The following is a 114,000-nucleotide window of genomic DNA, read 5'->3' on the forward strand; positions in this document are numbered from 1 at the left end:
AGGATGCCTTGCACAAAGCCGAGAAAGCTATGGACGATCTGCTGAGCAACTTCCCGAACCCTCTGGTCGCTGGCGTCATGCGCCTGGTGGTCTTTGCCGGTGGTCAGCACTGCCCGGCACCGTCCGATCGCCTGGATCACAAGCTGGCAAAAATGCTGCAGGTGCCGTCGGCGACGCGTACGCGCTTAGGTCGTGGTCAGTATCTGGCTCCCAGCCAGCATAATCCGGCGGGCCAGTTAGAGCAGGCGCTACAGGATGTGATGGCGGCTGAGGTGATTCACGATCGCCTGTGCAAACAGCAGAAAAAACACCTCTCGTTTACGCGCCTGGATGCGCTGGCTAAACAGGCGCTGGAACAGGGCTGGATCGATCAGAAAGAGGCAGAGGTGCTGAAGCGTGCCGAAGAGAGCCGTCTGCGTTCAATCAACGTGGACGAGTTTGAGGCCGATGCGCTGGCCGTGCCGGTCAGACAGGATGTGACTAAGCCCGCGCGCCCCAGCGAGGCGGCATAACCCATCAGGCCGACATCACGTCGGCCTTTTTTTATCCCGCCTGGCGGATGCGGGCAATCAGTGCATCCACATCGTCCACGTGCCCGGCCGCCAGAATCAGGGTGCGGCCCAGGGTAATCGCATTGCGAATGCAGTCAGTCCGCATCTCCTCATCCCGAATCAGTTTCATGTCCGCCACATGCGACATGCCAACGGTTCTGCGAATCAGTTCGGTGCCACAATAGCCAATGGTATCTGCCCACACTTTACGCAGAAACGCCTGCGCATAGCCGGGATAAGCCATGGCCACATCCTGCGTCTTGCTCTCCGCCAGCGCCAGAAAACGCGTTTCAAAGGTCTGCCAGACATCATGCACGTCGCTCAGGCGCTGCTCGCGCGCATCCGCGGCTTCACGGGGCGGCAGCAGCCCTGGTAAGCCACAGTAGTTAATCAGCAGATTGCCCAGTGCCGTACCGACATCAAATCCCATCGGTCCAAAATAGCCAAACTCTGCGTCGATCGCTTTTAAGCTACCGTCAGCCACAAAAATGGAGCCGCTGTGGATATCGCCATGCAGTAAGGCTTCTGCATGACTGAAGAAACGGTGCTTCAGCCCGGCGACAGCAATGCGCAGCGCCTCATCGGTACGAAGCGATGCCACCAGGGGTTCCAGCGCCTCGGGATAGCTGTTACGTACATGGTCGGTATAGGGATCGTTGAAAAAAAGATCTTCTGTGATTTCACACAGTTCAGGATTGATAAAGCGCGCCACTTCGGCTTTTTTCACATGCGGATGCAGGATGAAGTCTGAGGTATGGAACAACGTCTGGGCCAGATATTCGCCAAGCTGACGCGGCGCCTCCGGATAGTAAGCGCCCTTCACCAGCTCGCTGCGCCAGATACGGTGACTGGACAGATCTTCCATGATCATCACCGCCAGGTCTGCATCGTAATGCGTGACGTTGACCGTGTGCTGCGGGCAATATTTGTAATGCTCGACCAGCGTCTGCGCTTCAATACGCGCACGATCAAGAGTTAACGGCCAGGATTCGCCCACACAGCGCACATAGGGCAACGCCTGCTTGACCACAATGCGGCTGTTGCCCTGGTCGTCGTAAATTTTGAACACCAGGTTGAGGTTACCATCACCAATCTCTTCCGCACTGCGTAAAACCGAGGGATCTTCCAGCCCACCAAACTGTTTGGCATATTCAACCGCATCAGCAGCGGTGAACGTACGGTATTGCGACATTGACCTTTCCTCATCAATAAACGCCGGTGTGCGCCGGAGCTGATTAATCTTTCGTAACAAGCCGTTCAGACGTCTATACATCCGTTACGCATGTTGGCACAATATCCGTCATCAACGCAACATGGATTTCACCGACAATGCAGACATTCCAAACCACAAGCTTACAGGTTCGCAACAACCAGCTCTGGATACTGGATCAGCAGGCCCTGCCTCAGCAAAAGAACTGGCTGCCCGCCCATACTGTGGCGCAGTTGGTTGACCATATTCATGCCCTGCGGGTGCGCGGCGCGCCGTTAATTGGTTTATCTGCATCACTGCTGCTGGCCCTGCTGGCAGAACAGGGGGAATCACGCGAGCAACTGGCGCAATCGCTGGACACCCTGCGGGCCGCCCGCCCTACCGCCGTGAACCTGATGAATAACCTTGATCGTATGAAACAGGCGCTGGCGCAGCCAGAAATGGCAACGAGCCTGGTGGAAGAAGCGTTGCGTCTGGTGCATGAAGATAAACAGCTGTGCGATCGCATCGCCGATGCCGGCAGTGCGCTGGTCAAACCCGGCAGTCAGTTGTTAACCCACTGCAACACCGGCGGTCTGGCGACTGCGGGTGTGGGTACGGCACTGGGCGTTATCGCGCGTGCGCATCAACAAGGCCACGTTCACAATGTCTGGGTTGATGAAACGCGCCCGCTGTTGCAGGGAGGACGCTTAACCGCCTGGGAACTGGGCGAGCTGGGTGTGCCTTACCAGTTGATCACGGATTCGATGGCCGCCAGCCTGATGGCGGCGGGCAAGGTTGATGCTGTCTGGGTCGGCGCGGATCGCATTGCCGCCAATGGTGACGTGGCGAATAAAATCGGCACCTACAGCCTGGCGGTACTGGCGCACTATCATGGTATTCCGTTTTATGTTGCCGCGCCGCATACCACGCTGGATCGTCAATGCCCGACGGGGGATGCCATCCCGATTGAGCAGCGTGCCGCCAGTGAAGTTACCGGTGTGTCGGGAAGCTTCGGCAGCGTGCAGTGGGCGCCCGCGGATGCGCAGGTTTCTAATCCGGCCTTTGATGTCACGCCTGCGGCGCTCATCAGTGGTTGGGTACTGGATACCGGCGTGATCACACCGGCGCAGGTGGCTGCTGGCGTTTTTCAGCCACAGTAAACAAAACGGGCGGCTGATTCAGCCGCCCGCAGAACGCACCGTCATAATTACGCCAGGCGCGGATAGGCATCGGCGATCCTGTCGCCTGTGAAGTTGGCGATCCAGCCTTCCTGATTATCAAAAATACGTATCGCCGTGAAATGCGGGGATGAGCCCATATCAAACCAGTGCGGCGTGCCTGCGGGCACCGAGATCAGATCGTTCTTTTCGCACAGGATCTGCAGGATTTCACCGTCCAGATGCAGGCAGAACAGCCCGGCGCCTTCGACAAAGAACCGCACTTCGTCTTCACCGTGCGTATGTTCTGAGAGGAATTTCTGGCGCAGCACGTCTTTTTGCGGATTGTCTGCCCGCATACTGATGACGTCCCAGCTCTGATAGCCTTTTTCGGCGACCAGGCGGTCAATGGCGTGCTGATAGGCGTTGATCACCGTTTCCGCATCGGGATTCTCGCCCAGATCGCGGTCTGCCTGCCAGCGCTCGAAGCGAACGTCTTTGGCGTTCAGACGCTCACGGATCGCCTCGGGATCGGTGCTGTGCCACAACGGCTGGCTCGGATCGCTATCGCTAAAAATGGTCAGTGCACTCATTTCAAATCGACTCCGGGTTAATCTGGGAAAAATCAGCGACCTGACGATGATGGCTGTCATCATCCGCCGCGTCACGAATCAGCTGCAACGTGTGCCAGCCAGCCTGTCTGGCGGCGTCCAGCTCCTGATGAATATCAGAGAGGAACAGCAATTGTCCGGCCGGCAAGCCCGTTTGCGTCGCGATGTTTTGATACGACGTTACCTCGCGCTTGGCGCCCACGTGGGTATCAAAGTAACCGCTAAACAAACCAGTAATATCACCTTCGTCGCTGTAGCCAAATAACAATTTCTGCGCGGCGACCGAGCCAGAGGAATATATATAAAGTTTAATGCCTTGCGCGTGCCAGGCCGTGAGCGCAGGCAGGACATCCGGATAAAGGTGCCCTGTAAAACGCCCGCTCAGATAGCCCTCGCGCCAAATCATCCCCTGCAGCGCTTTCAGGCCGGTCGATTTGCGGTCCTCATCCATATAAGAAAACAGGATGGCGATCACGCTGTCGACGTCGGCATCGGGCTGTCCGGCCTCCGCACGCACGGCATTGAGCGCGTCCTGAACGGTGGGCTGCGCCTGATGCTGGCGCACATAGTCGGCCAGATGGGCACGGGCATAGGGAAACAGGACGTTATGTACAAAACGGATATCGCTGGTGGTGCCTTCAATATCGGTAACAATGGCCTTAATCATGCCTTCTCCAGCAAGCGACGTTGACGTTCGCATTCAAATAAAAACTCCAGCCCTTCCAGATGGCGGCGCGCTTCTGCCACATCGTTGCCCCAGCAGGTCAGGCCATGACCACGCAGCAGAAAGCCGTAACGCAGCGGAAAACGGGCTGCATAATCTTCAATTTCTGACGCCAGCGCGGCAACATCCTGGCGGTTATCAAACACCGGAATCGCCACGGTATCCTCATGCGTGGACTGACCGCTCAGCGACTTTTGCATCTCATAGCCGTACAGCAGTAGCGCCGCGCCCTGCTCTACGCGCGACAGAACGGTGGAATTGACTGTGTGCGTATGCAGTACTGCGCCCGCCTCCGGAAACAGGCGGTAGATCAGCGTGTGCAGTGCGGTCTCGGCAGAAGGCCTGCGACCCGAGGGTGCCTGGCTGGTGGCAATGTCGACCTGAATAAAGTCATCCCGCGTCAGGCTGCCTTTATCTTTGCCCGACTCGCTGAGCAGGCAGAAATGCGCATCCTGGCGCACCGACATATTGCCGCCGGTGGCGGGCGCCCAGCCCTTCGCACCTATCCAGTGACAGGCGGCAACCAGCTGATCTAAAGCATGAGAATCGGACATTACTCTTCCTTTTAGCCGTCTAAGCGTCTTGATTGCCAAATACTAGCATCCTGTTTATAGTGGCAGCAACTCAGCGTTTCTCCGTAACCGTTTTTGCGCGTAAGGCAACCTAATCATGACGCAATCCATCCTCACGCCTGAGAGCAAGTTACCCGCCCTCGGCACCACGATATTCACGCAGATGAGCGCGCTGGCACAGCAGCATAACGCCATCAATCTTTCCCAGGGTTTTCCGGATTTTGATGGTCCGCGCTACCTGCAGGACAGGCTGGCTTATCATGTCAGTCAGGGTGCCAATCAGTATGCCCCCATGACCGGCGCACAACCGTTACGCGAAGCCATTGCCGAAAAGACCGCTGCGTTGTACGACTATCGTCCCGATGTGAACAGCGATATCACCGTGACCGCAGGCGCAACCGAAGCGCTGTATGCCGCGATCACTGCCCTGGTTCGCCCGGGTGACGAGGTGATCTGCTTCGATCCCAGTTACGACAGCTATGCGCCCGCGGTGCAACTGGCGGGCGGCGTACTGAAACGCCTCACCCTGCAGCCGCCCACGTTTGCAGTTGACTGGCCGGCGTTCTCCGCGCTGTTAAGCGATAAAACCCGACTGGTTATCTTAAATACGCCACATAATCCCTCGGCCAGCGTCTGGCATCAGGCGGACTATGCGGCCTTATGGCAGGCGATTGCTGACCGGGAAATTTATGTGCTGAGCGATGAGGTTTATGAGCACATCTGTTTTGCCCAGGACGGTCATGCCAGCGTGCTGGCGCACCCCGAACTGCGTCAACGTGCGGTGGCGGTTTCCTCGTTTGGCAAAACCTTTCACATGACCGGCTGGAAAGTGGGTTACTGCGTCGCCCCCGCGGCGATCAGCGCAGAAATCCGCAAAATCCATCAGTACCTCACTTTTTCCGTCAACACACCCGCTCAACTGGCGATTGCCGATATGCTGCGCCAGCATCCTGAACATTATCGTGAGCTGCCCGACTTCTATCGCGCGCGCCGTGACCGGCTGATACAGGCACTGAGCCGTAGCCGTTTCCGCATTTTACCGTGCGAAGGCACCTACTTCCTGCTGGCGGACTACAGCGCTATATCGGCGCTGGATGACGTGCAGTTTTGCCAGTGGCTGACGCGCGAAGTGGGCGTAGCCGCGATCCCGCTGTCGGTCTTCTGTGAAGCGCCTTTCCCACACAAACTGATCCGGCTGTGCTTTGCAAAACAGGAAGCGACGCTCGACGCCGCAGCGGAGCGTTTATGTCGTCTTTAGCCATTACGTTGTTGCAAGCGCCGCTGACGTGGATGGATGGCGAGGCTAACCTGCGCCATTTCGATAATCTGCTGGCTGACATGACAGACCGGGATGTGATTATTCTGCCGGAGATGTTCACCACCGGTTTTGCGATGGAGGCTGCACAGCAGGCCCTGCCGCAACAGCAGGTCGTGACATGGTTACACCGCCATGCGAAGCGCACGAATGCGCTGGTGGGCGGCAGTGTTGCGATACATACGCCAGCGGGTGCCGTGAACCGTTTTTTACTGGTTGAGCCGAATGGCACGCTGCATCACTATGACAAGCGACACCTGTTTCGCATGGCGGATGAGCAGCAGCATTACGTCGCGGGCACGACGCGCACGGTGATTCAGTGGCGCGGCTGGCGCATTTTGCCGCAAATCTGTTACGACCTGCGCTTTCCGGTCTTTTCGCGCAACCAAAATGACTACGATCTGGCGTTGTATGTGGCCAACTGGCCTGCGGCGCGCGCGCTGCACTGGCAGGCGCTACTGCTGGCCCGGGCGATTGAGAATCAGGCGTTTGTGGCGGGCTGCAATCGCGTGGGCAGCGATGGCAACCAACATCAGTACAGTGGGGACAGCCGAATTATTTCACCGCAAGGCGAGGTGCTGGCTGCAGGTGAGCCCTTCACGGCAGGTAAGGTTGAGGCGTCGCTGTCGCTTGCCGATCTGCAGGCTTATCGCGAGCGGTTTCCGGCGTGGCGGGATGCGGATGGCTTTACGCTGGCAGAATAAAAGCGCCCCCGGCCTGGCCGGGGCGCTTCAGTCAGTTATTGCAGGTCGAAACGGTCCAGATTCATTACTTTTGTCCAGGCCGCCACGAAGTCAGCAACAAACTTCTGTTTCGCATCGCTGCTGGCATAGACTTCCGCCAGGGCGCGCAGGATGGCGTTGGAACCGAACACCAGATCGGCACGCGTGGCGCTGAACCTGACTTCGCCACTCTGACGGTCACGGCCTTCAAAGATCTCTTCACTGCTGTCGGTCGCACGCCAGGCGGTGCGCATATCCAGCAAGTTTACGAAGAAGTCGTTACTCAGAACGCCGACGCGGTCAGTAAAGACGCCATGATGGCTGCCGTCAAAGTTGGTCCCCAGCACACGCAGACCACCCAGTAACACCGTCAGTTCCGGCGCGCTCAGCGTCAGCTGCTGTGCTTTGTCCAGCAGCAGGGTTTCGGTTGACGAGCCGCCTTTCACGCGACGGTAGTTACGGAACCCGTCCGCCAGCGGCTGAAGCACGTTAAAGGATTCGACATCGGTTTGATCCTGACGAGCATCCACACGACCTGGCGTAAAGGGGACCTGCGCGGCCACGCCCGCAGCGGCGGCGGCCATTTCGATACCGACGCTGCCCGCAAGGACGATGACGTCAGCCAGCGAGGCCTTGCCGGATTCCTGCTGAATCTGCTGCAGTTTTGGTAACACGTCGTTAATCACGCTGGCGTTCACAGCCCAGCTATTCTGCGGTGCCAGGGCCAGACGGGCACCGTTCGCTCCGCCACGTTTGTCGCCACCCCGGAAGGTTGATGCCGATGCCCAGGCCGCTGAAACCAGCTGGCTCACGCTCAGACCTGACGCCGCGATTTTCGCCTTCAGCTCACTGATATCCGCTGGCGTGGGCTGATGAGTCGGCTGCGGTAACGGATCCTGCCACAGTAAATCTTCTTTCGGCACTTCTGGCCCGATGTAACGTGCTTTTGGCCCCATATCGCGGTGCGTCAGTTTAAACCAGGCGCGGGCGAAGGCTTCGTTAAAGGCCTGCGGATCGTTAAGGAAACGACGAGAGATTTTCTCGAACTCCGGATCAAAACGCAGCGTCAGGTCCGTAACCAGCATGGTGGGTTTACGCTTTTTCTCAGGATCGAACGGGTCCGGAATAATGGCTTCTGCGTTAACGGCTTCATACTGAATGGCCCCTGCCGGGCTATGTGTTTTCACCCACTCATATTTAAACAGGTTCTCAAAGAAGTAGTTACTCCACTGAGTTGGCGTCTGCGTCCAGACGACTTCCAGACCCGACGTAATCGCATCGGCACCGACACCGCTGCCGTAGCTGTTGTTCCAGCCAAAGCCCTGAGCTTCGATGGGTGACGCTTCCGGATCGACGCCAACATGGCTGGCCGCCGCCGCACCGTGGGTTTTACCCAGCGTATGCCCGCCTGCGATCAACGCGACGATCTCTTCATCGTTCATGCCCATGTTGCCAAAGGTGGCGCGAATCGCTGGCGCGGCAGATGCCGGATCGCCGCTGGCTTCAGGCCCCTCTGGGTTCACGTAGATCAGCCCCATTTCGGTTGCGCCCAGCGGGGCGTTAGCCAGACTTTCGGGATGACGGTGGGCCAGCCACTCGGTTTCGTTACCCCAGTCCACGTCCATATCCGGTTCCCAGACGTCTTCACGACCGGCACCAAAACCAAAGGTACGGAAACCTGAGTTTTCCAGCGAAACGTTACCCGCGAGAATATAGAGGTCGGCCCAGGAAATTTTCTGGCCGTATTTCTGTTTGACCGGCCACAGCAGGCGACGGGCTTTGTCCAGGCTGACGTTGTCAGGCCAGGAGTTCAGCGGCGCGAAACGCTGCTGACCACGACCGGAGCCGCCACGGCCATCGATAGTGCGGTATGTGCCGGCACTGTGCCACGCCATACGGATGAACAGACCAATGTAGCTGCCCCAGTCGGCAGGCCACCATGACTGGGAGTCGGTGAGCAACGCCCGGATATCGGCTTTCAGTGCGGAATAGTCCAGTTTGCTGAACTCTTCGCGGTAGTTGAAGTTTTCGCCGAGGGGATTAGAGCGGTTGGAGTGCTGGTTCAGCAGATCCACGCGCAGCATATTTGGCCACCAGTCGCGATTGCTGGTACCACTACCGGCTCCACGAGCCAGAACGCTTTCTTCTTCCGATTTACCGTGATGAAAGGGACATTTACCTGAAGCGGCTACATCATTATCTTTTGGCGTGCTCATTATCGGCTCCGTTGCCTTCACATTGTCATCGCTAAGATAACCCTGGCGTTAGCAGGAATATAGTCGGATGGGCCGAAGGTATTGATAGCCATTAGCTTTCAAGCGCAGCGAAAAAAAAGCTGCGCCCGATGGACCCGTCAGCTGCCGCGATAGGTGGACCAGCTCCAGGGGGATATCAAAAAGGGCAAGTGGTAATGGCTGCCGCTTTCCGTGAGGACAAAATCAATTTGTGCGCTGACGTATAAGGTTTCCCGTCCGTCCGCGCGAAAGTAGGCGCCAATATCTGCCGTGAGGCGATACTGCCCAGGCGCAAGTGGCTCAGGTGTCAGATCCTTCAGACGACCATCGTTATCTGTGACGCCTTGTGCACAGGGAGTCCAGCCTTGTGCCGTGTGCTGTTCCAGCAACATGGCAACGCCCGGCGCGGGTTTTCCCAGCGCCGTATCCAGAATGTGAGTGCTGATGGTGCTCATGAAAAACTCTCCTTTAAGCGCAGCAGGGTGATTTCCCGCAACTGCGCCAGGGCTTCCTGTTGCTCGGTTTCCGGGCTGTTGTCCAGCCGCCGCGTGAGTTCATCAAGCAGCGTCTGTGCGCTGCGTCCTTTGGCCCGAATCAAAAATACCCGGTTAAAGCGCGCCTCATATGCCTGATTGCCCCGCACCATGGCCTGATGTAACGCGTCGTCTGCGTGTTGCATGGCCGCCTGTTCGCTACGCGACAACTGTTTTTCCTTCTCGTTGCCCTGCGCCTTTTCCCCGATGCGTGGATGAGCGGAGAGCGCCTGATTCAGATCGTCCTCCTGCCAGTCCTGTGTCAGCCGTTGTGCTTCAGCCAGCAGGGCATCAAGGCTGTGAAACGGGCGGGCCGCCACCAGCGCCAGCTGCCAGTGCGGCAGCGCAACGCAGTGGGACAGGGCAAGCTGTGCAGCGGCTTCCGGTAACTGGTTAAAGGTATCCAGATCCATATTAATGCTGCTCCGCAAGGTGGCAAATCGTCTGCAAATAGGCCTGAACCGCTGGCGCGACATCGGCTTCATTCACCGATTCTGCCGGATGGTGGCTGATGCCGCGGTGGTTACGCACGAACAGCATCCCCACCGGCCAGCGCTCTGCAATGGCAATAGCATCATGACCCGCCCCGCTGGGCAGCGCCAGGCAGCGTCCCTGAACGGTTTCTACCGCGTGGCTCAGCGCCTGTTGCAATCCGGCATCGCAGGCCGTTGCCGCGATACGGTAATACTCCTGCGCGCTAAAGGTTAAACCGCGACGCAGTGCAATGGCTTCCGCCTGGGTCAGCAACGAGGACAGCAACGATTCAAGCGGCGCGTCCTCGGGTCCACGCACATCCAGCGACAGATGCACCTCCCCCGGAATGACGTTCACCGCGCCCGGCGCGCAGTTCAGCGTGCCCACCGTGGCGACCAGCGGTGAAGTCTGCTCGCGCGTGGTATGCTCGATGAATACCATCCACTCTGCGGCAGCGGCCAGCGCGTCTTTACGATGCGCCATGGGTACGGTTCCGGCATGACCGGCCTCACCGGTGAAACAGCAATTGAGGCGACGGGCACCGTTGATCGCGGTAACCACACCCAACGCGAGATCTTCCTGCTCCAGGCAAGGTCCCTGCTCAATGTGCAGTTCAAGATAGGCCACGATGTCGCTGACGTTACGCGCGGCGCGTGAGATCTGGCTGGCGTCCAGGCCGACATCCTGCATCGCCTGTGCCACCGTAATGCCATTGCCGTCAGGATGGGTCGGCCAGCTGTCAGGCCAGGTGCCGGTAATGCCGCGACTGCCCAGCAGGGTAATGCCAAAACGCGTGCCTTCTTCATCACCAAAGCCGATGATTTCAATGGCCAGGGGCAGGCGACGCTGGCGATCGTGGAGCCACTGCACGGTTTCAATCGCGCTCAGCACGCCCAGCATGCCGTCATAGCGGCCCGCATTACGAACCGTGTCCAGATGCGAGCCCAGCAGCAGCGCAGGTGCGCCAGGCTGGGCGGCGTCGTAGCGGCCGCAGATATTGCCGACTTCATCCTGCCAGACCGTCATACCGGCGGCCTGCATCCACTCACCGACGCGCGCGTTGGCACGCAGGTGTTCCGGCGACAGATAAACCCGTGTCAGCCCTTGTTCGCTTTCACTGATCTCAGCCAGCGCATCACAGCGCGCCATCACGCGCCGGGCGGCAACCTGAGCCTCGCTGGCATTCATCATCATGCATGGCTCCCGTAGTGGTTCCATGCCGCCTGCGAGCCCGCGCCCTGTGGCGTACGGTAACCGACATGCGACAACACCATTTCCAGCGCGGCCAGGGTTTGCATCACGCAGTCTTTGCGCGCGTTGTAACCCATTGTGCCGATGCGCCAGACTTTGCCGTGCAACGGACCAAACGACGTGCCGATTTCAATGCCGAAATCTTCCAGCATCAGCTTACGGACCTCATCGCCATTGACGCCCTGAGGGATCACTACGCCCAGCACGTTACTCATTTTGTTGCTGAGATCGCCAAAGGTTTCCAGCCCCATCCCCTGAATGCCTTTTAACATCGCTTCGCCGTGCAGCTTGTGGCGCGCAATCCCGTTATCCAGCCCTTCCTGCAGAATCAGACGCGCGCATTCACGTGCGCCGAACAGGGCGCTGGTCGCTTCAGTGTGATGATTGAGGCGTTCCGGGCCCCAGTAATCCATGATCATGCCGAGATCGAAATAGTTGGAGTAGATCATCTCGTCATCGCCATCCTGGTGCGCATCCGTGCGGATCCCCTGCTCTACGCATTTGCGCTGGCGGATCACCGCTGCCATCTCATCGCTCAGCGTGATGGGCGAAGTTCCTGACGGACCACCCAGGCATTTCTGCATGCCGGCGGACACCGCGTCCAGGCCCCATGCATCGGTTTCCAGCGCATTGCCCGCCAGCGACGCCGTGGCATCGGTGTAAAACAGCACACCATATTTTTTGCAGATCGCCCCCAGCTCCGCCAGCGGCTGCAGCATAGTGGTTGAGGTATCGCCCTGTACGGTCAACAGCAAACGCGGTTTTACTTTTTTAATCGCATCTTCGATCTGATCGGGCGTAAACACCTCTCCCCACGGCACCGCAATGGTGTGCACATCGGCCCGGCAGCGACGGGCAATTTCACACAGCAGATGACCAAAACGGCCATAGACTGGCACCAGCACCTTATCGCCAGGGCGAATCGCCGACAGCAGGATCGCTTCAATACCGGCGCGTGAGGTACCGTCGATCAGCAGCGTCCAGCGGTTTTCGGTGCGGAACACGCCGCGATAGAGCGCCATCACTTCATTCATGTAATGGGTCATCGCCGGATCATATTGTCCGAGCAACTGGCTCGACATCGCGCGCAGCACACGCGGATCGGCATTGATCGGACCGGGGCCCATTAACAGGCGCTGAGGCGGATTAATTTGCGAAAATTGAGAGATATCCATAGTGAATTCCTTGTTAAGCACTCACAGACGCACAGAGGAAATAAACTGCTTTAGCTCCGCCGTCTGCGGATGGGCAAACAGTGTTTTGCTGTCCCCCTGTTCCCAGACGCGCCCCTGATGCATAAAGACCACACGATCGCCCACATCGCGGGCGAAGTTCATTTCATGGGTGACGAGAATTAACGTCATGCCTTCGGCGGCAAGTTGCTCCAGCACTTTCAGCACTTCGCCGACCAGCTCTGGGTCCAGGGCTGAGGTGATCTCATCACACAGTAATACCCGGGGTTCCATGGCCAGTGCGCGGGCAATGGCTACGCGCTGTTGCTGTCCGCCTGACAGGCTGGACGGGTAATAATCCAGCCGCTCGCCCAGCCCCACTTTTTCCAGCATACGGGCTGCCAGTTCGCGGCACTCGGCCTGACTTTTTTTCAGAACCCGACGCGGTGCCAGCATGACGTTTTCCAGCGCCGTCATATGTGGGAACAGGTTGAAGTTCTGAAATACCATCCCTACGGAGCGGCTGATTTCGCGCGCCTGTGAGTCGCGGTCGGTGATGGTCATGCCGCCGAGTTTAATGCTGCCATCCTGATAGCCTTCCAGCCCGTTCATGCAGCGCAGCAGTGTACTTTTGCCGGAACCGCTGCGACCGATAATCGAGATCACTTCTCCCATATCGATATCCAGATCCACGCCCTTCAAAACATGGTTGGTGCCGTAATACTTCTGGACCTGATTAATGGTGATGAGCGGCATTGAATTTTTTCTCCAGATACTGGCTGTAACGCGACAGCGGATAACACATCAGGAAGTAGCCCAGTGCCACCAGCCCAAAGACTTTAAACGGCTGGTAAGTCACGTTATTCAAAATGGTGCCGGCTTTGGTCAGCTCGACAAATCCGATAATGGAGGCCAGCGCGGTGCCTTTAATCACCTGCACGGCAAACCCCACTGTCGGGGCAATCGCAATGCGGATCGCCTGAGGCGCAATCACCCGCGTGAGCGTCTGACCAAAGTTCAGGCCGAGGCAGCGTGACGCTTCCCACTGCCCTTTTGGCAGCGCCTGAATACTGCCGTGCCAGATATCCAGCAAATAGGCGCTGGTATAAAAGGTCAGCGCCAGCGACGCAGCGGTCCAGGGCGCAACGTCGATGCCAAACAGCCCGACGCCAAAGAAAGCCAGAAACAGCTGCATCAGCAGCGGTGTGCCCTGGAACAGCTCGGTGTACGCGCGAATGATTCGCGTCAGCCATTTACGCTTTAACAGACGTAAAAACAGCAGAGGTAACGTCACGAGCGTACCGCCTAAAAAGGCCACCAGCGACAGGGCAATCGTCCAGCGCGCGGCCAGCAGCAGGTTGCGCACGATGTCCCAGTCGGTAAAGGTTGTCATCATGCCTGCACCCCCAGCCACTTGCGGCCAATCGCCAGCAGCAGTTGACGCATTACTATCGACAACGCCAGGTAGATCAACGTGGTCACCGAGTAAACTTCGAAACTCAAAAACGTGCGTGACTGAATCAGGTTGGCGGCAAAGGTCAGCTCCTCGTAGGAGACCTGCGAGACGACCGACGATCCCAGCATCACAATGATGCACTGACTCACCAGCGCCGGATAAATCCGTTGCAGCGACGGTGGCAACACCACGCGCAGAAAGGTCTGGCTGCGCGTTAATCCCAGCACCCGACCGGCTTCCCACTGCCCTTTTGGCGTGACCTGAATGCCCGCCCGGATAATTTCCGTGCTATAGGCCCCCAGGTTAACCAGCATCGCCAGCAGTGCGGCTTCCCCTGCGGTGAGTTTCAGCCCCAGGTTGGGTAAACCGAACACAATAAAGAACAGCTGCACCACAAACGGCGTATTACGAATCAGTTCGACATAGATGCCCCACAGGCGGCTTAACCAACTGGGTTTACCGCTGCGCAGCGCCGCGCCGATAATGCCGATACTGACGCCGCCGACCGTCGCCAGCACCGTTAACTGGATCGTTACCCACAGGCCGGAGAGCAACTCCGGCCAGTACGGCAACAATGCAGGGAAATTAAGTTGCCCGGTCATTGCCCCGTCCTTATGCGCCCAGGTTGGCTGGCAGCGGCGCTTTCAGCCACTCTTCGGACATTTTGTTCAGCGTGCCGTCTTTAATGCCCTGGTCGATCAGCGCATTCACTTTCTCTTTCAGTGCCGGCTCGTCTTTTTTCAGTCCGATATAGCACGGCGAGTCTTTCAGCATGAACTGCGCAACAGGGGCTTTAGCCGGGTTCTGACGCGTAATGGCTGCGACGACCAGGTTGCCGGTAGCGACATATTGCACCTGTCCGGAGAGGTAGGCTGATAACGTGGTGTTGTTATCTTCATAACGTTTCACCTGCGCGTCTTTCGGCGCCACCTCGCTCAGCACCATATCTTCCACCGCACCACGGGTGACACCCACCGACTTGCCGCTCAGCGCCGCGGGATCTTTCAGATGATCGCCTTTAGGTCCAAAAACGCCCAGAAAGAACGGCGCGTAAGCCCGGCTGAAATCAATTACCTTTTCACGCTCAGGATTTTTCCCCATGCTGGAGATCACCAGATCCACCTTGTCCGTCTGCAGATAAGGCACACGGTTGGCACTGCTGACCGGCACCAGTTGCAACTTAAGTTTCATCTGTTTGGCCAGATACTTTGCCATGTCGATGTCATAGCCCTGCGGTTGCAGATCGGTCCCCACGGAGCCAAACGGTGGGAAATCCTGCGGTACTGCCACCCGCAGCACGCCGCGTTTCTGGATGTCCTGCAGTTGATCCGCCAGCACGCTGCCTGCCTGTGCCATCAGTACGGCTGCCGCGACAACGGCCATTAATACTTTTTTCATTATGCACCCCGGTGAGATTATGTGAAACAAAAGATTCTTATGATTGGCATTCTGCAACTAATGTGCCAACGCAACGGGTGGGGGATAAATGCGGATTAACGCTGAAATGGCGGCTTTTACTAAGCTCGATACGATTCCCGAGTCACCCCGGGAGACGGTCCAAAAAGGGGCAAAGCACCAAAATGGTGCCTGCTAACGGTGCTCCAGCTCATCAAGGTGCTGATAAAGATCGGCAATCTGATGAATACGCGGCCGCCCCAGCGCCAGTAATTCATGCAGCAGGGCGTTGGCGAGCAGGTTCACCAGGCTCATGGCCGAGGCGTAGCTGTCGAAGGCGGAGACGCTGTCCAGCGGGGCGCAAAACTGCCAGCGCGCCAGTGAAATCACGCTCTGCGCCTGGGGCTCACACAGCGCCAGTACCGGAATCCTTGCGGTTTGCAGCTGCTGCATTAACGGCTGAATAATGCGGGTGCGGCGGCGAAACGCAATCACGACCACCATGTCCTCCGGCGTGATGTCCACCAAATCCTCTGCCAGCGTCTGGCCCGGCTGGGGCAGAATATGCACCTGAGCACGCGTCTGAATGAGCTGCTGACGCAGATGCAGCGCCACCGGATAGGCATTACGCATGCCAACAATATAGATACGCTTTGCCTGCGCCAGCTGGGCGATGACATCGGCGAATTGCTGGGGATCAATGCTGTTAACCCATTGTGTCAGATTGGCCATTTCCTGCTTGTAATGCCGCGACAGCAGGGTATTTCCCTGTACCGCATCCCGGTTATCCGTTAACGGCATACCGCTCTGGCGCAGGGTACGGAGCTCATCGCGCATGTCTTTATATTTGTCATAGCCCAGGCGCTTAAACAGTCGGCTCACCGTGGCTTTTGAGACACCGCTCAGGCGTGCCAGCTCGGCACTGTTATAGCTAATCAGGTCATCAAAGTGGTCAAAAATAAAGTCGGCTATACGCTGCTCCTGCGGCGAAAGCTGGGGATAATGCGTTCTGAGTCGCTCATCAAGCTGTTTCATTCAGGTCCTGTAACTTTTGTTTCAATCGCGGGATTGCCACAGAAGCTAGCATAATTTGGGCCAGATAAACCTGTCCAGAGACGTTGTCTTCTTAAAAACTGGAACGGCTCTTGCTTAACCTTTTGCTTTGTACCCTGAAAAACAGAATGAGAAGAGCATGATTCAGAGCAATTTGGCCCCGTTAGGCATGGCCGTGACGCCGCATCATCTGGCCAGTGAAAGTGCGCTGGCGGTACTGCGGGAAGGGGGGAACGCGATTGAGGCCATGGTGGCCGCCGCGGCGACGATTGCGGTGGTCTATCCGCACATGAATGGGCTGGGCGGTGACGGATTCTGGCTGATCATGCCAGGCGAAGGCGATCCGGTTGGCATTGATGGCAGTGGCAGAGCGGGTTCGCTGGCGAATTTTGACTTCTATAAGGGGGAAACCCATATCCCTCATCGCGGGCCTAAAGCGGCCCTGACGGTGGCGGGCACGGTGAGCGGCTGGCAGGCGGCACTGGACCTGTCCGCAGAACTGGGGGGAACTACCCTGCCTTTACCGCGCTTACTCCGCGATGCTGTTCGCTATGCTGCCGATGGCATTCCCGTCACCGCCTCACAAGCCGCGGCGACGCGGACGAAGCGCGACGAGCTACAGCATCTGCCTGGCTTTGCCGCCACGTTTTTACCGGACGGCGATGTGCCTGCGGAAGGCAGCCGTTTCACCCAGCCTGATTTAGCCCGTACATTGAGCCTGCTGAGCGAAGAAGGTCTGGACAGTTTTTATCGCGGCACGCTGGCACAGCACCTTGCGGAAGAAATGGTCAACCTGGGCATTCCCATCACCCTGGCCGATTTACAGCAGCAACGGGCTCGCCGCGTCACGCCGCTCCATATTCGCCACAGCGAAGGCGATATCTGGAATATCACGCCACCGACACAAGGTATGGTGTCGCTGGCCATACTGGGCATCACGGATCATCTGGACATGGCGAACGCAGATGAGGTGCAGACGATCCACCGTATCGTCGAAGCCACCAAAAAAGCGTTTGCCCTTCGGGATCAGCATATTACCGATCCCCGCCATGTGGTTGAGGATCTGCAGGCACTGCTTGACGGCGAAACCCTCGCCACCCTCGCCAGCCAGATTCAGGATGATCGCGCCGCGCCCTGGGGAACCGGTCGCGGGCCTGGCGATACCGTCTGGATGGGCGTGATGGACAGCAGCGGGCTTTCCGTTTCCTTTATCCAAAGTATTTATCATGAGTTTGGCAGCGGTGTAGTGGTGCCCGGCACCGGACTTGTCTGGCAAAACCGGGGCGCGGCTTTTAGCCTCGATCCCGACCATATGCTGGCGCTGGCGCCCGGTAAACAACCCTTCCATACGCTGAATCCTGCCGCCGCACGCCTGAAGGATGGTCGCACCATGGTATACGGCTCCATGGGCGGCGATGGCCAGCCGCAAACTCAGGCAGCCATTTTTACCCGCCATGTTATTCAGCGCCTGCCGCTGCAGCAGGCCGTTAGCGCACCTCGCTGGCTGCTGGGGCGGACCTGGGGCCAGTTGTCGGACTCGCTCAAACTGGAAAGTCGCTTCGCGCCCGACACCCTGGAGGCGCTACGTGCGTTAGGACATGACGTGGAGTCGCTGCCGGCCTACAGTGAGGCCGTCGGCCATGCAGGTGCCATTGTTCGTCACAACAACGGTATGTTTGAAGGCGCAAGCGATCCGCGCAGCAACGGCAGCGCCGCCGGTTTCTGACAGGAGTAAATCATGAATCAGAGTGACTGGGCAGCCTATATTGCCCAAATGGAGCAAATCCTGAACGTGGAACTGGACGAGGATCGCCGTACCGCACTGCTACAACAGATGACGCGCATTGCCGATATGGCGGCCCCGTTGATGGCTTATCCGCTGGACGACCGGCTCGAAGTCGCAGGAGTGTACAAAGCATGAGACCAGACGAGGTTTCCATTCAGGCACTTCAGCAGGCGATTCAGCACGGTGATATCAGCGCCCGTGAAGTGGCGGAACAGACACTGACCGCGATTGAGAAACAGAATCCGCAGCTTAATGCCTGGACGGATATCACCGCAACGCGGATGGTGCAGGAAGCGGATGCGATAGACAAGCAACGCCTGCGCGGCGAGACCTTGCCGCCGCTGGCGGGCATTCCCTATGCGGTAAAAAACCTGTTTGACGTGCAGGGGTACACTACCCTGGCGGGGGCCAGACTGTTTCGTCAGCGTCCGGCCGCAACCCGGGATGCCTTTGCCATCACCCAACTTCAGCAGGCCGGTGCCCTGCTTTCCGGCATGGTCAACATGGATGCCTATGCCTACGGTTTTACCACCGAAAATACCCACTACGGGGCGACGCACAACCCGCATGATCTGGCGCGCATTGCGGGCGGCTCATCCGGCGGTTCGGCCGCCGCCGTGGCAGCGGGGCTGGTGCCTTTCTCGCTGGGGACGGACACCAACGGCTCAATCCGCGTCCCGGCTTCCCTGTGTGGGATTTTTGGCCTGAAACCGACTTTTGGCCGCTTATCCCGCAGCGGCAGCCATCCGTTTGTCGCCAGTCTGGATCATATCGGTCCCTTTGCCCGTCGGGTGGACGATCTGGCCCTGGTTTACGATCTGCTGCAAGGGCACGACAGCACGGATGCCTTCCAGGCCGATCGCCCGCTGGCAGCCACCTTACCGCAGCTGAAAAACGGTGCACAGGATTTGCGCTGCGCCGTACTGGGCGGCTTCTTTTCGACCTGGTGTAATGATGATGCCCGCGCGGCGCAATTACAGGTGGCGCAGGCGTTACAGGCTCAGGACGACGTGGTAATCGCGGAGGCTGAGTTAGCGCGCTCGGCCGCCTTTATTATGACCGCCTCTGAAGGCGGCAATCATTACCTGCCTGCGCTGCGTCAGCAGCCCAACCTGTTTGAGCCCCATTCGCGTGAACGCCTGCTGGCTGGTGCGATGCTGCCCGCGGCATGGTATGTTCAGGCCCAGCGCTTCCGCCGCCACTTTCAGCAGCAGGTCGTCCCGCTGTTTGCGCAGTACGATGTGCTTATCGCCCCTGCCACGCCATGTAGCGCGCCGTTAATTGGTCAGGAAACGATTGCCATTAACGGGCAGAATCTGCCGACGAAGGCCAGCATGGGCATGCTGACGCAGCCGATCTCCTTCCTTGGACTTCCCGTCTGTACTGTGCCGATGACGACGGCGAGCGGTTTACCGATTGGCGTACAGTTAATTGGCGCCCCCTTTAACGAACAGGCTGTCTTACGCGCAGCCTGTGCCCTTGAACAACAAGGACTGACATTTTCGCCCACCCGCAGGGCAGGAGCACAATGAATACTGACGCGATTGATCTTCCCGAGGTGCTGAACGCCGTTACCGCCGCGTTCTACCGTTATGAAAAGGCGCTGACGGGCAACGACATTGCCGTCCTGGATGAACTGTTCTGGCACGATCCGCGGACCGTGCGCTTAGGCGCTGGCGAGAACCTGTACGGCATCGATGAAATCCGCGCGTTTCGCGCGGCAAGACCGTCGGCGGGGCTGGACCGCACGCTGCGCAATACGGTGATCACCACGTTTGGTGACGCGTACGCGGTGTGCAGCACCGAATTTACCCGGGCGGGCACGGAGAAAATTGGCCGTCAGCAACAGACCTGGGTGAAGTTTCCGCAGGGCTGGCGCATCGTAGCAGCGCAGGTCAGTCTGATGAGCTAAGCCCGGCGGAGCAGTCATATGTTAAGGCCGGGAGGCCTGAGTCTAACGCTTCACGCCGCGAAAGCGCTCAACTGCAACCCCTACGCCTTCCTACAGGGCGGCGAGCTCGCCTAACCAGGCGATCATTGCCTCTGCGCCAGGCTGGTTCAGCGTGCGATTCGGCCAGGCCAGATAATAGGGCTTGCTGAGCGGCAACGCGAGCGCATCAACAATGACCAGTTCGCCCCGGCACAGCGCCTGGGCGATCATCCGGCGCTGTCCCAGCAGCACACCAGCGCCGGCCACGGCGGCATCAATCGCCAGCGAGGTCAGGTTAAAGGTCATGGCTGGTCGGGCTGCTGGCACAGCCATTCCTTTCGCCTCAAACCAGCCCGACCAGTCTGGCAAAAAGCGCCCTTCTTTGCCCCAGTCGAGATGAATCAGCGGCGCATGCCGTAACAGATCCTCGCGGGAAAAGGCGTCGATCAGCCGCGGGCTGGCGACCGGGAGCACCTCATCATGAAACAAATACGCTTTATTCAGTCTGGGATACGCCTCCTCGCCGAAACACATCACAAAGTCGGCCGGCGTTTGAGCAAAATCCACCTCCGCATGCGTGCCATGTAAGGAAAGACTGACATCCGGACAGCGTTCACGCCAGCGGCACAGATGTGGCAACAGCCATTTCGACGCCAGCGCCGGCAGCGTGTAAAGCGTAAGCTGTGCGGCGGTCTCAGTGCATCCTATGTTACGCTGACCAAGCTGGAGAACCGCAAAGGCTTCCGTGACATAGCGAAGATACTGCTTGCCCGTCTCCGTCAGCATCACGCCCTGTTGCGTACGTAAAAACAGGACGCAGCCAAGATGATCTTCAAGCTGGCGAATTTGCTGACTCACCGCCGCAGGGGTTAAGGCCAGCTGTGCCGCGGCCCTGGTCAGGCTGCCGGTTTCCGCAGCCACTTTAAATGACTGAATCACGTTGATTTTAGGCAAGCGCGATGACGGGTTGGGCATTAAGCATTCCTTATCAGGGTATTAACGATTTATTGGTATTCAGCTGATGCCGGGCAGGCTAGTGTGACAATTCATTCATTATGAGACCGCGACGATGCCCAAAGCCCTGGTACGTACTGACTTACATCCTCTGACCGACCACGCCTGGCGTCAAGACTGTCGCAGGCAACTTAATCAACACGGCGCGCTGGTGTTGCGTCATTTTTTGCAGCCTGCCGCCCTGCAGGCCATCGTCGCAGAAGGCAATGCGCAGCGCGATCGGGCTTATTACACTGTCAGTCAGCACAACGTTTACCTGATGAAAACGGATGCCGGCTTCAGCGACAGCCATCCACGCAACCGCCAAGTAAACAGCACCAAAGGGTGCATTACGGACGATATGATTGCAGCGGATTCCCCGCTGCGTCAGCTGTATGACGATGCGCTGTTTCAGTCTTTCTTATGCGAAGTGCTGGACGAAGAGGCGCTGTATCCCTACGCCGACCCGTTGTCTTCGATTAACCTGCACTATGCGCCACAGGGTAAAGAGCTGGGATGGCATTTTGATAACTCCTCGTTTGCCATCACGTTGCTGGTGCAGAAACCGCTGGGCGGTGGACGATTTCAGTATGTGAAAGACCTGCGGGATGCTGATGCAGGCGAAATGAATTACGCGGGCGTGGCCGCCGTGCTCGATGAACAGCACGCCGTCGATGAACTGGCTATGGATGCCGGTGACCTGGTACTGTTTCGTGGGCGAAATTCACTGCATCGCGTGACGCCCACAGAAGGCGACGTCACGCGCATGCTGGCGGTGCTGGCCTACAATACCGCGCCCGGCATCGCCCTGTCGGAAACGGCCCGCCTGACGTTTTACGGCCGGTTGTAAACCGCACCCGCAAACGTTTTTGCCGATCATCTGGCCGCGCGGCGCGCTCCACCCTGCGTGGCTTTATTGGTGGACGTTACCGCCATCCACTGACGCAGGTTTTGTAGCATTGCCATACAGCGTTCAAGCTGTTCAAGACTGACAAACTCATCTGCTTTGTGTCCCTGTTCCATGCTTCCCGGCCCGCAGACCAACGTGGCTACCCCAATCTCGTTAAATAATCCCCCTTCGGTGCCAAAGGCGACCGTAGCGAAGTCGTTATGTCCGCTCCACTGCGCCAGCCAGCGGGCAAAGTCGGTCTGCGGATCGGTCAATAAGCCGGGGTAGTCGCTCAGTGGTTGAAAGGTAATGTTGCACAACGGTTCAGTGCGCTGCATTTCAGGCACCAGTTCTGCTTCGGCGAAGTGGCGTACGCTGTCATACAGCGCCTGAGCATCCGTACCAGGCAGCGTTCGCCACTCCATATCAAACTGGCAGATCTCAGGAACAATATTCAGTGCTGTCCCGCCCTGAATCGTGCCAATCTGCAGCGTGCTGTAAGGCGGTTCAAACCGTTCGTCACGTTGCTGCTTTAACGCTTCTTCCTGCTGCAAAAGATGCGCAATTAACCGGGCGGCGTAGTGAACCGCATTCACGCCCTGATGCGTATAGGCAGAGTGGCAGGCGTGGCCCTGCACCCGACAGCGCACCGCCCGTTTTCCCTTATGTCCGTAAACCGGCTGCATGGCGGTCGGCTCACCCACAATACACATCGCCGGTTTTGCCGGTGAGGCATTGAGCATCGCCACCAGCGAGCGCACGCCCAGGCACCCCACCTCTTCGTCACAGGAAAACGCCAGATGCAAAGGCATGCGCAGGGGCTGCTGAAGAAACGCATCCAGCATGGCCAGCACGCAGGCAATAAAGCCTTTCATATCGGCGCTTCCCCGGCCGTAGTATCGTCCGTCACGTTCCGTCAGGGCGAAAGGCGGCACGGACCAGTTTTGCCCCTCAACCGGCACCACGTCCGTATGCCCTGACAGCATAACGCCGCCTTCGCCCTCCGGCCCCAGACGCGCATACAGATTGGCTTTTTTACCGCTGTCGTCATACAGCCACTGCGTCGTTATGCCTCTGTCAGTCAGGTAGTCGTCAATAAACTGGATCAGGGCCAGGTTTGACACCCGACTGGTTGTGTCAAAGGCCAGCAGGGAGGCCAGAAGCGCCCGTAACGTCTCATTCATCGCCGGGCACACCATAGGCCGGTGCCTCACGCGGATCCAGCGCGCGCGTGACATAGGCTTCCATCTGAGGTTCATAGGCAAGCCACAGTTGTGTCAACTGCCCGACAGGGTCGTGCCCGGTCCAGTCGATGCGCAGATCCACCAGCGGCCAGGGATAATCATCCACGAGTTTGAGCGCAGCAGAATGTAACGGCCCGGCTTCTCCGCCTGCCGCCACGCCGGCCTGAAGGGCGGCAAGTAGCCGACTGGCGAGTTCACCGGAGGCCGCTTCAAAGGCCGCGCACATGGATGCCGTTACGCCCTTGTTCGCCAGCATATTGCCTGCGGCGATACAGTTTTTTCCTTCGGCCATGCTCCAGATACCCAGCGTCTTGCTGCCACTGAAAAACGCCGTGTTACCCTGAATATCAATCGCGGCGACCTGGCGGTAATCACTGAATCTGTCGCCAGCCAGCGCCCGCTTTAGCGCCACGTTCAGATCGCTGCCCTGATCCAGATGCAACAGAATCTGCTGCCCCAGAGAGGGCAACGTAATATTCTGGCTGGATACGGCACCCACGCCGGCCTGGAGCCAGGGACAGCGCGCGCCTACCGCAATGCTGGATGAACTGATAGCGATGCCGAGCTGACCGGTTTCTTCACACCGTGCCGTCACTGATAAGGTCATTGGTCTGCTCCACGTTTCCAGTCATCCGGAATCACCGCAATGACATCAATTTCCATCAGCCACTGCGGCTGTGCCAGAGCCGAAATCACCAGCCCTGTTGAGACGGGGAAAACACCTTTTAGCCACTTTCCGACTTCCCGGTAGACCGGTTCGCGATAACGCGGGTCGACTATATACGTGGTGGTTTTGACAATATGCGACAGATCGCTCCCCGCCTCTTCCAGCAGTTGCTTCACATTTTTCATCGCCTGCGCCGCCTGCGCGGCCGGATCGCCCAGGCCAATCAGATTACCGTCGAAGTCAGTGCCGACCTGGCCGCGCAGGTACACTGTGTTACCTGCACGTACGGCCTGGCAAAGATCGTTGTTCAGCGTTTGATTAGGGTACGTTTCTTTGGTGTTAAACATCCGAATACGAGTATGGGTTGGCATAACAGCAGTCTCCTGGTTCAGTTTTCTGACGCGGCACGGTAATCCTGATACTGGCGCTGAATAGCAATATGGTCGGCAACATACTTTGCGTCATGCCACACGCCCCAGATAAACGAGGAGCCGCGGCGCGACTGCCAGGGCAGCCCGAGGAAATAGAGTCCGGACTCCGGGGAGACGCCGCGTTGATGGAGAGGTCTGTTTTTCTCGTCAAAGGCGTTAACCTTCAGCCAGGTATAATCCGTGGCATAGCCTGTCGCCCAGATGAGCGTCGTGATCCCTGCGCGGACCAGATTGAGCGACTGCACAGGATGCGAGACGCTTTCCGGATCGGGCAGAAAGGCGCGTGCGGCCGGATCCTCGGGTAAATTCAGGCCATGGCGTTCAACCCAGGCATCGGCCGCATCCAGCAGGGATAAATAGTTTTCATCGCCTGCGGCAATGTTTTGCGCCAGATCGGGCTTAAAGGTCACGACCTCGCCGGAAAAGCGCTCCGTCAATCCGACCAGGTTGATGCCCTGCTCCGCCAGTTTGCGAAAGTCGACGGTATGCCCGCCGCGCGCGCCGCTGACCGCGATGGTGACGTGTTCTTTCCCCGGTTGGCTGGCTGCCGCATCCCACAGGCCAAGGACTCCTAACCACCAGCAAAAGTCCCGGTTGCGATAGCGGCGAGGCGGACGATCGTGGGGACCAACGGAGAGCCACACGTCTTTTCCTGCACGCTGAAGCTCATCGGCAATCTGCACCCCTGACGAGCCCGCGCCGATAACCAGCACACCACCTTCAGGCAGTTGTTGCGGGTTACGGTAGTCCGCCGAATGTAACTGGGTGAACCGTGTATCCGTGGGCGCAATGGCGGGAATCACAGGCTTCTGAAAAGGCCCTGTGGCGACGACTACGCGCCGGGCAACGATCGGACCAGCAGAGGTTGAGACGTCGAACCCGCTGCGCCCGACACGCGGTACCACGCTGATGACTTCTACGCCCGTTTTGACAGGCGCCTCGATGTGCTGCACATACGCTTCAAAATAGTCAGCAATCTGTTCTTTAGGCACAAAGCTGTCAGGATCCTGCCCCGGAAAAGTCATGCCGGGAAACCGATCGTGCCAGGCCGGGCCGTTGGCGACCAGCGAGTCCCAGCGCCGGGTCCGCCACGCTTCGGCAATACGATTTTTTTCCAGCACGCAATGCGGAATGCCGAGCCGCCCCAGATGCTCGCTCATGGCGATGCCGGCCTGCCCTGCCCCAATCACCAGGGTATCTGTTTCTTGCTCTGATATTGTCATTCCATCATCCTCAAGCCCGACGTTTTAATGACGTGTTCCTGACACGCGCCAGCGCCAAGACTATTTGAGGCAGATGAATGGGTAAAATATTATAAAGCTAATATCTGAATAAGAAATTAATAAGCAGAAGATACGTGCCCGGTTATTAAAGCCACTCAGCGAATAAAGCGCGAAATTAGCCGATGAGATTTACCGCAAATACATTTCTTTTTCTTACCAAACAGCACGGTAATTGCGCGGCACTTTTTACACGGTGGGCCCCAACGCACTATTCTGGCAATAGTCCATAAAAAGTTTTGTCGGTCGCGTCGGTTCATTATGACTTAACCAGGCCATGATTAACGTCGAGGCTTCCATATCATCTTCAATATCAATCTGCGCCAGCTTTTCACCGTCATAAGTCACATCAGTGCAGGGGCGGGTGACCAGAACTGAAAACCCCAGCCCCTGTCCTACCATGCAACGCACCATTTCAATGGAGGGCGAACTGTAGGCTACCTGCGGGTGGTACCCTTTGCTTTTGAAAATATTGATGAAGTAATTCCTGCTGGGTACCGCATCCAGCAAAATCATAGGTTCCTGACTCAGCTCACGCAGCGTGACCAGGGATTTTTGTGCCAGTGGATGGTTTACCGGCAGGAGCGCGTAAGGTTTATGCGGGGCGTTTAACGTGGTTTTTTGAATGGTGTTATCCAGCTCGAGATCGTAGAGAAAAGCCAGATCAAAACGTCCGCGATGGAGTCCATGCATCAGTTCATGCTGCTCGCCATCGTACAGTTCAATAGTAATATCAGGATAGTGTTTTTTAAACCCGGCTATCAGTTTGGGCATATACAGCGGCGCCGCAGATTCAAAGCATCCCACCGCAATCGTGCCTGAAATCAGGGTGTTATCTGCACGTGAGTTTTGCTCAAACTCGTGTGTCAGACGTAGCAGCTCCTGCGCCTTTTCGTAAAAACGGCGGCCGCCAGGCGTCAGCGAAACACCTTGTGCGTGATGGCGGATGAGCAGTTGCTGATCGAAGGCGTCCTCCAGGTTTTTGATGGAAACGGAAATGGAGGGCTGGGCGATATGCAACTGACGCGAGGCTTCCGCAATGCTTTCCGTCTCCACCACGGCGACGAAATATCTGAGCTGTTTAAGTGTAAAGCGACTCATGGCGTTACCTCTGTTTTTTATGGTCAGCAAGACACCTTGCTTCGTTCCGGCCTAAGTAGCACTGCAAATGCTGTGCCACTTACCTGCCCGTTCCACCTGAACGCCATTTATGTATTAACGCCATTCCACCTGTTTTTTTTACGTCTGGCAGAAACGTAATCATCAAAAAGAAATTGCACCAATAACTCTCACCCTGCGTCGCAATGATCAGCGTGCTGCCCTAAATAAGCGCAAACAGGGAAAGAATACGTTAATTATTGCCCTGCACTGTTAAAAAGACACCGTTTAAAAAGGGATATAACAGTTGGATAGTTTTTTTAAAATCAGAAGCCAGCAAATTACTAATTGCTATCGTTCCCGTCCTGCCGCCATAGTGAATTACAGAATTATTCACCCCTTCTGTTTAATGTGAGCAAGCCCATGACATTTAACTGGAACTATATGTTCAGTCTGTTTAGCGACGCTAATTTTTGGCTGGCGACATGGACTGTCATCAAACTGAGCCTGCTGACTTGGGGAACGAGCATTATTGCGGGATTTATCCTGGCGCTGGCCAAGCAGTCGCGCCATCCCTTATTGACGCTGCCGGCCCGGTTTTATATCTGGCTCTTTCGCAGCCTGCCTTTGCTGGTGCTGCTGATCTTTGTTTATAACCTGCCTCAGGCATTGCCCGCCACGTCGACGGTACTGAGCGATCCATTCTGGGCAGGATTTATTGCGCTGACCATGTGTGAAAGCGCCTATATCGCAGAGATTCACCGTGGCGGGCTGCTGGCGATTCCCAAAGGCCAGAGCGAGGCTGCCCGGGCACTGGGATTACGCTATGCAGGCATTCAGTGGCGCATCATTATCCCGCAGGCACTGCGTGTGGCCTTACCGGCACTGGCGAATGAATACATCGCGATCGTGAAGCTGACGTCACTGGTCTCTGTTATCTCGCTTACCGAAATTTTGATGGTCGGCCAGCGACTCTACTCGCAAAACTTTCTGGTCATGGAAACCATGGCGGCGGTGGCCTTCTATTACGTGCTGATCGTTACCGTCTTTGACTTCCTGCTGAAACAGCTGGAGCGCTATCTGGACGTGACACAACGCCAACCGTCCGGCAAACCTGATGCACATCTTTTCGAACTCGCACAACGCGCAGCGGTGAACCCTGTCCGTCAGGCGTTTCACGCCAGCGGACCAGCGTTGCAGGCCCTGCGTCTGCACAAGGCTTACAACAATGTTGAAGTGCTGGGCGCCGTTAACCTGCAGATCCATCCTGGCGAAGTGGTTTCCGTAATCGGGCCTTCAGGTTCAGGAAAAACCACGCTGATTCGCCTGCTTAATGGTCTGGAGCAGATCGATAACGGTGAAATTCGTATTAACGGAAAACCCTTTATTCATCTCAGTCAGCAGGGAGAGCAACGCAAGCCACGCTTCGTTGAGCATGCAGAGCATCGTCTTAATATCGGGATGGTCTTTCAGAGCTTTAATTTGTTCAGTCATCTCAGCGTTATGGACAACCTGTTGCTGGCGCCTCGCTATCACAAGCTCGCGCCTGCCGCGGTATTAAAACAGCAGGCTGCTGCGCTGCTTTTTAAAGTCGGCATGCTCGACCATGCGTGGAAGTACCCTCATCAGCTCTCCGGCGGTCAGCAGCAACGCGTGGCTATCGCACGTGCCTTGATGATGCGTCCGCAAATCATGCTGTTCGATGAGCCCACCTCTGCGCTGGATCCCGAAAAAGTGAATGAAGTACTTCAGGTCATTGAAGCCCTGGCAAGCGAAGGCATCACCATGGTGATCGTGACCCATGAGATGAACTTCGCCTTCAAGGTGTCTGACCGGATTGTCTTTATGGAAAAAGGACGCGTGGTCTGTGACGACGCGCCGCAGGCTCTACGCGATGGCCAGCATCCGCGCGTGGAAGCTTTTCTGAAGGATGTCTCGCTGGCGTAACGATGTATTAATCACGAGGGCACGACCATGATTGAACAGTGGCAGGTAGATCAGTATCACCAGCAGGGATTTCTGGTAGTTGAAAATGTCCTGACAAGCGATGAAATCGCAGCGCTACAACACGACTTTGACCAGTGGGTTGAGGAAAGCCGCAGCCAGAATGCGCCCTGGGGCGATACGCAGGATGGGCGTCCGCGTTTCGATATTGAGAGCGATCACCGTGCCGATCATCCTTCTTTGCGCCGCGTCAGCTCCCCGAACGATATCTCTGCCGCCTATCGCCATGCGGCACTGCAGTCACGTATGGCGCAGATTGCCGGACAGTTAATCGGGGGCAGCGGCGCACGCTATCATCACAGTAAGATCAACTCGAAACTGCCCCATACCGCAACGAAAGTGGAGTGGCACCAGGATTTCCTGTTCACCCCGCACAGCAACGACGATATCGTGACCGCGCTGCTGATGGTCAGTGAGGTCACGCCGGAAAATGGTCCGCTGAACGTGGTGCCGGGCAGCCATCAGGGGCCGCTTTATTCACACTGGCAGGGTGGCCGCTTTACCGGTGCCGTTGATCCCGCAGTGGTGAAAGAACAGTGCCAACAACCTACCGCCTGTTTTGGTCCCTCGGGTTCTGTGTGCTTTATGCATACCCGACTGCTGCACGCCTCCAGTCCCAATGAAACCGAATGGCCGCGCACACTGTTTATCGCCGTGTACGCCGCTGAAGATGCACTGCCGTTCGGTGAAAACCCGTTACCCAGCACGGATGCGGGCACGCTGGTTTACGGTCAGGAGAGCGGCATGATCCGCAGCACCGCAAACGCCTTCCGCCTGCCGCAGAAACCGCGCGGTGCTTCGTTTTTTGTTCAACAGGCCGGTAAAGATCTTGCCAACGTCTGATGGCATTTTTCAGAGAGAGAATAATGATGAAAACCTACGTGTTAAGTCTGCTTGCCGCAGGCGCTGTACTGGCGTCCTTTAACGCCTCAGCCTTTTTACAACCCGGCAAAATTATCGCCGGATCGGATATGACCTTCTTTCCGTATGAGTACATGAAGGATAATAAACCCGCCGGCTTTGACATTGAGTTTCTTGATGGTCTGGCCAAAGTGATGGGCCGTCAGGCCGTTAACATTGATACCCGTTTCCCTAACCTGATTACCGGCTTGCAGAGTAACCGGTTTGATATGACTAATTCGTCGATGTACATCACCGCCGATCGCATGAAAGTGATCGACATGATTCCCTATCTGAAAAGCGGCGAAGCTATCCTGTCGTTGAAGGGAAGCGATTATCAACCCAAAACGCCTGAAGATTTCTGCGGCCATAAAATCGGTTCGATGGGCGCCACGTCGTGGTTGCAGCAGTTACACAAACTGTCTGACGACTACTGTGTGAAAAACGGTAAACCCCCCATCGCGATTAGCGAATATTCGACCGATCCGCAGACAACGCAGGCGATGCTCTCCCATGCGGTCGAAGCACAGATTACCGATGCCGCCGTGGCGCGTGGCGTGGTGCAAAAGCTGGGTGACCGTATTCAGATTTCCTCCACGACACTTATCTATCCGGTGTTAAACGGTTTTGGCGTGAAGAAGGACAATACGGAGGTGAAAAAAGCCCTGGTCGCTGCGCTGGCTACCTTCAGTAAAACGCCCGAATATGCCGCGCTGCTCAAAAAATACCATTTTGAAGCGCCAACAGCCGACGATCTCAACACCCTGATGCCAAAACCTTAATCTCAAACGCGTGCCCGTCACGCGTTCATTTTCAGGAGGGAATATGGCGCTTTCTTTTGAAGAGCAGACCCGTATCGATCTGGCGGCGGCCTTTCGCATTATTGCCCATCTGGGCATGCATGAGGCGGTAGCGAACCATTTCAGTGCCGCCGTTTCACCGGATGGTAAGCAGTTTCTGATGAACCCAAAGTGGAAACACTTTTCACGGCTTCGCGCCAGCGACCTGCTGCTGCTCAATGCAGAAGATACCGCCTGTGGAGAGCGGGACGATGTAGACGCCACCGCCTGGTCGATCCATGGGCAAATTCATCAGCGGCTGCCAGAAACCCGGGTCGTGATGCATCTGCATCCGGTTTACACCACCAGCGTCGCCTGTCTGGCGCAGCCACACATTCCGCCTGTCGATCAAAACAGTGCGCGCTACTTCAACCGTATCGCGGTGGATACCCTGTACGGGGGCATGGCAGACACTCAGGAGGAAGGCGCCCGACTGGCCAGCCTGCTGACCGATAAGCGTCGTCTGTTGATGGGTAATCACGGCGTTATGGTTACCGCCCAGACGGTGGGCGAGGCCTATGATGATATCTGGACACTGGAGCGGGCCTGCCAGATTCTGGTCACCGCCTGGTCTACCGGGCAACCGTTGAAAGTGCTGAGCGACGAGGTCGCGGAAAAAACGGCCCGTGACTGGGAAGGCATCCCCGACTTCTCTCTGCGGCATTTCGAAGAGATGAAGCAGTTGATGATTGAGGCCGATCCCACGTTATGTGACTGAGTGGGGCCGTGCGGACGACAATGCCGGAAACCGGGGCAGCGCGTGGCGACATCCTTTTGCCGTCAAGCGCTTGCCGCCGGGAGATTACGCCTCTGGCGCGGGGTAGGTTTTTATCCAGTGATCGGCAATCTGCTGCCGGGTGCAAATCCACACATCTTTATGCTGCTGAATGTGGTCGAGGAAATTTTGCAAGGCGCGGAATTTTCCCGGGCGACCTAACAGGCGGCAGTGCATCCCCACCGACATCATTTTGGGCGCGGTTTCGCCTTCTTCATACAGCACGTCGAACGTATCGCGCAGATAGGTGAAGAACTGCTCTGCGGTATTGAAACCCTGGGGCGAGGCAAAGCGCATATCGTTGCATTCCAGCGTGTAAGGAATGATCAGATGGGGTTTTACCGTACCGTCCTGACAGGTGACCTGAGTCCAGAATGGCAAATCATCACCATAATAGTCGCTGTCATAACTGAAGCCGCCCTGTTCCACCACCAGCCGCCGCGTATTGGGGCTGTCGCGTCCGGTGTACCAGCCTGTGGGCGCTTTGCCAAACAGGTCCGTTAACACATCCACCGCCTGCTGCATGTGCTGACGTTCGGTTTTAGCATCAATGCCCTGATAGTGGATCCAGCGCCAGCCGTGGCTAACCACGTCATACTGCGCCTGTTTGATGGCGTCCACGATGTCCGGGTGGCGCGCCAACGCCATCGCGACGCCAAACACGGTCAGGGGCAGTCCGCGCTTCTGAAACTCATTGTGAATGCGCCAGAAACCGGCGCGGGATCCATACTCGTACAGGGATTCCATCGACATATGCCGATCCGGATAACTGGCCGCCCCAATGATGTCAGACAGGAACTGTTCTGAACCCGTGTCGCCGTGCAAAACGTTGTTTTCTGCCCCTTCCTCATAGTTGAGTACAAACTGCACCGCGACGCGCGCTTTCTTTGGCCAGCGCGCATGTGGAGGCTTTCCACCGTAACCGATCAGGTCACGCGGGTAATTCTTATTGAAGCTGTAGGTTTTTTTATCCTGGCTTTCAGTCATCACTTGCATCCTGTCGTTGAACGGGAACATCTGCTTAGTTTAGGTGCTGAAAGACACCTGAGAGCGGTTTATGTAGCGGATAAGCTAAATCGCCTTGTTTACTGGTGCCAAAACCCAGCGCCACCAGCGATTCCACCATCTTGACGGCGGCGCTGACGCCATCAATCACCGGCATCTCCAGCTCTTTTGTCAGCGACGCGGCCAGCGTTGCCATGCCCCCACAGCCTAAAACAATGGCGCCACAGCCATCTTCCCGCTTTGCCTGGATACAGCGCTGGCGCACTTTCTCCTGCGCCACGCCGCTGCCGTCTTCCAGCGCCAGCACGGGTAAATCAATAGCATGTAAAGCGGCACAATGGTGCGTAAAACCGTACTGCTGAAGTAAATGGCGTGCGATGACCAGCGTGCGGGGCAACGTCGTGACAATTGAAAAACGCGTTGCCACCAATGTGGCGGTATGCATGGCCGCCTCCGCGATACCGATGACCGGCCCGCTGGCCAGTTCGCGTGCCGCCAGCAAGCCAGGATCGCCAAAACAGGCAATTACATGGCCACTGACGCCCTGCGCTTTGCCGAGCTTCACCTGTTCCAGCACGCCGATCGCCGCTATCGCCTCATCAAAATGCCCTTCAATCGACGGCACGCCCTGCGAAGGGCAAACGGCAATAATGTCCGTTCCAGGTGCGGCCACCGCGCGGGCAGCCTGACCGATGGTTTCGGTCATCGCCTGGCTGGTATTGGGATTGATAACCTGAATCAGGCTCATGATACGGCTCCTTTATGCCCGGCAAACAGTCGGGAAAAATCCGGTAGTGTTTCGCCTCCGCGCTCAAAATGGAGGCTGGCAACGATGTGTTCAAAATGGTGCTGCAGCGAGGCGGTCAGTGACACCAGGTCTTTTTCCCGGAGTCGCTGGAGTAACTGGCCGTGATCGTCACAGCGACAACCGCGCTGCCAGGGCGCGCCCCAGGTGGCAATCACCAGCGACGATCGCTGGGCCAGTTGCGTCACCAAATCCGTTAATACCTGATTGCCCGAAATCGCCTGCAACTGGATATGAAAGGCCGCGGACAGACGAATCGCCGCCGGCCCGTCATGCCGGGCAATCGCCTCTTTTTCCTGCTCAACCAGGGCCGTGAGCCCGGCCAGGTGCGGTGCCTGCAGATGTTCCAGCACCGCAGAAAGATTGCCGCACTCAAGCAGGCTTCGGGTGCGGAAAATATCCCGCGCTTCCTCCACGCCCGGTGTGGCGACATGTGCACCACGTTTGGGCGTGAGCGTGATCATTTGCACCGCAGCAAGGCGCTGCAAGACCTTACGGATGCCCGTGCGGCTCACGCCAAAGACCTCTGAAAGCGCTTCTTCCGGCAATTTGCTGCCGGGCGGCAGTTGATGTTCGACAATGGCGTTCATTAACGCCTGATAGATAGGTTCATCTTTATCATGCAGCTCGGCCGCCGTTCTCTGGCCTGTTTCACTCTTCATCACCCGCTCCGGTAAACATCATTGCATCACTTATCGTATACGTGAAAAATAAATTTTGTATACAAAAAACAAATCTGGCCTGGATCCTGCAATGTGATTTCACAAGGTTATTTTATTCATGTCTTTGAGAGGAGCAGGTTTCATGCCAAATCATTCAACGGTGGGTAACACATCGGCCTCTGAAGCCGGAAAAGCATACAGTCCGAAGCTATGTAATGCTGACCTGGCGCCTACCCGCCATCAAAACTGGTCGTGGTACAACATCTTTTCCTTCTGGATGTCGGATGTGCACAGCATGGGCGGCTACGTGGTCGCGGCAAGCTTCTTCACATTAGGGCTGGCCAGCTGGCAGGTGCTGCTGTGTTTGCTGGCAGGGATCTGTATTGTTCAGCTCTGCGCCAACCTGGTCGCTAAACCCAGCCAGATGGCCGGCGTGCCTTATGCGGTCATTTGCCGCCAGGCATTCGGTGTCTTTGGCGCCAATATTCCGGCGGTGATCCGCGGCCTGATTGCGTTTGCCTGGTACGGTATTCAGACCTGGCTGGCGGCGAATGCGCTGATGCTGGTGCTGCTGAAGTTTTATCCGTCGCTGGAAAGCCTGACGCACAGCCACTGGCTTGGCTTATCGCAACTGGGCTGGTACTGCTTTGGCGTGATGTGGGTTCTGCAGGCGATGGTGTTCTGGCACGGCATGAGTGCGATTAAGCGCTTTATTGATATCGCTGGTCCCGCCGTTTACGTCGTCATGCTGGCACTGGCGGGCTGGATTGTATACAAAACCGGATTCGACGGTATTTCGTTTACGCTGGCCAGCAAATCGCTGTCCGTCGGTGAACAAACCTGGCAGATGATTACGGCAACGGCACTGGTCGTGTCTTACTTCTCAGGCCCGCTGCTGAACTTTGGTGACTTTTCTCGCTACGGCAAAAGCATGAGTGAGGTTCGCCGGGGTAACCGCTGGGGACTGCCGTTCAATTTCCTGCTGTTCTCCATCGTGACCGTTGTGATTGTATCGGGTACGCAGTCCTTGTTTGGTAAAATGATCACCGATCCTATCGAAACCGTGAGCATGGTTGGCAGCGATTTAGCCGTGGCGATTGGCTTACTGACCATGATCACCGCGACGATTGGCATCAACATCGTGGCGAACTTCGTGTCTCCTGCTTTCGATTTTTCTAACTGCTCGCCTCAGAAAATCAGTTTTCGTAGCGGGGGGATGATTGCAGCGGTGGGTTCGGTCCTGCTCACGCCGTGGAATCTGTTCCAGTCGCCTGAACTGATTCACTATACGCTGGACGTACTGGGTTCGTTTATCGGGCCTTTGTTTGGCATTCTGTTAGCCGATTTTTACCTGATCAAAGGCGGCCGTATTTCTGTGGACGATCTGTTCGATGCCACACCGCAGGGGCGCTACTGGTATCGCGGTGGATTTAACCCGAAAGCCATTGTCGCCCTGCTGCCCTCGGTCGCTATTTGTCTGGTGATTAGCTTTATCCCTTCTCTGCATCAGGTCGCCAACTTTAGCTGGTTTATCGGCGTGGCGCTGGCGGCAAGCTGCTACTGGCTGGTGGCGCGGGAAAAACAGGTTGCAGGAAAACATACGACAATCCCGTCGGGTGCCGTCGCGATGCAGAAAGACTGATTCACGCTTACTGCCAGTCAGTCCGTTTCTGTGAGGACTGGCTGTGGGAACGTCGTTCTTACCCTGCCTTTATGGGGCATTTATTGGGTGCGACGGGCATCAGATCGAAAATACGGGATAACACTGAACGTGACGGGGAAACCGGCTGTTGGGAGGAAGACGAGAAACGTCCAGAGCCAGAAAGCAAAAACGCCATGCTGATAACCAGCATGGCGTCAAAATTTGGCGGAACGGACGGGGCTCGAACCCGCGACCCCCTGCGTGACAGGCAGGTATTCTAACCAACTGAACTACCGCTCCGCGCTTTGTTCCCCGTCGGGAACGAGGCGCATATTAATCACATCATTACTCGCCGTCAACGGTTTTCCCCCTGCCCGCTTCCGTTTGCTGCTATTTTCGCCCCGGTGTTGATTTTACACACAAATCTTTGCGACTCAGGCGCGCCAGAGGCAACTGCCCCCCTTCTTCATGATCAGATCCAGCCGTGATTCGTGATGACTGATTTCCTCATCACTGGCGGTGACCACGCGCAATCCTGATGTGGGCCGAACGATGCGCTGAATGCCTTCGCTCTGCTGCTGACGCGAGCGATCCTCCTCCGACGAGAAAGACAAGGACGTTTGTCCGCCCGTCATGGTTAAAAAGACTTCGGCCAGGATCTCGGCATCGAGCAGTGCGCCGTGCAACGTACGCTTACTGTTGTCTATCTCATAACGTGAACACAGCGCGTCGAGGCTGTTGCGCTTACCGGGGAACATACGGCGCGCCATCGCCAGGCTGTCAGTAATCTTGCAGAAGGTTTCCGTTTTTTCGATGCCGCGCTCAAGCTTGCTGAACTCATAATCCATAAAGCCGATATCAAACGAGGCATTATGAATAACAAGTTCTGCACCACGGATGTAGTCAAGAAACTCATCGGCAATCTCACTGAAGGTCGGTTTATCCAGCAGAAACTCATCGGCAATACCGTGAACGCCAAACGCTTCCGGGTCGACCAGCCGATCGGGCTTGAGATACATGTGGAAGTTGTTCCCTGTCAGGCGACGGTTCACCACTTCAACGGCACCGATCTCAATGATGCGGTGACCTTCATAATGCACCCCGATCATATTCATACCGGTGGTTTCAGTATCGAGAACGATTTGGCGGTTATTTGCAGTGCTCATAGGGCTCGTTTTATGTCAGACTTGGCGTTTTGTCAGAAGGAAGTCTACCAGAGATGCGCAAACAGGTAGAAATTTATACCGATGGTTCCTGCCTCGGCAACCCGGGCCCGGGGGGGTATGGCGCAATTTTGCGTTATGGGCAACATGAAAAAACATTTAGCGCCGGTTACCGCCTGACGACCAATAATCGCATGGAACTGATGGCGGCTATCGTCTCGCTGGAAGCCCTGAAACAACCCTGTGACGTGGTATTGAGTACCGACAGTCAGTATGTGCGCCAGGGCATTACGCAATGGATTCATAACTGGAAAAAACGCGGCTGGAAAACAGCCGATAAGAAGCCGGTTAAGAACGTCGATCTGTGGCAACGGCTTGATACTGCGCTCAGCACCCATCAGATTCAATGGGAGTGGGTTAAAGGCCATGCGGGCCACCCGGAGAATGAACGCTGCGATGAACTGGCACGCCATGCCGCAAACCATCCGGCTTTTGATGATATCGGCTATCAACCAGAATCCTGATCGTTGACGTGTCTGAACTGCCGTGTCGCATTCACAGGCTGCGGCAGGGGCCTTTTGCTCAGACTCATTCTTGCCTTGGTCGGCGTGAGAGGGAAACTGCGCTTACGCGCAACGACGATATTCAGGCACCCTAAAGCAGGTAAGTGAGCGCTGATCATTCTGCCGCCCTGCCGGTGCCAGGGCAACACCTGAAAACGCGTACGAAATACCACTTCATAATTCAGCAATCCCAGCCAGTCCAGTAATCGCATCTGGCTGAACATGCGCCCGCTCCAGGGCGCTTTACGCTGTATTCCGGGTACTATTTTACTAATACCCAGCAGACTGAACGGATTGAAGCCGCTGATTATCATCCAGCCATCATCGATCAATACCCGGTCCACTTCCCGCAATACCCGGTGGGGATCCTGACTCCAGGATAACGTATGGGCCAGTAAACAGGCATCGACAGACTTGGCTTCGAACGGGAGCTGGGTGGGATGCGCCAGGACCTGTAAGCCTTCACCTTCGACACCTACGCTGACCTGATGGGAAATCGCGCACTGTTCCGTATTGATTTCTGCGCTGAGGTTGCCAAGCTTAAGCATATGAAAGCCATAAAGCTTTCCGAGGTAAGGCTGAAGTTGCTGCGTCAGGGCATCGCGAAAGTAAATGCCCCATGGCATATCGTGCCATGAGCGTGGGGCGTTCAGGATTTGGCGTGTCTTGGCGGGCTTCATGCTTTACCATTTTCCTTTTAACGACCAGCGAGAGGTATTTATGAATCTTACCAGCATTCCTGCACTGCAAGATAACTACATCTGGACGTTAACAGATGACGAAGGAAAATGCCTGATTTTTGACCCGGGTGAAGCCCAGCCGGTTCTGGAGAAAATTCAGGCCAATGGCTGGCAGCCTGTCGCCATTTTGCTGACGCATCATCACAACGATCATGTCGGTGGCGTGAAAACGCTCTGTGAACATTTTCCCGAGATTGCCGTTTACGGTCCGCAGGAAACGGCAGATAAAGGGGCAAAAACATGCGTGCGTGAAGGAGATAACGTTGACGTTTTGGGCCTGTCATTCGCGGTCATCGCTACGCCGGGGCACACTTTAGGACATATCTCATATTACAGTGCACCTTATCTTTTTTGTGGAGATACGATGTTCTCAGGTGGTTGCGGACGGCTTTTCGAAGGCACCCCCGAGCAAATGTACCAATCCTTTCAAAAGCTTAACTCGCTCCCGGAAGACACATTGGTGTGCTGTGCGCATGAATATACTTTATCCAATTTGAAGTTTGCTGCCGCAATTTTACCCCACGATCCGCAAATAACGGCTGAATACCATAAAATTAAGGACTTACGGGCCGAAAACCGCATTACTTTACCTACAAAACTGGCCCATGAGCGTGTGATAAATTTATTCCTCCGAACGCAAGATGCTGATTTACAACGCGCTTTAAACGTTGATGCTGGGGTTGGGCCCGTATGGCAAACATTTGCTGTTCTACGCGAGAAGAAAGACGCTTTTTGATTTTTCGGGTTGTGTTGTGAAGGACCGTCACGTATAGTTGCTCGTCTTTTAAGCGAACTATTGACACACACATGAAGGCTAAAGCGATATTATTCGCCTCGGTCTTGCTGGTAGGATGTCAGGCATCACGGAATGACGCCAATATCCCCGAACAGCATGCCCAGAGTCTGTCTTCAGCTGGTCAAAGTGAAAATGGAAAATACGGTGATCGACTTTTATCGCCGCGATGGCAGGAAGATGGAACTGGCCTCGCAGAAGATAATGATCTCTGGCGTTTCATTAGTGACGAGTTGAAGATGGGGATTCCGGAAAACGCCCGGATCCGCGAACAGAAATTAAAGTTTTTAAAAAATAAGAGCTATCTCCACGATGTAACATTACGGGCAGAGCCGTACATGTACTGGATAGTCGAGCAGATTAAGAAACGTAATATGCCGATGGAACTGGTACTGCTACCCATAGTGGAGAGCGCTTTTGATCCTCACGCAACGTCATCTGCAAATGCCGCTGGCATCTGGCAGATCGTTGGGAGTACGGGTCGAAACTATGGTTTAAAACAGAACCGTTACTACGATGGTCGTCGCGATGTTGTCGCCTCAACGAAAGTAGCACTGGATATGATGCAGCGTCTTAATACGATGTTTGGTGGTGACTGGCTTTTGACAGTGGCGGCTTACAACAGCGGAGAAGGACGGGTACTCAAAGCGATTAAACAGAACAAGGCGCGCGGTAAGCCTACCGACTTCTGGCATCTTTCGCTTCCACGTGAAACCACGGTTTATGTACCAAAAATGTTGGCCTTGAGCGAGTTGCTTAAGCACAACAAGCGTTACGGTATCAAACTGCCGACGCCTGACGAAAACCGTGCTCTGGCACGCGTTGAAGTGGGTCAGCAGATAAAACTGACGCAGGCCGCAGAAATGGCGGGGATGTCGCTCACCAAGTTGAAGAGCTTCAATACCGGTTATAAAGGCGGCGCAACAGCACCCAATGGGCCACATTACATTCTGGTGCCGAAGTCTAACGTCGCAAAGCTGCGTGATTCACTGGCTTCCGGTGATATCTCTGCCGTGCAGCCCACACAACTGGCGAAAGCCAGCAATGAGGGGGGCTACAAAGTGCGAAGCGGCGATACCTTATCCGGTATTGCGAATAAGTTAGGCGTCAGCGTGGCCGCACTGAAGCAGCAAAATAACCTGCGCAGTGCCAGTATTCGTCCCGGTCAGTTACTGACTGTGGGTTCGAATGGCACGAGCCTGGCGGATAATAGCAACAGCATCACCTATCGCGTTCGTAAGGGTGATTCTCTTGACAGTATCGCCCGTCGTCACGGCGTTAACATCAAAGACGTGATGCGCTGGAACAGTGTTGTGAGTAACGCAAAAGATATTCAGCCTGGTGACGAGCTCACGTTGTTCGTTAAGAATAACGCAACACCAGATACCTGATACGTTGAAAAGGCTGACATTTGTCAGCCTTTTTTCTTGTTTGATTCTACATCCTGCCCGTGACCACGTTCTCTCTGCCCTTTCCTGCCTGATGTCACCTTTATCGTCTGGTACTGAACTCAACCAAAAGCGGGTTATGGTCGGATGCCTGCGTCACCAGAACCGAGGCTTCACTGACGTGTATATCGCGATAAAAAACGAAATCTAAAGGTCTGCCAAAGGCTTTACGTCGGTGATCGGCGGTAAACATCACCTCTTCCAGTTTCATCTGATGCGCAAATCGATAGAGGGCGTTAATGCGCTGGCGGCTCCAGGCATTGAAGTCGCCCGCCATAATGACAGGCCCGCGATGATGGATAATCTGTTCGCCAATGGGGCCGAGCTGCTTGCTGTAAACATCCACGCCCAGGCTAAAATTTACCGCGTGGATGTTCACCACCATCAGCATCTCGCCCGTGGGAAGCGGATACGCTGTGACTAAGGCGGATTTTGAGAGCCTTAACAGGGGTTCTCGCTCGCGCAGGGGGCAACAATAAACAGGGTGAGCAGAAGCTAACGTCATGACGCCAGAGGGGTGCTGAGGCAGCACTAAAGCCGGAACCTGATCGGCCGCCAGATAGTTACTGGTCGCAAAGCGGATTAGCTCGGGCGTCGTCTGCGCTTCCTGAAGCAGAACCAGATGGGCATCCTTACCAAACCCTTCCAGCACGGACATCCAGTCAGCGCGCTGCTGCTTAAAGATATTCCATACTAATACTTTCAAAGTGGGATCGGCGGGCAGTGGCTCACCCGGTGGCAGTGCCTGGCCGAGATGAAACATGGCACCCGGAGGAAAGATCCTTTCCGCTGGCTGTCCGGCTACATATCTCATCGCATAGGTTTTTTTGCGCACTGTCCCGCCTGGCTAATCATTCAGAAATTCATGTCACTTATCTGTTATAGGGATTTTAGTACGCAGTTTCAATCGATGCCGACGATTGTTCGAGACCGCCCTCCCACTTTATTGTCGTCACGAATGGCGTAATCCGGCCTGTGCAGACCGTTTCTTCCACTAAAAAGATAACCGGCCTGACGGAAAGGCGCTTTCGTCTTCTTTAGCCCGCTTTACCAAAAAGCCATCCGCGCCAAGGGTGTAAACGGCAGGCTGTGCTTTAATTAGCGGTATATGGCCTCAGGCGCTATTTCACGTGAAGGAAACAATGAAGGCATCTTCTGAAGAACTCAAAGTATTTGTCAGCGTAGTTGAAAACGGGAGCTTTAGCCGCGCGGCAGATGCCTTGCAGATGGCCAATTCCGCCGTCAGCCGCACGATCAAAAAACTGGAAAATAAACTCGGACTGGCTTTACTGAAGCGCACCACACGCAATCTTGCGTTAACGCAGGAAGGAGAACGTTATTTCCAGCAGGTTCAGCATTTTCTTCAGGTGATGACGGCCGCAGAAGACGCATTGATAGAGAGCCGTCATGCGCCCAAGGGATTGTTACGTATTGATGCCGCCACTCCTGTCATACTGCATCTCCTGATGCCCATGATAAAAGCCTTTCGGGAGCGCTATCCCGAGATTGCCCTTTCACTGATTTCATCTGAAAACTTTATTAATCTCATCGAGCGTAAAGTCGATGTGGCGATTCGGGCAGGCAGCCTTACCGATTCAGGCCTGCGGGCACGACTGCTGTTCACCAGCTATCGCCGCTTTATTGCCTCTCCCGGGTATCTGGAGAAATATGGTATTCCTGTGTGCGCAGCCGATCTGGATAATCATCAGTGTCTCGGTTTTATTGATGCGCCACGTCTTAACCGCTGGCCAATCGCCTGTGACGATGGGGAACTTTACACCATCCGTTCGGAACTGGATTCTAACAGCGGAGAAACCATCAAGCAGCTTTGTCTGGACGGTAATGGGATTGCCTGCCTTTCTGATTATATGGTGCATAAAGAGATCGCTGACGGAAGTCTGGTGGAGATCCTGGCCGATCAACGTTTACCGGTAGAGATGCCGTTCAATGCTGTCTATTACAGCGATCTTGGCGTAAGCCAGCGCGTGCGTGCCTTTATTGATTTTTTAAGCGAATGGGTAGTAGAGCAACCCTGGCATATACAGGCTCAGTTACAGCCGTACCCCCCCCCTGAAAGCAGTAATTTCCCTCGCCAGACTGTTTAAACATCATCTTCTGATGACGTTTACAGCGCAAATCCAGCCGCGTTTGCAGCCGTTCTGCGTCCCTGAAAGCACAGGAGGGCGTAAGCGAATACGGCGTCGTGAGAATGACCGCCTGATGGTGAGTGCAAAGAGGGTGAGGTGAAGCCGGACCGACAAAAACGCCTGTTCTGAGCGCCAGTCGAGGACAGACCAGAAGGTCAGCAGGAAGATTATGCAGCCGGGAGAGTACGCGGAGGTAATGTCTTTTATATTAAGGAAAGGACTGAGTAGCACGCCAATGCGCGATCAATAAGCTATGAAGTGATTGCCCTGGGCTGGTTGCCGTAGAAATGGAAAAAGCCCTGACCGTTAAGTCAGGGCTTTCCAATTAAGTGGCGGAACGGACGGGGCTCGAACCCGCGACCCCCTGCGTGACAGGCAGGTATTCTAACCAACTGAACTACCGCTCCACCGATTCTGTACTGATCGCAGAAAAACGTTCTGCTGTCAGGTGTTTCGCCCTTCCGCGTCACCGGTAAGGTCATGACCAGCGTGCTGGTCTTAATTTAATGCCTGGCAGTTTATGAATCACGCTGTGATTCACCCTTCGGGCCGCTGCGTTGCAGCGTTCAAAAGCGTTCGCTTTTTTCCTACTCTCTGTCGAGTAGCGAACTGCCCGAAGTTACGTGCAGGTTTTTTAATTTAATGCCTGGCAGTTCCCTACTCTCGCATGGGGAGACCCCACACTACCATCGGCGCTACGGCGTTTCACTTCTGAGTTCGGCATGGGGTCAGGTGGGACCACCGCGCTACAGCCGCCAGGCAGATTCTTTCTGCCCTGTCCTGTGTCTTTTGGGCTGATGCCGCGTTGGCGCCCTCGCGCTGCTCAGTCACATACTTCAGTATGCTCCTTCACATCGTCTCGGTTGCCGCCTTGCCTCAGCGCAAAATCCTTCGGACTCACGTCCGCAGAACAGAACCATATTCTTATCCGGTAAACAAGGCTGAAAATTCTTTCTGTCTCTCAACCAAAACGCCTCTGGCGTTGTAAGGTTAAGCCTCACGGGTCATTAGTACCGGTAAGCTCAACGCATCGCTGCGCTTACACACCCGGCCTATCAACGTCGTCGTCTTCAACGTCCCTTCAGGAGGCCCGAAGCCTCAGGGAGAACTCATCTCGGGGCAAGTTTCGTGCTTAGATGCTTTCAGCACTTATCTTTTCCGCACTTAGCTACCGGGCAGTGCCACTGGCGTGACAACCCGGACACCAGCGGTGCGTTCACTCCGGTCCTCTCGTACTAGGAGCAACCCCCCTCAATTCTCCAGCGCCCACGGCAGATAGGGACCGAACTGTCTCACGACGTTCTAAACCCAGCTCGCGTACCACTTTAAACGGCGAACAGCCGTACCCTTGGGACCTACTTCAGCCCCAGGATGTGATGAGCCGACATCGAGGTGCCAAACACCGCCGTCGATATGAACTCTTGGGCGGTATCAGCCTGTTATCCCCGGAGTACCTTTTATCCGTTGAGCGATGGCCCTTCCATTCAGAACCACCGGATCACTATGACCTGCTTTCGCACCTGCTCGAGCCGTCACTCTCGCAGTCAAGCTGGCTTATGCCATTGCACTAACCTCCTGATGTCCGACCAGGATTAGCCAACCTTCGTGCTCCTCCGTTACGCTTTGGGAGGAGACCGCCCCAGTCAAACTACCCACCAGACACTGTCCGCAGCCCGGATCACGGGCCCACGTTAGAACACCAAACATTAAAGGGTGGTATTTCAAGGACGGCTCCACGCAGACTGGCGTCCACGCTTCAAAGCCTCCCACCTATCCTACACATCAAGGCTCAGTGTTCAGTGTCAAGCTGTAGTAAAGGTTCACGGGGTCTTTCCGTCTTGCCGCGGGTACACTGCATCTTCACAGCGATTTCAATTTCACTGAGTCTCGGGTGGAGACAGCCTGGCCATCATTACGCCATTCGTGCAGGTCGGAACTTACCCGACAAGGAATTTCGCTACCTTAGGACCGTTATAGTTACGGCCGCCGTTTACCGGGGCTTCGATCAAGAGCTTCTCCTTACGGATAACCCCATCAATTAACCTTCCGGCACCGGGCAGGCGTCACACCGTATACGTCCACTTTCGTGTTTGCACAGTGCTGTGTTTTTAATAAACAGTTGCAGCCAGCTGGTATCTTCGACTGGCCTCGGCTCCGGGAGCAAGTCCCCTCACCTACGCGCCAGCGTGCCTTCTCCCGAAGTTACGGCACCATTTTGCCTAGTTCCTTCACCCGAGTTCTCTCAAGCGCCTGGGTATTCTCTACCTGACCACCTGTGTCGGTTTGGGGTACGATTTCGTGTTACCTGATGCTTAGAGGCTTTTCCTGGAAGCAGGGCATTTATCACTTCAGCACCGTGGTGCCTCGTCGTCACGCCTCAGTGTAAAGTGCACCGGATTTGCCTGGCGCACACACCTACACGCTTAAACCGGGACAACCGTCGCCCGGCCGATATAGCCTTCTCCGTCCCCCCTTCGCAGTAACACCAAGTACAGGAATATTAACCTGTTTCCCATCGACTACGCCTTTCGGCCTCGCCTTAGGGGTCGACTCACCCTGCTCCGATTAACGTTGAACAGGAACCCTTGGTCTTCCGGCGACAAGGTTTTTCACCTTGTTTATCGTTACTTATGTCAGCATTCGCACTTCTGATACCTCCAGCATGCCTCACAGCACACCTTCAGCGGCTTACAGAACGCTCCCCTACCCAGCAACGCTTACGCGTCGCTGCCGCAGCTTCGGTGCATGGTTTAGCCCCGTTACATCTTCCGCGCAGGCCGACTCGACCAGTGAGCTATTACGCTTTCTTTAAATGATGGCTGCTTCTAAGCCAACATCCTGGCTGTCTGTGCCTTCCCACATCGTTTCCCACTTAACCATGACTTTGGGACCTTAGCTGGCGGTCTGGGTTGTTTCCCTCTTCACGACGGACGTTAGCACCCGCCGTGTGTCTCCCGTGATAACATTCTCCGGTATTCGCAGTTTGCATCGGGTTGGTAAGCCGGGATGGCCCCCTAGCCGAAACAGTGCTCTACCCCCGGAGATGAGTTCACGAGGCGCTACCTAAATAGCTTTCGGGGAGAACCAGCTATCTCCCGGTTTGATTGGCCTTTCACCCCCAGCCACAGGTCATCCGCTAATTTTTCAACATTAGTCGGTTCGGTCCTCCAGTTAGTGTTACCCAACCTTCAACCTGCCCATGGCTAGATCACCGGGTTTCGGGTCTATACCCTGCAACTTAACGCCCAGTTAAGACTCGGTTTCCCTGCGGCTCCCCTATACGGTTAACCTTGCTACAGAATATAAGTCGCTGACCCATTATACAAAAGGTACGCAGTCACACCACGAAGGTGCTCCCACTGCTTGTACGTACACGGTTTCAGGTTCTGTTTCACTCCCCTCGCCGGGGTTCTTTTCGCCTTTCCCTCACGGTACTGGTTCACTATCGGTCAGTCAGGAGTATTTAGCCTTGGAGGATGGTCCCCCCATATTCAGACAGGATACCACGTGTCCCGCCTTACTCATCGAACTCACAGCCTGTGCACCTTTGTGTACGGGAGTATCACCCTGTACCCTGCGACTTTCCAGACGCTTCCACTGATGCACAAGCTGATGCAGGTTCTGGGCTCCTCCCCGTTCGCTCGCCGCTACTGGGGGAATCTCGGTTGATTTCTTTTCCTCGGGGTACTTAGATGTTTCAGTTCCCCCGGTTCGCCTCATGCCGCTATGTATTCACTGCATGATAGTGTGACGAGTCACACTGGGTTTCCCCATTCGGGTATCGCCGGTTGTAGCGGTTCATATCACCTTACCGGCGCTTATCGCAGATTAGCACGCCCTTCATCGCCTCTGACTGCCAGGGCATCCACCGTGTACGCTTGGTCGCTTAACCTCACAACCCACAGGCGTTTTGCGCTTGCGTGTCGTGAGCTTTTGAGAGACCCGAACGCATCGTGCTGTGTTCCTTATTACGGAGGAACACGACGTGCGTCGTTTCAAATTTTCAGCTTGTTCCGGATTGTTAAAGAGCAAATATCTCAAACGTGACCCTGAGGCCAGTTTTGAGATACTTTGTGGAGACACCTTTCACCTGTCACCAAGCAAGTGGCGTCCCCTAGGGGATTCGAACCCCTGTTGCCGCCGTGAAAGGGCGGAGTCCTAACCGCTAGACGAAGGGGACACGTACGTGTGTCTCGGCTTCGCAGCCGTCTTGCTTCTTCAGCTTTCTATCAGACAATCTGTGTGAGCACTTCGCACGAAGGTATCTTCAGGTAAGGAGGTGATCCAACCGCAGGTTCCCCTACGGTTACCTTGTTACGACTTCACCCCAGTCATGAATCACAAAGTGGTAAGCGCCCTCCCGGAGGTTAAGCTACCTACTTCTTTTGCAACCCACTCCCATGGTGTGACGGGCGGTGTGTACAAGGCCCGGGAACGTATTCACCGTGGCATTCTGATCCACGATTACTAGCGATTCCGACTTCACGGAGTCGAGTTGCAGACTCCGATCCGGACTACGACGCACTTTATGAGGTCCGCTTGCTCTCGCGAGGTCGCTTCTCTTTGTATGCGCCATTGTAGCACGTGTGTAGCCCTACTCGTAAGGGCCATGATGACTTGACGTCATCCCCACCTTCCTCCGGTTTATCACCGGCAGTCTCCTTTGAGTTCCCGACCGAATCGCTGGCAACAAAGGATAAGGGTTGCGCTCGTTGCGGGACTTAACCCAACATTTCACAACACGAGCTGACGACAGCCATGCAGCACCTGTCTCAGCGTTCCCGAAGGCACCAATCCATCTCTGGAAAGTTCGCTGGATGTCAAGAGTAGGTAAGGTTCTTCGCGTTGCATCGAATTAAACCACATGCTCCACCGCTTGTGCGGGCCCCCGTCAATTCATTTGAGTTTTAACCTTGCGGCCGTACTCCCCAGGCGGTCGACTTAACGCGTTAGCTCCGGAAGCCACTCCTCAAGGGAACAACCTCCAAGTCGACATCGTTTACGGCGTGGACTACCAGGGTATCTAATCCTGTTTGCTCCCCACGCTTTCGCACCTGAGCGTCAGTCTTCGTCCAGGGGGCCGCCTTCGCCACCGGTATTCCTCCAGATCTCTACGCATTTCACCGCTACACCTGGAATTCTACCCCCCTCTACGAGACTCAAGCCTGCCAGTTTCAAATGCAGTTCCCAGGTTAAGCCCGGGGATTTCACATCTGACTTAACAGACCGCCTGCGTGCGCTTTACGCCCAGTAATTCCGATTAACGCTTGCACCCTCCGTATTACCGCGGCTGCTGGCACGGAGTTAGCCGGTGCTTCTTCTGCGGGTAACGTCAATTGATGAGGTTATTAACCTCAACACCTTCCTCCCCGCTGAAAGTACTTTACAACCCGAAGGCCTTCTTCATACACGCGGCATGGCTGCATCAGGCTTGCGCCCATTGTGCAATATTCCCCACTGCTGCCTCCCGTAGGAGTCTGGACCGTGTCTCAGTTCCAGTGTGGCTGGTCATCCTCTCAGACCAGCTAGGGATCGTCGCCTAGGTGGGCCGTTACCCCGCCTACAAGCTAATCCCATCTGGGCACATCCGATGGTGTGAGGCCCGGAGGTCCCCCACTTTGGTCTTGCGACGTTATGCGGTATTAGCTACCGTTTCCAGTAGTTATCCCCCTCCATCGGGCAGTTTCCCAGACATTACTCACCCGTCCGCCACTCGTCACCCGAGGAGCAAGCTCCCCTGTGCTACCGTCCGACTTGCATGTGTTAGGCCTGCCGCCAGCGTTCAATCTGAGCCATGATCAAACTCTTCAATTTAAAGTTTGATTTGCTGCAACCAGTGCAGCGATGCTCAAGGAAAACGTCGTAATGAATTTCACTACGTGTTCACTCTTAAGACTTGATATTTTTTGCGTCCGGAGACGCGGATATCAATCCTGCGAGTGCCCACACAGATTGTCTGATAAATTGTTAAAGAGCAGTGCAACCAGCGGGTTAACCGTCTGTTGCGAGGTGGCGTATATTACGCTTTCCTCCTTCAGAGTCAACCTCTTTTTCAGAAGTTTTTCTCCGGCGAAAACTCCGGGGAGTTCTCTGCTGAACACCGCGTTACGTAAGCCGTTGTACCGTGTCAGTGGAGGCGCATTATAGGGAAGCTTTCGCAGAGCGCAAGTGCAAATTTAAACTTTTTTGCTGTTCGTCTGAAATTTGCACAAAAGCGCTGTTTTAACCCTTTTTAATACGGGAAGGGAGCGCCGCAAGACTCTCTATTACCCAGTCAGCCAATGCCTCGCCTTCCGGCGTAACCGGCTTCCCACTGCGCACTAACACTTTCTTACCGACACCGGCGGCCTGGGCAGCCTGCATATCTTCCAGCTTATCCCCTACCATATAAGACGCAGCCATATCGATATGCAGCTCTTCTTGCGCCGCCAGCAGCATGCCGGGTTGCGGTTTACGGCAGTCGCACTGCTGGCGATACGCTTCTACCGTCGCATCCGGGTGATGTGGACAGAAATAGATCCCATCAAGGTCGACATCGCGATCGGCCAGCGACCAGTCCATCCACTCGGTAAGCTGCATAAACTGATCTTCACTAAACATGCCACGTGCGATGCCAGACTGGTTTGTCACGATAACCAGCGCAAAGCCCATCTTTTTGAGTTGCTGCAACGCTTCAATTACACCATCGATAAACTGGAAATGATCGATTTCGTGGACATAGCCGTGATCAACATTGAGGGTGCCATCGCGATCGAGAAAAATGGCCGGGACTTTATTCGCCACGTAGAAACTCCTGCTATAAACATTGCCGCTCAGTATCGCACGATTGTCATAAAAGGGAGAATGCCCGTTTACATGACTTCGATTGATTTAGACGTCTGGATGCCTTAACATCCATCCAGCTTATGCATGCTGTCCTTTATGGCAGCACACCAGACCACGGATAATGCAAGACGGCAATAAATAACGTAATGATTAAATTAGAAAATATAACCAAAGTGTTCCAGCAAGGTTCGCGAACGATAAAGGCGTTATCTAACGTCAGCCTGCATGTCCCGGCCGGACAGATCTATGGCGTCATCGGCGCATCCGGTGCCGGAAAAAGTACGCTGATTCGTTGCGTGAATCTGCTCGAACGCCCTTCTTCAGGTCGTGTGTTGGTTGATGGCGCGGATTTAACGGCGCTGAGCGAACGACAGCTGACGCAGGCCCGCCGCCAGATTGGTATGATTTTTCAGCACTTCAACCTGATGAACTCCCGCACCGTCGCTGGCAATGTTGCGCTGCCATTAGAGTTGGGTAGCCTTTCTCGTGATGAAATTAAAAAGCGCGTCTCTGAGCTCCTGGAGCTGGTCGGCCTGGCGGATAAGCACGATGCCTGGCCTGCCAATCTCTCCGGCGGGCAAAAACAGCGTGTTGCCATTGCCCGCGCTCTGGCCAGTAACCCGAAAGTTCTGCTGTGTGATGAAGCCACCAGCGCATTAGATCCAGCCACCACGCGCTCAATTCTGGAATTACTGAAAGATATTAACCGCCGTCTGGGCCTGACTATTCTGTTAATTACCCATGAGATGGATGTGGTGAAACGCATCTGCGATCAGGTTGCGGTCATCAGCCAGGGTGAGCTGATTGAGAAAGACAGCGTAAGTGAAGTCTTCTCGTACCCCAAAACCCCGCTGGCGCAACAGTTCATCCAGTCAACCCTGCATCTGGATATTCCAGACGACTACCAGCAGCGCCTGTCGCCCGAAGCGGGTCCTGACAGCATGCCATTACTGCGTATGGAATTTACCGGCCAGTCCGTCGATGCACCATTGCTGTCTGAAGCAGCGCGGCGTTTCAATATCAATAACAACATTATCAGTGCGCAGATGGATTACGCCGGCGGTGTGAAGTTTGGCATCATGCTGGCGGAAATTCACGGTAGCGAAAGCGATACACAAGCCGCCATTCAGTGGCTGCAGGAACATCATGTCAAAGTCGAGGTATTAGGTTATGTCTGAAGCGATGATTGCGCTGCTGGGGCGCGGCGTCTGGGAAACGTTGATGATGACCTTTGTCTCTGGCTTTTTCGGCTTCGTTCTGGGTTTACCGGTCGGCGTACTGCTGTATGTCACCCGTCCGGGACAGATTCTTGAAAACAAAGGGCTGTACCGTGTGCTGTCCGCCCTGGTTAACATTTTCCGCTCGATCCCCTTCATTATCCTCCTTGTGTGGATGATTCCGTTTACCCGCGTCATCGTTGGAACCTCTATTGGCTTACAGGCGGCCATCGTGCCCCTGACTGTCGGTGCGGCACCGTTTATTGCCCGCATGGTTGAAAATGCCCTGCTGGAACTCCCGACCGGGTTAATTGAAGCATCACGCGCGATGGGTGCCACGCCGATGCAAATCGTGCGCAAAGTCCTGCTGCCCGAAGCCCTGCCCGGCCTTGTTAACGCGGCCACCATTACGTTGATTACCCTGGTAGGTTACTCGGCGATGGGCGGCGCAGTCGGCGCGGGCGGCCTCGGACAAATTGGCTACCAGTATGGTTATATCGGATATAACGCGACGGTGATGAATACGGTATTAGTGTTATTAGTCGTTTTGGTGTATCTCATACAATTCTGTGGCGACCGCATCGTGCGTGCTGTGTCCCATAAATAAGCAAGCAATATCACTATTAAGGAAAGGATATGTCTTTCAAATTTAAAAACATTGCCGCTGTGGGTGCATTAATTGGCGCGATTGCGCTGGCAGGATGCGATCAAAAAGCCAAAGATCCCAACCATATCAAAGTGGGCGTGATCGTCGGCGCTGAACAGCAGGTTGCCGAAGCGGCGGCCAAAGTGGCGAAAGATAAGTACGGTCTGGATGTTGAGCTGGTGACCTTTAATGACTATGTGCTGCCGAACGAAGCACTGAGCAAAGGCGATATCGATGTGAATGCGTTCCAGCACAAACCGTATCTGGATCAACAGATCAAAGATCGCGGTTACAAGCTGGTTTCTGTAGGTAACTCTTTTGTTTATCCGATTGCAGGCTATTCGAAAAAAATCAAATCGCTGGATCAACTGCAGGATGGCGCACAGGTTGCCATTCCTAACGATCCAACCAACCTGGGCCGTTCGCTGCTGCTGCTGCAGAAAGTGGGCCTGATCAAGCTGAAAGACGGTGTGGGCCTGCTGCCAACCTCGCTGGATATCGTTGAGAATCCAAAACACCTGAAGATTGTTGAGCTGGAGGCGCCACAGCTGCCACGTTCACTGGACGATCAGCAAATCGCCCTGGCCGTGATCAACACCACTTACGCCAGCCAGATTGGCCTGACGCCGGCGAAAGATGGCATCTTTGTGGAAGATAAAGACTCCCCTTACGTGAACCTGATTGTGGCGCGTGAAGACAACAAAGACGCGGAAAATGTGAAGAAATTCGTGCAGGCTTATCAGTCTGACGAAGTGGCTGACGCGGCCAATAAAGTGTTTAACGGTGGTGCCGTTAAAGGCTGGTAAGGTCGTCTGATCTTTTCCCTCAGGGCGGCTTTTAGCCGCCCTTTCTGTTATTGCCATTTGCTGACTTGTTATTTATCCGTGTCCTTGTTTCAATAACGCCACTTTTTGACACTTGAGGATGTTGCTATGCGTTTTTTACCGCTCTGCTTGTTAGCATTGATGCTGACAGGGTGTGTTCGGGAGTATCACCCAATAAGCAGCGCACCTTCTCATCCGCAGCAATCCAGCGAACCGACACGTAAGCCAACGTATCGTCCCGCCCCCGTTAAGGTGTACACCGATGCTGCCGATCTGGTGAGCAAGCCCTTCCGCGATCTGGGTGAAGTCTCCGCAGAAGATTGCCAGATGAGCAATCAGAGTTCACCGCCCAATATCGCTACCGCGCGTAAACGTATGCAGATTAAAGCCGCGCAGATGAAAGCTAATGCGGTACTGCTTCACAAATGTGAAATCGTGAGCAGCACCCCGGGCTGCTACCGTCAGGCTGTCTGCCAGGGTTCGGCGCTGAAAGTCACCAGTCAATGAGTGATTTTGCCTTTGCGCAGATCGGCGTAATCCGTTCGCCGTGGAAAGAAAAGTTCGCTGTCCCGCGTCAGCCTGGTCTGGTTCAGGACGGCGGCGGCGAACTGCATCTTTTGCCGCCTTATAATCAGGCAGAGGCCGTGCGCGGCCTGGAAGACTTCAGCCATCTCTGGGTGCTGTTTGTTTTTCATCAGACCCTGGAAGGCGGCTGGCGTCCGACCGTTCGCCCGCCCCGCCTGGGCGGTAACGCGCGCATGGGCGTTTTTGCTACGCGATCGACCTTTCGCCCTAATCCGATTGGGATGTCGCTGATTGAGCTCAAAGGCATCCGTTGCGCGAAGCAACAGGTCATTCTGGAGCTGGGCAGTCTGGATCTGGTGGACGGCACGCCGGTGGTCGATATCAAGCCCTATCTGCCCTTCGCCGAAGCCCTGCCTGAGGCGAGAGCGGGTTTTGCGCAGTCCGCGCCGGAAAGCAGCATGCCTGTGCGGTTTTCGCCGCTGGCCGGGCAGCAGTTGCAGCAGTATGCGCACTATCCCTATCTTGCCCGCTTTATCCGTGAGGTTCTTGCGCAGGATCCACGCCCCGCTTACCGTAAAGGTGAGGAAAAGGATCGCATTTATGCCGCCTCGCTGCTTGAGTTTACTGTGCGCTGGCGCGTTGATCATGCAGGCACGGAAGTCGTGGCCATCGATCCGCGTTAAAACCCGCTTTTTAGCCGGTGATCTCACTGGTACACTAGCCGCCAGCCTATTTTTGTCCGTGAATTTCCGATCAACTGGAATTGTAATCAATGCGTACTACTCAATATCTGCTCTCTACTCAGAAAGAGACACCGTCTGACGCGGAAGTGATCAGCCACCAGCTGATGCTGCGTGCCGGCATGATCCGTAAACTGGCCTCAGGGTTATATACCTGGCTGCCAACCGGACTGCGCGTATTAAAAAAAGTCGAAAACATCGTTCGCGAAGAAATGAACAACGCCGGTGCCATTGAGATTTCAATGCCTGTGGTCCAACCCGCAGACCTGTGGCAGGAGAGCGGCCGCTGGGAGCAGTACGGTCCAGAATTACTGCGTGTTGCCGATCGTCATGAACGTCCGTTTGTGCTCGGCCCAACGCATGAAGAAGTGATTACCGATCTGATTCGTAATGAGCTGAGCTCTTATAAACAGCTGCCGCTGAATCTGTATCAAATTCAGACCAAATTCCGTGATGAAGTGCGCCCACGTTTTGGCGTGATGCGTTCGCGCGAGTTCATCATGAAAGACGCCTACTCCTTCCATACCACGCAGGAATCACTGCAGGAAACCTATGACGCGATGTACCGCGCTTATAGTCAGATCTTCAGCCGTATGGGTCTGGATTTCCGTGCCGTGCAGGCGGACACCGGCTCGATTGGTGGCAGTGCCTCACATGAGTTCCAGGTACTGGCACAGAGCGGCGAAGATGATGTGATCTTCTCAACCGACTCTGACTATGCGGCGAACATTGAACTGGCCGAAGCCGTGGCACCGGCGGGCGAACGCCCTGCGCCTCAGGAAACAATGCGTCAGATCGATACACCGAATGCCAAAACCATCGCCGATCTGGTGAATCAGTTCCAGATGCCGATTGAGAAAACCGTGAAGACGCTGATGGTCAAGGGTGCAGAGGGAAGCGGTCATGCTCTGGTTGCCTTCCTGGTCCGCGGCGATCACGAACTGAACGAAATTAAGGCTGAAAAATCGCCGCTGGTTGCGTCACCGCTGGTTTTCGCGACCGAAGAAGAGATTCGTGCCGTGGTGGGTGCTGGCTTTGGTTCGCTGGGGCCGGTCGGGTTGACGATGCCGATTATCGCAGACCGTACCGTGGCGAAGATGAGTGATTTCTGCGCCGGTGCAAATGTGGACGGTAAGCACTACGTTGGCATTAACTGGGAACGCGATCTGCCCATGGCCGAGGTTGCTGATATCCGTAATGTGGTAGAAGGCGATCTGAGCCCGGACGGCAAAGGCACATTGCAGATCAAACGTGGTATCGAAGTAGGCCATATTTTCCAGTTGGGCACCAAATACTCCGAAGCGATGAAAGCGGCCGTTCAGGGTGAAGATGGTCGTAATCAGGTCATGACGATGGGGTGCTACGGCATCGGTATTACCCGTGTAGTGGCGGCGGCGATCGAGCAGAACCATGACGATCGCGGTATCATCTGGCCTGCGGCACTGGCCCCGTTCGACGTAGCGATTCTGCCAATGAACATGCAGAAATCATTCCGCGTAAAAGAGTTAGCGGAAGAACTGTACAACACGCTGCGCGCGAAAGGCGTCGAGGTGATTCTGGATGACCGTAAAGAACGTCCAGGCGTTATGTTCGCCGATATGGAACTGATTGGCGTCCCGCATACCATCGTGATTGGCGATCGCAATCTTGATAACCAGGAGATCGAATACAAAGCCCGTCGTGCCGGTGAAAAGCAGATGATTAAGCAGGATGAGATTGTCGATTTCCTGCTCAAGGCACTGAACAAGTAAGCCTGCCATAACGCCCCTTCATGGGGCGTTTTTTTTAACGCATGGTCGACTCTGTTCTCCTGACGACCACAGGTAATTCTCTGGCCACGTCTTACAGCACTTTACCGCGCAATGCTTTGGTCTGGCTGCGCCGTGATTTCCCTTCCAGCCTGCGCGCTTTCGACGCGCGTGTCGGTCGTGTTGAGCGCCGGACTTTCTCTACCTTCGTGAGCTCCTGAATCAAATTCACCAGCCGTTGCAGCGCCGCTTCGCGGTTCATCTCCTGGCTGCGGTATTCCTGCGCCTTGATGATAATCGTCCCGTCGCCGGTAATTAAATGATGGCTGGCACTGAGCAACCGCTCTTTATAAAACGGCGGCAGGGAAGACGCGGCGATATCAAAACGCAGATGAATAGCGGTGCTGGTTTTGTTGACGTGCTGGCCCCCTGCCCCCTGCGCCCGAATGGCCGTCAGTTCAATTTCATTGTCTGGCAGCTCGACATTCCGTGACAGCGCAATCATCGTCCACCCGCCTTTGTCCGGTTCCCGTTTTTTCGCTCTGACCTGTTCATCAACTTAACCTTTCGTGCTTTATCCTGAAACGTCTGATACGGCGTAGTCCGCTACTTTAGCAGTGATTTGCTCGCTGTTCCTGCTTTCGCCTGGCTGATTTTCTTGAAATGCCTGTGATATAGTCGCAAATCAACCAGAGTATTTATGCTCTGCTGAGGAGGTGCCCGTGCAAAAATATTGTGAGTTAGTTCGCCAAAAATATGCCGAAATTGGCAGCGGAGATCTGGGCTATATTCCCGATGCCATCGGCTGCGCGCTTAACGCGCTTGATGCTATTGCCGCGAATGCTGCGCTAAACTCTTCTCTCAGGGAACAGGCGGCTTATGCCGCCGCAAACTTATTGGTGAGCGACTATGTTGATGAATGAAGCTTATAAACCCATCAATTGCGATGACTACGATAATCTGGAACTCGCCTGCCAAAAAAACTGGATGCTGTCGCTGGCGTTAAAAGATGGCGAGCAGCTAAAGGCAAAGGCCAGGGACATCCTTTCACGTAAAAACGTGGAGTATCTGGCCATTGAACTGTCCGGTGAAACGCGCGAGTTACGTCTCGATCATATTGCCAGTTTTAGCCATCCTGAACTCGGCACCGTCGTGGTCAGCGAAGAGTAATTCACTTCCCGTCGGGCGGGATGCATTCCCGCCCATCTCATCAGGGCTTTAACGAACTGTAGTACGCCGCTAAATCTGTTATCTCCTCATCGCTGAGCCCCGCAACAAACGCTTTCATCACCTCTGCCTGACCACCGTTGCGCTCTCCCTTCTTATAGGCCTGTAGCGCGTGCGCGAGATAAGCGGCGTTTTGGCCCGCCAGGCTGGGATAAAGGGGAACCGTCGCAATGCCTTTCGGACCATGGCAGGCCGTACAGGCCGCCGAACGCTGTTCGCCCGCGTGAATATCGCCTGCGGCACAAGCCGGAAACAACGTAAAAAACGTTAATGCCACTATCCATTGTTTCACAACGATACTCCTGTAGGTTTGTGCCAGTGAATCTGCCAGCCCTGTGCCTCCCCTGCTGCGCCTTCACGGGTCACGAACAGGCCGGGCGCGCAAATAAGCGTTTGATTGTAATAAATGAGCGGAATACGTTCCCGCTGCCATGACGGGATATTCAACCCCTGCCAGATTTTCTTCATCTCGCGCCCGCCCGCGCGATCCACAATATGCACGTACCCTGTCGCGTGAAAACGCACAAATACCTGTTCCTCCAGCGTCGGTCGTCGTAGTAAAGGCATTGTATAATCGGGCTGCAGCGTGCCGATATGCTGCGGCAGGGGCAATGTCTGGTTGAGATTCTTCCAGGCGATTTCGCAGTCGCGTAACGATTCTCTGATCGGCAAAATATAAAGCTGCTGGCGATAACGGCGAATTTCGCTGTGGCCTAACCGTAGCCGTGGCTGGGCATCTTCACGACTCAGCATCACTTCCTGACGAATGCGGCGCAACGCATCGCGCGAGGGCATTTGCGCGCCCTGTCCGGCCAGCCAGCGACGCAGCAAAGCATTACTGCGCACTTCACTCATCGTCAGTAACGCGGAGAAACACAGGCTACCGTCCGGCTGAATCAGCGCAGCGAGTTGTTCCGCCAGCAACTCATCCAGCAGTTGCTCCTGCTCAGCACAGAGTGCCGCACTGCGCGCCGTCGCACTGGCGAAATGAGGCCAGCGTGCCACGACGGCCGGTAAGAGTTGCTGACGAAGAAAATTGCGGTCGTAACGCACATCCTGATTGCTCTCATCTTCAACCCATTGCAACTGATGCGTTTGGGCATACAGCTCTAATGACTGCCGGGAACAGCTTAACAGCGGGCGAAGCAGAGGGTTTTTACCCAGAGAGCCCGCCACCGGCATGGCCGCCAGACCGGCCGGGCCACTGCCGCGTTTCAGGGCCAGCAGGACGGTTTCACACTGATCGTCCAGGTGCTGTGCGGTAAGGAGTTTCTCATCCGCATGGAGCGCCTGGTGCAATGCCCGATAACGCGCCTGCCGCGCCGCCGCTTCAATGCCATCGCCCTGATCGGTTACCTGCACGCGCAGGATCTCGCAGGGGATCTGCCATGTTGCGCACAGGGTCTGGCAATGCGCCGCCCAGTGGTCGGCATTAGCACTGAGGCCATGATGGACATGCAGCGCACGCAACCGCGAGGCCGGATGGTGCTGTTGCCAGTCCCGCAGCTTATGCAGCAGGACGGTAGAATCCAGGCCACCGCTAAACGCCACTACCAGCGCGTCGTTTTCATTCAGCAGTGCGTCAAAATCAGACATGATAATTCCATAACTCAGGCAGTGGGACGAGCCATAAAGCCGCCAGTTTACGCCTGATACAACTCAAGCGGCAAACCATCCGGGTCAGCAAAAAAGGTACAGGGTTTCCCGGTAAGCGCGTCAATGCGAATGGGTTCGCATGTCACGCCCTGCGTGTCCAGATAGCGCACCGCGGCTTCCACGTCCGGCACGCTGAAAGCCAGATGGCGAAGGCCACAGGCTTCCGGCTGACTGACCCGGGCGGGCGGGTGTGGAAAGGAAAACAGCTCAATGGTGTACTGACCGTTTAACGCCAGATCGCCTTTCCACGAATCGCGCGCTTCGCGGTAGTGCTCACTTTGCAGTTCAAATCCCAGTATGTCGCAGTAAAAGGCTTTACTGCGATGATAATCTGACGCAATGATGGCGATATGGTGAATGTGCGTTAGCTGTAGCATGTTTGCTCCCTGTTGGTCCTTCATTCCTGTTCCCCGCTCTGTTTCAGCACACGTACCCGATATTCACCTTCTTCGGTTAGCGTCGCGCCGTGAATATCTGTCTCAAAGCCAGGATAGTGGCGCCCAATGCTACACAGCATGAGCAGGAAGTCGAGCACGGCGCGGCTTTGTTCTGTGATCATTTCGCCAGGCATCACCAGCGGTACACCGGGAGGATAAGGCAATATCATGTTGGCAGAGATACGGCCCACCAGCTCATTCATGTTTACGGTCTCAATATTGCCTTTCACCTGCTGCTGGAACGCCTGATGCGGCGTCATTTTCATCTCAGGTAAGACATCAAAGGCTTTCAGCATCAGACGCGGCAGGTCATGTTGCTGAATCAGGCGATGAATCCCCTGCGCCAGCGTCTGGATGCGCATCGTGCGGTAAAAGTCGGGATCTTCCGCATACAGATCCGGCAGCATGTTTTTTACGCGCAGATTCAGGTCGTAGGCGCGCTTAAATTCGGTTAATCCACGCAGCACGCTCATCGCCTTGGTCTTGTCGATGCCAATACTGAACAGGAACAACAGGTTATACGGACCGGTCTTTTCCACCACAATCCCACGCTCATCAAGGAATTTCGCCACCAGCGCAGCGGGGATCCCCTCTTCGGCCATTTCTCCTAACTCGCTCATGCCCGGTGTAAGAATGGTGACTTTGATCGGATCGAGATACATATGATCGCGATCGGCCTGGGTGAAACCATGCCACGCTTCGTCTCCCGGCTGGATCGGCCAGCACTGCGCTTCATCCACATGCTCTGGTTGCCAGATATCAAAGAACCAGCTGTCCGACTCTTCGCGCAACCGCTGTATTTCACGACGAAAATGTAACGCGCGCTCGACTGACCGATTGATGAGCCTTTTCCCCGGATTCCCCCGCAGCATGGCGGCGGCTGTTTCAATAGAGGAAACAATCGCGTAATTGGGCGATGTGGTGGTGTGCATCATGTAGGCTTCATTAAAGGTTTGTTCGTCGTACTCGCCTTTGATGTGAATTAATGAGGCCTGCGAAAAGGCAGCCAGCAGTTTATGCGTGGACTGGGTTTCATAAATCACCTTGCCCGGTATCCGCTCACCGCTCATGCCGCTTTTCCCCTCATAGATAGGGTGAAAATTGGTGTAAGGCACCCAGGCCGAATCAAAGTGAATCGAGGGGACGTCGAGCGTTTGCTTGATGTACTGCGTGTTATAAAGCAAACCGTCGTAGGTCGAGTTAGTAATTACTGCATGAACGGGCCAGCTGGCGCGCGGCGTGGCAGCCACTTTCTGTTCAATGCTGGTACGGGTAAATTCTTTTTGCGGAATGCCGCCCAGAATGCCTAAGGCATTGCGTGTGGGTTTTAGCCAGACAGGAATCAGATCGCTCATCATCAGCAAGTGGGTAAGCGACTTGTGGCAGTTACGGTCAACCAGAATCGTGCTGCCTGCCGGCGCGGCATACATGCCCACGATCTTGTTCGAGGTCGAGGTGCCGTTGGTCACCATATAGCTCTGTTCCGCACCGAACGTGCGGGCGATGTACTCTTCGGCCTCAAGATGTGGTCCGGTATGATCCAGCAGCGAGCCCAGCTCAGTCACCGAAATCGAAATATCCGACTTAAGCGTATTCGCGCCAAAGAAGTCATAGAACAAACAGCCCACCGGACTTTTCTGGAAGGCCGTCCCGGCCATATGGCCCGGAGTGCAGAACGTGTACTTTCCCTCTTTCACATAGGTGAACAACGCTTTGGTTAACGGTGGTGTAATGTGGTCGAGGTAATCATCCGTGTACTGGCGGATGTGCAAGGCGATATCGTCGGCCGCATTCAGCGCGTACTCAAAAAAATGCAGCGGTAGCCGCATCTCATTGATGCTGATATCCATTTGCGAGTGGGTATTAATAAAGGCATACAGGGGCAGGTATTCATTGAGCTGATTAATTTCACCGCACAGCTCAGGGCTGTTGTGCTCATCCCAGTCAAAAATCACACCGCTGATACGGGGATTGTGTTCAATCAGTTTGAGAAGATCATCTGTGTTTTTAGGCCGTATGAGCTGAAAACCTTGCTGACTCAGTGCTACATCCAACTCGCGTAACGGTTCATCTTTGTAAAACACGCCATGCGCGCCCATGATCGCCAGAATATTCAATGCACATCTCCCTGATTGTTGAGGCATTGAGTAAGCATAGCGAATTACGCCACGAAACCGCAGTCAGATTCGTGGCATAAAAAAAGCGGACCGGAGTCCGCTTTTACGTCACAGCACTGAATCAGGCGTAGCCATAACTCATCAGACGCTGATAACGGCGATCTAATAATTCTTCGGTGCTTAACCCTTCCAGGTCGGCCAGATCGGCCAGCAGTTGCTGTTTTAGCGTCTGCGCCATTTCTACCGGATGGCGATGCGCGCCGCCCAGTGGCTCAGGGATGACCGAATCAATCAGCTTAAGCTCTTTCAGACGCGGCGCGGTAATGCCCATCGCTTCTGCGGCCAGCGGCGCTTTATCGGCGCTTTTCCACAGAATAGAGGCACAGCCTTCCGGTGAAATGACCGAATAGGTGCTGTACTGCAGCATGTTCACTTTGTCGCCCACGCCGATAGCCAGTGCGCCACCCGAACCGCCCTCACCGATAACGGTACAGATAACCGGTACTTTCAGGCCTGACATTTCGCGCAGGTTGCGTGCGATAGCTTCAGACTGACCGCGCTCTTCCGCGCCCACGCCCGGATACGCACCCGGCGTGTCGATAAAGGTGATAATAGGCATTTTAAAGCGTTCGGCCATTTCCATCAGGCGCAACGCTTTGCGATAGCCTTCCGGTGCCGGCATACCAAAATTACGGCGAATCTTCTCTTTGGTTTCGCGCCCTTTCTGGTGACCGATGATCATCACAGGACGGCCGTCGAGGCGGGCAATCCCGCCGACAATCGCTTTGTCATCCGCATAAGCGCGGTCACCCGCAAGCTCATCGAAATCGTCAAACGCATTGCGCACATAATCAAAGGTATAAGGACGTAATGGATGTCGCGCCAGTTGGGCGATTTGCCATGCGCCCAAATCGGCGAAGATTTTACGTGTCAGCTCAACGCTTTTCTCGCGCAGACGCTTAACTTCTTCGTCGAGATTGACGTGTTTATCGTCCTGACGACCAATCGAGGTAAGCGAATCAATTTTTGCTTCCAGTTCTGCGATTGGCTGTTCAAAATCCAGGTAATTAAGACTCATAATGTTCCTGTTTTAGTCAAACTCCAGTTCTACCTGCTCCGATCCAATTAACGACCGCAAATCGTTGAGTAAACGATCGCTGGGCGATATTCGCCACGCTGCACCAAAGCGTAGCTTCGCTCGCGCGTCGGCTCTCTGATAGTAGAGATGCACCGGAATTGTCCCTGAACGATGAGGCTCAAGGGACTGACGGAGTCGGTTTAATAGCTGGTCATCAATTTGCCTGTCTGTCAGCGAGATAGCAAGTCCGCGCGCGTATTTTTCACGCGCTTCATCTATGTCCATGACTTCACGGGCGGTCATTTTAAGGCCACCACTAAAGTCATCAAAGCTGACCTGTCCGCTGACGATCAGGATACGGTCTTTCTCCAGCAGTTGCTGGTATTTATCTAACGCATCGGTAAATAACATGACTTCAAGACGGCCAGAGCGGTCGTCCAGTGTACAAATACCAATTCGGTTGCCGCGTTTGGTCACCATTACACGCGCAGCAATCACCAGGCCTGCCGCGACGGTAATCTTACCACGATCGGTCGGATGCATATCTTTCAAACGCATCCCACCCACGTAACGCTCAATTTCTTTCAGATACTGGTTAATCGGGTGGCCGGTCAGATACAAACCCAGGGTTTCCCGTTCACCGTCCAGTTTCACCTGTTCCGGCCATGGCGTGACGCTGGCGTAAGACTGTTCGACCTGCTCAGGCTCATCGGCCAGCACGCCAAACATGTCGGCCTGACCGATTGCTTCCGCTTTAGCATGCTGATCTGCCGCTTTCAGCGCATCGTTCAGTGCGCTCATCAGGGCGGCACGATGTGGGCCCAGACGATCAAAGGCGCCGGACATGATCAACTTTTCCATCACGCGGCGATTGATCTTTTTGGTATCCGTTCGCGCGCAGAGATCGAACAGTTCGCGGAAGTAACCGCCTTCGTTACGCGCATCGATGATCGCTTCGATCGGCCCTTCCCCCACACCTTTGATGGCGCCGATACCGTAAACGATCTCGCCCTCATCATTAACGTGGAACTGATACAGACCTGAGTTAATGTCCGGCGGCAGGACTTTCAGGCCCATGCGCCAGCATTCATCTACCAGACCCACCACTTTTTCTGTGTTGTCCATATCCGCCGTCATCACAGCCGCCATGAATTCCGCTGGATAGTGCGCTTTCAGCCATAAGGTCTGATAAGACACCAGCGCGTAAGCGGCGGAGTGCGACTTGTTAAAGCCATAACCCGCGAATTTCTCTACCAGATCGAAGATTTTCATCGACAGTTCGCCATCGATGCCCATCTTTTCCGCGCCCTCTTTAAAAACAGAGCGCTGTTTGGCCATCTCTTCAGGCTTCTTCTTACCCATGGCGCGACGCAGCATGTCCGCCCCGCCCAGCGTGTAGCCGGACAAGACCTGGGCAATCTGCATAACCTGTTCCTGGTAGAGGATAATGCCGTAGGTCGGCTCCAGTACCGGCTTCAGGCTTTCGTGTTGCCACTGAATATCCGGGTAAGAGATGGCTTCCCGACCGTGCTTACGGTCAATGAAGTTATCAACCATGCCCGACTGTAAGGGCCCCGGACGGAACAGGGCCACAAGCGCGATCATATCTTCAAAACAGTCAGGCTTCAGGCGCTTAATCAGATCTTTCATGCCGCGCGATTCAAGCTGGAAAACCGCAGTGGTTTCCGCGCGCTGCAGCATGTCGAAGCTCTTTTTGTCTTCAAGCGGAATGGTTGCGATATCGATCGGCGGTAAGCCCTGCTTTTCGCGGCGCGGGTTAATCATTTTCAGCGCCCAGTCAATGATGGTGAGCGTTCGCAGCCCCAGGAAGTCAAACTTTACCAGGCCCGCATATTCCACATCATTTTTATCGAACTGGGTTACCGGATACTGACCGTTTTCATCACAATACAGCGGTGCAAAATCGGTGATCTTCGTTGGCGCGATCACCACGCCACCCGCATGTTTACCGGCGTTTCGGGTTACCCCTTCCAGCTTCCGCGCCATATCGATAAGCGCTTTAACCTCTTCATCCGCCTCGTAAATTTCAGGCAGCTGCGGTTCCGCGGCAAAGGCTTTGTCCAGCGTCATGCCCGGATCGGGCGGCACCAGTTTTGAAATACGATCGACAAAACCATAGGGATGGCCCAGCACGCGGCCCACGTCACGAATGACCGCCTTAGCCGCCATCGTACCGAAGGTAATAATCTGGGATACCGCTTCGCGGCCGTACATATCGGCCACGTGTTCAATCACCTGGTCACGTTTTTCCATACAGAAATCGACGTCGAAATCGGGCATGGAAACGCGTTCAGGGTTAAGAAAACGTTCGAACAGCAGGTCGAACTCAAGGGGATCGAGATCGGTAATTTTGAGCGCATAGGCCACCAGCGAACCGGCCCCCGAACCGCGTCCCGGCCCTACCGGTACGCCGTTATCTTTCGACCACTGGATAAACTCCATTACGATCAGGAAGTAGCCGGGGAATCCCATCTGGTTGATTACGTTCAGTTCAACGTCCAGACGTTCATCGTATTCCGGCCGTTTTTCCGCCCGCACGGCTTCATCCGGGAACAGCATCGCCAGACGCTCTTCCAGCCCCTCACGGGATTTCATTACCAGGAAATCCTCGGTGGTCATGTCGCCCGTCGGGAACTGCGGCAGAAAGTACTCACCCAGTCTGACGGTGACGTTACAACGCTTAGCAATCTCTACGCTGTTTTCGAGCGCTTCAGGGATGTCTGCGAACAACTCGCACATCTCGTCTTCGCTGCGCATATATTGCTGAGGACTGTAATTACGGGGCCGTTTAGGATCGTCCAGCGTATAACCATCATGAATGGCGACGCGAATTTCATGCGCATCAAAGTCCTCTTCATTCAGGAAGCAGACCTCGTTCGTGGCCACAACCGGGATGCCTTCGGCAATCGCCAGCTCAACGGCGGCGTGCAGATAGGTTTCTTCGTCGGGTCGGCCGGTACGTACCAGTTCCAGGTAATAGCGATCGGCAAAATGTTGCTGATAAAATGCCAGGCACTCTGAAACCAGTGCGCTGTTACCGCGCAGCAGACTGCGCCCCACATCTCCACGACGGCCACCTGACAGCAGGATCAGACCTTCCTGTAATTCAGCCAGCCAGTCACGATCGATTATCGGACCGGCCACACCGTAACCGCGTTGATACGCGCGGGAAATGAGTAACGTGAGGTTTTGATAGCCGGTGTTGTTGGCCGCCAGCACCGTAATCTGGGTCAGTTCATCCCCCATCAGTTCACTGGCAACGTTAAAATCCGCCCCGATAATCGGTTTGATCCCCGCCCCATGCGCACCACCGTAAAATTTCACCAGACCACACAGGTTGGTGAAGTCGGTAATCGCCATGGCTGGCATGCCTAACGCAGCCGCTTTCTTAATCAGCGGGCCGGTTTTCGCCAGGCCGTCGATCATGGAATAGTCGCTGTGAACATGCAGATGTATAAAACGGGGTTCGGCCATATCAGTTTCCGGTTAAAACAGGGGCGGATTAGCGCAGCGTGGAGGCGCTGCTCGCCAGCACTTCGGCATCGATGAGCGCATTACGCACCGGCGCAAAGCTGCGGCGGTGATGTGGTGTTGCGCCATACTGCGTTAACTTTTCCATATGTAACGCCGTAGGATAACCTTTATGTTGCGCAAAACCATACTGCGGAAACAACAAATCCAGCTCTGCCATTTCACGATCGCGCGTGACTTTGGCGATGATCGAGGCCGCACTGATTTCAGCAACCAGGCTGTCGCCTTTTACTACGGCCAGTGATGGCACAGGCAAGGCCGGACAGCGATTGCCGTCAATCAGCACATAATCAGGCGTGATCGCCAGGCCGGCCACCGCGCGCTGCATCGCCAGCATCGTGGCATGCAGAATATTCAGGCTGTCGATCTCTTCCGGTTCGGCACGGCCCAGACTCCAGGCCAGCGCATGCTCTTTAATCTGATCAAACAGCGCCAGGCGACGTTTCTCTGAGAGCTTTTTCGAATCGGCCAGGCCCGGAATGGGTTTCGCCGGATCGAGAATTACCGCCGCAGTCACCACCGCACCAACCAGCGGGCCGCGCCCCACTTCATCCACACCGGCAATCAGTCGGGCGTTGGGATAGATAAAATCAGCCATTGGCGAGCTCCAGTACCGCATTTGCGGCTTGTTCGTCCGCATTCCAGCGAATCTGCTGGTGCAGTTCGTGGAAGGTCTGCAATAACGTTTCGCGTTCATGACTGGCATGTAACAGCGGATCCAGCGCCGCAGCCAGCGCTTCAGGTTGGCACTCATCCTGCAGCAGCTCTTTGACAAGCTCTCGCCCGGCCAGCAGGTTAGGCAACGAAACGTAGTCGGTTTTGACCAGGCGTTTTGCCAGCCAGAAGGTAAACGGCTTCATGCGGTAGCCCACGACCATGGGGCATTTCGCCAGCATGCATTCAAGCGCCGCGGTGCCGGACGCCAGCAGCGCAGCATCACTGGCCACCATCGCTTCACGGCCCTGCCCGTCCAGCAGATGCACGGGCAGCTCCGGCGCAACCTGCGCTTTGATTTGCTCAAACTGCTCGCGGCGCTTCGGGTTAACCAGCGGTACCACAATTTCCAGCGCCGGATAGCGCTTACGCAGTATCTGCGCCGTTTTAAGAAAGTCAGCACTCAGCATGTCAACTTCGGCACTGCGACTGCCGGGCAATAACGCCAGACACTGGGCATTGTTGTCAATGCCCAGATGGCGACGGGCGGCGGCTTTGTCGGGCTGTAGCGGCATAGCATCCGCCATGGTGTGGCCGATAAAACGGCACGGGACACCGAAACGATCGTAAAAGGCTTTTTCAAACGGCAGAAATGCCAGCACCAGATCGGTGTTGCGACCGATTTTGAACACCCGTTTTTGCCGCCAGGCCCAGACAGAGGGACTGACGTAATGAATCGTGCGAATGCCTGCGCGCTTAAGATTACCTTCCAGCGTGATATTGAAATCCGGTGCGTCAATACCGACAAACACATCGGGTTTCAGCGAGATAAAGCGCTGTGTCAGATCGCGACGAATAGCCAGCAAGCGGCGCAATCGTCCCAGCACTTCCACAATGCCCATCACCGCCAGTTCTTCCATTTCGTACCAGGCTTCACAGCCTTCGGCCTGCATCAATGGGCCTGCGACGCCAACAAACCGGGCATCAGGATGACGCGCTTTTAAGGCACGAATCAGGCCTGCACCAAGGATGTCGCCAGAGGTTTCTCCGGCGACGACGGCTATCGTAAGGGGACGCGCTGACATGAATTAGCGAATTAATCCACGAGTTGAACGGGCAAAAAAGTCATAGAAAGGCTGCACTTCACTGTGTTGCTGAGCAATCGCTTCGATTTCTGGCTTAACCTCATCCAGCGTTCTGCCGCTGCGGTAAAGCAACTTATAGGCATTACGAATCGCGTGCAGTGACTCTTTGCTGAAGCCGCGACGTTTCAGGCCTTCAATATTGATTCCGAATGGCGTCGCGTGATTCCCCTGTGCAATAACATAGGGCGGCACATCCTGAGCAACGCCTGAACACCCGCCAACCATCACATGCGCGCCAATGGTGCACCACTGGTGCACAGCGGTCATACCGCCAATGATGGCGAAATCATCCACCGTGACATGGCCGCCCAGCGTGGCGTTGTTGGCCATGATGCAGCGGTTGCCGATCACACAGTCATGGGCGATGTGGACGTTAACCATCAGCAGGTTGTCGCTGCCGACAACCGTGACATTCGTGCCCTGCGTCGTGCCGCGATGAATGGTGACGCTTTCACGGATTCGGTTACGATCGCCAATCTCAACCCGGGTAGGTTCGCCCGCGTATTTTAAATCCTGATTCACTTCACCAATGGAGGCGAACTGATAGATCTGATTGTCTTTACCGATACGTGTATGGCCATTCACCACAACGTGTGACTTGAGTACGGTTCCTTCACCAATTTCAACATTCGCCCCGATAAAGCAGAACGGGCCGATATGAACGCCAGGGCCGATGATGGCCCCGTCTTCAATGACAGAACTGGGATGGATGTTGGCGGTTGGATCAATCACGAATTATGCCTCCCGGCTACGGGCACACATCATGGTCGCTTCACAAACGATTTTACCGTCCACGGTCGCTACGCCGTTAAAGCGCGTCAGACCACGGCGGGTTTTCTCGAAAGTCACTTCCATAATCATTTGATCGCCCGGTACGACCGGACGCTTGAAACGGGCATTATCAATGCCTGCAAAATAATAGAGCTCGCCTGGCTCCAGTTTACCCACGCTTTTGAATGCCAGAATACCGGTGGCCTGCGCCATCGCTTCCAGAATCAGAACGCCGGGAAAAATCGGTTTACCAGGGAAATGCCCCTGGAAAAACGGTTCGTTAAAGGAGACGTTCTTTACCGCGCGCAGATATTTGTTTTCTTCAAAATCCAGCACGCGGTCTACCAGCAGAAACGGATAACGGTGCGGCAGCAGCTCTAAAATCTCTTCAATTTGCAGAGTATGAGTTTCAGTAGTCAAAATACTCTTCCTGTCCTAAAAATCTGATGACATCAATAACACGGCCTGCACCGATCATCATGATCGTTGGCAGGCCGCAAATAGTTTCCGTGGCGCCTGGCTTCCCTGCTTACACTGTTATTATGAAAGCCGGTCAGTCATGGGATGGCGTTTAGTCGTCTTTGCCGACTTTGCGCTCGATTGCTTTTAAGCGTTTGCTCATGTCGTCGATATTCATCACCAACGCTGCAGTTTTGCGCCAGGTTTTGTTGGGCTGTAATGGAATTCCTGAGGAGTATACACCAGGTTCTGTTATCGGACGCATAACCATGCCCATACCGGTTACGGTTACTTTGTCACAGATTTCCATATGGCCGTTGATGACGCTGGCACCGCCAATCATACAATAACGACCAATTTTTAAACTACCCGCCATGATCACACCGCCAGCAACCGCAGTATTGTCGCCAATCACTACGTTGTGGGCAATCTGACATTGGTTATCTATGATAACACCATTGCCGATCAGAGTGTTATCCAGCGCACCACGATCAATGGTCGTACAGGCACCAATTTCTACCCGATCGCCAATAATCACCGAGCCCAACTGCGGTATTTTCACCCAGTTACCCCGATCGTTCGCGTAGCCGAAGCCATCAGAACCGATGACGGTGCCGGACTGAATCAGGCAATGCTGACCAATGACTACTTCATGGTAAACCGAGACGTTAGCCCACAAACGCGTACCGCTGCCGATACGGGTTTTTTTACCCACAAAACAGCCTGCGCCAATGACAACGTTATCACCGAGCTCAACGTCAGATTCAATAACCGCATTGGCCCCGACAGAGACATTGGCACCGAGTCTCGCGCTGGGATCAATCACAGCACTTGGCGCAATATCCTGCGCGGGCTGTGGCGTAGTGTCGAGCAGCTGCGCCATTCTCGCATAGGTGAGATAAGGATTTTTCACCACCAGCGCGGCGGTTTTACACCATTCCAGATCCGCTTCCGTCAGCACCACGGCTGATGCCTGGACCAGCGCGAGCTGCTCGCGGTAGCGGCTGTTGGCAAGAAATGTGATTTGACCAGTTGTGGCGGATTGCATAGAAGCAATGCCGGAGATGGCGATATCGCCATCTCCGTGCAATTCTGCATCCAACTGCTGGGCTAAATCAGCCAGTCGAATTGATGACATCGATTATTTAACCTGCTTCGCAACTTCATCAGTGATGTCTTTCACATCAGAACCAGAATAAAGCACAGCCTGAGAATTCAGGACCAGGTCATATCCGCCGCTTTTGGCAACTGACTGAACGGCAGTCTGGATTTTTTCCAGCAGCTTGTTACGTTCCTGAACCTGACGAGTCTGGTTGTCTTTCTCAAACGCGTCTGCTTTCGCCTGGAAGGCATTGCGCTCAGATTCGATCTGCTTCTCTTTCTTGTTGCGCTCGCTCGCCTTCATGGTCGGCGCATTGCGCTGCAGATCCTGCATTTCCTGCTGAATTTTGTCGTGCTGAGAACGGAGTTCAGTGGCGCGGCCCTGGAACTCACTCTCAAGCTGTTTGGAGATAGCAGCGCGCTGAGGTGATTTCTGGAAAACCTGGCTCAGATCAACAGTTGCGACTTTATCGGCCGCCTGTGCGCCAGCAGAAGCAGCCAATGCAACACCCAGAGTAACTGCACATAACAACTTTTTCACTATAAACTCCTTACCCTCAACATGTATGTTTGCAGTGCGGAGCATAACAATGCTCCACAGCTGCAAGCTATTTTTTTCACATCCCTGTACAGAACGTTACCAGGTTTTACCAATGTTAAACTGGAACTGCTCTGACTTATCTCCATCCACTTTCTTAACCGGCTGGGCGTAGGAGAACACTAACGGCCCCAGCGGTGACATCCACTGTAAAGACACACCGGTCGAGACGCGAATGTTGTTTGGATCGCTGTAGTCAGGAATACCGGCAGCGCGCGTTTCAGCGGTGTTCTGCCATTTGGTATCCCAGACGGTACCGGCGTCAACAAACAGCGACGTACGTACCGAGTTGGAATATTTCTCACTCAGGAACGGCGTGGGCGTAATCAGCTCAAGGCTGGCAATCGCCATCGCGTTACCGCCCACCGCATCACTCGATTTACAGATACCGTTAGGATCGCTCAGGTTACAGTACGATGAGCCATCATTCAGGTAGGCCGCTTTCGGACCGATGGTGTTGGACTGGAAGCCACGCACAGTACTGGAACCACCGGCGTAGAAGTTCTCATAGAACGGCATCTCTTTGCCGCCCAGCCCGTCACCATAGCCGACACGGCCACGACCCAGCACAACCCAGGTGTGATCTTTATTGATCGGCACATACTGTTGGCTGTCCAGGGTGACTTTGTAGAACTCATTATCGGAACCCGGGATCGTCACCTTACCGTTCAGGTTGGTACGGTTACCCGAAGTCGCGAAGAAACCGCGGTCCAGCGTGTTATACGTCCAGCCATAGTTAAAGGTGAAGTCGTCAGCCGAGAAATCGCCATTGCGGTTTAACTGCTGTGGCTTACCAACCGAGTCCAGATAGCGCCACATCGCAACCTGAGGACGCATATCCGACAGGTCGTTGTGTACATAACCCAGACCGACGCGCAGCGAGTTGTTCTCATTGATTGGGAAGCCCAATGTCCCGTCTGTACCGTAACTTCTGTTGGTATAGCCGGAGAGATCGGCGTCGCTGGCCTTAAAGTTGTTGTAGAACACCCGGCCGCCCAGACTCACACCATCAACGGTGAAGTAAGGATCGGTCAGGGAGAACTCTGCATAGGTCTGGTAGTCGTTTTTGGTTCCGCTGATACCGACGGTATTCCCGGTACCCAGCCAGTTATCCTGGGTCACGCCGACCTGGAAGCTGACGCCACTTTCCGTACCGTAGCCGACGCCGAAGTTAAAGGTACCGGTGTTACGCTCTTTAACTTTGTAAACCACGTCAACCTGATCCGGTGAGCCCGGTACACGCTGCGTATCCACGTCAACGGTTTCGAAGTAACCTGTACGGTTCAGGCGCTCTTTACCCTGATCGACCAGATCGCTGCCCAGCCAGGCCCCTTCCATCTGGCGCATTTCGCGACGCAGTACGGCATCTTTCGAGGTGTCGTTACCTTCAAAGCGCACTTTACGCACGTAGTAGCGGTTGCCCGCATCCACGTTGATATGCAACTTAACGGTTTTATCGGCATCGTTAATTTCAGGCTGCGTCACGACGCGCGGATAGGCATAACCGTAGCGGCCTAACAGCTTCTTGATATCATCTTCCATCGACGTGACTTTTGCGCCGTTATACAGCTCGCCCGCCGGGATTTTGGTCAGATGTTCGATTTCCGCCGAATGGCCGGCCATGCTGCCGTTAACAATAACGCCGGCAATCTTGTACTGATCGCCTTCGGTGATGTTAACGGTGATGTAGATGCCTTTTTTATCCGGCGTCAGGCTCACCTGCGTCGAATCAATATTGAAACGGGCATAACCGCGATCCAGATAGAAGCTGCGCAGGGTTTCAAGGTCACCCGCCAGTTTCTGTTTCTGGTATTTACGGTCAGCCACCACGTTCCACCACGGCACTTCGTCACGCAGCTGGAAACGGGAAATGAGTTCGTCTGAACTGAAGGCTTTATTACCTACAATGTTGATCTGCTGAATTTTGGCAGAAACACCTTCGGTAAAGACCAGTTTCAGATCGACGCGGTTACGCGGCAGCGGTGTGACAACGGCTTTTACGCTGGCGGTATATTTACCCACGCTGTAGTAGAAGTCTTCCAGTCCCTTCTCGATTGAAGAGATTGTGGTGCGGTCTAGCGCTTCGCCGACGCGCACACCTGAGGCTTCAAGGTTCTGTTTGAGCTGATCGTCCTTAACCGCTTTGTTACCGCTGAAGGTAATGCTGGCGATGGTAGGACGTTCTTTAACCTGAACAATCAGCGTATTACCATCTCGCAGGACCTGAACATCCTCAAAGTTGCCAGTCGCGAACAGGGAGCGAATGGTATTTCTGACGTCATCGTCATTCACCGTATCGCCAACCCGAACTGGCATGCTCAGCAGAGCCGCGCCGACGGCGACTCGCTGCAGCCCTTCGAAATGAATGTCCTTCACCACGAAATCGTCTGCACCGTAAACGGTGGCGCTGCTAAACAGCAGCGACGCTATGAGCAACTTTTTCATCGCCATCGTTATTATGCGTTTTCCTAACACATCCCACGCAAGCTCGCGTTCCAGCGGTTACAGGCGTGAGAAATCATTGAAAAGTGCAAGCCCCATTAACATCACCAGCAGTATTGAGCCGATGCGATAACTAAAGTCTTGAACTCGATCGGACACCGGTCCCCCTTTGATCTTTTCGATCGCCAGGAAGAGCAAGTGCCCACCATCTAAAACCGGCAGCGGGAACAGATTGATGATTCCTAAGTTGACGCTAATCAACGCCAGGAACATCAGGTAGTAAATCATTCCGTACTCGGCTGACAAACCTGCACCTTGCGCAATCGAGATTGGGCCGCTCAGGTTGTTCAACTTCACATCACCGGTTATTAACTTGCCCAACATGGAGACGGTCAGCTTCATCAGTTGCCAGGTTTTTACACTGGCCTCACCAATGGCCGGGAACGCGCCATATTGTCTTACCGTTTTGTACTCGTCTGGCAGAGGAACAACTCGCGGAATGACGCCCGCAAACCCTTCCGCTTTATTTCCAGGTTTCGCTTCCGGCGTCAGGGTCAACTTCACCGCTTCACCGTTGCGATCGACCTCAAGGGCCATACTTTTTCCGGGGTTATCCCGAACCTGAGTCGCAAAAAGCTGCCATTGCGTTAATAACTGACCATCGACTTTAACGATCCTGTCGCCCGCTTGCAAACCGGCTTCACTGGCGGGTGAATTCTTTTGCACTTCAGCCAGTGTCGTTTCGATCTGTGGACCGCGAGGACGTATCCCCAGCGCCACCACCGGATCCTGCTTATCAGGCTCAAACTGCCAGTTCCGCAAATCAACGTGCTTTTGCTGCGTCCCTTGTTCGCCAAAGCGACCCACTGTCAGCGTCGTGCTGCTGTCACCGATTTTACCGACCAGCGCCATGCGCACAGCTTCCCAGTCAGGCGTTTCGATACCGTCGACGGCCTTAAGTTCCGTTCCGGGTGTAATTTGCGCTTCCGCCGCTACCGAACCGTTCAGAATTTCACCAACCACAGGCTTCACACCCGGCACGCCATGAATGAAGACGACCCAGTAGGCAAAGATGGCGAACAGGAAATTGGCGACAGGACCAGCAGCGATAATGGAGGCGCGCTGCCAGATGGCTTTATTGTTAAACGCCTGGTGCCGGAGTTCCGCAGGGACGCTTTCGACCCGCTCATCCAGCATTTTGACGTAACCGCCAAGTGGAATGAGGGCAAGAACAAATTCGGTCCCATGGCGGTCACGGCGTTGCCATAACGCTTTACCAAAACCGATTGAAAAACGTTCGACTCTGACCCCGCAGCGCCGCGCCACCCAAAAATGGCCAAATTCATGCACCGTAATTAATATGCCCAGTGCAATGATGAATGCGGCAAAACTCCAGATTACGCTTAACATCGTCGTTTGCCCTTAGAGTGTCTGAAACACCAACAGTAACAGGCAGGCAAAGACCGGTACGGCTGCTGTCAGGCTGTCAATGCGGTCGAGGATGCCGCCATGTCCCGGGATCAGGTTACCACTGTCTTTGATACCGGCTTCACGTTTAAACATGCTTTCCGTGAGATCGCCCAGGACTGATGCGAGCGTCGAAATCACCGCACACATGACCAGCGTGCCCGTCGGGATGGTCAGCGGCGCAAAGCTGGCAAACAGCACAGCAATAAGCGCGGAAGAGACCAGTCCGCCCAAAAATCCTTCCCAGGTTTTACCGGGTGACACTTTGGGGGCCAGCTTATGCCTGCCAAACAGCTTACCGAACATATAGGCACCTGAATCGGCCCCCCAGACCAGAAACATGACAAACAACAGCCACCATGCACCGGCAAAATGATCAGATTCGTAGTGATACTGGCGGAGCGCCATCATGCCCCAGAAGAAAGGAATAATGGTTAAGACACCGAACAGCAGGCGGAGAAGCCGGGAATGACGCCAGAGTGTCGCAGAGGCCGGATAAAACAGAACCAACAGCAGCGCGCCCGTCCACCAGGCCAGCGAAGCCCACAGCCAGCCTGTAACCTGCGGCAGATAGGCGTTATGTTCGTAAGGGGGAAGGGTAAGGAGCATAAGCGTCAGCACAAGGCCACAGATCACGGCCAGCCAGATACGTTGCTGACGCGATGCCATACCGGACAGCTGCCCCCATTCCCAGGCGGCAAGCATGCAGATGATAATCGTAACAATTGCAAAGCCAACAGGCGGTAACCAGAACAATGCAGCGATCACCAGCGGAATAAGGATCAGCGCGGTGATCAGACGAGACTTCAGCAAAGGTTACCCCCAGATTGCTCAGGCGCCGCCTGGTGCAGCGCCGCCAAAGCGTCGCTCCCGCAGAGAGAATGCATTCAGTGCACCTTCAAAAACGTGTTCATCAAAATCCGGCCAGAGCACATCAGTAAAATAGAATTCCGCATAGGCAATCTGCCACAACAGGAAGTTGCTAATCCGATGCTCTCCCCCGGTCCTTATCACTAAATCCACTGGCGCCAGCTGGTTCATACACAGCTGCGACGTCAGACTCTCTTCGGTTATCTGATCAGGGCGTAACAAGCCTTCCTGTACCTGTTCAGCCAACTTTTTAACACCTTCGATGATATCCCAACGTCCGCCGTAGTTAGCGGCGATGTTTAACGTCAGGCGATCGTTATTTTCCGTCAGCGCCTCGGCCCGACGGACACGTTCCTGAATACGCGGGCTGAATCGACTGATATCGCCAATAATGCGTAAGCGGACATTGTGTTTATGCAGGCTCTTCACTTCGCTATCCAGCGCCCAGACAAACAGTTCCATTAAGGCTGTCACTTCCTGCGCAGGACGGCTCCAGTTTTCGCTGCTAAAGGCGTAAAGCGTTAACGCTTCCAGATTATTATTGACAGCAAAGCTAACGGCGCGGCGTACTGATTTCACGCCCGCTTTATGGCCGGAAATACGCAGTTTTCCCTGGTTTTTAGCCCAGCGGCCATTGCCATCCATGATGATAGCGACGTGGCGCGGACCGGTACCCTGTTGGTCATCGGTGTTGTTGTGATTTTCAGACGACATAACGCGTAATCAATTCCTTTCATCAGAAATGCTGTGGTTTCTGAATACATTGCGCCCGGTACAAATCCCGACATTGCCTGCCGGGCCACACCGAATTCGGTGACAGACCGTTAAACGCGAGCCAGCGACTATAACATTTTCACCCGAAGCGAACAAATAGCCTCAGCGTAATCGTTATTACGACGTGAAATGGGACAACATTTCTGTTGCCGCCGCGCGTGCGCTTCGGTCAATGTCAATGACCGCATCCACGGAGTCCGGCTCCTGACAGTGATGCGCCGACAGCACTGCGCTGTTCAACGCGGCAATATCCGTAAAACGGATCTGCTTATCCAGGAAAGCCGCCACGGCAATCTCATTGGCCGCATTGAGCGTGGTGGTCGCTGCCTGTCCGGCTTCGCAGGCATCAATCGCGAGTTTGAGACAGGGGTAACGACCAAAATCAGGTGCCGAGAAGGTCAGTGCCGACATGCGGGTAAAGTCCAGCGGTGTGACCCCAGCCTCAATACGTGCGGGCCAGGCCATACTGTGGGCGATTGGTGTCCGCATGTCAGGCGAACCTAACTGGGCCAGCACGCTGCCATCGCAATACCGCACCATGGAGTGGATCACCGATTGTGGGTGCAAAATCACTTCCATCTGCGCTGCGCTGGCATTAAACAGCCAGCGCGCTTCAATGTATTCAAGACCTTTATTCATCATGGTGGCCGAATCAACAGAGATTTTACGCCCCATTGTCCAGTTCGGATGTGCACAAGCCTGATCTGGCGACATATTGCTCAGATCCGCTAAATTTGTGTCACGAAAAGGGCCACCCGATCCCGTAAGAATAATCGACTCAATGCCGTTATTCTGCAGGTCAGCGTAACCTAACTGATGCTGGATGGAAGCGGGCAAACTCTGAAAAATGGCATTGTGCTCGCTATCAACCGGCAACAACTGCGCGTTATGTTGACGTACCGCCTCCATAAATAAACGGCCGCAGGTGACCAGCGATTCTTTGTTCGCCAGCAAGACCGTTTTGCCGGCGCGAATGGCGGCCAGCGTGGGTAATAACCCCGATGCACCCACAATTGCGGCCATCACCTGGTCAACCTCATCCAGCGCGGCCAGTTCACAGGCTGCCTGAACGCCGGAGAGCACTTCAGTCCTGATCTTCAATGCTCTCAGTCGCTCACGTAGCGCGGCGGCAGCGTCTTCATCTGCCATGGCGGCGTAGCGCGGTTGAAACTGTGCACACTGTTCTGCCATCAGGGCTACATTTTTGCCCGCCACCAGCGCCGTGACCTGGTAAAGCGCCGGATTGGCTTTAACAACGGCCAGCGTGCTGGTGCCGATTGATCCGGTCGAACCCAGCAGAGTTAATCGCTTCATAATGCTGTCCCTGTATCGGTAAAAGCGTGGGGCACAACGTAAAACGCCGCCAGAGATGGCATTCAGTCAGAAGGCCTCCCTGTACGGCGTTTTCGTCGGCGAAGATGGAATTAGAAATCCATCAGCTCCGTTTCTTTTTCGGCCAATGCTGCATCGACTTTCTTGATGTGCGCATCGGTCATTTTCTGGATTTCATCCTGCGCGCGACGTTCGTCGTCTTCGCTGATCTCTTTATCTTTCAGCAGCGCTTTGATCTTATCGTTGGCATCGCGACGGACGTTACGTACCGACACACGGCCCTGCTCGGCTTCGCCGCGCACGATTTTAATCAGGTCTTTACGACGTTCTTCGGTCAGTGCAGGCAGCGGAACACGAATGTCCGAACCGGCAGAGCTGGGATTCAGCCCAAGATCAGACGCCATAATCGCTTTTTCAACGGCCGGGCCGAGAGAGCGATCAAACACGTTGATTTTCAGCGTGCGGGAATCTTCAACAGTGACGGAAGCCAGCTGACGCAGTGGCGTCGGCGTGCCGTAATATTCAACGATGATGCCGTCGAGCAGTGAAGGTGAAGCACGACCTGTGCGCACCTTGCTGATAGTGGTTTTGAATGCTTCCACGCATTTATCCATGCGCGTATCAGCATCTTTTTTAATGTCGTTAATCACGTTAAAACCCTTGGATTCGGTTTGACCTGGCCAGTTCCGGCATTACCGGAAGCGGGATCGATAAGCATCGATAATCCTGAATGGCGTGCGGCAATACCGCGCCGCACTGACAGAATATACCCTATTTTATCTCGCCTCGGGTATTAATGCGTAATCAGGGTGCCTTCTTTTTCACCCATCACTACGCGACGCAATGCGCCAGGCTTGTTCATGTTGAAAACGCGGATAGGCAGTTTGTGATCGCGCGCCAGCGTAAACGCGGCGAGATCCATCACTTTTAGCTCTTGATCCAGCACTTCCGCATAGGTCAGTTTTTCGTACAGTGTTGCATCGGGGTGCTTCACGGGGTCCGCAGAATAAACGCCGTCAACTTTGGTGGCTTTCAACACCACATCGGCTTCGATTTCGATACCGCGCAGACAGGCGGCAGAATCCGTCGTAAAGAAGGGGTTACCGGTACCTGCGGAGAAGATGACAACGCGGTTATTGCGTAACAGGCTGATGGCTTCTGCCCAGCTGTAGTTGTCGCACACGCCGTTCAGGGGAATGGCCGACATCAGACGGGCGTTAACATAGGCACGATGCAGCGCATCACGCATTGCCAGGCCATTCATTACGGTGGCCAGCATCCCCATGTGGTCGCCGACAACGCGGTTCATGCCCGCCTGTGCCAGACCCGCTCCACGGAACAGGTTGCCCCCGCCAATCACAACGCCCACCTGGATACCCAGTTCGACCAGCTCTTTAACTTCCTGAGCCATGCGGTCAAGCACACTCGCGTCGATACCAAAACCTTCTGCACCTTGCAGTGCTTCACCGCTGAGTTTTAGCAGGATACGTTGATAAACAGGTTTTGCGTTGGTCGCCATGGTCAGTTCTTCCTGGAAGATATGATGAGTGAGAAGTAATTCCGATCAATCATCCGCTTACAGCAAAAGAATTGCTATTGGGATGAAACTGAAAACGTATCTTTTGCCTGTGGCAGACAAAAAAGAACCGCCATCTGGCGGTTCTTTCAGATCATTAAGACTGTTTGGACATCGCTGCAACTTCAGCAGCAAAATCAGTCTCAACTTTCTCGATGCCTTCGCCCACTTCGAAGCGGATGAAGTTGATCACGTCAGCGCCCTGCTCTTTCAGCGCCTGGCCAACGGTTTTGGCTGGATCGATAACGAATGCCTGACCGGTCAGAGAAACTTCACCGGTGAATTTCTTCATGCGGCCTTCAACCATTTTCTCTGCGATTTCTTTTGGCTTGCCAGACTGCATCGCGATATCCAGCTGAACCTGGTACTCTTTCTCAACCACTTCGGCAGAAACGTCTTCTGGCTTAACAAACTCAGGCTTGCTTGCCGCAACGTGCATCGCGATCTGTTTGATCAGATCTTCGTTAGCGCCTTTCGCTGAAACCAGAACGCCGATACGTGCGCCGTGCAGGTAGCTGCCCAGCTCTTCGCCTTCCAGCACTGCAACGCGACGAATGTTGATGTTTTCACCGATTTTGGCAACCAGTGCAACGCGCTCTTCTTCAAACTGTGCTTTCAGCGCTTCAACGTCGGTGATGCGGTTAGCCGCAGCCGCGTCCAGCACTTTGTCAGCAAATGCCTGGAAGCCGCCATCTTTTGCAACGAAGTCAGTCTGGCAGTTTACTTCCAGAATCACACCGTAGTTACCAACGATTTTGGTTTTGATCACGCCGTCAGCAGCAACGTTACCTGCTTTTTTCGCTGCTTTGATTGCGCCAGACTTGCGCATGTTTTCAATCGCCAGCTCGATGTCGCCGCTCGCTTCAGTCAGCGCTTTTTTGCAGTCCATCATGCCTGCGCCAGTACGCTCACGCAGTTCTTTTACCAGTGCAGCGGTAATTTCAGCCATTCCAGAATCCTCGGTTCGTACCTGAGCACGGGTGCATCAACAGGTACTTATTTGCGGAAAATTTACTCTGTCCCGCCGACCTGAACAGGGGCGTTACAGACTTGGATAAAATAAAGGGGCCATGTTTGGCCCCTTACAGATCACATCTGAATGCTAAGGGCTCTTCTACAGAGCAAACCTTAATTAAGCGTTTTCTAAAGACGCTTCTTCAGCCTGCTCAGCCAGATCCTGAGAACGGCCTTCGCGAACGGTAGTCGCAACGGCAGTCAGGTACAGGTTGATAGCACGGATCGCATCGTCGTTACCTGGGATAACGTAATCAACGCCATCCGGATCAGAGTTAGTATCAACGATAGCAAATACTGGGATGCCCAGGTTGTTTGCTTCTTTGATTGCGATGTGTTCGTGGTCAGCATCGACAACAAACAGTGCATCCGGCAAACCGCCCATGTCTTTGATACCGCCCAGGCTGTTTTCCAGCTTGGCCAGCTCACGAGCGCGCATCAGCGCTTCTTTCTTGGTCAGTTTGTCGAAAGTGCCGTCCTGAGACTGGGTCTCAAGCTCTTTCAGACGTTTGATAGACTGACGAACGGTTTTCCAGTTAGTCAGCATACCACCCAACCAGCGGTGGTTTACGAAGAACTGGTCGCAGCTCAGTGCAGACTCTTTTACCGCTTCGGCAGCAGCGCGCTTGGTACCAACGAACAGAATCTTACCTTTACGGGAAGAGATTTTGGTCAACTCAGCCAGAGCTTCGTTGAACATTGGTACGGTTTTCTCAAGGTTGATGATGTGAACTTTGTTACGCGCACCGAAAATGAATGGCTTCATTTTTGGGCACCAGTAACGGGTCTGGTGACCGAAGTGAACACCAGCCTTGAGCATATCGCGCATGGAAACAGTTGCCATGATTACTACCTCTAGTTTAATTGGGGTTGGGCCTCCATGTATCCCATACAACCGACCTCTTTCAAGGCACCCCGGCGTATGTGTCGATACATGTGTGTTTTAGTACACATAGTGAGATTATTGCGGTTCCCGTTGACCTTGCAGCCCACAGAGAATCGTCGGCGCGCTTTATACCACAATCAGGCTCTGGACGCCAATAATTGTTCGCTTATGGCGCGCGATGCGTTCTCCGTTTGGCAGCCCTTTTGGCTTGCTGTTAACATGACAGCACAGCGTTCATTATTGCTGAAAATTTCAGCAACAGCGGAATAATTTAATGGCAATCTCAATAAAAACTCCCGAAGAAATCGAAAAAATGCGCGTCGCAGGTCGGCTGGCTGCGGAAGTGCTTGAAATGATCGAACCGCACGTGCAGCCTGGCGTGACGACGGGCGAACTGGATCGCCTTTGTCATGCGCACATTACCGAGAAGCAGCAGGCGGTGTCTGCCTGCCTGGGTTACCACGGTTTTCCTAAATCTGTCTGTATCTCAGTGAATGAAGTGGTTTGCCATGGCATCCCCAGTGACGATCGCCCGTTAAAAGACGGGGATATCGTTAACATTGACGTGACCGTGATTAAAGACGATTACCATGGCGATACGTCCAAAATGTTTATCGTGGGTAAACCCACCATTCAGGGCGAACGTCTGTGCCGCGTGACGCAGGAAAGCCTTTATCTGTCACTGCGTTTAGTTAAGCCGGGCATTCGGCTGCGCGAGCTGGGCCGCGCGATTCAAAAATACGTCGAAGCGAATGACTTCTCTGTCGTGCGGGAATACTGCGGTCACGGCATTGGCAAAGGCTTCCATGAAGAGCCTCAGGTGCTGCATTACGACGCGGATGACGGCGGAGTGGTCCTGCAGGCAGGAATGACCTTTACCGTTGAACCGATGGTAAACGCCGGTGATTACCGCATTCGTACCATGAAAGACGGCTGGACGGTGAAAACCAAAGATCGCAGCTTGTCGGCGCAGTACGAGCATACTATTGTGGTGACGGATAACGGCTGTGAGATTTTAACCCTGCGAAAAGACGACACCCTGCCTGCGGTGTTAGTTAACCAGGAGTAATTCCACCACGAATAAAAAAGCCGGCGCTCTGCCGGTTTTTTTATGGTTAATGATGAGAGCGTTGCATGAGCCTGTCGCAAGAAGTGAAAAACGGCCTGAATGATTCCCCTGGCGAGTGGCAAGACGATACGCTGACACGCGACGTCTTAAAGCAACGTCTGGAGGGCTTCCAGCAGCACCTGGCGGCGGCGTTTGATGCCGGTGAGCCTGTCGAAGATCTGATTCACGCCCGAACGCTGTTTATCGATCGCCTGCTGCGCCGTTTGTGGCGTTTTTTTGGCTTCGACAGCATGAAAGCCATCACGCTTGTCGCCGTCGGCGGTTACGGTCGCGGTGAACTGCATCCCCTTTCCGATATCGATATCTTAATTCTCAGCCGTCAGCCGCTGGATGAGCAGGCGGCGCAGAGCGCCAGCGCGCTACTGACGCTGATGTGGGATCTCAAGCTGGAGGTCGGCCACAGTGTACGTAGCCTCGAAGAGTGCCTGCTGGAAGGGCTGTCCGATCTGACCGTGGCGACCAATCTGATTGAAGCCCGAATGCTGACCGGCGATGTCGCGCTGTTTCTGGAATTACAAAAAAATGTCTTCAGCGATGGCTTCTGGCCATCATCCCGCTTTTTTGCCGCCAAAATCGACGAGCAGCAGGAACGCCATACACGTTATCACGGTACCAGCTATAACCTGGAACCGGATATCAAAAGCAGCCCCGGCGGGTTACGTGACATTCATACCTTACAATGGGTTGCCCGTCGCCACTTTGGCGCGACCACGCTGGATGAGATGTCAGGCTTTGGTTTCCTGACGGACGCAGAGCGCAGCGAGCTGAATGAGTGCCAGGCGTTTCTCTGGCGCATTCGCTTTGCCCTGCACCTGTCTCTGCCACGGTACGATAACCGCCTGCTGTTTGACCGCCAGCTCAGCGTTGCCCGGCGCCTGAATTATGAGGGAGAAGGCAACGAACCGGTCGAACGCATGATGAAAGATTTTTACCGCGTCACGCGGCGCATCGGTGAGCTTAACCAGATGCTGTTGCAACTGTTCGATGAGGCCATTCTGGCGCTCTCCACCAATGAAAAACCCTATGCCATTGATGACGATTTCCAGCTGCGCGGTAACCTGATCGATCTGCGTGATGAAACCCTGTTTGATCGGGAACCCCAGGCAATCTTGCGTATGTTCTATGTCATGGTACGCAATGAAAACATCAAAGGGATCTACTCCACTACACTGCGCCGCCTGCGCCATACACGACGTCATCTTGAGCAACCCTTATGCCAGTTACCTGAAGCGCGTCGCCTGTTTATGTCGATTCTGCGTCATCCCGGTGCGGTCAGTCGCGCGCTGGTCCCGATGCATCGCCACAGCGTGCTCTGGGCCTATACGCCGCTCTGGGGCCACATTGTCGGGCAGATGCAGTTTGATTTATTTCATGCTTATACCGTCGATGAGCACACTATCCGGGTGTTGCAGAAACTGGAGAGCTTTGCCAATGAAGCAACGCGCCCGCAACATCCGTTGTGCGTTGAACTCTGGCCTCGCCTGCCACAACAGGAATTACTGTTAATGGCTGCGCTGTTACACGACATCGCGAAAGGGCGTAACGGCGATCACTCCGTGCTGGGTGCGCAGGACGCGCTGGCGTTTGCGGAGATGCACGGTCTTAACTCACGTGAAACCCAGTTAGTGGCCTGGCTGGTTCGTCATCATCTGCTGATGTCAGTTACCGCGCAGCGCCGCGACATTCAGGATCCTACGGTCATTCAACAGTTTGCCGAAGTCATGCAGAACGAGAACCGGCTGCGTTATCTGGTTTGCCTGACCGTTGCCGACATCTGCGCCACTAATGAAAGCTTGTGGAACAGCTGGAAGCAAAGCCTGCTGCGAGAACTGTTCTTTGCCACTGAAAAACAGCTGCGCCGCGGCATGGAGAACAGCCCGGATCTCCGTGAGCGTGTCCGTCATCACCGTTTACAGGCGCTGGCACTGTTGCGCATGGACAACATTGATGAAGCCCGCCTGCACCACATCTGGAACCGGTGCCGTGCCGACTACTTCCTGCGTCATACGCCGAATCAGATCGCCTGGCATGCGCGCCATTTACTGGAACACGATCTGCGTAAACCGTTGGTGCTGGTAAGCCCACAGGCTACACGAGGCGGTACAGAAATTTTTATCTGGAGCCCGGACCGGCCCCACCTGTTTGCCGCCGTGGCCGGTGAGCTGGATCGCCGCAATCTCAGCGTGCATGATGCGCAGATTTTTACCAGCCGCGATGGTATGGCGATGGATACGTTTATCGTGCTGGAGCCGGATGGCAGCCCGCTGGCTCCCGATCGTCATGCGCTGATCATTCAGGCGCTGGAACAGGCGATTACGCAGTCAGACTGGGTGCCGCCACGTACCCGCCGTCAGGCTGCCCGACTCCGCCATTTCAGCGTGGATACCGAAGTAAACTTTCTGCCGACGCATACCGATCGCCGGAGTTATCTGGAACTGGTGGCGCTCGATCAGCCGGGCTTGCTGGCGCGCGTCGGCGAGGTGTTTGCCGATCTCGGCGTATCACTGCATGGCGCGCGCATCAGTACCATTGGAGAACGTGTCGAAGATTTGTTTATTCTGGCCAATAGCGAACGCCGGGCACTGGATGAGGAAATGCGCCAGACCCTGCAACAACGGTTGACAGAGGCCCTTAATCCAAACGATAAAGTGTGACCCGCTTCAATTTGTGAACTTTCACTTTTTACCTGTGCTGGTCGCTGACCGGCACCACAAATGACAGATCAGGAAAAAATATGCAACAGTTACAGAGTGTTATTGAATCTGCCTTCGAACGTCGCGCTGATATCACCCCGACCAGTGTGGATACTGAAACCCGCGACGCGATTAATCAGGTTATCGCCAAACTGGACAGCGGTGAGCTGCGCGTTTCTGAAAAAATCGACGGTGAATGGGTAACGCATCAGTGGCTGAAAAAAGCCGTTCTGCTCTCTTTCCGCATCAATGACAATCAGGTCATGGAAGGCGCAGAAACACGCTTTTACGACAAAGTGCCAATGAAATTCGCTGACTGGGACGATGCGCGCTTCAAAGCCGCCGGTTTCCGCGTCGTACCGCCCGCCGCCGTGCGTAAAGGTGCCTTTATTGCACGTAATACCGTGTTGATGCCTTCCTATGTGAACATCGGTGCCTTTGTTGACGAAGGAACGATGGTGGACACCTGGGCCACCGTGGGCTCCTGTGCGCAAATTGGTAAAAATGTCCACTTATCTGGTGGCGTAGGCATCGGTGGGGTGCTTGAGCCCCTGCAGGCTAATCCGACCATTATTGAAGATAACTGCTTCATCGGCGCACGTTCTGAAATTGTTGAAGGCGTGATTGTTGAAGAAGGTTCCGTTATTTCAATGGGCGTTTATATTGGTCAAAGCACCAAAATTTATGACCGCGAAACCGGTGAAATTCATTACGGACGCGTACCTGCCGGATCGGTCGTCGTCTCGGGTAATCTGCCGTCAAAAGATGGGAGCTACAGCCTGTATTGCGCGGTTATCGTGAAAAAAGTGGATGCCAAAACACTGGCCAAAACCGGCATTAATGAATTGCTGCGCACGATCGACTAAGCTTGTGGACGGGCTGCCTGACAGCCCGTCATCTTTTGTTTACAGCTGTTACGGGTAATGTTGTTTTTCAACGCGAACCAACGGGTGCGTTTACTTTTCATCCAGGTCATAATTCGCGCCAGTTAAATCCTGTTGCGCACTGATTCATGTTATTTATGTCTACAGTCATTAAGTCATGAACAATTCTGCGCGCTTATCATTTGGTGGAAAAAACGTTATGTATGACAATATTAAGAGCTTAGGCATTAGTAACCCCGACGACATCGATCGCTACAGCCTGCGTCAGGAAGCGAATAACGATATTTTGAAAATTTATTTCCGCAAAGATAAAGGCGAATTTTTCGCTAAAAGCGTGAAATTTAAATATCCTCGTCAGCGTAAAACGGTCGTCGCCGATAATGCGTCGCAGGGCTACCGTGAAGTGCAGGAAATCAGCCCTAACCTGCGCTATGTCATTGATGAGCTGGATCAAATTTGTCAGCGCGATCAGGTTGAAGTCGATCTGAAACGTAAAATTCTGGACGATCTGCGTCATCTGGAAGGCGTGGTGTCACACAAGATCGCGGAAATTGAATCCGATCTGGAAAAACTGACCCGCAGCGGCCGTTAATCCTTTCAAACGCACTATAGCCTGCCGTCCTGAGTGAGCGTCACTTTGTGCGGCGGGCCTTTTTTATGGCCTGCTACTCCTGTCGCAGCAACGCCCCTTCACGCAAGACATCTTCAGTCGCCTCACGCCAGTCAAACCGGTCAATCCAGGATTGATAGCGTGCAGAACCCAGCGCATTATCCGCCAGCATAAGCAGGGGAATGACGCGCCCGCTGTTACGGTCGCGCGTCTTCCAAGGCCAGCGGCGCGCAGAATCACTAAACGGTGCCATATAATCCAACGCAGCCAGCAGCGAGCCGCCCTGTTTGTCAGAGTAGTGCCAGAGATCGTCCCCACCGCGCTGAGACGACAAGGCCGCTATCGCAGTCAGCGCCTGTAAATTAAAAAAACTGTAGTGAAAAGAGCGGGTGCGGGCCAGTTCAAGCGGCTGCGTGCCATCACGCGCTATCTGCCCACCGATCTTCGTTTTAGCCAGCGCCATCATGTCCCTCATAACGGCATCGTTATGCAGGTAAGCGGCAATCCCGGCCACCTGAACACAATACCAACTGCCGTGATTGTTGGCCGCATGCCGCTCCTGGCGCGCCAGCTTACTGGTTTGCAGCCAGGTAAGGTAGTCGTGGAACCAGCGCTGCAGCGCGGCCTCGTCGTCTGCACGCCAGCCGGGTGACTGACGCAGCAATATCAACGCATCAACAATACGGGTGGCAAAATAACGCCCATCCAGTACGCCATCGTGCCGACCCGTGCTGATGCCCGGCACGCCTTGCGCAAAGTTAAGGTTGGGATTCATGCGGCTGGCGGGATCGATAAACCAGTGACGGATCATCGATTGGGCTTTACTGGCATAGCGTACATCGCCCGAAAAGAACCAGGCCAGCGTCAGTGCCTGCACATCGGCACTAAAACGCGCAAAACGCAGCCCGTCTGTTTGGTTGTTTTTTGTGTCGGGATTCACCTCGCCATCCCGACGGCTCCACGGAAGCCCCGTTTTCTGCCGGGCGTCCGGCCACCAGTACGCGCTCAGGCTGAGATAATCGTGTCGCGAGCCGCTGGGGGGCACCAGACCTTTGTCCATGACGCTGGGATCGGGCTGCTTAAGCGCCTTATCCGCCTGCTGTTTCAGCTGTTGCCAGGCTTGCTGCGTACGTGGGCTTGCCTGCTGATTCTGGATGGTCTGCCGTGTAGTGAGCAAAGCCTTTGTCGAGAGAAAAATCAGCGTGTCCGCCGCCGCCGCCTGGCAGGTGAACGCAAGTATCAGTAAGCCACATCCCCAACTCAGTGCGCGCATCAGTCTGTCCTCTTCGTTTTTTCGGGCCCTGTCAGCCCTGCTCATCCAGTTGGATCGCGATGTACAACAGCAGGCGATCGTCAACCTTGCCCAGGTTGAGTCCCGTCAATTCAGCAATACGATTTAAACGGTATTCCAGGGTATTTCGATGAATAAAAAGCGCACGCGACGTCGCGCCGGGCTGCACGTTGTTGCTGAACCAGGCACTCAGCGTGCGTCGCAGCAAACCGTTGCTGTCCATGCTTTTTAGCTTTTCCAGCGGACGCGCCAGTTCATTTGACTGCCAGCCACCCCGTAAGCTGTCGAGCAGGACCGGCAGCATCAAATCCTGATAAAAATAGCTGCGAACCTCGGGCATACGCTGCTTTCCCACCGCCATCGTTGTTCGCGCAGTACGATATGAACGTGCAATGCTGCCCATGCCCGTAAAGAAATTGCCCAGCGCAATACGCATGCGCAGATGACCACTTTCCTTCATGCGCTGCATGAGCTGTTCGACCCGCCTGCGGTGATCGTGTTGATCATAACGTCCGTGTGCATTTAATGCCGGTTTCAGCACGACCATTTCGGTTAGTGAGACGATGGCAATCAGGTTATCCCGCGCCGGTGTCGTCAATAACGTCTGCAACTGCTGTAATTCTGACATCGCGCTGTCAACGCCAAGCTGCCCGCTGTCCACTTCGATCACCGCCACGATTCGGGGCTGATTAAGATCGATGCCGAGGCGCTGCGCCCATTCGGTGAGTTGCGGGGAGATCGCGTCACTGCGAATGAGATTGAGCACCAACTCTTCCCGCAGACGGCTGTCCTGCGCCAGCATATGCAACAGCCGCGCCTGCTCCAGCATCATCTCTGCGGCCATACAGACTAATTCACCATAGTGACGCAGCGCACCCGGCTCGCCCGTCAGACCAATCACTCCAACAATCATCCCGTCGATACGCAACGGCAGATTAATTCCCGGCCTGACTCCATGCAGATGCCGGGCCACCGCATCGTCAATATCCACAATACGTCCCTGAGACAGCACTAACAATGCACCCTCATGTAATTCGCCGATGCGCTCCCGGTCACCGCTGCCAATAATCCGTCCGCGTGCATCCATAACGTTGACATTGCCATCAATGATTTTCATAGTGCGCGCGACAATTTCCTGCGCCAGTCGTGCGTCGAGATGACAGGTTGCCATCCTGTACTCCTGAGTCATAAAGAGGGGGAAAACAGCATAGACGCGCGATACCGGGAGAACATTGTGCATCTGCACAAGGCCTGGCAGGCATTAACAGAAATGCGGCGACCATCACATTTGTGCGCGTCGCCATAAAAAAGGCGGACCGAAGTCCGCCTGATAAACCCCTGCCTGTGATTACTGCGCCAGCAGATACAGTGAACTGTCTCCGCGCTGCACGTTCAACGCCAGTACCGGTGGTTTGGTATCGAGGATTTTACGCAGTTCGCCCAGATTGCTGACGGCCTGCTGGTTGACGCCAAGAATCAGGTCGCCTTTTTTCAGGCCAATTCTGGCCGCCGCGCTGCCCGCTTTCACGCTGTCAACCCGAACGCCTTTCTCTTTACCTGAATTATTGCTCAGATCCGCGCCTTCAATACCGGTGTAAATGGTGGCGGACTGCACCTTGTCCTGCGTGCTCTGCTGCAGCTGAACCGTCACATCCAGCGGTTTACCATCACGCAGTATGCCAAGTTTCAGCGTGGTTCCTACCGGCAACGAGCCGACTTCGGCACGCAGTGAAGCAAAGCTGGTTAACGGCTTACCGTTCATCGACACAATGACGTCACCCGCTTTAATACCGCCCTTCGCCGCCGCAGAGTTCGGTACGACCTGACTGACGAATGCACCGCGTTGCGCATCGACTTTCATCGCCTTCGCCAGCTCAGAGTTAAGCTCGGTCCCCATAATGCCCAGCTCGCCGCGTTTAACCTGGCCGTATTCCACCATTTGTGCCGTCAGGTTTTTCACCATGTTGCTCGGGATGGCGAAGCCAATACCAATATTGCCGCCGTCCGGTGCCAGGATAGCGGTGTTGATGCCAATCAGCTCGCCGTTGAGATTTACCAGAGCGCCACCCGAGTTACCCCGGTTGATGGCCGCATCGGTTTGAATAAAGTTCTCATAGTTTTCAACATTCAGGCCACTGCGTCCCAGCGCGGACACGATACCAGACGTAACGGTTTCACCCAGACCATACGGGTTACCAATCGCCACGGCGTAATCGCCCACCCGTAAATTGTCAGAGTCGGCCATCTTAATCGCGGTAAGATTTTTAGCACCTTCCAGCTGAATTAATGCGATATCCGAGCTGGGATCTTTACCAATCACTTTGGCATCGTAACTGCGACCATCGCTCAGTTTTACCTGAATTTTCGTCGCGTCGTTTACCACATGGTTATTGGTGACCACATAGCCTTTTTCAGCGTTAATGATGACACCAGAGCCCAGCGCTCTAAATTTTTGCTGCTGCGTATCTGGCGCGGCAGGGGCACCGCCACCGTCACCGCCCTGGCAAAGCGGTGAGCCCATGAACGGCGAACCGTCCTGGCAGAAAGGCGAATTATCGCCAAAAAATTGCTGAAACTGCTGCGGCATCCGTGGCGTTTTGACCGTCGTACTTCCTTCAACGCTGATACTCACGACTGAAGGCATAACCTTTTCCAGCATTGGCGCAAGGCTCGGCAACTGCTGGCTGTTGGTGGATGACACGGAAGAGGACGTTTCCGCAGCGAAAGCACTCACAGGGGTCAGTGCCATGCCAAGACTAAGCGCCAGGGCGCTTAACATTAACGAGGTTTTTTTCATTTTGGTATCTCACAATGATGGATATACTGACCATTGCTGTGGTCGAATGTTGAGATAAATGTTTTAGCGCGAAGTTCCTCTAAAAGTTTTAGGCAAAAGTAAAAATTTATTCGCGCTCTTTACAATTCTCGGGTTATTCCACCGCCATTAAGCGACGATACTCATCCCAGGCATAGAGATCCGTCATGCCACTAATGTAATCCTGAATCAGGCGAAAACGATAATAACGTTCCCATAACAAGCGCTCATATTTATGTTCAACAACCAATGTACGCATTTTATACAAATAGGCTTTTCGGTGTTTGCCAGACAGTTTATGGAACAGTCGGGTCTCTATGGGATGATGGCGTAAAAAGTCTTCATTTATCAGTGTGGTAAACGCTTCATAATTGAGCGACATCAGCGGCTGATATATTTCCAGCAAGCCCTTAATTACCCGATAACCCTGCAGTTCCAGTTGCTCAACTTCGGAATGATTAAACACCTGCTGGCGCGCCACGGTTTTAAAAATCTGTAATAAACGGCCCTCTTCACCTTCGTCTTCTAATAAAGCATGGTTGAAGTGCCCCTCGAATATGGCAGGCAGATTATCAATAAAACGTTTCACCGCGTAGGTGACCAAAACATTCTGAACATTGACCCGCAGCGACATAAAAAACTGATCGCTACGGCTACGGCGTTTTTTACTGCCCGCTTCGCGCCACGCTTCTCCCACTGTACGACTGAAGGCATCGTTATTATTTATTGTCCCCCAGGCCTTGCTGAGATATTCATACAGACTGTCCACGTTAAATATGGCTTTTTCAACGGCATCGTCTAAATCGGCAATACAATAGGAGATGTCGTCAGCGGCTTCCATGATATAGGTCAGCGGAAAGCGATGGTGTTCCGTCAAATTTGTGGCAGTGCGAAGCTCATCGATATATTCCCGCTCAGATAAATAGAAGCCCGGCTTTTTCATTAATACGCTAAACTGAGCCGGTTTTTCCCCCTGCCACCAGGCGGGCGCGGTGTATTTCAGGATGCAGGCTACCTGAGAATAGCTCAGGTTGAGTTGCAGCAGCGAATGCACCATGCGAATAGCCTGAGCATTCCCTTCGAAGTGGCACAAATCCTGACGAATCATGGCGTTCATGCGATCAAAGTCCGCGCGCTGCGCCTCGTTTTCAACACCCGCAACCAGCGGATCGACCAGTTCAGCGGGCAGGTTATCTTCAAACCAGTCATTAATGGCGGCTTCGCCAAAATGCCCAAACGGTGGGTTACCTACATCATGTAACAGGCAGGCCATTTCGACGAGGCTTTCGAACGCCCCTTCCATGTCATCCAGACCATATTTTGCCAGTCCACCCTGCATCTTTAGCGTCTGCAGAATTTCTTTGCTGATATACCGGCCGGTTTGTTGCACTTCAAGCGAATGCGTCAGACGGGAACGTACGGCGGCGTTGCGCTCAAGCGGGAATACCTGGGTTTTTTGTTGCAGTCGACGAATTGCCGCTGAATTAATGATCCGCCCACGATCGCTTTCGAAATGGCGGGTAATAAAATATTCCCCCTGTGGATCTTTACGGTTGCTATAAGGGCGAGTGAAGCTGATCTTCTTCCTGAAATTGATCGTCGCCATAGCTGTCCCCTTATTTTTTCGTGAAATAATCCCGTCACTGCCATGATAGACTATGCCTGATATTGACATCCATTACATTAGCGAGACGTAAAATGAAAGCAGGCATCATTGGCGCAATGGAGCAGGAAGTTACCCTGCTGCGAGACAAAATTGAAAATCGCCAGACCCTGTCTCTGGCTGGTTGTGAAATTTACACTGGCACACTGAATGGTGTGGACGTTGCGTTGCTGAAATCCGGCATTGGTAAGACCTCGGCCGCTATGGGCACCACATTGTTACTGCAATTGTGCAAACCCGATTTGGTGATTAACACCGGCTCAGCGGGCGGCTTAGCCTCTTCGTTAAAGGTAGGCGATATTGTGGTGTCCGATGAAGTGCGCTATCACGATGCCGATGTCACAGCCTTTGGTTATGAACCGGGCCAGATGGCGGGCTGCCCCGCGGCCTTTACCGCAGACAGTAAGCTGATCGCCGCCGCAGAAGCCTGTATTCAGCAGTTGAATCTCAACGCGGTTCGCGGCCTGGTGGTCAGCGGTGACGCGTTTATCAATGGCGCAGCCCCTCTGGCCCGCATTCGCGCCACGTTCCCACAGGCGATCGCCGTTGAGATGGAAGCCACCGCTATCGGCCATGTCTGCCACCAGTTTAACGTGCCGTTTGTGGTCGTCCGCGCGATCTCCGATGTGGCCGATCAGGAATCACACCTGAGTTTCGATGAGTTCCTGAGCGTTGCCGCTAAGCAGTCCTCCCTGATGGTGGAAAATTTGCTGGCCCGCCTGGCACATGGCTAAATCCCTGCTGTTTTGCTGGCTGCTGCTGTTTTGCAGCAGCCTGCCTGCTGCACCGCCCCGCGTCATCACCCTGGCTCCTCACCTGACTGAACTGGCTTTTGCCGCCGGCATCACGCCGGTTGCGGTCAGTGCCTGGTCGGGTTATCCCGCTGAAGCACAAAAGATTGAGCAGGTCGCGACCTGGCAGGGGATGAACCTTGAGCGCATTTTACAGCTTAAGCCCGATGTTGTGCTGGCATGGCCCGGCGGCACCTCATCCCGTCAGGTGGCGCAGTTAGTGCACTCAGGGATTCATGTGGAATGGGTCGGCACCTCGACACTGGATGACATGATTCATTCGCTGGCTGGATTAGCCCGATGGAGCCCGTCCCCCCAGCGTGCTACACAGGCCGCTACGCAACTACGCCAGCAGGTCGCAGCCTTGCGCCAACGCTACCGTCCGCAACCCCCCGTACGCGTTTTTGTGCAGTTTGGTCTTTCCCCCCTGTATACGGCGGCTAAAGCGACGCTGCAAAATGACATTATCGGCCTGTGTGGCGGGCAAAATATTTTTGCCGCAAGTCCGGTGAGCTGGCCTCAGGTGAGCCGGGAGCAGGTCCTGATGCGCCACCCTCAGGTCATTGTGACAACGGGCGGTTCGCAACAGGCTGAAACGCTTGCGCAGTTCTGGCGGCCGCAGCTCAACGTACGCATCATTGCCATTAACGAGGACTGGCTCAGCCGTCCGGGCCCACGTATCCTGTTAGCCGCAGAGCAGCTCTGTGAGGCACTGCATCCCGCCCCAAAGGCATCTTCAGGCCACTGAATATTGCCCTGCCGATTAAAGTAATCATTTTCACTGCCGTTAACGTTATTTAAGAGACGCGTGCCATGTAAGCCCGCCGTCCTTCTGCGCGATGCGCTTTTGACTACACCAGGAATTCACTATGACTAAAGCCCTGCTTCTGGCCATAGGGCTTGTGATCGCGCAGCAGGCATTCGCGGGATCCACGACCGGCTCTATCAATGCCAGACTTGTTATCTATTCACGTTGCGAAGTCAACAGCGTGCGAAGCCCGTCTTCGCCACAGGTTGACTGTGGTCGCCAGAGCAGCGCACAGCCGCGCGTGACGCAAACGGTGCTGAAGCGTCAGGGAAGCCGCACAACCAACGACAGACTGGTGACAATAGAATGGTAAGAGGCCGCCCGGAGAGAGCGGCCTGATGATCAGATGCTGAAGGAAGACCCGCAACCGCAGGTGGTTTTGGCGTTCGGGTTGGTTACGATAAAGCGCGACCCTTCCAGACCTTCGGTGTAATCCACCGAACCGCCTACCAGATACTGCAGACTCATTGGATCAACCACCAGCGAAACGCCCTGCTTTTCAATGGTCATATCACCGTCGTTCATTTGATCGTCGAAGGTGAAACCATACTGAAAGCCGCTGCAACCACCACCAGTGATATACACACGCAGCTTCAGCGCCGGGTTATCTTCGTCAGCAATCAGATTTTTCACTTTGTTGGCTGCTGCGTCGGTAAACTGCAACGGCAGTGCTACTACTTCATCACTCATGAGTTACTCCGTAAACGTCCGGGTCAGAAAACGACCTCAATGTTGCTATTATCTGCCAGCGACCCGCCGCAATCAAGCGCTCAGCTTCGCACTCTGTGCCGGATTGACGCGGAGAAGTCGTACGCAGGGATATCTGGCTTTCGTCGGCCGCCCCTCTTCCGTAGAATAGCCCGAAATTATATGAACTGCTGGAGCCGAAAATGAGTAAGTCTGAAAAACTGTTCGCCGAAGCACAACGCCTGATCCCCGGCGGTGTGAACTCGCCGGTCCGTGCGTTTACCGGTGTCGGCGGCGTTCCGCTGTTCATTGAGCATGCTGATGGTGCCTGTCTGTATGACGCCGATGGCAAAGCCTATATCGACTATGTTGGCTCATGGGGGCCAATGGTACTGGGACATAACAACGAAGGCATTCGTCAGGCTGTGATTGAGGCAGCCCAGCGCGGCCTGAGCTTTGGTGCGCCGACCGAGATGGAAGTCACCATGGCGCAACTGGTATGTGACCTGGTACCGAGTATGGAAATGGTGCGCATGGTCAACTCCGGCACCGAAGCGACCATGAGTGCGATTCGTCTGGCGCGCGGGTTTACCGGACGCGATAAAATCATCAAGTTCGAAGGGTGCTATCACGGCCATGCCGACCACCTGCTGGTGAAAGCCGGCTCAGGTGCGCTGACGCTGGGCCAACCCAACTCGCCGGGCGTACCCGCCGATTTTGCTAAGCATACGCTGACCTGCACCTATAACGATCTGGATTCTGTTCGTGCGGCCTTTGAACAGTATCCCGCGGCTGTCGCAGCCATTATCGTTGAGCCTGTTGCCGGCAATATGAACTGTATCCCTCCGCAGCCTGACTTCCTGCCGGGCCTGCGTGCCCTGTGCGATGAGTTCGGTGCGCTGCTGATTATTGATGAAGTGATGACAGGCTTCCGTGTGGCGCTGGGCGGCGCACAGGCACACTATAACGTGAAGCCGGATCTCACCTGCCTGGGCAAAATCATCGGCGGTGGCATGCCAGTGGGTGCGTTCGGTGGCCGTCGCGAGGTCATGTCCGCGCTGGCACCGACCGGGCCGGTTTACCAGGCCGGTACGTTGTCCGGTAATCCCGTAGCCATGGCCGCCGGTTATGCCTGCCTGACGCAGATTGCGCAGCCAGGTATGCATGACAGGCTGAACCGTCTGACTGAACAACTGGCTCAGGGGCTGGTTGAGGCAGCCAGACAGGAAAATATTCCCGTGGTGGTGAATCAGGTTGGCGGCATGTTTGGCCTGTTTTTTACCGATGCCGACAGCGTCACCTGCTATCAGGACGTGACACAGTGCGACGTGGAACGCTTCAAGCGCTTCTTCCACCTGATGCTCGAAGAAGGCGTGTATTTTGCGCCGTCCGCCTTTGAGGCCGGGTTTATGTCGCTGGCACACACTGATGAGGATATTCAGCACACCATCGAGGCGGCCCGGCGCTGTTTCGCGAAGCTCTGATGAGAAAAGACCGGCTGAGCCGGTCTTTTTTTTAACGTGAACGGCGCAGTAGCCAGATAAAATAGGGTGCGCCCAAAAAGGTCGCCATCAGGCCCGCCGGAATCTGACTGGGAAAGGCCAGCATGCGCCCGCACCAGTCTGCGGCCACCATTAACCCGGCCCCCAGCACGCCAGACAGTAACACCTGTGGCAGCGCGCGGCGAAAGCCCAACATACGGGCCATATGGGGTGCCATTAAGCCGACAAAGCTCAGCGGCCCAATCGTCAGCGTGGCACAAGCCGTTAAGGCCGCCGCTAACAGCAACAGGGCGAGTCGTGAACCCGTCAGTGCCATACCGACAGACCGTGCGGTCATGCTGCCAAGTGGCAGAATGGTTAACCAGCGGCTGGCCAGTGGCGCTAATGCCACTAAAACAGCCGCAAAGCCTGCACTTTGCAGCGCCTGCGTAGCACTGATGTTATAAGTTGATCCGGATATCCAGGTCAGTAACCCCGCCATGCGCGGATCGCCACTTGCCATCAACAGCATCAGAATGGTGACAAAGGCGCTGTTGAGTGCCATACCCGCCAGTAGCATACGTTCCGGTGAGAAACCACCACGACTGGCGACCAGCATAATAACCGCCAGCGTTATCGCCGCCCCCAGCGCACCTGCCGGCAACAGAAATGCCAGCGCGTTGCCGGGAACAAAGAACAGCATCACGACCACACCGCAGGCCGCGCCGGAACTGATGCCCAGCACTTCAGGACTGGCCATGGGATTACCGGTGAGGCGCTGGATCAGGCTGCCCGCCACACCGAGCATCAGGCCGACCTCCAGTGCCGCCAGCACACGCGGCGCGCGCCAGGGTAACAACTGTTGCAGCATGTCGCCAGACGTCCAAATCCAGCCATGCGCATCACGCCCAAAGGCCAGGCAAAGCCATGTCAGTCCGCCCAGCATCAGCAATCCCACCAGCGTCCAGCGCCCGTAACGGTATCGCTCGACCGGCACGTTGTCCCCCTGATCCAGCGCAGGCGGAACGGATCCGGTTCGCAGGCGAGGTAACAGCGCCAACAGAATGGGCACGCCCAGCAGCGCCGTCACGGTTCCGGTGGAGACCTCGCGCCAGTGCGCCGTGAGCCAGAGTACGCAGGCATCCGCCAGCCAGAGTAGCAGTGCACCAATCAGAGGTGCCAGCAGCATGCGGCTCAGTAACCGCCGTCCACCCAGCAGCCTTGCCAGCAGCGGTGCAAATAAACCAATAAAGCCAATGATCCCCGCTACGCTCACCAACTGAGCGCTCAGCAAGATGGCCAGAACCAGGACGGCCAGCCGCGTAGCAGACAGCGCTAACCCAAGATTTTTGGCGACGCCATCGTCCAGCCCCATCAGCGTAAGCGGTCTCAGTAGTGCCAGAGACAGCACCAGCGCCAGCACCAGACGTGGCCAGAGTTGGGTAACGCTGTCCCAGCTCATCTGATTCAACGTGCCGGTGCTCCACAGAAACATATTCTGCAGTTGATCGTGGTTAAAGATGGCAAATATTTGGTGCACTGCGCCGCTGTACAGGCTGAGAACCAGCCCTGCCAGAATCAGCGTAACGGGCGACAGACGTTTGCGCCAGGCTACGCTGAACACCAGCGCACCGACCAACAGCGCGCCACCCGACGCGGCGAACTGATGAGCCAGCGCCCCACCCGGCAGGTGCCATAAGGTCGCGACGGTCATTCCTAACTGCGCGCCGGATGAAACGCCTAACGTGCCCGGTTCGGCCAGCGGATTGCGCAACACCTGCTGAAACAGTAATCCGGCTAACCCCAGCCCTGCCCCCACCAGCAGCGCCAGTGACCAGCGCGGCAGTAAGCTGTAGTGAAAGACCATTTGCTCAATGTTGCTGCTGTCCGGTCTCCACAGCGCCTGCAACCACTGGTTCGTGGGCAGCGCCTGTTGCAGATTGATCGCGGTTAACACCAGCGCCAGGAAGAACAGCGTACCTGTCACGGCTAACGGGAAAAAACGATGACGCATTACGATTTCTCCAGCGCACGTTCCAGCACGCGAATAAAGTGCAGGGCTGACAAGGTCGCACCGTAGTACCACACCGCCGGAACGCGCTGGAAATGGCCGCTGTGAACAAACGGCATGGACTGCCATAACGGACTTCGCGACAATTGCTGCATCACGGCATCATTGTCATGATCGAAGCAGATGGCCTCTACGTCATGGAAAACGGCCAGCCGTTCCAGTCCAATCACGGCGCTGCCCCAAAAACTGGTTTCGCCCTGCCAGGCATTTTTCAGATTCAAAAGCGCCATCACTTCCAGGAATAAGCTGTTTTTACCGAAGGTAATAGCGTGGCGGCTGTCGAGTAGCGACATCAGCAAAATGGCCCGACCGGCGTGCGGCGCCAGACGCTGACGCGCCGCCGCAATCTCCGCATCCACCTGTTGCAGATGCGCTTCAGCCTGCGCCTCCCGTCCCAGTCGGGCCGCCAGCGCCCGCAATGAGGCCCGTGCGCGACTCAGCGGTTTGCCATCGCCATTGTGCAGGTCAAACCCCATGATCGGCGCAATGCGCCGCAGCTTATCTTTCGGTGGACCGTAACCGTTCGAGCAGAGAATCAGCGAGGGATGCATCTGAGTCATCAGCTCAAGATTTGGCTCGGTACGTAAGCCGACATCCACCACGCCCGCAGGCAATGGCGGCTGTCCGACCCAGACGTTGTAGTTATGCACGTCCGCCACACCCAACGGGTTCACGCCCAGCGCCAGGAGTAACTCGGTGGGCAGCCACTCCAGCGCAATAACGCGGTCGCTGTCAGGCTGTGCCGCAGGCGATGGGAAAGACGGGATGAGAGGCGACAACGCCATTGCCATCAGCAGGCGACGGCGATATAAATCCGGCATTATCGTATCCTTAACACACAAAACTCACCGGCGCGCCGCCGCCAGGATGGGGGAAGATGCCCATTGGGATACCGTAAATCGCCTGCAGCACATCTGCCTGCATAATGTGTTCTGGTCCACCTTCTGCAATCAGTTCGCCGCCGCGCAAGGCGACCAGATGGTCACAATAGCGAGCCGCCATATTAATATCGTGTAAGACGGTAATGACCGTTAAGCCATGTTCATGGCTCAGCGTCTGAATCAGCGCCAGCACATCCACCTGGTGGGCAATATCCAGCGCAGAGGTAGGTTCATCCAGCAACAGGCAGCGGCTGTTCTGAGCGACCATCATTGCCAGCCATGCACGCTGGCGCTCACCACCGGAGAGGCTGTCGACCAGCCGCGAGGCGAATGGCGTTAGTCCAACCCGCGCGATTGCCTGCGCGACCCGCTCGCGATCGTCCTGCGTAAAGCGCCCCAGCGCACCATGCCAGGGATAACGCCCAATGGCTACCAACTCACGTACCGTCATGCCTTCCGCAGCCGGTAACTGCTGCGGCAAATAAGCGACCTCACGGGCAAACGCTTTGCTGCTCCAGCGATCTACAGGCTGTTCGTTGAGCAGAACCCGCCCTTCGCTGGCCGCGTGATGCCGCCCCAGCATTTTTAACAGCGTGGATTTCCCTGAACCATTGTGCCCAATCAGCGCGGTGACTTTACCTGGCGTAAAAGCGAGAGAAACGGGATGAAGGAGCGTACGACCCGGTACGCGAAAGCTGGCGTTATCCAGTCGGAAGGCGGTCTGTTGGTACTGCGGAAGCTGCATGGTTATCCCTGTAAACGGGCGCCGAAGCGCCCTCATCGATCAGAACCGGAACGTGGCGGTGCCGACAATTTGTCGCTCTGCGCCCCAGTAGCACGCGTATTCACGGTAGCAACTGGCAACGTAGTCACGGTTAAACAGGTTGTTAACGTTAACGCCAACCGTTGAGCCAGGCAAACCAAAACGGCCTAAATCATATTTCAACGCGGCATCGACGGTAGTGTAACCCGCGACGGTGAAGTTTTGGTTCACGTCGGGACCCGCACTGTATAACCCCTGTGTTTCGCCCACATAACGGACGCCCGCGCCCACCGTTACGCCGGACAGCGCCGTTTCATGGAAGGTATAGTCGCTCCACAGAGAGGCCATGTGCTTAGGCACCTGCACCGGGGTTTTGCCTTTGAGCTGTGTATCTTCCGTATATTCAGCATCGGTGTAGGTGTAAGACGCGGTCAGGTTGACGTTGGCATTGAGGGCCGCCTTGGCTTCCAGTTCGACACCGCGAGAACGGATTTCGCCGCTCTGGATGCTGAAAAGGGTATGGTCAGGATCGGCTGTTAAATTTTTGGACTTAGTCAGTTCATAAATCGCAGCCGTAACCACGACAGGACGATCTTTCGGCACATATTTCACCCCCGTTTCGTACTGCTTAGCGCGCGATGGGTCGAAAGGTTGCCCGCTCACTGTCGTCCCGGCCGTTGGGATAAAGGATTCGCTATAACTGAAATAAGGCGCGATACCGTTATCGAAAACGTAGTTTACGCCGCCACGCCAGGTGAAGGCCTGATCATGATTTTTAACTTCGGTATTGGTGTCGCGATTTAACGCAGATGTCATCGCGTAATCATAACGGCTGCCTAACGTCAGCACCCAACGATCCCACGCCATTTGATCCTGCGCGTAAAGGCCGGTTTGTTCCTGTTTGTTCAGATAACGATAGGGGAAAGGCGTGCCGTCAAGCGAATCATTACCGTACTGAGGAGCAACCGCATTCAAAGGAAATGCTGAACCAAACGCTGCGTTGATATCATTACGCATACGTTGATAATCCACACCAAGCAAAAGCGTATGGTCGAGTTGACCGGTTGCAAATTTTGCCTGTGCCTGGTTATCGACAGCGAACTCATTCAATTTTTCGTCTGAAGTGGCATAACCTCGCGTGATTTCCTGGGTGGCGGCGTTAAATCCATTGCCATAAATGCTGCGGTAATCCGTCGTTAACTCGGCATAACGCAGGTTCTGGCGTACCGTCCAGGTCTCATCAAAACGGTGTTCAAAGCTGTAGCCGACCATTTTGGTGTTACGGGAGATGCGATTGCTCTTCTCCCCTTCATCAAAGCTGGTCGGCAGTTTGTACTGACTGCCATCAGGGCGCGTAATGGGCACGACCGTGCCTTCACGCGGTAACCAGCCGTAATAACCCGTGTCCGGTTCATTCTGGAAGTAGGTCAGCAGATCCAGATGGGTGTTTTCGTCTGGTCGCCAGCTGAAGGACGGCGCGATGGTGTAACGCTTTTGCTTGTTGTTCGCCTGCTGGGCATCCTGGCTGCTCGCCAGGCCTGTCAGACGGTAGCTGTAAACGCCTGCGTCATCGATCGCACCGCCAAAATCAAAGCCGGTGGAGTAAAGATTGTGATTGCCCATCTGGAACTGCACTTCACGCAGCGTTTCCTGGGTGGGACGTTTACTGACCAGCGCGACCACACCGCCCGGGTTGCTCTTACCGTACAGCACCGACACGGGCCCGCGCAGCAGCTCAGCCCGCTCCAGGAAATAGGGATCAATAGCGAATTCCGAGTAGTTGTCGCCCTGCAGCTTCAACCCATCGAGATACTGGTTGGTGTTGGTTTCGCTAAAACCGCGAATTGACAACGCATCATAGACGCCTGAACTGCCGCGGTTACCGGTAAGCACACCCGGCGTGTAATTAAAGGCCTGCTTCACGCTGGTGACGCTGCGCATCTCCATCTCTTCCCGCGTCACCACAGAAACCGACTGCGGATTCTTTTCAATCGGCGTGTCCGTTTTGGTGCCGGTGGCGCTGTGTTTTGCGGCGATGGTGGCCGCCGGGCCCCACGCGTTTTCCTGCGCCACCGCACCACCGCCATTTGCAGATACCACCACCGTTTGTTCAGCGTAAGCCATTACGCTTGCGCCGCTGGTCACCAGGGCAATGATCAAAGCCAGAGGCCGACGCGTAAATACGCCGGATGGAGAAGCAAAAGGGATAGAACGCGCTGTCATGAAGGTGTCTCTCAAATGGGGATGATTAAGCGAATCGAAACGATAATGATTATTATAACGATTGGATAATATGCGAAGTCTCGCAATTTCTGCAAGCAGAATTCCCCGGCGTGGCGTCGTGTCACGGGCGATAACAAGGGGTTTTGATGTGGAATAAAAAAAGGCACCGAAGTGCCTTTTTCATCCGCGTTTGACGGGTTATTTGCCGAACATATCTTTTATCCAGCCGGCAACGCCGTTGCTGTCTTTTTGTTCCTGCTGTTGCTGCTGCTGTAACTGCTGTTGTTGCTGGTCCTGCATCTGCTGCTGTTGCTGCATTTGCTGAACCTGCTGTTGCTGCTGCTGGCAGAGCGCATTTGGATCCAGCGTCCAGACAGGCAGCGTGCGCCATGTGCTGCTTCCTGAACCGCAAACAAAGTTACCCGCAGTATCGATGTTCATCATCGTCACATCTTCCGGCGGCGTAAGCTGCAGCGGCATCGGAGCCTGATTGTCCAGGTAGCGGCGGTAAATCTGCATCGCCCCGCTGGCACCATAGAGTTTGGTCGGCTGGTTATTATCACGGCCAACCCAGGTGATCGCCACTTCTTTACCATCAATCCCGGCAAACCAGCTGTCGACCAGATCGTTCGTGGTGCCGGTTTTCCCTGCCAGATGCGCATTCGGGAAACGTGCCCCCAGCGCCCGGGCGGTACCGCGATCGACGACCTGTTGCATGGTATACAGCGTTAAGTAAGCCGCCTGTGCCGGTTCTACGCGCTGCGCCTGCGGGAAGCTCTGGTACAGCACGGTACCGTCTTCCGCGATGACCGAACGCACGGCTGACAGTTCTGCATGATTCCCGCCGCTGGCAATGGACTGGAAGGCCTGAGCCACTTCCACAGGCGTCAGGTTGAGTGCGCCCAGTAACATCGCCGGAACCGGATTCAGCTGATCTTTAGGCACACCCAGCTTCGTCCAGGTGTCCACCACCGCATTTAGTCCCAGCGTCATGCCCAGGTTAACCGTTGGCACGTTCATGGAGTTCGTCAGCGCATCGACCAGCATCACTTTGCCACTAAACCGCCGGTCGTCGTTCATGGGTTTCCAGATGCTGCCATTCGGCTGTTTCAGCGCAATAGGCTCATCCGCAATCCAGCTGTTCAGGCGGTAAGTGTTGGGTTGACTCAGCGCGGTCAGATAGGTGGCCGGTTTCGCCAGCGAGCCGATGGATCGGCGCGCCTGCAACGCGCGGTTATACCCGGCAAACTGCGGATCGGCCCCACCGACCATCGCGCGAACTTCACCCGTAAAGCGGTCAACGACCACCATTGCGGTTTCCAGATCTTTCAGACCGCGCTGTTTTTTCAGGGTGGGAATACCGTCTACAACGGCTTTTTCGGCCGCATCCTGAGAAACCGGATCCAGGGTGGTGAAAATTTTCACGCCCGACAGATCTTTGACTTTGTCGCCCAGTTTTGCCTGAAGCTCATTACGCACCATCTGCATAAAGGCAGGCTGTGGCGTAATCACACCGCCTTTCGGCTGCACGCCCAACGGACGGGCCGACAGCATGTCGTACAGTTCCTGATCGATCACTTTCTGCTGCTGCAGCAGGCGTAGCACCAGATTACGTCGTTCCAGGGCCAGTTTCGGGTTACGCCATGGGTTATAGAGCGACGCCCCTTTCACCATGCCCACCAGCATCGCCTGCTGATCGAGACTCAGCTCGTCAACCGGGCGGCCAAAATAGTAGAGGCTGGCCAGAGGGAAACCGCGGATCTGATCGTTACCTGCCTGACCGAGATACACCTCGTTCAGGTAAAGCTCCAGAATACGATCTTTGCTGTAACGGGCATCCATGATCACGGCCATATAGGCTTCACGGGCTTTACGCCACAGCGAACGCTCATTAGTCAGGAACAGGTTTTTGACCAGTTGCTGGGTAAGCGTACTGCCGCCCTGCACCGCTTTTCCGGCGGTGATGTTCGCCAGGAAGGCACGGCCAATGGAGTACGGGCTGATGCCGTCGTGCTCATAAAAGTGGCGATCTTCCGTTGCGATTAAGGTATCCACCAACAGATCAGGGAAACCGGCACGGGGAACGAACAAGCGCTGTTCACCATTAGGTGACTGCAGCATCGTAATCAGACGAGGATCAAGCCGGAAGAAACCAAAATCACGCCCGGTTTCGACGTTCTTAATCTCACTCAGCTCATCTTTGCTGAATGTCATTCGGGCATGAATCTGCCCTTCTTTGCTGTCCGGGAAATCAAACGGGCGACGCAGCAGTTCAATGGTGTTGCCTTTGACCGAGAATTCTCCCGGACGCGTAATGCGCGAGACTTCGCGGTACTGCGTGCCTTCCAGCAGGGCAATCATTTCGCTTTTATTGTAGGCCATGCCAGGTTCGAGGCTGACCATACGACCGTAGACAGCAGCGGGCAGTTGCCACACTTTACCGTCAATGCGGCTGCGAATTTCCGAATCGAGGTATACGCCCCACGCGGCCATGACCACTACAAATACCAGGAACAGCTTAATAAACCATCCCAGCCAACGGCGTTTGCCGCGCGGCGGTTTTCCACCTTTACCTTTACGTGGCACCGGCGCTTCCTCCTCGTAATCATCATCAAAATCGTCCTGAGCGACATCACTATCGATGTCTCTGCGCCGCCCACGGCGGGCGCTGTTGCGCGGTGGCAACGGTTTTCCTTTGCGCCCAATAGGTTCGCGATCGTTCCCAGACATTGGTTTCATTCTCCAGGCATAGCTTACGGCTGCGCCGCTACTCTAACTGCTTTCTTCACTGTCGCATGGCAGAACCCTCTGAATTAAACAGCGGGCCCGCCCTGTGACGTATTCTTTTTCGTCCGCCGGGTCGGTATTGCGGAGGCCGGATCGTCGGGCCAGGGATGTTTGGGATAACGCCCTTTCATTTCTTTTTGCACATCTTTATAGGCACCGCGCCAGAACGCCGCCAGATCGCGGGTGATCTGTAAGGGACGCTGGGCGGGCGATAACAGCTCCAGCACCAGCGGCACGCGACCTTCTGCGACGGCAGGATTACTGGCTTCGCCAAACATTTCCTGAATACGCACCGCCAGCGCGGGCGGTTTATCTGCATCATAGCGAATCGGCAGCCGACTTCCGGTGGGCACAGTGTAATGAGTTGGCAGCACAGTATCCAGCCGCTGACGTTGTGACCATGTGAGCAAATGTAAGAGCGCAGTGACCAGATTGACCGACTGCAGACTCTTCAGATCCCGCACGGCGCTCATCTGCGGTTGCAGCCAGCGATCCAGCGAGTCAAGCAGGCTGGCCTCATCGACGGCGGGCCAGTTCTCTTCGGGCAGCCACTGGGCGGCACACTGGATACGTAACCGCAGTTGCTCAGCCTCCGGCGTCCATCCCAGTACCGATAACCCCTTTTTAGCGACCCAGCGTAGCAGCGCGGCCTGTAACGCCTCGGCATCCGGTCGGGCAAGCGGCTGAGTCTTCAGTATCAGTTCGCCAATCTGCTCACGGCGTAAGGTGCGCAACGTGCCCTTCTCGTCATCCCATTCCACGTCGGTACGCTGTTCGACAAGCTGTGGACAGGCCTGCGTCAATGCCGCAAGCTCGACGGGAAGGGCCAGCAGGATACGTGCATCGGGGGCGCTGCTGCCCTGTAATAAGACAGGCGCAATGAGCCATTCGTAACGCGTGAGCGCCTGCTGTTCGTCCAGCCCTGCCCCCAGTCCGTTGGCTAACTGATAGCGTCCGCTGTTATCGCGTCGGCGCGCCAGACGATCGCGAAATCCCGCCGTTAACAACGCGGGAAAATGCGCGTCATCGACCCGTCCGCCTGTGACGCCAAGGCGTTTTTGCCAGTGCTGCGCGCGCCGCAACCAGTGCGGTAAAGGCCGACAGAGAACATCACGTAGATCAACACTGCCCGCGCGGGGCGGATCCTCCAGCACGGCGACGAGTAGTGCCGCGCTGGCCACCGCATCGGCATCACGCCCTGCGGCACATAATATAGCGCTCAGCCTGGCATCACTGCCGAGCTGCGCCATGCGTCTGCCCTGTGTGTTCAGTCGTCCTGATTCATCCAGCGCTCCAAGGCGCATCAGCTGCTGCTGCGCTGCCCGTAAGTGCTTTTCGGGTGGCCGATCGATCCACTGTAGCTGGTCGATGTCTGTACAGCCCCACTGCAGCAGTTCCAGCCACAATGACGCGAGATCGCTGTGCAGGATTTCGGCTTCGCCCTGTGCAGGCGCCCGTTCCGCCTGCTCCTGTGAAGTCAGGTGCAGGCAGATGCCCGGCATCAGTCGTCCGGCACGTCCGGCGCGCTGCGTCATCGACGCCTGGCTGATGCGCTGAGTCTGCAACCGCGTCACGCCGCTGCGTGCATCAAACAGCGCGCGCCGCTCCTGGGCACTGTCCACGACCAGACGAATACCTTCGATCGTTAAGCTGGTTTCGGCAATATTGGTCGCCAGCACCACTTTGCGGCGTCCGGGGGCGGCAGGCAAAATAGCCTGCTGCTGAGCGGCCAGCGGAAGCGCGCCATAAAGCGGCGTTAAATCGACATCCTCATCGACACGGGTTTCCAGCTCGCGTTTTACGCGCGCTATCTCTGCCACGCCGGGCAGAAAAAGCAGCAGCGAGCCGCTTTCCTGTCGAAGCAACTGCGCGACTTCACGCGCTACCGCCTCGTCAAAACGCAGGCTCGGGCTCAACGGAGCATAACGCCGTTCGACCGGATAGCTGCGCCCTTCTGAGGCAATCAGCGGCGCGTCCGGTAGCAGCGTCGCCAGGCGAGTATTATCGAGCGTGGCTGACATCAGCAAAATTTTCAGATCGTCACGCAATCCCTGCTGAACATCCAGCAACAGCGCCAGCGCCAGATCCGCCTGCAGGCTGCGCTCATGAAATTCATCCAGAATCACCAGCGACACGCCATCCAGCATCGGATCCTGCTGCAACATGCGCGTCAGAATACCTTCGGTCACCACCTCAAGCCGGGTCATGGGTCCGCTGCAGTTTTCGCCGCGCATGCGGTAACCCACCGTGGCGCCGGGCTGTTCGCCCAGTAGCTCAGCCAGCCGCTGCGCCACGTTGCGTGCGGCCAGTCGGCGTGGCTCCAGCATGATAATGCGCCCTGACAGCGCCTTGTGCTGTAACAGCTGAAGGGGTAACCAGGTGGATTTACCTGCGCCGGTAGGCGCAGCCAGCAGGACGTTCGAGGCCTGATCAAGGGCGCTCAGCAGGTCAGGCAACACCGCGCTGACGGGGAGATCACTCACCAAAAACTCCGCTAATGGCTGTGTTAAGATGGCGCGCATTGTAGCACTCATCCGTGAGGATTACCGGAGACCGCCATGGCGTTACAGCGCTTATTTTTTGCTATTGCCCTACCCGAAGACCTGCAACAGCAACTGGTGCAGTGGCGAGCTGAGACCTTCAGTGAGGAGGCAGGTCGCCCGATTGCGGCCGCGAACCTTCATCTGACGCTGGCTTTTTTGGGCGAGGTCTCAGCGGAGACCTCAAAACAGCTGCAAACCCTGGCCTCGCGCATCCATCAGCCTGCTTTTGATGTGACGTTAGATGATGCGGGGCACTGGCCGCGCCCCGGCGTGGTCTGGCTGGGCTGTCAGCGCCCACCCCGGGGATTGCTGCAGCTGGCAAGTCTGCTGCGTGCCCAGGCCGCCCGGCACGGCTGTGAGCAGCCCGCTCAGCCTTTTCATCCACACATCACCCTGCTGCGCTCGGCGACGCAACCCGTTGCCCTGCCCCCTCGCGGCTTTCTCTGGCGCTTTACGGCCAGTCAGTTTTCGCTTTTTGCCTCAGAGTACGTAAAAGGGCGGACGCGCTACCGGACACTGGCCACCTGGCCGTTACAGTCATAATCAGGAGCCCTATGCTTTTTTCTCCCGCCCTCAAACCGGCACGTCTGATTACCCGTTACAAACGCTTTCTGGCGGATGTCATTACGCCGGAAGGCGAGACGCTCACCATCCATTGTGCCAACACCGGCGCCATGACCGGTTGTGCTACGCCGGGTGATACCGTGTGGTACTCCACGTCCGACAGCCTGACACGCAAGTACCCGCACAGTTGGGAGATGACCGAGACGCAGCAAGGCCACTGGATTTGCGTGAATACGTTGCGCGCGAATCAACTGGTAAAGGAGGCGTTAAGCGAAAACCGAATTCTGCCGCTGTCGGGCTACGAAGCGTGTCGGGCTGAAGTAAAATACGGCAGCGAAAAAAGTCGAATTGATTTCCTGCTTACAGCACAGGACCGACCTGAGTGCTATATTGAGGTGAAATCCGTAACGCTTTTACAGGAAGGTAAAGGCTATTTTCCGGATGCGGTGACGATTCGAGGACAAAAACACCTGCGCGAGCTGAGTCAGGCTGCGGCAGAAGGTCATCGGGCCGTTTTGTTGTTTGCCGTTCTGCACTCGGGGATTGAGGACGTTTCCCCGGCGCGTCACATCGATGCGGCTTACGCAGAACAACTGGTACAGGCGCGGCTGAGTGGCGTGGAAATTTTGGCGTACCGGGCAGAACTGTCATCACAAGGCATGTTTATTACAACGGCTGTTGACGTAACGTTGTAATATCAGTGGCATCCTTCTGTGATAGGACTATCTTCTGTCAGGGGCCAACTACGCTGTTCCTCACAGGCTTGTCAAGATGGGCGCAGGAATAATTGCCAACCTTGACGGCTTCTGTTATTTATAGCGGCCTGTTTTTCCCCGTTGGGGGATCGATGTACCCAAGAGTGCGTCATCAATGAAGGTTAGTGTGAATATACTGGCCGATGGCAATCGAAGGGTATAGTGCGTGTTATCCAGGAGAAACAACATGCAAGAAGGGCAAAACCGTAAAACATCGTCCCTGAGTATTCTCGCCATCGCTGGGGTGGAGCCTTATCAGGAGAAGCCGGGCGAAGAGTATATGAATGACGCGCAACTGGACCATTTTCGCAAGATTCTGGAAGCCTGGCGTAATCAATTGCGGGACGAAGTTGATCGCACCGTTACACACATGCAGGATGAAGCCGCTAACTTTCCGGACCCGGTTGACCGTGCCGCTCAGGAAGAGGAATTCAGCCTGGAACTGCGTAACCGCGATCGCGAGCGCAAGCTCATTAAAAAGATCGAAAAAACGCTGAAGAAAGTTGAAGATGACGACTTTGGCTATTGCGATTCCTGTGGCGTTGAGATCGGTATCCGCCGTCTTGAAGCGCGTCCGACGGCCGATCTGTGCATCGACTGTAAGACACTGGCAGAAATTCGTGAGAAGCAAATGGCGGGCTAATGTTGCCGTCTGACTGCAGCCATGCGGCGGGAAAAGGCCCTCTTTTTCCGCCGTCTGGTTCATGAAACCTATGGCATTCTCATCCTGTATCGGGCGCTTTGCGCCGTCTCCCTCTGGTGAACTCCACTTTGGATCGCTGATCGCTGCCTTAGGCAGTTACCTTAGCGCACGCGCGCAGCATGGCCGCTGGCTGGTACGCATTGAGGATATTGATCCTCCCCGTGAAGTCGCAGGAGCCGCCACGCGTATTCTGCACCAGTTAGAACAGTACGGTTTGCACTGGGACGGTGAAGTCATGTGGCAGTCACAGCGCCATGACGCTTATCGGGACGCCCTGCAGTGGTTAAGAGCGCACCGGCAGAGTTATTACTGCACCTGCAGCCGAAGCCGCATTCAGCAGTTGGGTGGTTTTTACGACGGGCACTGTCGGGATGCAGGTTCAGGTCCGGAGAATGCGGCACTGCGGTTGCGTCAGCATGCGCCAGTTTTCCAGTTTGAAGACCGGTTACGGGGCACGCTTGTGGCCGATCGGCGGCTGGCTGAAGAGGATTTTATTATTCATCGTCGCGACGGCCTGTTTGCCTACAATCTGGCCGTGGTGGTTGATGACCATCATCAGGGCGTCACCGAGATCGTGCGTGGCGCAGACTTAATCGAGCCGACGGTGCGGCAGATTGCCCTTTATCGACAGTTTGGCTGGGCCGTTCCGGATTATCTGCATTTGCCGTTGGCCATCACTGCTGACGGACACAAACTTTCTAAGCAAAATCATGCGCCCGCGCTGCCGGATGGCGATCCGCGCCCGTGCCTGGTGCAGGCCTTACGGTTTCTGGGACAGCCGGTCAGCGAAGGCTGGCAGGACGATTCTCAGGAGAAACTGCTGTCTGATGCTGTGAAGCAGTGGAATATCGCTTTGATACCGCATGATAACGCCCTGAGAGCGGATGCATAGACAACAGCATTCTCAAATGATTCACAACAGGCTATGATTAGCCGCTGATTTTACCTACACCCTAATTGTCACTGTCGAGGTGTCCCATTTTTACCCGAGTCGCTAATTTTTGCCGGAAAGTCCTGAAGCGTGATGACGAGGAAGCACCAGCAGAGGTTGAACCTGAGAGTCATATGACCATCATTCCTCGTGAAAGCCACACCATCTCACGTAAAGACATCAGCGAAAATGCCCTCAAGGTGCTGTATCGTCTGAATAAAGCCGGTTATGAGGCCTACCTGGTGGGCGGTGGCGTTCGCGATTTACTGCTGGGGCAGAAGCCTAAAGACTTCGACGTGACCACAAACGCCACGCCGGAGCAGATGCGTAAACTGTTCCGCAACTGCCGTCTGGTTGGCCGCCGTTTTCGTCTGGCACATGTGATGTTTGGTCCGGAAGTGATCGAAGTGGCTACGTTCCGCGGTCATCATCAGATTGAAGAGAACAGCGAAGATCACAACAATTCCCAGCGTGCCCAGAGCGGTATGCTGCTACGGGACAATATTTTCGGCAGTATTGAAGATGATGCCCAACGGCGTGATTTAACCATTAACAGCCTGTATTACAGCGTGGCCGATTTTTCGGTGCGGGATTATGTTGGCGGCCTGAACGATCTGCAACAAGGCATCATTCGGTTGATCGGCGATCCGGAAACACGCTATCGCGAAGATCCGGTGCGCATGCTGCGCGTCGCGCGTTTCGCGGCCAAACTGAATATGCGCATTGCTCCTGAAACGGCAGAGCCCATTCCCCGCCTGGCATCGCTGTTACGCGATGTACCTGCTGCGCGCCTGTTTGAAGAGTCGCTAAAGCTGCTTCAGGCCGGTTATGGCTACAGCACCTGGCTAAAACTGTGTGAATATCAGTTATTCCAGCCGCTGTTCCCTACGCTGGCACGCAACTTTACCGAACAGGGCGACAGCCATATGGAGCGCATGCTCGCCCAGGTGCTGAAGAATACGGATAACCGCATTCAAAATGATATGCGCGTCAATCCGGCGTTTCTGTTCGCGGCCATGTTCTGGTATCCGCAGCTTGAAGCCGCCGAGCGCATTGCGCAGGAAAGCGGCCTGACTTATTACGATGCGTTTGCCCTGGCGATGAATGATACGCTGGATGAAGCCTGCCGTGCGCTGGCCATTCCTAAGCGCATTACGTCGCTGATTCGTGATATCTGGCAGTTGCAGTTACGCATGTCCCGTCGTCACGGTAAACGCGCCTGGAAGCTGATGGAGCATCCGAAGTTCCGTGCGGCTTATGATCTGCTGGCCCTGCGGGCTGAAGTGGAAAATAACCCGGAGCTGCTGCGCCTGAGTAAGTGGTGGGGAGAGTTCCAGGTCGCTGCGCCGCCGCAGCAGAAAACCATGCTCAACACGCTGGGAGACGATCCGGCACCGCGCAGCCGTACGCGCCGCCCGCGTCGTCGTTCTTCCGCGCCCCGTCGTGATAACTCTAACGCGTCATGACGCGCGTTTATCTGGCATTAGGCAGTAACCTTGCCGATCCGCTGCATCAGATTGATGCAGCGTTGTCAGCGCTGGATGCGCTCACCGGTGTTCAGCGCATCGCCACCTCGTCCTTTTACCGCACGCCACCTTATGGCCCACCCGATCAGCCCGATTATCTCAATGCGGCGGTAGCCCTTGAGACCACCTTGTCGGCTGAGGCCTTACTGGATGAGACGCAGCGCATCGAGCGGGAACATGGCCGGGTGCGCAAAGCCGAGCGCTGGGGGCCACGCACGCTGGATATTGATATTATGCTGTTTGGTTCAGAGCAGATTCACAGCGAACGCCTGATCGTCCCCCATTACGATATGCTGAACCGTGCGTTTATGCTGGTGCCGCTGCTGGAAATTGCGCCCGCTCTGCGCCTGCCTGATGGCCGTCCGCTCCAGCCGATTATGGCAACGCTTGACTGCGCCAGCATCCGTCCCTGGCACAGCTGACCATCTATTCGCGCGTCACAGATTCCGCTCAGCAACGCGATACAGTAAAATGCGTCCATCTGAATTTCTGAGCTGAGATCGTCATGAAACCCACCACCCTTTCTCATCTGCGTCAGTGCAAAGCGAGCGGTAAAAAATTCGCGACGCTGACCGCTTACGATTTTAGTTTTGCCCGCCTGTTTGCTGACGAAGGCATTCAGGTTCTGCTGGTTGGTGACTCGCTTGGCATGACGGTGCAGGGTCATGATTCCACGCTGCCCGTCACGGTAAGTGATATTGCTTACCATACCGCCGCCGTCCGTCGTGGTGCGCCTCACGCGCTCCTGTTAGCCGATTTGCCTTTCATGAGTTATGCCACACCACAGCAAACTTTTGATAACGCGGCGCAGCTCATGCGCGCCGGGGCCAATATGGTGAAGCTGGAAGGCGGCGCATGGCTGGCCGACAGCGTGCGCATGCTGACCGAACGCGCCGTGCCCGTGTGTGGTCATCTGGGCTTAACGCCACAGTCCGTAAATATTTTTGGCGGCTATAAAGTGCAGGGACGTGATGAAGCCGGTGCAGAGCAGCTTATGGCTGACGCGCTGGCGCTTGAGGCCGCAGGCGCACAGCTGATGGTGCTGGAATGCGTACCGGTGGCCCTGGCCCAGCGCGTAACGCAGGCACTGGCAATTCCGGTGATTGGTATTGGCGCAGGCAACGTGACTGATGGACAAATTCTGGTGATGCACGATGCGTTTGGCATTACCGGTGGACATATCCCTAAATTTGCAAAAAATTTCCTGGCGGAGACAGGCGACATCCGTGCCGCCATTCGCCGCTATATTGCTGAGGTTGAAGCAGGAAGCTACCCCGCAGCGGAACACAGTTTCCAGTAATTCAGGAGAATGGCAGTGCTGATCATCGACACTCTGCCCATGCTGCGCCGTGAAGTGCGCCGCTGGCGTCAGCAAGGTAAACGTATTGCGTTAGTGCCCACGATGGGCAATCTGCACGAAGGGCATTTAACGCTGGTAGATGAAGCGCGTGAGCGGGCCGATGTTGTGATCGTGTCGGTTTTCGTTAACCCGATGCAGTTTGATCGGCCTGACGATCTGGCGCGCTACCCGCGCACGCTGCAGGAAGACTGTGAGAAACTGAACCGCCATGCGGTGGATGTCGTCTTTGCGCCCTCGCCTGCTGAGGTGTATCCACACGGGCTGGCTAATCAGACCTTTGTCGAAGTGCCGGTGCTTTCATCTTTACTGGAAGGCGCCAGTCGTCCCGGCCATTTTCGCGGCGTGGCGACCATCGTCAGCAAGTTGTTTAATCTGGTTCAGCCCGATATCGCCTGCTTCGGCGAGAAAGATTTCCAGCAGTTAGCCATCATTCGTAAAATGGTGGCAGACATGGGGTTCGATATCGAGATTGTCGGCGTGCCTACGGTGCGAGCCAGGGACGGTCTGGCCCTGAGTTCACGTAACGGCTACCTCACTGAAGATGAGCGTAAGCTGGCACCTGGCCTGAGCCAGGTGATGAATGCGATGGCCGCCCGACTGGCTAATGGTGAACGGCAGATTGACGATATTATTGAAGACGCAACGCGGTCGCTGCAGGAAAAAGGATTGCGTCCGGATGGCCTGGCCATCTGTGATGCGGAAACGCTGCAGCCTCTGACGGTGGACAGTCAGCGAGCCGTCGTGTTAATGGCCGCCTGGCTGGGGAATGCACGGCTGATCGATAATCAACAGGTAGACCTCACGCAGTAGTCTTGCAGGCTGAGGGTCACTCTTTTTGGCTGTATAACAAGGTTTCTGACTATGATTCGCACGGTTTTACAAGGCAAACTGCATCGCGTTAAAGTCACGCAGGCGGACCTCAACTATGAAGGCTCCTGCGCCATCGATCAGGATTTCCTTGATGCTTCTGGCATCCTGCAATATGAAGCTATCGATATTTATAACGTGACCAACGGTCAGCGTTTCTCTACTTATGCCATTGCCGCTGAACGCGGATCGAAAATCATTTCGGTCAACGGTGCGGCCGCGCGCTGTGCCTGTGAAGGCGACATCCTGATTATCTGCTCGTATGTCCAGGTCGATGATGCAGAAGCGCGCCAGTGGCAGCCTAAAGTGGCCTACTTTGAAGGTGATAACCAGATGAAGCGTCTGGCGAAAGCGCTGCCGGTGCAGTTGGCCTGAGTCTGGTCGCATAAAAAAAGCAGCGCTAACGCTGCTTTTTTTTCGCCGGTATCAGGTCCGCAATCCGCGGCCCCGCTGAATCAGAAAATACACGGCGATATAAAACACCACGATAAAGGCAATCAGTACCGACATGGTCAAGGTCAGAGGAACATCGTGAATGCCCAGAAAGCCAAAGCGGAAACCGCTGATCATATAAACCACCGGATTAAGTTTTGATACTGCCTGCCAGAAGGGCGGTAACAGCGTCAGCGAATAAAACACGCCGCCCAGATACGTTAGCGGCGTCAGCACAAACGTGGGGATCAGGCTGATATCGTCAAACGTGCGGGCAAACACCGCATTAATCAGTCCCGCCAGCGAGAACAGTACCGCGGTTAGCAGCAGCGTAATGGCCACCATCAGCCATGAATGCACATGAAACGGCACAAAGAACAGCGAAACGGCGGTCACCAGCACACCGACACAGATCCCGCGCGCAACGCCGCCGCCGACATAGCCAGCGATAATAATGTGCGTCGGTACCGGTGCCACCAGCAACTCTTCAATATTGCGCTGAAACTTGGCGCTAAAGAACGACGATGCCACGTTGGCATACGCATTGGTGATCACCGACATCATAATGAGCCCTGGCACAATGAACTGCATATAGCTGAAGCCGTTCATATCGCCGATGCGCGCACCGATGAGGTTACCGAAGATGATAAAATACAGCGTCATGGTGATCACGGGCGGCACCAGCGTCTGGATCCAGATGCGGGCGAACCGGTTCACCTCTTTGGCCCAGATGCTTTTTAACGCCACCCAGTACAAATGTGTCATGCTTTTGCTCCTGTTTTTCCTTGCGTCAGGCCGACGAACAGCTCTTCCAGACGATTCGCTTTATTACGCATACTGAGAAC

At 55.2% G+C, this 114,000-nt stretch carries 105 protein-coding genes, 3 tRNA genes and 3 rRNA genes (2 of these 111 running past the window's edge); 43 read left to right on the plus strand and 68 right to left on the minus strand.

Annotated features, from left to right (window positions below; translation table 11 throughout):
- Positions 1 to 512 carry the 3' portion of an acyl-CoA dehydrogenase FadE gene (gene fadE, locus C1N58_RS13605; RefSeq protein ID WP_394564245.1) on the plus strand. It extends 1,936 nt beyond the left edge of the window, so 512 of the gene's 2,448 nt are visible here — the last part of the coding sequence; its start codon lies off the left edge, out of view; the stop codon is at positions 510 to 512.
- Positions 513 to 543: 31 nt separating this feature from the next.
- Here fadE and mtnK read toward each other — a convergent pair whose 3' ends face one another.
- Positions 544 to 1,743, minus strand: a complete 1,200-nt coding sequence (gene mtnK / locus C1N58_RS13610) for an S-methyl-5-thioribose kinase (RefSeq protein WP_039338567.1) — start codon at positions 1,741 to 1,743, stop codon at positions 544 to 546.
- A gap of 137 nt (positions 1,744 to 1,880) precedes the next feature.
- On the opposite strand from mtnK, the gene mtnA reads away from it, so the two are divergent.
- Positions 1,881 to 2,903 carry an S-methyl-5-thioribose-1-phosphate isomerase gene (gene mtnA, locus C1N58_RS13615; RefSeq protein WP_033738539.1) on the plus strand — a complete coding sequence of 341 codons (1,023 nt, stop codon included), beginning with the start codon at positions 1,881 to 1,883 and terminating at the stop codon, positions 2,901 to 2,903.
- Between the two features lie 47 nt (positions 2,904 to 2,950).
- On the opposite strand, the gene C1N58_RS13620 is transcribed toward mtnA, so the two are convergent.
- Genes C1N58_RS13620 through C1N58_RS13630 form a run of 3 tightly spaced genes read right to left on the minus strand, consistent with a single transcriptional unit; the run spans position 2,951 to position 4,789 of the window.
- Entirely contained in the window at positions 2,951 to 3,493 is a 543-nt protein-coding gene (locus C1N58_RS13620) for a 1,2-dihydroxy-3-keto-5-methylthiopentene dioxygenase (RefSeq protein WP_039338570.1), read from the minus strand.
- Position 3,494: 1 nt separating this feature from the next.
- Positions 3,495 to 4,178, minus strand: a complete 684-nt coding sequence (gene mtnC / locus C1N58_RS13625; RefSeq protein WP_394564246.1) for an acireductone synthase — start codon at positions 4,176 to 4,178, stop codon at positions 3,495 to 3,497.
- A complete protein-coding gene (locus tag C1N58_RS13630; protein ID WP_006118037.1) occupies positions 4,175 to 4,789 on the minus strand; it encodes a methylthioribulose 1-phosphate dehydratase in 615 nt (204 codons plus the stop codon). The genes mtnC and C1N58_RS13630 overlap by 4 nt, the downstream gene beginning before the upstream one ends.
- Before the next feature lie 115 nt (positions 4,790 to 4,904).
- On the opposite strand from C1N58_RS13630, the gene C1N58_RS13635 reads away from it, so the two are divergent.
- Together C1N58_RS13635 and C1N58_RS13640 are read left to right on the plus strand one after the other, a co-directional pair.
- Positions 4,905 to 6,065 carry a pyridoxal phosphate-dependent aminotransferase gene (locus tag C1N58_RS13635; RefSeq protein WP_054688098.1) on the plus strand — a complete coding sequence of 387 codons (1,161 nt, stop codon included), beginning with the start codon at positions 4,905 to 4,907 and terminating at the stop codon, positions 6,063 to 6,065.
- Positions 6,053 to 6,826 carry an amidohydrolase gene (locus tag C1N58_RS13640; protein WP_394564247.1) on the plus strand — a complete coding sequence of 258 codons (774 nt, stop codon included), beginning with the start codon at positions 6,053 to 6,055 and terminating at the stop codon, positions 6,824 to 6,826. The genes C1N58_RS13635 and C1N58_RS13640 overlap by 13 nt, the downstream gene beginning before the upstream one ends.
- Positions 6,827 to 6,861: 35 nt before the next feature.
- Here C1N58_RS13640 and katG read toward each other — a convergent pair whose 3' ends face one another.
- The 10 genes from katG to hpxU form a co-directional block, all read right to left on the minus strand.
- The gene (gene katG, locus C1N58_RS13645) at positions 6,862 to 9,060 is read right to left on the minus strand and encodes a catalase/peroxidase HPI (RefSeq protein ID WP_054688100.1); all 2,199 of its coding nucleotides are present in this window, start codon (positions 9,058 to 9,060) and stop codon (positions 6,862 to 6,864) included.
- 137 nt (positions 9,061 to 9,197) lie between these two features.
- A complete protein-coding gene (uraH, locus tag C1N58_RS13650) occupies positions 9,198 to 9,533 on the minus strand; it encodes a hydroxyisourate hydrolase (RefSeq protein WP_006118033.1) in 336 nt (111 codons plus the stop codon).
- The gene (gene uraD / locus C1N58_RS13655) at positions 9,530 to 10,024 is read right to left on the minus strand and encodes a 2-oxo-4-hydroxy-4-carboxy-5-ureidoimidazoline decarboxylase (protein WP_110268568.1); all 495 of its coding nucleotides are present in this window, start codon (positions 10,022 to 10,024) and stop codon (positions 9,530 to 9,532) included. The genes uraH and uraD overlap by 4 nt, the downstream gene beginning before the upstream one ends.
- 1 nt (position 10,025) lies before the next feature.
- On the minus strand, positions 10,026 to 11,279 hold the full coding sequence (gene hpxK / locus C1N58_RS13660) for an allantoate amidohydrolase (protein ID WP_054688101.1): 1,254 nt from the start codon (positions 11,277 to 11,279) through the stop codon (positions 10,026 to 10,028).
- Complete coding sequence (locus C1N58_RS13665) at positions 11,276 to 12,511, minus strand: pyridoxal-phosphate-dependent aminotransferase family protein (protein ID WP_006118030.1); 1,236 nt, start codon at positions 12,509 to 12,511, stop codon at positions 11,276 to 11,278. The genes hpxK and C1N58_RS13665 overlap by 4 nt, the downstream gene beginning before the upstream one ends.
- Positions 12,512 to 12,532: 21 nt before the next feature.
- Complete coding sequence (locus C1N58_RS13670; RefSeq protein WP_006118029.1) at positions 12,533 to 13,264, minus strand: amino acid ABC transporter ATP-binding protein; 732 nt, start codon at positions 13,262 to 13,264, stop codon at positions 12,533 to 12,535.
- Positions 13,245 to 13,901, minus strand: a complete 657-nt coding sequence (locus C1N58_RS13675) for an amino acid ABC transporter permease (protein WP_033738775.1) — start codon at positions 13,899 to 13,901, stop codon at positions 13,245 to 13,247. Before C1N58_RS13675 ends, C1N58_RS13670 begins: the two co-directional genes overlap by 20 nt.
- Positions 13,901 to 14,566, minus strand: coding sequence for an amino acid ABC transporter permease (locus C1N58_RS13680; protein ID WP_006118027.1), 666 nt, complete (start codon positions 14,564 to 14,566; stop codon positions 13,901 to 13,903). Before C1N58_RS13680 ends, C1N58_RS13675 begins: the two co-directional genes overlap by 1 nt.
- Before the next feature lie 10 nt (positions 14,567 to 14,576).
- Positions 14,577 to 15,362, minus strand: a complete 786-nt coding sequence (locus C1N58_RS13685) for a transporter substrate-binding domain-containing protein (protein ID WP_006118026.1) — start codon at positions 15,360 to 15,362, stop codon at positions 14,577 to 14,579.
- Between the two features lie 192 nt (positions 15,363 to 15,554).
- The gene (hpxU, locus tag C1N58_RS13690) at positions 15,555 to 16,394 is read right to left on the minus strand and encodes a MurR/RpiR family transcriptional regulator HpxU (RefSeq protein WP_039338586.1); all 840 of its coding nucleotides are present in this window, start codon (positions 16,392 to 16,394) and stop codon (positions 15,555 to 15,557) included.
- 157 nt (positions 16,395 to 16,551) lie between these two features.
- On the opposite strand from hpxU, the gene C1N58_RS13695 reads away from it, so the two are divergent.
- Genes C1N58_RS13695 through hpxZ form a run of 4 tightly spaced genes read left to right on the plus strand, consistent with a single transcriptional unit; the run spans position 16,552 to position 20,110 of the window.
- Positions 16,552 to 18,138: a gamma-glutamyltransferase family protein gene (locus C1N58_RS13695; protein ID WP_394549867.1), complete on the plus strand. Its 1,587-nt coding sequence runs from the start codon at positions 16,552 to 16,554 to the stop codon at positions 18,136 to 18,138.
- Between the two features lie 12 nt (positions 18,139 to 18,150).
- On the plus strand, positions 18,151 to 18,333 hold the full coding sequence (gene hpxX / locus C1N58_RS13700; RefSeq protein ID WP_185200609.1) for an oxalurate catabolism protein HpxX: 183 nt from the start codon (positions 18,151 to 18,153) through the stop codon (positions 18,331 to 18,333).
- Positions 18,330 to 19,730 carry an AtzE family amidohydrolase gene (locus tag C1N58_RS13705; RefSeq protein ID WP_394549868.1) on the plus strand — a complete coding sequence of 467 codons (1,401 nt, stop codon included), beginning with the start codon at positions 18,330 to 18,332 and terminating at the stop codon, positions 19,728 to 19,730. Before hpxX ends, C1N58_RS13705 begins: the two co-directional genes overlap by 4 nt.
- Positions 19,727 to 20,110, plus strand: coding sequence for an oxalurate catabolism protein HpxZ (gene hpxZ, locus C1N58_RS13710; RefSeq protein ID WP_394549869.1), 384 nt, complete (start codon positions 19,727 to 19,729; stop codon positions 20,108 to 20,110). Before C1N58_RS13705 ends, hpxZ begins: the two co-directional genes overlap by 4 nt.
- A 90-nt stretch (positions 20,111 to 20,200) precedes the next feature.
- Here the strand turns inward: hpxZ and C1N58_RS13715 are convergent, their stop codons facing one another.
- Positions 20,201 to 21,103, minus strand: a complete 903-nt coding sequence (locus C1N58_RS13715; protein ID WP_394549870.1) for a LysR substrate-binding domain-containing protein — start codon at positions 21,101 to 21,103, stop codon at positions 20,201 to 20,203.
- A gap of 94 nt (positions 21,104 to 21,197) precedes the next feature.
- On the opposite strand from C1N58_RS13715, the gene C1N58_RS13720 reads away from it, so the two are divergent.
- Positions 21,198 to 21,971 (plus strand): HalD/BesD family halogenase, encoded by a 774-nt coding sequence (locus C1N58_RS13720; protein ID WP_394564248.1) that lies wholly within the window; start codon positions 21,198 to 21,200, stop codon positions 21,969 to 21,971.
- A gap of 26 nt (positions 21,972 to 21,997) precedes the next feature.
- Here the strand turns inward: C1N58_RS13720 and argE are convergent, their stop codons facing one another.
- The 5 genes from argE to C1N58_RS13745 form a co-directional block, all read right to left on the minus strand.
- The gene (gene argE / locus C1N58_RS13725; protein WP_394564889.1) at positions 21,998 to 23,209 is read right to left on the minus strand and encodes an acetylornithine deacetylase; all 1,212 of its coding nucleotides are present in this window, start codon (positions 23,207 to 23,209) and stop codon (positions 21,998 to 22,000) included.
- Entirely contained in the window at positions 23,187 to 23,861 is a 675-nt protein-coding gene (locus C1N58_RS13730) for a DUF1028 domain-containing protein (protein ID WP_162286961.1), read from the minus strand. Before C1N58_RS13730 ends, argE begins: the two co-directional genes overlap by 23 nt.
- Positions 23,858 to 24,292, minus strand: coding sequence for a RidA family protein (locus tag C1N58_RS13735; RefSeq protein WP_394564249.1), 435 nt, complete (start codon positions 24,290 to 24,292; stop codon positions 23,858 to 23,860). Before C1N58_RS13735 ends, C1N58_RS13730 begins: the two co-directional genes overlap by 4 nt.
- A 17-nt stretch (positions 24,293 to 24,309) precedes the next feature.
- Positions 24,310 to 25,575 (minus strand): flavin-containing monooxygenase, encoded by a 1,266-nt coding sequence (locus C1N58_RS13740; RefSeq protein WP_058702731.1) that lies wholly within the window; start codon positions 25,573 to 25,575, stop codon positions 24,310 to 24,312.
- A gap of 246 nt (positions 25,576 to 25,821) precedes the next feature.
- Complete coding sequence (locus C1N58_RS13745) at positions 25,822 to 26,733, minus strand: LysR substrate-binding domain-containing protein (RefSeq protein ID WP_033738508.1); 912 nt, start codon at positions 26,731 to 26,733, stop codon at positions 25,822 to 25,824.
- Between the two features lie 420 nt (positions 26,734 to 27,153).
- On the opposite strand from C1N58_RS13745, the gene C1N58_RS13750 reads away from it, so the two are divergent.
- From C1N58_RS13750 to C1N58_RS13765, 4 genes are read left to right on the plus strand one after another with little or no spacing between them, the layout of a single operon-like run.
- Positions 27,154 to 28,677 (plus strand): amino acid ABC transporter permease/ATP-binding protein, encoded by a 1,524-nt coding sequence (locus tag C1N58_RS13750; RefSeq protein WP_033738506.1) that lies wholly within the window; start codon positions 27,154 to 27,156, stop codon positions 28,675 to 28,677.
- Between the two features lie 27 nt (positions 28,678 to 28,704).
- Complete coding sequence (locus C1N58_RS13755; RefSeq protein WP_394564250.1) at positions 28,705 to 29,577, plus strand: phytanoyl-CoA dioxygenase family protein; 873 nt, start codon at positions 28,705 to 28,707, stop codon at positions 29,575 to 29,577.
- A gap of 23 nt (positions 29,578 to 29,600) precedes the next feature.
- The gene (locus C1N58_RS13760; protein ID WP_033738503.1) at positions 29,601 to 30,416 is read left to right on the plus strand and encodes an ABC transporter substrate-binding protein; all 816 of its coding nucleotides are present in this window, start codon (positions 29,601 to 29,603) and stop codon (positions 30,414 to 30,416) included.
- 43 nt (positions 30,417 to 30,459) lie between these two features.
- A complete protein-coding gene (locus tag C1N58_RS13765; protein ID WP_006118009.1) occupies positions 30,460 to 31,191 on the plus strand; it encodes a class II aldolase and adducin N-terminal domain-containing protein in 732 nt (243 codons plus the stop codon).
- An 84-nt stretch (positions 31,192 to 31,275) separates the two neighbouring features.
- On the opposite strand, the gene puuE is transcribed toward C1N58_RS13765, so the two are convergent.
- Genes puuE through C1N58_RS13780 form a run of 3 tightly spaced genes read right to left on the minus strand, consistent with a single transcriptional unit; the run spans position 31,276 to position 33,720 of the window.
- A complete protein-coding gene (gene puuE / locus C1N58_RS13770) occupies positions 31,276 to 32,235 on the minus strand; it encodes an allantoinase PuuE (protein ID WP_033738501.1) in 960 nt (319 codons plus the stop codon).
- 34 nt (positions 32,236 to 32,269) lie between these two features.
- Positions 32,270 to 33,001: an allantoin racemase gene (gene hpxA, locus C1N58_RS13775; RefSeq protein ID WP_033738498.1), complete on the minus strand. Its 732-nt coding sequence runs from the start codon at positions 32,999 to 33,001 to the stop codon at positions 32,270 to 32,272.
- A complete protein-coding gene (locus C1N58_RS13780) occupies positions 32,998 to 33,720 on the minus strand; it encodes a GntR family transcriptional regulator (protein ID WP_006118006.1) in 723 nt (240 codons plus the stop codon). The genes hpxA and C1N58_RS13780 overlap by 4 nt, the downstream gene beginning before the upstream one ends.
- A 142-nt stretch (positions 33,721 to 33,862) precedes the next feature.
- On the opposite strand from C1N58_RS13780, the gene C1N58_RS13785 reads away from it, so the two are divergent.
- Entirely contained in the window at positions 33,863 to 35,362 is a 1,500-nt protein-coding gene (locus tag C1N58_RS13785; protein WP_054632946.1) for an NCS1 family nucleobase:cation symporter-1, read from the plus strand.
- Between the two features lie 223 nt (positions 35,363 to 35,585).
- Here C1N58_RS13785 and C1N58_RS13790 read toward each other — a convergent pair.
- Both C1N58_RS13790 and dnaQ read right to left on the minus strand, forming a co-directional pair.
- Positions 35,586 to 35,662, minus strand: a tRNA-Asp gene (locus tag C1N58_RS13790).
- A gap of 134 nt (positions 35,663 to 35,796) precedes the next feature.
- A complete protein-coding gene (dnaQ, locus tag C1N58_RS13795; protein ID WP_006118004.1) occupies positions 35,797 to 36,528 on the minus strand; it encodes a DNA polymerase III subunit epsilon in 732 nt (243 codons plus the stop codon).
- A 53-nt stretch (positions 36,529 to 36,581) separates the two neighbouring features.
- Between dnaQ and rnhA the strand changes: the two genes are divergently transcribed.
- Positions 36,582 to 37,049 carry a ribonuclease HI gene (rnhA, locus tag C1N58_RS13800; protein WP_006118003.1) on the plus strand — a complete coding sequence of 156 codons (468 nt, stop codon included), beginning with the start codon at positions 36,582 to 36,584 and terminating at the stop codon, positions 37,047 to 37,049.
- Here the strand turns inward: rnhA and C1N58_RS13805 are convergent.
- Complete coding sequence (locus C1N58_RS13805; RefSeq protein WP_006118002.1) at positions 37,034 to 37,768, minus strand: class I SAM-dependent methyltransferase; 735 nt, start codon at positions 37,766 to 37,768, stop codon at positions 37,034 to 37,036. The two genes, rnhA and C1N58_RS13805, sit on opposite strands and share 16 nt — an antisense overlap.
- A 40-nt stretch (positions 37,769 to 37,808) precedes the next feature.
- On the opposite strand from C1N58_RS13805, the gene gloB reads away from it, so the two are divergent.
- Together gloB and mltD are read left to right on the plus strand one after the other, a co-directional pair.
- Positions 37,809 to 38,564 (plus strand): hydroxyacylglutathione hydrolase, encoded by a 756-nt coding sequence (gene gloB / locus C1N58_RS13810; protein ID WP_394564251.1) that lies wholly within the window; start codon positions 37,809 to 37,811, stop codon positions 38,562 to 38,564.
- A 71-nt stretch (positions 38,565 to 38,635) separates the two neighbouring features.
- Positions 38,636 to 40,012, plus strand: a complete 1,377-nt coding sequence (gene mltD / locus C1N58_RS13815) for a murein transglycosylase D (protein ID WP_033738490.1) — start codon at positions 38,636 to 38,638, stop codon at positions 40,010 to 40,012.
- Positions 40,013 to 40,112: 100 nt separating this feature from the next.
- On the opposite strand, the gene C1N58_RS13820 is transcribed toward mltD, so the two are convergent.
- Positions 40,113 to 40,904 (minus strand): endonuclease/exonuclease/phosphatase family protein, encoded by a 792-nt coding sequence (locus tag C1N58_RS13820; RefSeq protein WP_006117999.1) that lies wholly within the window; start codon positions 40,902 to 40,904, stop codon positions 40,113 to 40,115.
- 307 nt (positions 40,905 to 41,211) lie between these two features.
- Between C1N58_RS13820 and yafC the strand changes: the two genes are divergently transcribed.
- Positions 41,212 to 42,174: a DNA-binding transcriptional regulator YafC gene (gene yafC, locus C1N58_RS13825; RefSeq protein ID WP_394564252.1), complete on the plus strand. Its 963-nt coding sequence runs from the start codon at positions 41,212 to 41,214 to the stop codon at positions 42,172 to 42,174.
- Between the two features lie 372 nt (positions 42,175 to 42,546).
- Here yafC and C1N58_RS13830 read toward each other — a convergent pair.
- From C1N58_RS13830 to gmhB, 6 genes are all read right to left on the minus strand, one after another.
- Positions 42,547 to 42,623: transfer RNA gene (locus C1N58_RS13830), tRNA-Asp, on the minus strand.
- Positions 42,624 to 42,860: 237 nt separating this feature from the next.
- A 5S ribosomal RNA gene (gene rrf / locus C1N58_RS13835) occupies positions 42,861 to 42,976 on the minus strand.
- A 226-nt stretch (positions 42,977 to 43,202) separates the two neighbouring features.
- Positions 43,203 to 46,108: ribosomal RNA gene (locus C1N58_RS13840) — 23S ribosomal RNA — on the minus strand.
- Positions 46,109 to 46,321: 213 nt separating this feature from the next.
- Positions 46,322 to 46,396 (minus strand) — tRNA-Glu (locus C1N58_RS13845).
- Positions 46,397 to 46,488: 92 nt separating this feature from the next.
- Positions 46,489 to 48,030, minus strand: a 16S ribosomal RNA gene (locus C1N58_RS13850).
- Together the 16S, 23S and 5S rRNA genes with 2 tRNA genes alongside form the textbook arrangement of a ribosomal RNA operon.
- Positions 48,031 to 48,438: 408 nt before the next feature.
- Entirely contained in the window at positions 48,439 to 48,999 is a 561-nt protein-coding gene (gene gmhB / locus C1N58_RS13855) for a D-glycero-beta-D-manno-heptose 1,7-bisphosphate 7-phosphatase (protein WP_164482980.1), read from the minus strand.
- 188 nt (positions 49,000 to 49,187) lie between these two features.
- Here gmhB and metN point away from each other — a divergent pair, with 188 nt between their 5' ends.
- From metN to proS, 6 genes are all read left to right on the plus strand, one after another.
- Complete coding sequence (gene metN, locus C1N58_RS13860) at positions 49,188 to 50,219, plus strand: methionine ABC transporter ATP-binding protein MetN (protein WP_394549874.1); 1,032 nt, start codon at positions 49,188 to 49,190, stop codon at positions 50,217 to 50,219.
- Positions 50,212 to 50,865 carry a methionine ABC transporter permease MetI gene (locus tag C1N58_RS13865; RefSeq protein ID WP_006117788.1) on the plus strand — a complete coding sequence of 218 codons (654 nt, stop codon included), beginning with the start codon at positions 50,212 to 50,214 and terminating at the stop codon, positions 50,863 to 50,865. The genes metN and C1N58_RS13865 overlap by 8 nt, the downstream gene beginning before the upstream one ends.
- Before the next feature lie 29 nt (positions 50,866 to 50,894).
- The gene (locus tag C1N58_RS13870; protein WP_033740328.1) at positions 50,895 to 51,710 is read left to right on the plus strand and encodes a MetQ/NlpA family lipoprotein; all 816 of its coding nucleotides are present in this window, start codon (positions 50,895 to 50,897) and stop codon (positions 51,708 to 51,710) included.
- A gap of 126 nt (positions 51,711 to 51,836) precedes the next feature.
- Complete coding sequence (rcsF, locus tag C1N58_RS13875; RefSeq protein ID WP_006117786.1) at positions 51,837 to 52,235, plus strand: Rcs stress response system protein RcsF; 399 nt, start codon at positions 51,837 to 51,839, stop codon at positions 52,233 to 52,235.
- Entirely contained in the window at positions 52,232 to 52,936 is a 705-nt protein-coding gene (gene tsaA, locus C1N58_RS13880) for a tRNA (N6-threonylcarbamoyladenosine(37)-N6)-methyltransferase TrmO (RefSeq protein ID WP_394549875.1), read from the plus strand. Before rcsF ends, tsaA begins: the two co-directional genes overlap by 4 nt.
- A gap of 89 nt (positions 52,937 to 53,025) precedes the next feature.
- Positions 53,026 to 54,744 carry a proline--tRNA ligase gene (proS, locus tag C1N58_RS13885; protein WP_033740325.1) on the plus strand — a complete coding sequence of 573 codons (1,719 nt, stop codon included), beginning with the start codon at positions 53,026 to 53,028 and terminating at the stop codon, positions 54,742 to 54,744.
- 91 nt (positions 54,745 to 54,835) lie between these two features.
- On the opposite strand, the gene arfB is transcribed toward proS, so the two are convergent.
- Positions 54,836 to 55,246, minus strand: a complete 411-nt coding sequence (gene arfB, locus C1N58_RS13890) for an alternative ribosome rescue aminoacyl-tRNA hydrolase ArfB (RefSeq protein WP_006117783.1) — start codon at positions 55,244 to 55,246, stop codon at positions 54,836 to 54,838.
- A 217-nt stretch (positions 55,247 to 55,463) separates the two neighbouring features.
- On the opposite strand from arfB, the gene C1N58_RS13895 reads away from it, so the two are divergent.
- Both C1N58_RS13895 and rof read left to right on the plus strand, forming a co-directional pair.
- A complete protein-coding gene (locus tag C1N58_RS13895; RefSeq protein ID WP_033740323.1) occupies positions 55,464 to 55,664 on the plus strand; it encodes a YaeP family protein in 201 nt (66 codons plus the stop codon).
- The gene (gene rof / locus C1N58_RS13900; RefSeq protein WP_033740322.1) at positions 55,651 to 55,911 is read left to right on the plus strand and encodes a Rho-binding antiterminator; all 261 of its coding nucleotides are present in this window, start codon (positions 55,651 to 55,653) and stop codon (positions 55,909 to 55,911) included. The genes C1N58_RS13895 and rof overlap by 14 nt, the downstream gene beginning before the upstream one ends.
- 40 nt (positions 55,912 to 55,951) lie before the next feature.
- Here rof and C1N58_RS13905 read toward each other — a convergent pair whose 3' ends face one another.
- The 21 genes from C1N58_RS13905 to rpsB all read right to left on the minus strand — a co-directional run bounded on the left by C1N58_RS13905 (position 55,952) and on the right by rpsB (position 79,855).
- Complete coding sequence (locus C1N58_RS13905; RefSeq protein WP_006117780.1) at positions 55,952 to 56,260, minus strand: c-type cytochrome; 309 nt, start codon at positions 56,258 to 56,260, stop codon at positions 55,952 to 55,954.
- Positions 56,257 to 57,564 carry a tRNA lysidine(34) synthetase TilS gene (gene tilS / locus C1N58_RS13910; protein ID WP_039338656.1) on the minus strand — a complete coding sequence of 436 codons (1,308 nt, stop codon included), beginning with the start codon at positions 57,562 to 57,564 and terminating at the stop codon, positions 56,257 to 56,259. The genes C1N58_RS13905 and tilS overlap by 4 nt, the downstream gene beginning before the upstream one ends.
- 47 nt (positions 57,565 to 57,611) lie before the next feature.
- Positions 57,612 to 58,001 (minus strand): VOC family protein, encoded by a 390-nt coding sequence (locus C1N58_RS13915; protein WP_033740319.1) that lies wholly within the window; start codon positions 57,999 to 58,001, stop codon positions 57,612 to 57,614.
- Between the two features lie 20 nt (positions 58,002 to 58,021).
- Positions 58,022 to 60,178 carry a lysine decarboxylase LdcC gene (locus tag C1N58_RS13920; protein ID WP_394549877.1) on the minus strand — a complete coding sequence of 719 codons (2,157 nt, stop codon included), beginning with the start codon at positions 60,176 to 60,178 and terminating at the stop codon, positions 58,022 to 58,024.
- A gap of 121 nt (positions 60,179 to 60,299) precedes the next feature.
- Positions 60,300 to 61,256, minus strand: a complete 957-nt coding sequence (accA, locus tag C1N58_RS13925; RefSeq protein ID WP_033740317.1) for an acetyl-CoA carboxylase carboxyl transferase subunit alpha — start codon at positions 61,254 to 61,256, stop codon at positions 60,300 to 60,302.
- A gap of 12 nt (positions 61,257 to 61,268) precedes the next feature.
- A complete protein-coding gene (gene dnaE / locus C1N58_RS13930) occupies positions 61,269 to 64,751 on the minus strand; it encodes a DNA polymerase III subunit alpha (RefSeq protein WP_394564253.1) in 3,483 nt (1,160 codons plus the stop codon).
- Between the two features lie 28 nt (positions 64,752 to 64,779).
- Positions 64,780 to 65,406: a ribonuclease HII gene (gene rnhB / locus C1N58_RS13935; protein ID WP_033740315.1), complete on the minus strand. Its 627-nt coding sequence runs from the start codon at positions 65,404 to 65,406 to the stop codon at positions 64,780 to 64,782.
- Positions 65,399 to 66,547 (minus strand): lipid-A-disaccharide synthase, encoded by a 1,149-nt coding sequence (gene lpxB, locus C1N58_RS13940; protein WP_054634466.1) that lies wholly within the window; start codon positions 66,545 to 66,547, stop codon positions 65,399 to 65,401. The genes rnhB and lpxB overlap by 8 nt, the downstream gene beginning before the upstream one ends.
- A 3-nt stretch (positions 66,548 to 66,550) precedes the next feature.
- The gene (lpxA, locus tag C1N58_RS13945; RefSeq protein ID WP_006117770.1) at positions 66,551 to 67,339 is read right to left on the minus strand and encodes an acyl-ACP--UDP-N-acetylglucosamine O-acyltransferase; all 789 of its coding nucleotides are present in this window, start codon (positions 67,337 to 67,339) and stop codon (positions 66,551 to 66,553) included.
- 3 nt (positions 67,340 to 67,342) lie between these two features.
- Positions 67,343 to 67,798: a 3-hydroxyacyl-ACP dehydratase FabZ gene (gene fabZ / locus C1N58_RS13950; RefSeq protein WP_006117769.1), complete on the minus strand. Its 456-nt coding sequence runs from the start codon at positions 67,796 to 67,798 to the stop codon at positions 67,343 to 67,345.
- 151 nt (positions 67,799 to 67,949) lie between these two features.
- Complete coding sequence (gene lpxD / locus C1N58_RS13955) at positions 67,950 to 68,975, minus strand: UDP-3-O-(3-hydroxymyristoyl)glucosamine N-acyltransferase (protein ID WP_033740314.1); 1,026 nt, start codon at positions 68,973 to 68,975, stop codon at positions 67,950 to 67,952.
- 3 nt (positions 68,976 to 68,978) lie between these two features.
- A complete protein-coding gene (locus C1N58_RS13960; RefSeq protein ID WP_191091151.1) occupies positions 68,979 to 69,524 on the minus strand; it encodes an OmpH family outer membrane protein in 546 nt (181 codons plus the stop codon).
- Positions 69,525 to 69,575: 51 nt separating this feature from the next.
- Positions 69,576 to 71,987, minus strand: coding sequence for an outer membrane protein assembly factor BamA (bamA, locus tag C1N58_RS13965; RefSeq protein ID WP_033740313.1), 2,412 nt, complete (start codon positions 71,985 to 71,987; stop codon positions 69,576 to 69,578).
- Positions 71,988 to 72,038: 51 nt separating this feature from the next.
- Complete coding sequence (gene rseP / locus C1N58_RS13970; RefSeq protein WP_033740312.1) at positions 72,039 to 73,388, minus strand: sigma E protease regulator RseP; 1,350 nt, start codon at positions 73,386 to 73,388, stop codon at positions 72,039 to 72,041.
- Positions 73,389 to 73,400: 12 nt separating this feature from the next.
- Positions 73,401 to 74,258 carry a phosphatidate cytidylyltransferase gene (gene cdsA, locus C1N58_RS13975; RefSeq protein ID WP_006117764.1) on the minus strand — a complete coding sequence of 286 codons (858 nt, stop codon included), beginning with the start codon at positions 74,256 to 74,258 and terminating at the stop codon, positions 73,401 to 73,403.
- 18 nt (positions 74,259 to 74,276) lie between these two features.
- Entirely contained in the window at positions 74,277 to 75,029 is a 753-nt protein-coding gene (ispU, locus tag C1N58_RS13980; protein WP_006117763.1) for a (2E,6E)-farnesyl-diphosphate-specific ditrans,polycis-undecaprenyl-diphosphate synthase, read from the minus strand.
- Between the two features lie 177 nt (positions 75,030 to 75,206).
- Positions 75,207 to 76,403 carry a 1-deoxy-D-xylulose-5-phosphate reductoisomerase gene (gene ispC / locus C1N58_RS13985; RefSeq protein WP_006117762.1) on the minus strand — a complete coding sequence of 399 codons (1,197 nt, stop codon included), beginning with the start codon at positions 76,401 to 76,403 and terminating at the stop codon, positions 75,207 to 75,209.
- Positions 76,404 to 76,513: 110 nt separating this feature from the next.
- Entirely contained in the window at positions 76,514 to 77,071 is a 558-nt protein-coding gene (frr, locus tag C1N58_RS13990; RefSeq protein WP_006117761.1) for a ribosome recycling factor, read from the minus strand.
- A 143-nt stretch (positions 77,072 to 77,214) separates the two neighbouring features.
- On the minus strand, positions 77,215 to 77,940 hold the full coding sequence (pyrH, locus tag C1N58_RS13995; RefSeq protein WP_006117760.1) for a UMP kinase: 726 nt from the start codon (positions 77,938 to 77,940) through the stop codon (positions 77,215 to 77,217).
- A 154-nt stretch (positions 77,941 to 78,094) separates the two neighbouring features.
- Complete coding sequence (gene tsf / locus C1N58_RS14000) at positions 78,095 to 78,946, minus strand: translation elongation factor Ts (protein ID WP_006117759.1); 852 nt, start codon at positions 78,944 to 78,946, stop codon at positions 78,095 to 78,097.
- A gap of 183 nt (positions 78,947 to 79,129) precedes the next feature.
- Complete coding sequence (gene rpsB, locus C1N58_RS14005) at positions 79,130 to 79,855, minus strand: 30S ribosomal protein S2 (RefSeq protein ID WP_006117758.1); 726 nt, start codon at positions 79,853 to 79,855, stop codon at positions 79,130 to 79,132.
- A gap of 316 nt (positions 79,856 to 80,171) precedes the next feature.
- Between rpsB and map the strand changes: the two genes are divergently transcribed.
- From map to C1N58_RS14025, 4 genes are all read left to right on the plus strand, one after another.
- The gene (gene map / locus C1N58_RS14010) at positions 80,172 to 80,966 is read left to right on the plus strand and encodes a type I methionyl aminopeptidase (protein ID WP_033740309.1); all 795 of its coding nucleotides are present in this window, start codon (positions 80,172 to 80,174) and stop codon (positions 80,964 to 80,966) included.
- Positions 80,967 to 81,031: 65 nt separating this feature from the next.
- On the plus strand, positions 81,032 to 83,680 hold the full coding sequence (gene glnD, locus C1N58_RS14015; protein ID WP_039338672.1) for a bifunctional uridylyltransferase/uridylyl-removing protein GlnD: 2,649 nt from the start codon (positions 81,032 to 81,034) through the stop codon (positions 83,678 to 83,680).
- Between the two features lie 80 nt (positions 83,681 to 83,760).
- Positions 83,761 to 84,585: a 2,3,4,5-tetrahydropyridine-2,6-dicarboxylate N-succinyltransferase gene (gene dapD, locus C1N58_RS14020; RefSeq protein ID WP_033740308.1), complete on the plus strand. Its 825-nt coding sequence runs from the start codon at positions 83,761 to 83,763 to the stop codon at positions 84,583 to 84,585.
- Positions 84,586 to 84,802: 217 nt separating this feature from the next.
- The gene (locus tag C1N58_RS14025) at positions 84,803 to 85,195 is read left to right on the plus strand and encodes a DUF3461 family protein (RefSeq protein WP_006117754.1); all 393 of its coding nucleotides are present in this window, start codon (positions 84,803 to 84,805) and stop codon (positions 85,193 to 85,195) included.
- A 73-nt stretch (positions 85,196 to 85,268) separates the two neighbouring features.
- On the opposite strand, the gene C1N58_RS14030 is transcribed toward C1N58_RS14025, so the two are convergent.
- From C1N58_RS14030 to dgt, 4 genes are all read right to left on the minus strand, one after another.
- Entirely contained in the window at positions 85,269 to 86,486 is a 1,218-nt protein-coding gene (locus tag C1N58_RS14030; protein WP_394549879.1) for an alginate lyase family protein, read from the minus strand.
- Between the two features lie 31 nt (positions 86,487 to 86,517).
- Entirely contained in the window at positions 86,518 to 87,675 is a 1,158-nt protein-coding gene (locus C1N58_RS14035; protein WP_039338678.1) for a CdaR family transcriptional regulator, read from the minus strand.
- A 177-nt stretch (positions 87,676 to 87,852) separates the two neighbouring features.
- Positions 87,853 to 89,301 carry a serine endoprotease DegP gene (degP, locus tag C1N58_RS14040; RefSeq protein WP_033740303.1) on the minus strand — a complete coding sequence of 483 codons (1,449 nt, stop codon included), beginning with the start codon at positions 89,299 to 89,301 and terminating at the stop codon, positions 87,853 to 87,855.
- Between the two features lie 133 nt (positions 89,302 to 89,434).
- Complete coding sequence (dgt, locus tag C1N58_RS14045; protein WP_006117749.1) at positions 89,435 to 90,925, minus strand: dGTPase; 1,491 nt, start codon at positions 90,923 to 90,925, stop codon at positions 89,435 to 89,437.
- A 92-nt stretch (positions 90,926 to 91,017) separates the two neighbouring features.
- Between dgt and mtnN the strand changes: the two genes are divergently transcribed.
- The 3 genes from mtnN to C1N58_RS14060 all read left to right on the plus strand — a co-directional run bounded on the left by mtnN (position 91,018) and on the right by C1N58_RS14060 (position 92,894).
- Positions 91,018 to 91,716 (plus strand): 5'-methylthioadenosine/S-adenosylhomocysteine nucleosidase, encoded by a 699-nt coding sequence (gene mtnN / locus C1N58_RS14050; RefSeq protein WP_006117747.1) that lies wholly within the window; start codon positions 91,018 to 91,020, stop codon positions 91,714 to 91,716.
- Complete coding sequence (gene btuF, locus C1N58_RS14055; protein WP_394564254.1) at positions 91,709 to 92,521, plus strand: vitamin B12 ABC transporter substrate-binding protein BtuF; 813 nt, start codon at positions 91,709 to 91,711, stop codon at positions 92,519 to 92,521. Before mtnN ends, btuF begins: the two co-directional genes overlap by 8 nt.
- Positions 92,522 to 92,642: 121 nt before the next feature.
- On the plus strand, positions 92,643 to 92,894 hold the full coding sequence (locus C1N58_RS14060; protein WP_006117745.1) for a hypothetical protein: 252 nt from the start codon (positions 92,643 to 92,645) through the stop codon (positions 92,892 to 92,894).
- A 29-nt stretch (positions 92,895 to 92,923) separates the two neighbouring features.
- On the opposite strand, the gene erpA is transcribed toward C1N58_RS14060, so the two are convergent.
- Positions 92,924 to 93,271, minus strand: a complete 348-nt coding sequence (erpA, locus tag C1N58_RS14065; protein WP_006117744.1) for an iron-sulfur cluster insertion protein ErpA — start codon at positions 93,269 to 93,271, stop codon at positions 92,924 to 92,926.
- Between the two features lie 200 nt (positions 93,272 to 93,471).
- Here erpA and hemL point away from each other — a divergent pair, with 200 nt between their 5' ends.
- Entirely contained in the window at positions 93,472 to 94,752 is a 1,281-nt protein-coding gene (gene hemL / locus C1N58_RS14070) for a glutamate-1-semialdehyde 2,1-aminomutase (RefSeq protein WP_033740299.1), read from the plus strand.
- 31 nt (positions 94,753 to 94,783) lie between these two features.
- Here hemL and fhuB read toward each other — a convergent pair whose 3' ends face one another.
- From fhuB to hrpB, 6 genes are all read right to left on the minus strand, one after another.
- On the minus strand, positions 94,784 to 96,763 hold the full coding sequence (gene fhuB / locus C1N58_RS14075; protein WP_394564255.1) for a Fe(3+)-hydroxamate ABC transporter permease FhuB: 1,980 nt from the start codon (positions 96,761 to 96,763) through the stop codon (positions 94,784 to 94,786).
- Positions 96,763 to 97,641, minus strand: a complete 879-nt coding sequence (gene fhuD / locus C1N58_RS14080) for a Fe(3+)-hydroxamate ABC transporter substrate-binding protein FhuD (protein ID WP_039338689.1) — start codon at positions 97,639 to 97,641, stop codon at positions 96,763 to 96,765. The genes fhuB and fhuD overlap by 1 nt, the downstream gene beginning before the upstream one ends.
- Before the next feature lie 10 nt (positions 97,642 to 97,651).
- Complete coding sequence (gene fhuC, locus C1N58_RS14085; RefSeq protein WP_033740296.1) at positions 97,652 to 98,446, minus strand: Fe3+-hydroxamate ABC transporter ATP-binding protein FhuC; 795 nt, start codon at positions 98,444 to 98,446, stop codon at positions 97,652 to 97,654.
- Positions 98,447 to 98,485: 39 nt separating this feature from the next.
- Positions 98,486 to 100,687: a ferrichrome porin FhuA gene (gene fhuA, locus C1N58_RS14090; protein WP_394549883.1), complete on the minus strand. Its 2,202-nt coding sequence runs from the start codon at positions 100,685 to 100,687 to the stop codon at positions 98,486 to 98,488.
- 198 nt (positions 100,688 to 100,885) lie between these two features.
- Positions 100,886 to 103,417, minus strand: coding sequence for a bifunctional glycosyl transferase/transpeptidase (gene mrcB / locus C1N58_RS14095; protein WP_039338694.1), 2,532 nt, complete (start codon positions 103,415 to 103,417; stop codon positions 100,886 to 100,888).
- Between the two features lie 83 nt (positions 103,418 to 103,500).
- Positions 103,501 to 105,996 (minus strand): ATP-dependent helicase HrpB, encoded by a 2,496-nt coding sequence (hrpB, locus tag C1N58_RS14100; RefSeq protein WP_039338695.1) that lies wholly within the window; start codon positions 105,994 to 105,996, stop codon positions 103,501 to 103,503.
- Positions 105,997 to 106,032: 36 nt separating this feature from the next.
- Between hrpB and thpR the strand changes: the two genes are divergently transcribed.
- The 9 genes from thpR to panD all read left to right on the plus strand — a co-directional run bounded on the left by thpR (position 106,033) and on the right by panD (position 113,098).
- A complete protein-coding gene (gene thpR, locus C1N58_RS14105; protein ID WP_394549884.1) occupies positions 106,033 to 106,560 on the plus strand; it encodes an RNA 2',3'-cyclic phosphodiesterase in 528 nt (175 codons plus the stop codon).
- A gap of 11 nt (positions 106,561 to 106,571) precedes the next feature.
- On the plus strand, positions 106,572 to 107,276 hold the full coding sequence (gene sfsA, locus C1N58_RS14110) for a DNA/RNA nuclease SfsA (protein ID WP_394564256.1): 705 nt from the start codon (positions 106,572 to 106,574) through the stop codon (positions 107,274 to 107,276).
- Between the two features lie 247 nt (positions 107,277 to 107,523).
- Entirely contained in the window at positions 107,524 to 107,979 is a 456-nt protein-coding gene (gene dksA / locus C1N58_RS14115; RefSeq protein ID WP_006117731.1) for an RNA polymerase-binding protein DksA, read from the plus strand.
- Positions 107,980 to 108,049: 70 nt separating this feature from the next.
- Positions 108,050 to 108,931 (plus strand): tRNA glutamyl-Q(34) synthetase GluQRS, encoded by an 882-nt coding sequence (gene gluQRS, locus C1N58_RS14120; RefSeq protein WP_058708999.1) that lies wholly within the window; start codon positions 108,050 to 108,052, stop codon positions 108,929 to 108,931.
- A gap of 86 nt (positions 108,932 to 109,017) precedes the next feature.
- The gene (pcnB, locus tag C1N58_RS14125) at positions 109,018 to 110,436 is read left to right on the plus strand and encodes a polynucleotide adenylyltransferase PcnB (protein ID WP_203232196.1); all 1,419 of its coding nucleotides are present in this window, start codon (positions 109,018 to 109,020) and stop codon (positions 110,434 to 110,436) included.
- Entirely contained in the window at positions 110,433 to 110,918 is a 486-nt protein-coding gene (gene folK / locus C1N58_RS14130; RefSeq protein WP_205955983.1) for a 2-amino-4-hydroxy-6-hydroxymethyldihydropteridine diphosphokinase, read from the plus strand. Before pcnB ends, folK begins: the two co-directional genes overlap by 4 nt.
- Before the next feature lie 83 nt (positions 110,919 to 111,001).
- Positions 111,002 to 111,796 (plus strand): 3-methyl-2-oxobutanoate hydroxymethyltransferase, encoded by a 795-nt coding sequence (gene panB, locus C1N58_RS14135; RefSeq protein WP_033740290.1) that lies wholly within the window; start codon positions 111,002 to 111,004, stop codon positions 111,794 to 111,796.
- 15 nt (positions 111,797 to 111,811) lie between these two features.
- The gene (gene panC / locus C1N58_RS14140; RefSeq protein WP_033740347.1) at positions 111,812 to 112,666 is read left to right on the plus strand and encodes a pantoate--beta-alanine ligase; all 855 of its coding nucleotides are present in this window, start codon (positions 111,812 to 111,814) and stop codon (positions 112,664 to 112,666) included.
- 51 nt (positions 112,667 to 112,717) lie between these two features.
- Positions 112,718 to 113,098 (plus strand): aspartate 1-decarboxylase, encoded by a 381-nt coding sequence (gene panD / locus C1N58_RS14145; RefSeq protein WP_033740289.1) that lies wholly within the window; start codon positions 112,718 to 112,720, stop codon positions 113,096 to 113,098.
- A gap of 51 nt (positions 113,099 to 113,149) precedes the next feature.
- Here the strand turns inward: panD and C1N58_RS14150 are convergent, their stop codons facing one another.
- Positions 113,150 to 113,920, minus strand: coding sequence for an ABC transporter permease (locus C1N58_RS14150; protein ID WP_006117722.1), 771 nt, complete (start codon positions 113,918 to 113,920; stop codon positions 113,150 to 113,152).
- Positions 113,917 to 114,000 carry the 3' end of an ABC transporter ATP-binding protein gene (locus C1N58_RS14155; protein ID WP_006117721.1) on the minus strand. 843 nt of this gene lie beyond the right edge of the window, so only the last 84 of its 927 coding nucleotides appear in the window; its start codon lies beyond the right edge, outside the window; its stop codon occupies positions 113,917 to 113,919. Before C1N58_RS14155 ends, C1N58_RS14150 begins: the two co-directional genes overlap by 4 nt.

The organism is Pantoea sp. SGAir0180 (assembly GCF_043546245.1).

What these genes read in the sequence shown, in the direction of transcription:
- hpxA (WP_033738498.1), bottom strand. Translation starts at nt 33,001, where the DNA reads ATGAGCCTGATTCAGGTTATCAATCCCAATACCAGCCAGGCGATGACC.
- C1N58_RS14035 (WP_039338678.1), bottom strand. Translation starts at nt 87,675, where the DNA reads ATGGCAACCTGTCATCTCGACGCACGACTGGCGCAGGAAATTGTCGCG.
- hrpB (WP_039338695.1), bottom strand. Translation starts at nt 105,996, where the DNA reads ATGCGCGCCATCTTAACACAGCCATTAGCGGAGTTTTTGGTGAGTGAT.
- C1N58_RS13750 (WP_033738506.1), top strand. Translation starts at nt 27,154, where the DNA reads ATGACATTTAACTGGAACTATATGTTCAGTCTGTTTAGCGACGCTAAT.
- metN (WP_394549874.1), top strand. Translation starts at nt 49,188, where the DNA reads ATGATTAAATTAGAAAATATAACCAAAGTGTTCCAGCAAGGTTCGCGA.
- gluQRS (WP_058708999.1), top strand. Translation starts at nt 108,050, where the DNA reads ATGGCATTCTCATCCTGTATCGGGCGCTTTGCGCCGTCTCCCTCTGGT.
- mrcB (WP_039338694.1), bottom strand. Translation starts at nt 103,417, where the DNA reads ATGTCTGGGAACGATCGCGAACCTATTGGGCGCAAAGGAAAACCGTTG.
- C1N58_RS13785 (WP_054632946.1), top strand. Translation starts at nt 33,863, where the DNA reads ATGCCAAATCATTCAACGGTGGGTAACACATCGGCCTCTGAAGCCGGA.
- fhuB (WP_394564255.1), bottom strand. Translation starts at nt 96,763, where the DNA reads ATGCGTCATCGTTTTTTCCCGTTAGCCGTGACAGGTACGCTGTTCTTC.
- C1N58_RS13630 (WP_006118037.1), bottom strand. Translation starts at nt 4,789, where the DNA reads ATGTCCGATTCTCATGCTTTAGATCAGCTGGTTGCCGCCTGTCACTGG.
- C1N58_RS13680 (WP_006118027.1), bottom strand. Translation starts at nt 14,566, where the DNA reads ATGACCGGGCAACTTAATTTCCCTGCATTGTTGCCGTACTGGCCGGAG.
- C1N58_RS13715 (WP_394549870.1), bottom strand. Translation starts at nt 21,103, where the DNA reads ATGCCCAACCCGTCATCGCGCTTGCCTAAAATCAACGTGATTCAGTCA.
- dapD (WP_033740308.1), top strand. Translation starts at nt 83,761, where the DNA reads ATGCAACAGTTACAGAGTGTTATTGAATCTGCCTTCGAACGTCGCGCT.
- C1N58_RS14060 (WP_006117745.1), top strand. Translation starts at nt 92,643, where the DNA reads ATGACTAAAGCCCTGCTTCTGGCCATAGGGCTTGTGATCGCGCAGCAG.
- mltD (WP_033738490.1), top strand. Translation starts at nt 38,636, where the DNA reads ATGAAGGCTAAAGCGATATTATTCGCCTCGGTCTTGCTGGTAGGATGT.
- C1N58_RS13960 (WP_191091151.1), bottom strand. Translation starts at nt 69,524, where the DNA reads ATGCTCCGCACTGCAAACATACATGTTGAGGGTAAGGAGTTTATAGTG.
- puuE (WP_033738501.1), bottom strand. Translation starts at nt 32,235, where the DNA reads ATGACTGAAAGCCAGGATAAAAAAACCTACAGCTTCAATAAGAATTAC.
- pyrH (WP_006117760.1), bottom strand. Translation starts at nt 77,940, where the DNA reads ATGGCGACCAACGCAAAACCTGTTTATCAACGTATCCTGCTAAAACTC.
- C1N58_RS13760 (WP_033738503.1), top strand. Translation starts at nt 29,601, where the DNA reads ATGATGAAAACCTACGTGTTAAGTCTGCTTGCCGCAGGCGCTGTACTG.
- C1N58_RS13740 (WP_058702731.1), bottom strand. Translation starts at nt 25,575, where the DNA reads ATGACAATATCAGAGCAAGAAACAGATACCCTGGTGATTGGGGCAGGG.
- lpxB (WP_054634466.1), bottom strand. Translation starts at nt 66,547, where the DNA reads ATGTCAGCGCGTCCCCTTACGATAGCCGTCGTCGCCGGAGAAACCTCT.
- rof (WP_033740322.1), top strand. Translation starts at nt 55,651, where the DNA reads ATGTTGATGAATGAAGCTTATAAACCCATCAATTGCGATGACTACGAT.
- C1N58_RS13735 (WP_394564249.1), bottom strand. Translation starts at nt 24,292, where the DNA reads ATGCCAACCCATACTCGTATTCGGATGTTTAACACCAAAGAAACGTAC.
- panB (WP_033740290.1), top strand. Translation starts at nt 111,002, where the DNA reads ATGAAACCCACCACCCTTTCTCATCTGCGTCAGTGCAAAGCGAGCGGT.
- C1N58_RS14025 (WP_006117754.1), top strand. Translation starts at nt 84,803, where the DNA reads ATGTATGACAATATTAAGAGCTTAGGCATTAGTAACCCCGACGACATC.
- uraH (WP_006118033.1), bottom strand. Translation starts at nt 9,533, where the DNA reads ATGAGCACCATCAGCACTCACATTCTGGATACGGCGCTGGGAAAACCC.
- proS (WP_033740325.1), top strand. Translation starts at nt 53,026, where the DNA reads ATGCGTACTACTCAATATCTGCTCTCTACTCAGAAAGAGACACCGTCT.
- C1N58_RS13685 (WP_006118026.1), bottom strand. Translation starts at nt 15,362, where the DNA reads ATGAAAAAAGTATTAATGGCCGTTGTCGCGGCAGCCGTACTGATGGCA.
- C1N58_RS13705 (WP_394549868.1), top strand. Translation starts at nt 18,330, where the DNA reads ATGAGACCAGACGAGGTTTCCATTCAGGCACTTCAGCAGGCGATTCAG.
- lpxD (WP_033740314.1), bottom strand. Translation starts at nt 68,975, where the DNA reads ATGTCATCAATTCGACTGGCTGATTTAGCCCAGCAGTTGGATGCAGAA.
- mtnA (WP_033738539.1), top strand. Translation starts at nt 1,881, where the DNA reads ATGCAGACATTCCAAACCACAAGCTTACAGGTTCGCAACAACCAGCTC.
- gloB (WP_394564251.1), top strand. Translation starts at nt 37,809, where the DNA reads ATGAATCTTACCAGCATTCCTGCACTGCAAGATAACTACATCTGGACG.
- C1N58_RS14030 (WP_394549879.1), bottom strand. Translation starts at nt 86,486, where the DNA reads ATGCGCGCACTGAGTTGGGGATGTGGCTTACTGATACTTGCGTTCACC.
- C1N58_RS13720 (WP_394564248.1), top strand. Translation starts at nt 21,198, where the DNA reads ATGCCCAAAGCCCTGGTACGTACTGACTTACATCCTCTGACCGACCAC.
- C1N58_RS13665 (WP_006118030.1), bottom strand. Translation starts at nt 12,511, where the DNA reads ATGGATATCTCTCAATTTTCGCAAATTAATCCGCCTCAGCGCCTGTTA.
- rnhA (WP_006118003.1), top strand. Translation starts at nt 36,582, where the DNA reads ATGCGCAAACAGGTAGAAATTTATACCGATGGTTCCTGCCTCGGCAAC.
- bamA (WP_033740313.1), bottom strand. Translation starts at nt 71,987, where the DNA reads ATGGCGATGAAAAAGTTGCTCATAGCGTCGCTGCTGTTTAGCAGCGCC.
- C1N58_RS13620 (WP_039338570.1), bottom strand. Translation starts at nt 3,493, where the DNA reads ATGAGTGCACTGACCATTTTTAGCGATAGCGATCCGAGCCAGCCGTTG.
- tilS (WP_039338656.1), bottom strand. Translation starts at nt 57,564, where the DNA reads ATGTCTGATTTTGACGCACTGCTGAATGAAAACGACGCGCTGGTAGTG.
- sfsA (WP_394564256.1), top strand. Translation starts at nt 106,572, where the DNA reads ATGCTTTTTTCTCCCGCCCTCAAACCGGCACGTCTGATTACCCGTTAC.
- dnaQ (WP_006118004.1), bottom strand. Translation starts at nt 36,528, where the DNA reads ATGAGCACTGCAAATAACCGCCAAATCGTTCTCGATACTGAAACCACC.
- fhuA (WP_394549883.1), bottom strand. Translation starts at nt 100,687, where the DNA reads ATGACAGCGCGTTCTATCCCTTTTGCTTCTCCATCCGGCGTATTTACG.
- accA (WP_033740317.1), bottom strand. Translation starts at nt 61,256, where the DNA reads ATGAGTCTTAATTACCTGGATTTTGAACAGCCAATCGCAGAACTGGAA.
- yafC (WP_394564252.1), top strand. Translation starts at nt 41,212, where the DNA reads ATGAAGGCATCTTCTGAAGAACTCAAAGTATTTGTCAGCGTAGTTGAA.
- mtnC (WP_394564246.1), bottom strand. Translation starts at nt 4,178, where the DNA reads ATGATTAAGGCCATTGTTACCGATATTGAAGGCACCACCAGCGATATC.
- C1N58_RS13695 (WP_394549867.1), top strand. Translation starts at nt 16,552, where the DNA reads ATGATTCAGAGCAATTTGGCCCCGTTAGGCATGGCCGTGACGCCGCAT.
- C1N58_RS13765 (WP_006118009.1), top strand. Translation starts at nt 30,460, where the DNA reads ATGGCGCTTTCTTTTGAAGAGCAGACCCGTATCGATCTGGCGGCGGCC.
- C1N58_RS13870 (WP_033740328.1), top strand. Translation starts at nt 50,895, where the DNA reads ATGTCTTTCAAATTTAAAAACATTGCCGCTGTGGGTGCATTAATTGGC.
- rnhB (WP_033740315.1), bottom strand. Translation starts at nt 65,406, where the DNA reads ATGGCTGATTTTATCTATCCCAACGCCCGACTGATTGCCGGTGTGGAT.
- fhuD (WP_039338689.1), bottom strand. Translation starts at nt 97,641, where the DNA reads ATGCCGGATTTATATCGCCGTCGCCTGCTGATGGCAATGGCGTTGTCG.
- dksA (WP_006117731.1), top strand. Translation starts at nt 107,524, where the DNA reads ATGCAAGAAGGGCAAAACCGTAAAACATCGTCCCTGAGTATTCTCGCC.
- C1N58_RS13670 (WP_006118029.1), bottom strand. Translation starts at nt 13,264, where the DNA reads ATGCCGCTCATCACCATTAATCAGGTCCAGAAGTATTACGGCACCAAC.
- panD (WP_033740289.1), top strand. Translation starts at nt 112,718, where the DNA reads ATGATTCGCACGGTTTTACAAGGCAAACTGCATCGCGTTAAAGTCACG.
- C1N58_RS13755 (WP_394564250.1), top strand. Translation starts at nt 28,705, where the DNA reads ATGATTGAACAGTGGCAGGTAGATCAGTATCACCAGCAGGGATTTCTG.
- C1N58_RS13865 (WP_006117788.1), top strand. Translation starts at nt 50,212, where the DNA reads ATGTCTGAAGCGATGATTGCGCTGCTGGGGCGCGGCGTCTGGGAAACG.
- C1N58_RS13805 (WP_006118002.1), bottom strand. Translation starts at nt 37,768, where the DNA reads ATGAAGCCCGCCAAGACACGCCAAATCCTGAACGCCCCACGCTCATGG.
- rseP (WP_033740312.1), bottom strand. Translation starts at nt 73,388, where the DNA reads ATGTTAAGCGTAATCTGGAGTTTTGCCGCATTCATCATTGCACTGGGC.
- degP (WP_033740303.1), bottom strand. Translation starts at nt 89,301, where the DNA reads ATGAAAAAAACCTCGTTAATGTTAAGCGCCCTGGCGCTTAGTCTTGGC.
- thpR (WP_394549884.1), top strand. Translation starts at nt 106,033, where the DNA reads ATGGCGTTACAGCGCTTATTTTTTGCTATTGCCCTACCCGAAGACCTG.
- dnaE (WP_394564253.1), bottom strand. Translation starts at nt 64,751, where the DNA reads ATGGCCGAACCCCGTTTTATACATCTGCATGTTCACAGCGACTATTCC.
- map (WP_033740309.1), top strand. Translation starts at nt 80,172, where the DNA reads ATGGCAATCTCAATAAAAACTCCCGAAGAAATCGAAAAAATGCGCGTC.
- C1N58_RS13915 (WP_033740319.1), bottom strand. Translation starts at nt 58,001, where the DNA reads ATGCTACAGCTAACGCACATTCACCATATCGCCATCATTGCGTCAGAT.
- rpsB (WP_006117758.1), bottom strand. Translation starts at nt 79,855, where the DNA reads ATGGCAACTGTTTCCATGCGCGATATGCTCAAGGCTGGTGTTCACTTC.
- fhuC (WP_033740296.1), bottom strand. Translation starts at nt 98,446, where the DNA reads ATGCAGCTTCCGCAGTACCAACAGACCGCCTTCCGACTGGATAACGCC.
- argE (WP_394564889.1), bottom strand. Translation starts at nt 23,209, where the DNA reads ATGGTGTGCCCGGCGATGAATGAGACGTTACGGGCGCTTCTGGCCTCC.
- rcsF (WP_006117786.1), top strand. Translation starts at nt 51,837, where the DNA reads ATGCGTTTTTTACCGCTCTGCTTGTTAGCATTGATGCTGACAGGGTGT.
- tsaA (WP_394549875.1), top strand. Translation starts at nt 52,232, where the DNA reads ATGAGTGATTTTGCCTTTGCGCAGATCGGCGTAATCCGTTCGCCGTGG.
- C1N58_RS13780 (WP_006118006.1), bottom strand. Translation starts at nt 33,720, where the DNA reads ATGAAGAGTGAAACAGGCCAGAGAACGGCGGCCGAGCTGCATGATAAA.
- C1N58_RS13745 (WP_033738508.1), bottom strand. Translation starts at nt 26,733, where the DNA reads ATGAGTCGCTTTACACTTAAACAGCTCAGATATTTCGTCGCCGTGGTG.
- erpA (WP_006117744.1), bottom strand. Translation starts at nt 93,271, where the DNA reads ATGAGTGATGAAGTAGTAGCACTGCCGTTGCAGTTTACCGACGCAGCA.
- btuF (WP_394564254.1), top strand. Translation starts at nt 91,709, where the DNA reads ATGGCTAAATCCCTGCTGTTTTGCTGGCTGCTGCTGTTTTGCAGCAGC.
- C1N58_RS13635 (WP_054688098.1), top strand. Translation starts at nt 4,905, where the DNA reads ATGACGCAATCCATCCTCACGCCTGAGAGCAAGTTACCCGCCCTCGGC.
- tsf (WP_006117759.1), bottom strand. Translation starts at nt 78,946, where the DNA reads ATGGCTGAAATTACCGCTGCACTGGTAAAAGAACTGCGTGAGCGTACT.
- hpxU (WP_039338586.1), bottom strand. Translation starts at nt 16,394, where the DNA reads ATGAAACAGCTTGATGAGCGACTCAGAACGCATTATCCCCAGCTTTCG.
- C1N58_RS13640 (WP_394564247.1), top strand. Translation starts at nt 6,053, where the DNA reads ATGTCGTCTTTAGCCATTACGTTGTTGCAAGCGCCGCTGACGTGGATG.
- folK (WP_205955983.1), top strand. Translation starts at nt 110,433, where the DNA reads ATGACGCGCGTTTATCTGGCATTAGGCAGTAACCTTGCCGATCCGCTG.
- hpxZ (WP_394549869.1), top strand. Translation starts at nt 19,727, where the DNA reads ATGAATACTGACGCGATTGATCTTCCCGAGGTGCTGAACGCCGTTACC.
- C1N58_RS13675 (WP_033738775.1), bottom strand. Translation starts at nt 13,901, where the DNA reads ATGACAACCTTTACCGACTGGGACATCGTGCGCAACCTGCTGCTGGCC.
- C1N58_RS14150 (WP_006117722.1), bottom strand. Translation starts at nt 113,920, where the DNA reads ATGACACATTTGTACTGGGTGGCGTTAAAAAGCATCTGGGCCAAAGAG.
- glnD (WP_039338672.1), top strand. Translation starts at nt 81,032, where the DNA reads ATGAGCCTGTCGCAAGAAGTGAAAAACGGCCTGAATGATTCCCCTGGC.
- hpxK (WP_054688101.1), bottom strand. Translation starts at nt 11,279, where the DNA reads ATGATGATGAATGCCAGCGAGGCTCAGGTTGCCGCCCGGCGCGTGATG.
- hemL (WP_033740299.1), top strand. Translation starts at nt 93,472, where the DNA reads ATGAGTAAGTCTGAAAAACTGTTCGCCGAAGCACAACGCCTGATCCCC.
- uraD (WP_110268568.1), bottom strand. Translation starts at nt 10,024, where the DNA reads ATGGATCTGGATACCTTTAACCAGTTACCGGAAGCCGCTGCACAGCTT.
- ispC (WP_006117762.1), bottom strand. Translation starts at nt 76,403, where the DNA reads ATGAAGCGATTAACTCTGCTGGGTTCGACCGGATCAATCGGCACCAGC.
- C1N58_RS13730 (WP_162286961.1), bottom strand. Translation starts at nt 23,861, where the DNA reads ATGACCTTATCAGTGACGGCACGGTGTGAAGAAACCGGTCAGCTCGGC.
- katG (WP_054688100.1), bottom strand. Translation starts at nt 9,060, where the DNA reads ATGAGCACGCCAAAAGATAATGATGTAGCCGCTTCAGGTAAATGTCCC.
- mtnN (WP_006117747.1), top strand. Translation starts at nt 91,018, where the DNA reads ATGAAAGCAGGCATCATTGGCGCAATGGAGCAGGAAGTTACCCTGCTG.
- ispU (WP_006117763.1), bottom strand. Translation starts at nt 75,029, where the DNA reads ATGTCGTCTGAAAATCACAACAACACCGATGACCAACAGGGTACCGGT.
- dgt (WP_006117749.1), bottom strand. Translation starts at nt 90,925, where the DNA reads ATGGCGACGATCAATTTCAGGAAGAAGATCAGCTTCACTCGCCCTTAT.
- mtnK (WP_039338567.1), bottom strand. Translation starts at nt 1,743, where the DNA reads ATGTCGCAATACCGTACGTTCACCGCTGCTGATGCGGTTGAATATGCC.
- hpxX (WP_185200609.1), top strand. Translation starts at nt 18,151, where the DNA reads ATGAATCAGAGTGACTGGGCAGCCTATATTGCCCAAATGGAGCAAATC.
- arfB (WP_006117783.1), bottom strand. Translation starts at nt 55,246, where the DNA reads ATGATTGCGCTGTCACGGAATGTCGAGCTGCCAGACAATGAAATTGAA.